This window comes from Fodinibius roseus, assembly GCF_900129315.1.
Lineage (GTDB): Bacteria > Bacteroidota > Rhodothermia > Balneolales > Balneolaceae > Fodinibius > Fodinibius roseus.
Genome location: NZ_FQUS01000006.1, coordinates 1 through 115,343, shown reverse-complemented (window position 1 = coordinate 115,343; position 115,343 = coordinate 1). Strand labels below are relative to the sequence as shown.

At 50.7% G+C, this 115,343-nt stretch carries 79 protein-coding genes, 3 tRNA genes and 2 pseudogenes (1 of these 84 running past the window's edge); 53 read left to right on the top strand and 31 right to left on the bottom strand.

Annotated elements, in window-relative coordinates:
* Nucleotides 1-230: the 3' portion of a pyrroloquinoline quinone-dependent dehydrogenase gene (locus BUB16_RS07175; RefSeq protein ID WP_211483118.1), read on the top strand. It extends 1,966 nt beyond the left edge of the window; only the last 230 of its 2,196 coding nucleotides appear in the window; its start codon lies beyond the left edge, outside the window; its stop codon occupies nucleotides 228-230.
* 164 nt (nucleotides 231-394) lie between these two features.
* On the opposite strand, the gene BUB16_RS07170 is transcribed toward BUB16_RS07175, so the two are convergent.
* Complete coding sequence (locus tag BUB16_RS07170; protein WP_073061478.1) at nucleotides 395-1,264, bottom strand: fructosamine kinase family protein; 870 nt, start codon at nucleotides 1,262-1,264, stop codon at nucleotides 395-397.
* Nucleotides 1,261-1,782, bottom strand: coding sequence for a low molecular weight protein-tyrosine-phosphatase (locus BUB16_RS07165; RefSeq protein WP_073061475.1), 522 nt, complete (start codon nucleotides 1,780-1,782; stop codon nucleotides 1,261-1,263). The genes BUB16_RS07170 and BUB16_RS07165 overlap by 4 nt, the downstream gene beginning before the upstream one ends.
* A gap of 440 nt (nucleotides 1,783-2,222) precedes the next feature.
* Between BUB16_RS07165 and ileS the strand changes: the two genes are divergently transcribed.
* Genes ileS through BUB16_RS07150 form a run of 3 tightly spaced genes read left to right on the top strand, consistent with a single transcriptional unit; the run spans nucleotide 2,223 to nucleotide 6,447 of the window.
* Entirely contained in the window at nucleotides 2,223-5,393 is a 3,171-nt protein-coding gene (ileS, locus tag BUB16_RS07160) for an isoleucine--tRNA ligase (RefSeq protein WP_073061472.1), read from the top strand.
* Between the two features lie 17 nt (nucleotides 5,394-5,410).
* A complete protein-coding gene (locus BUB16_RS07155; RefSeq protein WP_073061468.1) occupies nucleotides 5,411-5,812 on the top strand; it encodes a TraR/DksA family transcriptional regulator in 402 nt (133 codons plus the stop codon).
* Between the two features lie 29 nt (nucleotides 5,813-5,841).
* A complete protein-coding gene (locus BUB16_RS07150) occupies nucleotides 5,842-6,447 on the top strand; it encodes a signal peptidase II (RefSeq protein ID WP_073061464.1) in 606 nt (201 codons plus the stop codon).
* Between the two features lie 196 nt (nucleotides 6,448-6,643).
* Here BUB16_RS07150 and BUB16_RS07145 read toward each other — a convergent pair whose 3' ends face one another.
* The 6 genes from BUB16_RS07145 to BUB16_RS07120 form a co-directional block, all read right to left on the bottom strand.
* The gene (locus BUB16_RS07145; protein ID WP_073061461.1) at nucleotides 6,644-8,131 is read right to left on the bottom strand and encodes a RagB/SusD family nutrient uptake outer membrane protein; all 1,488 of its coding nucleotides are present in this window, start codon (nucleotides 8,129-8,131) and stop codon (nucleotides 6,644-6,646) included.
* 23 nt (nucleotides 8,132-8,154) lie between these two features.
* Nucleotides 8,155-11,355, bottom strand: coding sequence for a SusC/RagA family TonB-linked outer membrane protein (locus tag BUB16_RS07140; protein WP_073061458.1), 3,201 nt, complete (start codon nucleotides 11,353-11,355; stop codon nucleotides 8,155-8,157).
* A gap of 446 nt (nucleotides 11,356-11,801) precedes the next feature.
* On the bottom strand, nucleotides 11,802-13,067 hold the full coding sequence (locus tag BUB16_RS07135; RefSeq protein ID WP_073061455.1) for a bifunctional 3,4-dihydroxy-2-butanone-4-phosphate synthase/GTP cyclohydrolase II: 1,266 nt from the start codon (nucleotides 13,065-13,067) through the stop codon (nucleotides 11,802-11,804).
* Nucleotides 13,068-13,081: 14 nt separating this feature from the next.
* Nucleotides 13,082-13,390 (bottom strand): preprotein translocase subunit YajC, encoded by a 309-nt coding sequence (gene yajC, locus BUB16_RS07130; protein ID WP_073061435.1) that lies wholly within the window; start codon nucleotides 13,388-13,390, stop codon nucleotides 13,082-13,084.
* 467 nt (nucleotides 13,391-13,857) lie between these two features.
* Nucleotides 13,858-15,984, bottom strand: coding sequence for a 3-hydroxyacyl-CoA dehydrogenase NAD-binding domain-containing protein (locus BUB16_RS07125; protein ID WP_073061432.1), 2,127 nt, complete (start codon nucleotides 15,982-15,984; stop codon nucleotides 13,858-13,860).
* A gap of 82 nt (nucleotides 15,985-16,066) precedes the next feature.
* Nucleotides 16,067-17,377 (bottom strand): acetyl-CoA C-acyltransferase, encoded by a 1,311-nt coding sequence (locus BUB16_RS07120; RefSeq protein WP_073061430.1) that lies wholly within the window; start codon nucleotides 17,375-17,377, stop codon nucleotides 16,067-16,069.
* 255 nt (nucleotides 17,378-17,632) lie between these two features.
* Here BUB16_RS07120 and BUB16_RS07115 point away from each other — a divergent pair.
* Nucleotides 17,633-17,706: transfer RNA gene (locus tag BUB16_RS07115), tRNA-Val, on the top strand.
* A 110-nt stretch (nucleotides 17,707-17,816) separates the two neighbouring features.
* Here BUB16_RS07115 and BUB16_RS07110 read toward each other — a convergent pair.
* Entirely contained in the window at nucleotides 17,817-18,482 is a 666-nt protein-coding gene (locus tag BUB16_RS07110) for a C40 family peptidase (RefSeq protein ID WP_073061427.1), read from the bottom strand.
* Nucleotides 18,483-18,966: 484 nt separating this feature from the next.
* Between BUB16_RS07110 and BUB16_RS07105 the strand changes: the two genes are divergently transcribed.
* The 19 genes from BUB16_RS07105 to BUB16_RS07020 all read left to right on the top strand — a co-directional run bounded on the left by BUB16_RS07105 (nucleotide 18,967) and on the right by BUB16_RS07020 (nucleotide 50,471).
* The gene (locus tag BUB16_RS07105; RefSeq protein ID WP_073061424.1) at nucleotides 18,967-19,344 is read left to right on the top strand and encodes a helix-turn-helix transcriptional regulator; all 378 of its coding nucleotides are present in this window, start codon (nucleotides 18,967-18,969) and stop codon (nucleotides 19,342-19,344) included.
* A gap of 104 nt (nucleotides 19,345-19,448) precedes the next feature.
* Nucleotides 19,449-20,057 carry a Pvc16 family protein gene (locus tag BUB16_RS07100; RefSeq protein WP_073061420.1) on the top strand — a complete coding sequence of 203 codons (609 nt, stop codon included), beginning with the start codon at nucleotides 19,449-19,451 and terminating at the stop codon, nucleotides 20,055-20,057.
* A complete protein-coding gene (locus BUB16_RS07095) occupies nucleotides 20,054-21,187 on the top strand; it encodes a hypothetical protein (RefSeq protein WP_073061418.1) in 1,134 nt (377 codons plus the stop codon). The genes BUB16_RS07100 and BUB16_RS07095 overlap by 4 nt, the downstream gene beginning before the upstream one ends.
* 17 nt (nucleotides 21,188-21,204) lie before the next feature.
* Complete coding sequence (locus BUB16_RS07090) at nucleotides 21,205-22,989, top strand: phage tail sheath family protein (protein ID WP_073061415.1); 1,785 nt, start codon at nucleotides 21,205-21,207, stop codon at nucleotides 22,987-22,989.
* 12 nt (nucleotides 22,990-23,001) lie between these two features.
* Nucleotides 23,002-24,447: a phage tail sheath family protein gene (locus BUB16_RS07085; protein WP_073061413.1), complete on the top strand. Its 1,446-nt coding sequence runs from the start codon at nucleotides 23,002-23,004 to the stop codon at nucleotides 24,445-24,447.
* A 23-nt stretch (nucleotides 24,448-24,470) separates the two neighbouring features.
* Nucleotides 24,471-24,905, top strand: a complete 435-nt coding sequence (locus BUB16_RS07080) for a phage tail protein (RefSeq protein WP_073061410.1) — start codon at nucleotides 24,471-24,473, stop codon at nucleotides 24,903-24,905.
* Nucleotides 24,906-24,921: 16 nt separating this feature from the next.
* Nucleotides 24,922-25,368, top strand: coding sequence for a phage tail protein (locus BUB16_RS07075; RefSeq protein ID WP_073061407.1), 447 nt, complete (start codon nucleotides 24,922-24,924; stop codon nucleotides 25,366-25,368).
* A gap of 25 nt (nucleotides 25,369-25,393) precedes the next feature.
* Entirely contained in the window at nucleotides 25,394-25,552 is a 159-nt protein-coding gene (locus tag BUB16_RS21440; protein ID WP_170864311.1) for a DUF5908 family protein, read from the top strand.
* Complete coding sequence (locus tag BUB16_RS07070) at nucleotides 25,552-26,265, top strand: CIS tube protein (protein WP_073061404.1); 714 nt, start codon at nucleotides 25,552-25,554, stop codon at nucleotides 26,263-26,265. The genes BUB16_RS21440 and BUB16_RS07070 overlap by 1 nt, the downstream gene beginning before the upstream one ends.
* A complete protein-coding gene (gene vgrG / locus BUB16_RS07065; RefSeq protein WP_073061401.1) occupies nucleotides 26,265-28,013 on the top strand; it encodes a type VI secretion system tip protein VgrG in 1,749 nt (582 codons plus the stop codon). The genes BUB16_RS07070 and vgrG overlap by 1 nt, the downstream gene beginning before the upstream one ends.
* A 14-nt stretch (nucleotides 28,014-28,027) precedes the next feature.
* Nucleotides 28,028-28,309 carry a PAAR domain-containing protein gene (locus tag BUB16_RS07060; protein WP_073061398.1) on the top strand — a complete coding sequence of 94 codons (282 nt, stop codon included), beginning with the start codon at nucleotides 28,028-28,030 and terminating at the stop codon, nucleotides 28,307-28,309.
* A 6-nt stretch (nucleotides 28,310-28,315) separates the two neighbouring features.
* A complete protein-coding gene (locus tag BUB16_RS07055) occupies nucleotides 28,316-28,744 on the top strand; it encodes a GPW/gp25 family protein (protein WP_073061395.1) in 429 nt (142 codons plus the stop codon).
* Nucleotides 28,741-31,989, top strand: a complete 3,249-nt coding sequence (locus tag BUB16_RS07050; RefSeq protein ID WP_073061392.1) for a baseplate J/gp47 family protein — start codon at nucleotides 28,741-28,743, stop codon at nucleotides 31,987-31,989. The genes BUB16_RS07055 and BUB16_RS07050 overlap by 4 nt, the downstream gene beginning before the upstream one ends.
* 15 nt (nucleotides 31,990-32,004) lie before the next feature.
* On the top strand, nucleotides 32,005-36,738 hold the full coding sequence (locus BUB16_RS07045) for a hypothetical protein (protein ID WP_073061389.1): 4,734 nt from the start codon (nucleotides 32,005-32,007) through the stop codon (nucleotides 36,736-36,738).
* Nucleotides 36,739-36,749: 11 nt separating this feature from the next.
* Entirely contained in the window at nucleotides 36,750-40,487 is a 3,738-nt protein-coding gene (locus BUB16_RS21745) for a carboxypeptidase-like regulatory domain-containing protein (protein WP_073061386.1), read from the top strand.
* Between the two features lie 39 nt (nucleotides 40,488-40,526).
* The gene (locus BUB16_RS07035; RefSeq protein ID WP_073061383.1) at nucleotides 40,527-41,999 is read left to right on the top strand and encodes a contractile injection system tape measure protein; all 1,473 of its coding nucleotides are present in this window, start codon (nucleotides 40,527-40,529) and stop codon (nucleotides 41,997-41,999) included.
* Nucleotides 41,993-43,345: an ATP-binding protein gene (locus tag BUB16_RS07030; RefSeq protein ID WP_073061380.1), complete on the top strand. Its 1,353-nt coding sequence runs from the start codon at nucleotides 41,993-41,995 to the stop codon at nucleotides 43,343-43,345. The genes BUB16_RS07035 and BUB16_RS07030 overlap by 7 nt, the downstream gene beginning before the upstream one ends.
* Before the next feature lie 16 nt (nucleotides 43,346-43,361).
* A complete protein-coding gene (locus BUB16_RS07025) occupies nucleotides 43,362-45,323 on the top strand; it encodes an eCIS core domain-containing protein (RefSeq protein ID WP_073061377.1) in 1,962 nt (653 codons plus the stop codon).
* A gap of 255 nt (nucleotides 45,324-45,578) precedes the next feature.
* Nucleotides 45,579-50,471, top strand: coding sequence for an eCIS core domain-containing protein (locus tag BUB16_RS07020; RefSeq protein WP_073061374.1), 4,893 nt, complete (start codon nucleotides 45,579-45,581; stop codon nucleotides 50,469-50,471).
* Between the two features lie 47 nt (nucleotides 50,472-50,518).
* Here the strand turns inward: BUB16_RS07020 and BUB16_RS07015 are convergent, their stop codons facing one another.
* Together BUB16_RS07015 and BUB16_RS07010 are read right to left on the bottom strand one after the other, a co-directional pair.
* Nucleotides 50,519-51,127 (bottom strand): hypothetical protein, encoded by a 609-nt coding sequence (locus BUB16_RS07015; protein WP_073061372.1) that lies wholly within the window; start codon nucleotides 51,125-51,127, stop codon nucleotides 50,519-50,521.
* A 39-nt stretch (nucleotides 51,128-51,166) separates the two neighbouring features.
* Nucleotides 51,167-52,081 (bottom strand): hypothetical protein, encoded by a 915-nt coding sequence (locus tag BUB16_RS07010; RefSeq protein WP_073061368.1) that lies wholly within the window; start codon nucleotides 52,079-52,081, stop codon nucleotides 51,167-51,169.
* 428 nt (nucleotides 52,082-52,509) lie between these two features.
* On the opposite strand from BUB16_RS07010, the gene BUB16_RS07005 reads away from it, so the two are divergent.
* A complete protein-coding gene (locus tag BUB16_RS07005) occupies nucleotides 52,510-52,707 on the top strand; it encodes a hypothetical protein (protein ID WP_073061366.1) in 198 nt (65 codons plus the stop codon).
* 430 nt (nucleotides 52,708-53,137) lie between these two features.
* On the top strand, nucleotides 53,138-53,389 hold the full coding sequence (locus BUB16_RS07000) for a hypothetical protein (protein ID WP_073061365.1): 252 nt from the start codon (nucleotides 53,138-53,140) through the stop codon (nucleotides 53,387-53,389).
* Nucleotides 53,390-53,699: 310 nt separating this feature from the next.
* Here BUB16_RS07000 and BUB16_RS06995 read toward each other — a convergent pair.
* Nucleotides 53,700-53,771 (bottom strand) — tRNA-Thr (locus tag BUB16_RS06995).
* A gap of 324 nt (nucleotides 53,772-54,095) precedes the next feature.
* Here BUB16_RS06995 and BUB16_RS06990 point away from each other — a divergent pair.
* Entirely contained in the window at nucleotides 54,096-54,713 is a 618-nt protein-coding gene (locus BUB16_RS06990) for a rhomboid family intramembrane serine protease (RefSeq protein WP_073061363.1), read from the top strand.
* 201 nt (nucleotides 54,714-54,914) lie between these two features.
* Here the strand turns inward: BUB16_RS06990 and serC are convergent, their stop codons facing one another.
* The 3 genes from serC to BUB16_RS06975 form a co-directional block, all read right to left on the bottom strand.
* A complete protein-coding gene (gene serC / locus BUB16_RS06985; protein ID WP_073061361.1) occupies nucleotides 54,915-55,994 on the bottom strand; it encodes a 3-phosphoserine/phosphohydroxythreonine transaminase in 1,080 nt (359 codons plus the stop codon).
* Between the two features lie 24 nt (nucleotides 55,995-56,018).
* Nucleotides 56,019-57,227, bottom strand: a complete 1,209-nt coding sequence (locus BUB16_RS06980) for a DUF1015 domain-containing protein (protein WP_073061359.1) — start codon at nucleotides 57,225-57,227, stop codon at nucleotides 56,019-56,021.
* A gap of 234 nt (nucleotides 57,228-57,461) precedes the next feature.
* Nucleotides 57,462-58,076, bottom strand: a complete 615-nt coding sequence (locus BUB16_RS06975) for a 3-keto-disaccharide hydrolase (protein WP_073061358.1) — start codon at nucleotides 58,074-58,076, stop codon at nucleotides 57,462-57,464.
* 154 nt (nucleotides 58,077-58,230) lie between these two features.
* On the opposite strand from BUB16_RS06975, the gene BUB16_RS06970 reads away from it, so the two are divergent.
* A complete protein-coding gene (locus BUB16_RS06970; RefSeq protein ID WP_073061765.1) occupies nucleotides 58,231-58,548 on the top strand; it encodes a DUF1844 domain-containing protein in 318 nt (105 codons plus the stop codon).
* Between the two features lie 3 nt (nucleotides 58,549-58,551).
* Entirely contained in the window at nucleotides 58,552-58,983 is a 432-nt protein-coding gene (locus tag BUB16_RS06965; RefSeq protein ID WP_084088100.1) for an NUDIX hydrolase, read from the top strand.
* A 65-nt stretch (nucleotides 58,984-59,048) separates the two neighbouring features.
* Here the strand turns inward: BUB16_RS06965 and BUB16_RS06960 are convergent, their stop codons facing one another.
* The 5 genes from BUB16_RS06960 to proS all read right to left on the bottom strand — a co-directional run bounded on the left by BUB16_RS06960 (nucleotide 59,049) and on the right by proS (nucleotide 64,794).
* The gene (locus BUB16_RS06960) at nucleotides 59,049-59,705 is read right to left on the bottom strand and encodes an energy transducer TonB (protein ID WP_073061354.1); all 657 of its coding nucleotides are present in this window, start codon (nucleotides 59,703-59,705) and stop codon (nucleotides 59,049-59,051) included.
* Between the two features lie 457 nt (nucleotides 59,706-60,162).
* The gene (locus tag BUB16_RS06955; protein ID WP_073061352.1) at nucleotides 60,163-60,831 is read right to left on the bottom strand and encodes an energy transducer TonB; all 669 of its coding nucleotides are present in this window, start codon (nucleotides 60,829-60,831) and stop codon (nucleotides 60,163-60,165) included.
* A 307-nt stretch (nucleotides 60,832-61,138) separates the two neighbouring features.
* Entirely contained in the window at nucleotides 61,139-61,534 is a 396-nt protein-coding gene (locus BUB16_RS06950) for a VanZ family protein (RefSeq protein WP_073061349.1), read from the bottom strand.
* Nucleotides 61,531-63,042, bottom strand: a complete 1,512-nt coding sequence (locus BUB16_RS06945; protein WP_073061347.1) for a bifunctional ADP-dependent NAD(P)H-hydrate dehydratase/NAD(P)H-hydrate epimerase — start codon at nucleotides 63,040-63,042, stop codon at nucleotides 61,531-61,533. The genes BUB16_RS06950 and BUB16_RS06945 overlap by 4 nt, the downstream gene beginning before the upstream one ends.
* Nucleotides 63,043-63,327: 285 nt before the next feature.
* Nucleotides 63,328-64,794 (bottom strand): proline--tRNA ligase, encoded by a 1,467-nt coding sequence (gene proS, locus BUB16_RS06940; protein WP_073061343.1) that lies wholly within the window; start codon nucleotides 64,792-64,794, stop codon nucleotides 63,328-63,330.
* Nucleotides 64,795-65,102: 308 nt separating this feature from the next.
* Between proS and BUB16_RS06930 the strand changes: the two genes are divergently transcribed.
* The 6 genes from BUB16_RS06930 to BUB16_RS06905 all read left to right on the top strand — a co-directional run bounded on the left by BUB16_RS06930 (nucleotide 65,103) and on the right by BUB16_RS06905 (nucleotide 76,983).
* A tRNA-Met gene (locus tag BUB16_RS06930) sits at nucleotides 65,103-65,176 on the top strand.
* A gap of 370 nt (nucleotides 65,177-65,546) precedes the next feature.
* Nucleotides 65,547-66,551 (top strand): sugar phosphate isomerase/epimerase family protein, encoded by a 1,005-nt coding sequence (locus BUB16_RS06925; RefSeq protein ID WP_073061338.1) that lies wholly within the window; start codon nucleotides 65,547-65,549, stop codon nucleotides 66,549-66,551.
* A gap of 139 nt (nucleotides 66,552-66,690) precedes the next feature.
* Complete coding sequence (locus BUB16_RS06920; RefSeq protein WP_073061335.1) at nucleotides 66,691-67,812, top strand: FecR family protein; 1,122 nt, start codon at nucleotides 66,691-66,693, stop codon at nucleotides 67,810-67,812.
* Between the two features lie 425 nt (nucleotides 67,813-68,237).
* Nucleotides 68,238-71,714, top strand: coding sequence for a SusC/RagA family TonB-linked outer membrane protein (locus BUB16_RS06915; protein WP_084088099.1), 3,477 nt, complete (start codon nucleotides 68,238-68,240; stop codon nucleotides 71,712-71,714).
* 35 nt (nucleotides 71,715-71,749) lie between these two features.
* The gene (locus tag BUB16_RS06910; protein ID WP_084088098.1) at nucleotides 71,750-73,240 is read left to right on the top strand and encodes a RagB/SusD family nutrient uptake outer membrane protein; all 1,491 of its coding nucleotides are present in this window, start codon (nucleotides 71,750-71,752) and stop codon (nucleotides 73,238-73,240) included.
* A gap of 371 nt (nucleotides 73,241-73,611) precedes the next feature.
* Nucleotides 73,612-76,983, top strand: a complete 3,372-nt coding sequence (locus BUB16_RS06905; protein ID WP_084088097.1) for a VCBS repeat-containing protein — start codon at nucleotides 73,612-73,614, stop codon at nucleotides 76,981-76,983.
* Nucleotides 76,984-77,105: 122 nt separating this feature from the next.
* Here the strand turns inward: BUB16_RS06905 and BUB16_RS06900 are convergent, their stop codons facing one another.
* The 5 genes from BUB16_RS06900 to BUB16_RS06880 form a co-directional block, all read right to left on the bottom strand.
* The gene (locus tag BUB16_RS06900) at nucleotides 77,106-79,007 is read right to left on the bottom strand and encodes a M1 family metallopeptidase (protein WP_073061330.1); all 1,902 of its coding nucleotides are present in this window, start codon (nucleotides 79,005-79,007) and stop codon (nucleotides 77,106-77,108) included.
* 112 nt (nucleotides 79,008-79,119) lie between these two features.
* A complete protein-coding gene (recR, locus tag BUB16_RS06895; protein WP_073061327.1) occupies nucleotides 79,120-79,728 on the bottom strand; it encodes a recombination mediator RecR in 609 nt (202 codons plus the stop codon).
* A gap of 78 nt (nucleotides 79,729-79,806) precedes the next feature.
* On the bottom strand, nucleotides 79,807-80,151 hold the full coding sequence (locus tag BUB16_RS06890) for a YbaB/EbfC family nucleoid-associated protein (RefSeq protein WP_073061324.1): 345 nt from the start codon (nucleotides 80,149-80,151) through the stop codon (nucleotides 79,807-79,809).
* 236 nt (nucleotides 80,152-80,387) lie between these two features.
* A complete protein-coding gene (gene dnaX / locus BUB16_RS06885; protein WP_073061321.1) occupies nucleotides 80,388-82,433 on the bottom strand; it encodes a DNA polymerase III subunit gamma/tau in 2,046 nt (681 codons plus the stop codon).
* A gap of 281 nt (nucleotides 82,434-82,714) precedes the next feature.
* Complete coding sequence (locus BUB16_RS06880; RefSeq protein ID WP_073061319.1) at nucleotides 82,715-83,788, bottom strand: MBL fold metallo-hydrolase; 1,074 nt, start codon at nucleotides 83,786-83,788, stop codon at nucleotides 82,715-82,717.
* Nucleotides 83,789-84,259: 471 nt separating this feature from the next.
* Between BUB16_RS06880 and BUB16_RS06875 the strand changes: the two genes are divergently transcribed.
* Together BUB16_RS06875 and BUB16_RS06870 are read left to right on the top strand one after the other, a co-directional pair.
* Entirely contained in the window at nucleotides 84,260-86,998 is a 2,739-nt protein-coding gene (locus BUB16_RS06875; RefSeq protein WP_073061316.1) for a TonB-dependent receptor, read from the top strand.
* A gap of 88 nt (nucleotides 86,999-87,086) precedes the next feature.
* Nucleotides 87,087-88,424 carry an APC family permease gene (locus tag BUB16_RS06870; protein ID WP_073061313.1) on the top strand — a complete coding sequence of 446 codons (1,338 nt, stop codon included), beginning with the start codon at nucleotides 87,087-87,089 and terminating at the stop codon, nucleotides 88,422-88,424.
* A 53-nt stretch (nucleotides 88,425-88,477) separates the two neighbouring features.
* Here the strand turns inward: BUB16_RS06870 and BUB16_RS06865 are convergent, their stop codons facing one another.
* Nucleotides 88,478-90,205: a T9SS type A sorting domain-containing protein gene (locus tag BUB16_RS06865; RefSeq protein ID WP_073061310.1), complete on the bottom strand. Its 1,728-nt coding sequence runs from the start codon at nucleotides 90,203-90,205 to the stop codon at nucleotides 88,478-88,480.
* 294 nt (nucleotides 90,206-90,499) lie between these two features.
* Between BUB16_RS06865 and trhO the strand changes: the two genes are divergently transcribed.
* Nucleotides 90,500-91,465: an oxygen-dependent tRNA uridine(34) hydroxylase TrhO gene (trhO, locus tag BUB16_RS06855; protein ID WP_073061305.1), complete on the top strand. Its 966-nt coding sequence runs from the start codon at nucleotides 90,500-90,502 to the stop codon at nucleotides 91,463-91,465.
* A gap of 185 nt (nucleotides 91,466-91,650) precedes the next feature.
* Here trhO and BUB16_RS06850 read toward each other — a convergent pair whose 3' ends face one another.
* Nucleotides 91,651-92,457, bottom strand: coding sequence for an alpha/beta fold hydrolase (locus tag BUB16_RS06850; RefSeq protein WP_244545658.1), 807 nt, complete (start codon nucleotides 92,455-92,457; stop codon nucleotides 91,651-91,653).
* A gap of 123 nt (nucleotides 92,458-92,580) precedes the next feature.
* Here BUB16_RS06850 and BUB16_RS06845 point away from each other — a divergent pair, with 123 nt between their 5' ends.
* The 4 genes from BUB16_RS06845 to BUB16_RS06830 all read left to right on the top strand — a co-directional run bounded on the left by BUB16_RS06845 (nucleotide 92,581) and on the right by BUB16_RS06830 (nucleotide 95,654).
* Nucleotides 92,581-93,132 carry a ComEA family DNA-binding protein gene (locus BUB16_RS06845; RefSeq protein ID WP_073061299.1) on the top strand — a complete coding sequence of 184 codons (552 nt, stop codon included), beginning with the start codon at nucleotides 92,581-92,583 and terminating at the stop codon, nucleotides 93,130-93,132.
* Between the two features lie 16 nt (nucleotides 93,133-93,148).
* Entirely contained in the window at nucleotides 93,149-94,702 is a 1,554-nt protein-coding gene (gene porX / locus BUB16_RS06840; protein WP_073061295.1) for a T9SS response regulator signal transducer PorX, read from the top strand.
* A 216-nt stretch (nucleotides 94,703-94,918) separates the two neighbouring features.
* Nucleotides 94,919-95,353 carry a tRNA (adenosine(37)-N6)-threonylcarbamoyltransferase complex ATPase subunit type 1 TsaE gene (gene tsaE, locus BUB16_RS06835; RefSeq protein ID WP_073061292.1) on the top strand — a complete coding sequence of 145 codons (435 nt, stop codon included), beginning with the start codon at nucleotides 94,919-94,921 and terminating at the stop codon, nucleotides 95,351-95,353.
* 19 nt (nucleotides 95,354-95,372) lie between these two features.
* Nucleotides 95,373-95,654, top strand: coding sequence for a hypothetical protein (locus tag BUB16_RS06830; RefSeq protein ID WP_073061289.1), 282 nt, complete (start codon nucleotides 95,373-95,375; stop codon nucleotides 95,652-95,654).
* A gap of 52 nt (nucleotides 95,655-95,706) precedes the next feature.
* Here the strand turns inward: BUB16_RS06830 and BUB16_RS06825 are convergent, their stop codons facing one another.
* Entirely contained in the window at nucleotides 95,707-97,158 is a 1,452-nt protein-coding gene (locus BUB16_RS06825) for a sodium:solute symporter family protein (RefSeq protein WP_073061286.1), read from the bottom strand.
* 152 nt (nucleotides 97,159-97,310) lie between these two features.
* Nucleotides 97,311-99,395, bottom strand: a complete 2,085-nt coding sequence (locus BUB16_RS22030; RefSeq protein WP_073061283.1) for a response regulator — start codon at nucleotides 99,393-99,395, stop codon at nucleotides 97,311-97,313.
* Nucleotides 99,396-100,361: 966 nt separating this feature from the next.
* Between BUB16_RS22030 and BUB16_RS06810 the strand changes: the two genes are divergently transcribed.
* From BUB16_RS06810 to ppk1, 6 genes are all read left to right on the top strand, one after another.
* The gene (locus BUB16_RS06810; RefSeq protein ID WP_073061276.1) at nucleotides 100,362-100,697 is read left to right on the top strand and encodes an ArsR/SmtB family transcription factor; all 336 of its coding nucleotides are present in this window, start codon (nucleotides 100,362-100,364) and stop codon (nucleotides 100,695-100,697) included.
* Between the two features lies 1 nt (nucleotide 100,698).
* On the top strand, nucleotides 100,699-101,601 hold the full coding sequence (locus BUB16_RS06805; protein WP_073061273.1) for an arsenite methyltransferase: 903 nt from the start codon (nucleotides 100,699-100,701) through the stop codon (nucleotides 101,599-101,601).
* A gap of 143 nt (nucleotides 101,602-101,744) precedes the next feature.
* Nucleotides 101,745-102,353 carry an arsenate reductase/protein-tyrosine-phosphatase family protein gene (locus tag BUB16_RS06800; RefSeq protein ID WP_073061270.1) on the top strand — a complete coding sequence of 203 codons (609 nt, stop codon included), beginning with the start codon at nucleotides 101,745-101,747 and terminating at the stop codon, nucleotides 102,351-102,353.
* 111 nt (nucleotides 102,354-102,464) lie between these two features.
* Nucleotides 102,465-103,538 carry an ACR3 family arsenite efflux transporter gene (gene arsB / locus BUB16_RS06795; RefSeq protein WP_073061267.1) on the top strand — a complete coding sequence of 358 codons (1,074 nt, stop codon included), beginning with the start codon at nucleotides 102,465-102,467 and terminating at the stop codon, nucleotides 103,536-103,538.
* 386 nt (nucleotides 103,539-103,924) lie between these two features.
* Nucleotides 103,925-105,511 carry a Ppx/GppA phosphatase family protein gene (locus tag BUB16_RS06790; RefSeq protein WP_073061264.1) on the top strand — a complete coding sequence of 529 codons (1,587 nt, stop codon included), beginning with the start codon at nucleotides 103,925-103,927 and terminating at the stop codon, nucleotides 105,509-105,511.
* Nucleotides 105,512-105,637: 126 nt separating this feature from the next.
* A complete protein-coding gene (gene ppk1, locus BUB16_RS06785; RefSeq protein WP_084088117.1) occupies nucleotides 105,638-108,037 on the top strand; it encodes a polyphosphate kinase 1 in 2,400 nt (799 codons plus the stop codon).
* A gap of 85 nt (nucleotides 108,038-108,122) precedes the next feature.
* Here the strand turns inward: ppk1 and BUB16_RS06780 are convergent, their stop codons facing one another.
* Nucleotides 108,123-108,665, bottom strand: coding sequence for a dihydrofolate reductase family protein (locus tag BUB16_RS06780; RefSeq protein ID WP_073061261.1), 543 nt, complete (start codon nucleotides 108,663-108,665; stop codon nucleotides 108,123-108,125).
* Between the two features lie 137 nt (nucleotides 108,666-108,802).
* Nucleotides 108,803-108,952, bottom strand: a pseudogene (locus BUB16_RS06775) (integrase core domain-containing protein); the annotation flags it as partial.
* Between the two features lie 96 nt (nucleotides 108,953-109,048).
* Between BUB16_RS06775 and BUB16_RS06770 the strand changes: the two are divergent.
* The 5 genes and pseudogenes from BUB16_RS06770 to BUB16_RS06750 all read left to right on the top strand — a co-directional run bounded on the left by BUB16_RS06770 (nucleotide 109,049) and on the right by BUB16_RS06750 (nucleotide 114,847).
* A complete protein-coding gene (locus BUB16_RS06770) occupies nucleotides 109,049-109,321 on the top strand; it encodes a hypothetical protein (RefSeq protein ID WP_073061258.1) in 273 nt (90 codons plus the stop codon).
* Between the two features lie 32 nt (nucleotides 109,322-109,353).
* Nucleotides 109,354-110,280 carry a lanthionine synthetase LanC family protein gene (locus BUB16_RS06765; RefSeq protein WP_170864310.1) on the top strand — a complete coding sequence of 309 codons (927 nt, stop codon included), beginning with the start codon at nucleotides 109,354-109,356 and terminating at the stop codon, nucleotides 110,278-110,280.
* A 189-nt stretch (nucleotides 110,281-110,469) separates the two neighbouring features.
* Nucleotides 110,470-110,697 (top strand): annotated as a pseudogene (locus BUB16_RS06760) (DNA/RNA non-specific endonuclease); the annotation flags it as partial.
* Nucleotides 110,694-112,160, top strand: a complete 1,467-nt coding sequence (locus BUB16_RS06755; RefSeq protein WP_084088094.1) for a neutral/alkaline non-lysosomal ceramidase N-terminal domain-containing protein — start codon at nucleotides 110,694-110,696, stop codon at nucleotides 112,158-112,160. The pseudogene BUB16_RS06760 and the gene BUB16_RS06755, both read left to right, overlap by 4 nt.
* Nucleotides 112,161-112,174: 14 nt before the next feature.
* Nucleotides 112,175-114,847 (top strand): heparinase II/III domain-containing protein, encoded by a 2,673-nt coding sequence (locus BUB16_RS06750; RefSeq protein ID WP_073061250.1) that lies wholly within the window; start codon nucleotides 112,175-112,177, stop codon nucleotides 114,845-114,847.
* Nucleotides 114,848-115,343 lie beyond the last annotated feature (496 nt).

The window sequence follows — 115,343 nt, the reverse complement described above, 5'->3', positions numbered from 1 at the left end:
TTACCGGGAGCGGACTGATATTTATTGCTGCTACCCTGGACAAGAAAATAAGGGCGTTCAGCCAAAAAAAGGGCGAGCTGCTGTGGGAGGCAGAGCTGCCCTACGGCGGCTTTGCCACACCGAGTGTTTACGAGGTCGATGGGAAGCAGTATGTCGTCATTGCCTGCGGCGGCGGCAAGCTGGGGGTTGAATCGGGAGACGCCTACGTTGCTTTTTCCCTGCCGGAATAAGCCCGGATAGCCCGCAGGTGTACTTTGAAATTTCTCACGCTCCGGCCTTGCCAAAAGTATTTCCCCAACCTTCTACCTTCTACCTTCTACTTACTACTTATTCACTACTCAATATTCATGGTCGTATTCCCTATGATAATCCCTGCAAGCGACCTCGAAAGAGGTCACCCGAACCGTTTCACGATGGCTTCCACCCGGCGGGCGTAGCTGCCCCCGAACAAATTGGTATGCACCAGGAGAGGATAGAGGTTGTAGATATCCTTTCTTCCCGGGAAGCCGGGTTCCAGGGGACAGCTTTCCTTATAGGAGGCGTAAAAAGCGTTTGAAAATCCCCCGAAGAGATGCGTGAATGCCAGTTCAATCTCCCGATGTCCGTAGTATACCGCCGGGTCGTAAATGGTCGCCTGTCCCTTCCGGTCGTAAAAATAATTGCCGCCCCAGAGATCGCCATGGAGCAGGCCGGGCGGTTCATCGGGAAAAATATCGGGCAGCTGTTGATACAGGGAGGCGAAACGGCTAACCGTGGCTGAGCCGAGTTTTTCGGCATCGGCAGCCATCTGCAGCTGCGGCTTAATGCGTTCCTCAATGAAGAAATCAATCCAGCGGTCGTGACGGCGGTTGGACTGCGGCAACCGCCCGATATAGTTATCATGATCGAGTCCGAACTGCTCTTCCCGGTGCTGGTGCAGGGCAGCAAGGGCCCGGCCGAACTGTTCCGGAGAACCGGGTTGTGAGTTCCCTTCATCAACAAATTCCTGGATGAGGAAGCCGGTCCCCTCCGTTGTTGTGCCTGTACCGTATACCTCCGGAATGCGCAGGTCGGGGTCTGCGGAGGCCAGCAGGTTCAGCCCTTTTTCCTCTTTTACAAACATATCGGTCTCTGCAGTGGCATTCCACTTCAGGAAGCACTCCCTGCCGCCGGAGAGCCTGAGTCTCGCTGCCCGGTTGATGCTGCCTCCGGACACAGAGCGGATATCCTCGATTTCGGCGTTCATCCTTTGTTGAATCTGCTGTCGTATTGAGTCCGGAATCATGACTGAGACGGACGGATATGTGGTTTCAGTTCATTGAGCAGCTCCCTGCAGCTGCGCTTGACGATTTCGAAAACCTTTTCGAAGCCATCAATGCCGCCCGCATAAGGGTCAGGCACCTGTCCGTTTCCGGGACGGGGATCGAAATCCCGCATACGACCAATGTTATCCTCATGACGCTCCGAGGCCAGACGCAATATATTGGCGTAGTTATTGTCGTCCATGGCGAGGATCAAATCATAATGATCGAGGTCGGAAGAGCGCAGCCGGCGCGCTTTGGAGTGCAGGGTAACGCCGTGCTTGTTGGCTGTCCGCTGGCTGTTGCTGTTGGCCGACTCCCCTTCATGATAAGCGGAAGTTCCTGCAGAATCGATTTCAAAAAAATTCGCCAGTCCCTCTTCCTCCACAAGGTGTTGAAAAACACCCTCTGCAGTGGGACTCCGGCAGATGTTACCCAGGCAGACGAAACAAATTTTATAGGACTGTTCCTCGGTTATGGTCTTTTTTATGCTGAGATCCATATAGGTCCGGGTGATATCATATTAACATGTAATAGTCATCCGTACCGCTGTTAACGGTTTTCCGTGCGGGTGTTAAGGGGTATCCGCAGAGGATAACATATTGGCATTGCTATTGGGAATCGATGAATAGCACCCGTATCTGCACGGGCGTTACGTCTCGTTTTCCCATGCAAAGAATAACATAAAGAGAATTCATATTAAAGCTCTGAGGGGAATTTTTCGATTCTGACTTGCAACTTACTTGCCCAATGCTTTTTATGGTTCGCTGACTAAGAAAAATAACATTTCAAAATGTGAATTGATGGACTAAGACTTGTATCTTTGAGGCTCCTTTAAATAGATAAACAGGTTATAAAGAATGATTGGCTGCGGGAAAGTGAGTAAAAAGTGATATATTTACTGCTTTCTTAAAGCATAACTGAGTATGCATAACGGTTTTTATGAGTAAACAGTTTGACGAAGTAAAAAAACTTAATTTCTCGAAATTAGAGGTCGAGACCCTTAAGTGGTGGAAAGATCATAATATTTTTGAGAAAAGTCTTTCTACCCGCGAAGAGGGTATTCCCTTTACGTTTTATGAGGGGCCGCCCACAGCAAACGGGAGACCGGGTATTCATCACGTGATGGCCCGTACGGTCAAAGATATGTTCTGCCGCTATAAAACCCTGAAAGGATACCGGGTAGAGCGAAAGGGAGGCTGGGATACGCACGGGCTCCCGGTGGAAATTGAAGTCGAGAAAGAACTGGGTCTGGAAGGACGTGCACAGGTAGAGGAGTACGGGGTAGCCGAGTATAATAAAAAGTGCCGGAAGAGTGTCCTTAAGTACAAGGATCTATGGGACAAGCTAACCGATCGCATGGCCTATTGGGTGGACCTGGATGATCCCTACATTACGTTTGACAATGATTATATTGAATCGGTCTGGTGGGCCTTTAAGACGCTCTACGAGAAAGGGCTGGTCTACAAGGGGTACAAAATTCAGTGGTATTCGCCCGGCAGCGGAACGGTGCTTTCCTCGCATGAGGTAAGTTTGGGATATGAGGAGACGCAGGATCCCTCCATTTTTGTGAAGTTCAAGGTTGAGATGGCCGAAGATGTGTATTTCCTGGCCTGGACGACAACGCCGTGGACGATCATCTCGAATATGGCGCTGGCCGTGAATCCGGTGTTGGATTATGCCAAGATCAGGCTTTCAGAAGGCGGCCGCACCGAATATTATATCATGGCCAAAGATTGCATTGATGAGATTATCGATCACGACTATGAGATCGTGGAAGAATACAAGGGGGAAGAGCTGGTCGGGTGGACCTACGACCCGGTGTTTGATTATGCGCTGGAAAAATACGAGAAGTCCGAGGCCTGGCGCGTCATCCCCGCAGATTATGTGACAACCGAAGAGGGGACAGGCGTCGTGCATACGGCCCCTGCTTTTGGCGCTGATGACTATGAGACCGCCCAGAAGAATAACATCCCGATGTTTAATCCCATCGACGAGGATGGGAGGTTTACGGATGCGGTGCCCGAATTCGAAGGGGAGTGGTTTAAAGATGCCGACAAGGGCATCGCCCGGGCTATCAAGGATAAATACCTGATGTACAAACACGAGACGTATGTGCACAATTACCCGTTTGACTGGAGAAAAGGGACACCCTTGATGTCCTATCCGGTGGAATCGTGGTTTGTGGAGACCACGGACGTGAAGGATAAGATGGTCAGCTCAAACAAGAAGATTAACTGGAAACCCGAGAGTACGGGAACCGGGCGGTTCGGCACCTGGCTCGAGAATAATGTGGATTGGGCTGTCTCGCGCCAGCGTTACTGGGGATCGCCGATTCCGATCTGGGTGAGCGACAAGGATCCCGATCATATAGAAGTCATCGGCAGCCTCGAAGAGCTGAAAAAGAAGGCCGGCCTGTCCGATGATGAAGAGATTGATCTGCACCGCCCTTATATTGATGACATTACGTGGGAAGGTCCCAACGGGGGCACGATGCATCGCATCCCGGATCTACTGGATGTCTGGTTCGATTCCGGGTCCATGCCTTTCGCCCAGTGGCACTACCCGTTTGAGAATAAAGATAAATTCAAGAAAAACTTCCCGGCCGACTTTATTGCCGAGGGGGTGGATCAGACGCGCGGCTGGTTCTATACGCTGCACGCCCTGGGGACCATGCTTTTCGATCAGCCCGCCTATAAGAATGTGGTAGCCAATGGACTGGTGCTGGATGAAAACGGCAATAAGATGAGTAAATCAAAAGGCAACGCTGTTGAGCCCTTCGAGGTGATTCAGGAGTATGGGGCCGACACCGTGCGCTGGTATATGATGAGCAACTCATCGCCGTGGGAGAACCTCAAATTCAGTGAGGACGGCCTGCGGGAAACCCAGCGTAAGTTTTTTAATACGATTGTCAATACCTATTCCTTTTTCGCCATGTATGCGAATATCGATGAGTTTACCTATTCCGGGAAGACGATTCCGGCGGGGGATCGCCTGGAGATGGACCGCTGGGTTATTTCGCGTCTCAATACTACGGTAAAGCTGGTGGATGAGTTCCTGGATGATTATGAGCCGACAAAGGCGGCCCGGGCTATTGAACAGTTCGTGGAGGAGCTCAGCAACTGGTACGTGCGCCGAAATCGCCGCCGCTTCTGGAAAGAAGGCAAAAGCCTGGATAAAGCAGCGGCCTACCAGACGCTCTATGAGAGTTTGGTGGATTTGGCTAAGCTGATCAGTCCCATAGCACCTTTCCTGGGCGAATGGCTGTATCAGCGCTTGAACAGCGTAACCGAACAGGATGAGGAATCGGTTCATATATCCTTTTATCCTACGGTGGAAGAAACGGCGATCGACAAGCAGCTGGAACACCGGATGGAGCTGGCACAGCAGATCTCGTCGATGGTGCTGAGCCTGCGCAATAAGATCGAAATCAACGTCCGCCAGCCGCTGGAGCGGATCATTCTGCCTATCGAAGGTGAAGAAGAGCGTCAGGCGGTGGAGGCAGTCAAAGACATTATTTTGGATGAAGTCAATGTCAAAGCTATCCAGTTTGTGGATGACGACTCCGGCATTGTACATAAGACGGCCAAGCCCAACTATCCCAAACTGGGCAGCAAGCTGGGCTCCAAAATGAAGCCTGTGGCTGCCAAAGTGGACGAGCTGACGACAGAACAGATCAGCGAATTTGAGGAATCCGGATCTATTGAGCTGGACCTCGGGGAAGAAGGCATTGTTCAGCTGGGCGATGATGCTCTTGAGATTAACCGGACCGGACTCGAGGGCTGGTCGGTTGAAACGGAGAAGGGCCTGAGCGTGGCCCTGGATACAGAGTTGAGTTCTGAGTTGATTCAGGAGGGATTAGCACGAGAGTTTGTCAATCGGATACAGAATATGCGCAAAGAGGCTGATTTTGAGATTGTCGACCGTATTACCATTGGTTTTGAAGGTTCTGACCAGCTGGAAGAAGCCGTGGGATCGATGAAGGAGTATATCAAAAGCGAAACACTTGCTGAAGATATTGTACGGCATAAACTTGAGGTATCAGATTTTGTGAAAACATGGGAAATCGGTGATGAGAAATCAACCATTTCCATCAGAAGAAACCCTAATTAAGAAGATAAGTGGCTGTTATGGCATCTGAAAACAATGAAAATGAGGAACGAGTTACTCCCTATTCCGACGAGGAGTTAGAATATTTCAGGGAGATTATTGAAAGGAAACGCAGGGAAGCTCAGAATGAGCTCGAATCGCTTCAGAGTTCACTGCGCGACAGTATGGAAAATGCCAATGATGAGTCGGCTTATTCTTTCCATATGGCTGATGCAGGGACCGATGCGCAAGAGCGTGAAAAAACGTATATGCTGTTTAACCGGACCAAGAAGTTTCTCCGGTATCTGGACGGAGCCCTGGAACGCATTGACAACAAGACGTACGGTATCTGTAAAGTAACCGGCAAGAAGATTGCCAAAGGTCGTCTCGAGGCGGTACCCCACACGCAACTGAGTATTGAGGCAAAGTTAAAACGTCGATAAACTGACAACCAACTTTTAATATTTTTTGCTTGAATAGCCAAAAAATTACGACTCTAACCGTTCCGATTGTCGTTGTCGTCCTTTTAGATCAGTTGACGAAACACTGGATTCGCCTTTCCCCGGAATGGCAGAACTGGGAGGTTATACCCGGCTGGTTAGCGTTCCATTATACCCAGAACCCTGGGATGGCCCTGGGTATGCGCTGGGCATCGACGGAAATAATAAGCGTTATAGCTATTATAGCAACACTGGGTATTTTAGGATATGTCGTCTACAACAGGAACAGTGCCAATAAGGGCTACCTGTTTTGTATGGGCCTGATTCTGGGGGGGGCGATTGGAAATATTATCGACCGGCTTGTGATGGGGTATATCGGTCAATACGGCGGGGTATTGGAGGGACATGTGGTGGACTTCATTCACTTTAATCTCGAGGTCGGAGGCTATGCCGTTTTTCCCTATATATTTAATGTGGCAGATATTGCTATTAGCGTAGCTATTGTCACAATGCTGGTTTTTCATAATAGAATAATGCCTGTGGAAGAAGAGTCCTTGTCAGCCTCTGAAAAAGAAAAGCTAAAAGAGACGTCACCTGCTGCTGACATGGAGAAGTTTTCTCAATCAGGACCTGGATAAGGTGGGACCGGAAGATCTTTTTAACCGAAGAGTCGGGTGAACTGTTGATATTCTCCCGGTCCGGTTCTTGATGAGCGCTTTCCGGATCGTTCGAAACCTTCACAAAACCGTTCTTTTGCCCCATAGCTGCATTTTTGCAATTTCAACATTCTCACCTGTAGTCTATATATACACTGCGGTTTTGAAACCGTTCAGGCTAATACCCTGGATTTTGCTCCCAATCGGGATTCAAATCCAGATCAAGATTTGGAATGGGGAATAAGCGATGGTGTTCCTGTATATCTTTGCCATCGGCCCGCAACTCTTCCATCAGGCGACCTGTCCTCTTTAAGTCAAACCAGCGTTTGGATTCACCGGCAAATTCCCAGTTTCGCTCACGAGCGACGGCCTGACGGAACTGCTCCTGTGTCAACCCGGAAAGATCCGGCAGCACGCTGTCGGGTTTCTCAAAGCGGGCCCGCTGCCGGACCGAATTGACAGCTTTATACGCTTGTGGCGTGGGCCCCCCATTGGCTTCGTTGACGGCTTCGGCATAGATCAGCAGTACCTCGGCATACCGATAGAGCGGAAAGTTGACGCTCGAGCGCTTGGCATTTGTTTGTCCCGGATCGTAATATTTAAAAAAATGTGGCTTGAAAGTTACGGTAGTATCCCGCTTCTCAAAGGTCCACTCCGAAAAGAAATTCACTTCCTTTCGATAATCATCCGGATATTCCTCATAATAGTTCGTTTCGGGAAAGGAGATTCCGTAGCTGGATCCCCCCGCCGCAACCGGCCAGCCATTGGTATTCTGGGCACTGGGGGCCGTATAGGTCCAAAACCGTCCCTGCTTGCCGGCATTTTGTTCTCCGGCATGGAACTGAATGGAAAAAATATGCTCCCGGCCATTTTCAAACTCCGGTAAAAACAGGTGTCTGTAATCCTCAAACAAACTATAGGTACCTGAATTCATAACTTCCTGTGCTTTCTCAGCCGCATCCTGCCACCGCTCGCGCGTCAGGTACACCTTGGCCAGCAGCGTCTTTGCGGCGCCGACCGTTGCGCGCCCTTCATTAGCATTGTCGTATGAAACCGGCAATACTTGCTCGGCCTGCTCAAGATCCCGCGTGATCTGGGCATATACGCTGTCTACGGGAGCGCGAGGTTTATTAAGCTCTTCGAAACTTTTAGTTTCCCTGGTAATGATTGGTACTTTGCCAAACATCCGCACAAGGTTGAAGTAGGTCAACGCCCGCAAAAACCGGGCTTCTCCGACAATACTTGCCCGCAGCTCGCTGTCCATATCGATATCGGGCACATTATCCGTGACGGCGTTGGCGCGATTGATGATCTGAAAGGAGGCCCGCCACCAGGCCGAGGTAATGGGATTGAGTGCGGTAACCTCGTACTGGTTCAGCGCTGCCCGGGAAGCGTCTACGCCCGGGGGCTGGGCCTGATCGGAGGCGTTGGCTAAGATGAACATAACCCCGTCCATATTGTACAGGTCGGGAGTACCCAATCGCTCATACACGCTGTAGGCAGCAGCTACGGCATCTTCTTCATTCTGATAAAAATTTCCGGGGGCAAGAGTGTCTTCCGGCGTCACATCCAGAAAACTATCCGTACATCCCGCTGATGTGATCATCAGCACGGACATGATCATGAATGAAAGTTTTGTGCTGAAAGAGGTTTCGCTGCTATTCATAACTGAAATTCCTGGTTGAGTTATTAAAATCCGAGTTTAATGCCCATTAAGTACGTTCTGGACTTGGGGTAGGTGCCGTAATCCGTTCCCATATTGCCCAGATTACTGTAGGTGTTTACCTCGGGATCATACCCTTCATAATTCGTGATGGTAAACAGGTTGAGCGCGCTGCCATAAATGCGCAGTGACCGGGCGCCGAAGGTGCTCACCCAGTCGACGGGCAACGTATAGCCAACCGTTACATTCTTAAGCCGCAGGTACGATCCGTCTTCAATAAGCCGGGAGGAGATAGCCCGCATGGCATTTTGTGCGGCACCGTTTCTGGTGCGGTCTGCCCGGGGAATATCGGTGTTCTGGTTATCGGGGGTCCAGCGGTTCAGCACGTCGGTGGTCTGGTTCATAAAACCGCGGGCGGTTTCCAGGCGGAGGGTATTCATGTTCAGCACATCATTACCTATCGAACCCTGCAGGAAAACAGTGAAATCAAATCCTTTGAAGGCAAAGTTGTTCGTGAATCCGATCGTATAATCCGGGAAAGCATTTCCGAGGACGGTCCGGTCATTGCCGTCAATTTGCCCGTCCGGCTCTCCTTCGGGACCACTTATGTCTTTTAAATAGGGATCGCCCGGCTGGGCAGATTCGGGAGCGGCCGGTACATTGTCAATGGCCTCTTGATCGGCATACACACCCCCGTATACGTAGCCGTAGAACTCACCGATCGATCCCCCCTCCCGGATGATGCGAAAATTATTTCCGGTGGCATAGGAGATAGGGGTTCCGACGATCAGCGGCTGGCCGTCGGAGAGTCTCACAACGTTATTTCTGTTCAAAGCAAAATTGACTGACGTGTTCCAGGAAAAACTGTTGCCGGTAACATTTTGGGTGTTGAGTGATACCTCGATCCCTCTGTTTTCGGTACTGCCGATATTATCCAGGAATTGGGAATAGCCGGTGTAGCGGGGAACCCTCTGGATCAATAACAGGTCCGTTGTTTTTTTATAGTATGCATCGGCTGTCAGGTTTATCCTGCTGTTGACAAGGCCCATATCAAGGCCCACATTATACTGTGTTGTCTTCTCCCAGCTAAGGTCTTCATTGGCAAGCGATCCCGGATGGATGCTTACGGCTATGCGGTCACCAAACGTAACCTGGGAGTTTGCAAGCTGAGCTATTGCCGCATAGTTTCCAATCTCCTGGTTCCCTGTAATGCCGTAACTTAATCTGAGTTTTACATTGCTGAACAGGTTTTGCTCCTGCATAAACGGCTCGTTACTGATACGCCAGGCCAATGCAGCAGAGGGGAAAAAGCCGTATTTATTGCCGGCACCGAAGCGCGATGAGCCATCCACACGACCCGTCAGCGTAATAAGATAGCGGTCGTCATAGCCATAGTTGACGCGCCCCAGGTATGAGGCCAGGGTGGAGGTACTGGCTCCGGATGCCGGGTTATTGGGAGATTCGCCCGCATTCAGGTTATTGTATTCGAATGCATCGGTGACAAATCCCGAGGATGCTCCGCGCAACGATTCATTGGTACCTTTTTCGAGTGTAAAGCCGGTTAACAGCTTAAGGGCGTGCAAACCTGAAAATTCATTCTCATAGGTAAGGGTATTTTCATTGGTCCACCGGAAGTCCTGGCGTGTCGAGACCCTGGCAACGCTTTCGTTCTGCTGGCCCTGAAGCGTTGTTATCGGAGCATAAAAATTCTGTTTTCTATAGCCCAGGTTACCGCCCAGGCTTACCCGTGCTTCCAGCCCTTCGGCCAGCATGTATTCGGCATAAATAGTTCCCAGCCCCCTGAACCGGTTACTGGTTCTTGTTTTTTCGAGCGCGGACGCTACCGGGTTATCACGCTGAACGGAATTCCTGTTTTCTGTCTGAAACACATAGTTGCCGTTTTCATCTTTTACAGGTACGGTGGCTGGTATCTGTATCGCGCCATTTACAATACCGGAAAGTCCGCGTCCTCCCGATTCGATCAGGTCGTAGTTGGCCCGGCTTACAATTAAATTATTTCCGATGGTAAAACGGTTGCTCACCTGCTTGTTAAAATTAATACGAAAGCTTCCCCGCCGGTATCCCGAGCCAATCAGGGTGCCTTCCTCATTCAGAAAGTTGGCAGAAATCGCATACTGCGTGCCTTCACCGCCCCCCGTCAGCGATAATTGATAACTCTGCTGCGGAGCTGATCTGAAAACTTCCTCCTGCCAGTCGGTATCGGGATAACTGCCGCCGGGATCAAATATAAGCGGTTCATCGTTGCCGGGATTGTTATCTTCATTGTTATTGTTAACCACCGCTTCATTAGCCAGCGTTATAAATTCATTGCTATTCAACAGGTCCAGTTTCTTGCGAACGTTACTTATCCCGTATTTTGCTTCAAAATCAACCCGGGTATTTCCCCCTCCCTGTTCGGTGGTAATAAGCACAACGCCATTAGCACCCCGGGAGCCGTAAATAGCGGTAGCAGAAGCATCTTTTAATACCTCAATGGAAACAATATCCTGGGGATTAATAAGCGACAGCGGATTTTGATCGGGTGAGGAACCCCCGCCCACCGGCAGCCCGTCAATCACATAGAGCGGGTCATTGCCGGCGCGAAGTGAACTTACCCCCCGTATCCTAACTGTTGAACCGCCGCCCGGCGCGCCTGAATTTCGGGTAACCCGTACGCCGGCTACCCGTCCCTGCAGGAGCTGGTCGGGCGAAGTGACTGACTCGTTTTGGATATCGGCCGCCGAAATAGAAGAGACAGACCCGGTCAGGTCTTGCCTGCGCTGGTTGCCATATCCGACGACAACCACGTCTTCCATTTCGGTCACTTCTTTTTTGAGCGTAACATCTATTTTTTCCCGTCCCTGTACCGGCACTTCCCGGGTTTCGTAGCCTACAAAGGAGAATGAAAGTATTTGTTCTCTCTCTGCTGAAACTTCCAGGGAGTAATGCCCTTGTTTATCCGTGGTCGTCCCCCGTTTGGTACCTTTGAGAAGAACGGAAACGCCCGGGAGGGGTTTGCCAGCACTGTCGGAGCTAACGGTTCCTTCTACGGTGATCGTATCAGCGCTTTCAGCGGACTGCACCTGTTGCTGAAAGGCAGAGCTGAAGATAGAGGATGTGGAAAGACCCAGCGCGTAAGCAAGGGAGGGGAGTGCAAGGAGGACAACTAATAGAAGAATAGCTTTAAATAAATAGGAAAAAGTTCTCTTAACGGAAGTCCGGAACATGGGATACGGATCTCTTTAGGGCGATGATGTTATTTTCTTCTTTATAGTTGACCACCCACGCAGAATGTTCCGTATTTTGTGGTATTTATCCGTCTTTCAAAAAATGCTGCGACTGGAACGGGCAGGGGTTCGGTAGAATCTTAACATATACTTTGGGCGAAGATGTTAGCAGGGGTTCAGCGTAGCCCCCGGCTTTGGTCCCAGCGATTGGAATATTTCCGAACCGGGGAAATAGAGATGCTTCCGGCCACATTATCTCGTTCACAGCAAGCCCTCCGGGGCTGAATAGCAATGCTTTAACCGTCTAATGAAGAGGAGCGCCTCAGGTGCAGGGGGGCGGCATAGACTTTCAAGGGAAACGGTACCGGTAATTTAAAAGGTCTAAAACCCCTGGTTGTTCAAAGCTCTCTTACACATACGGATAGGATTCAGCCACGGAATTCGAACTATTCGTCGGTAACGATACTGTCAATAAAATCCGGGCTGTGGGGATCCAGCTCTTCAAGCTTCAAATCGTGTCCCATTTTGTCGCGCTTGGTTTTGAGGTAGCGCACGTTCTCGGGATAGGCGCCGACTTCTATGGGGACCCGCTCCACCATTTCGAGGCCAAAGCTTTTGAGCCCCACTCGTTTTACTGGATTATTCGTCATCAGTCGCAACTTGGAAATGTCGAGCGAACGCAGGATCTGAGCCCCCACACCGTAATCGCGGTGATCGGGTTCAAAGCCAAGGGCTTCGTTTGCTTCCACGGTATCCATGCCCTCTTCCTGCAGTTTGTATGCTTTCAGTTTGTTGACCAGTCCGATCCCTCTTCCTTCCTGGTTCATATAGAGGACCACGCCTCTGCCTTCTTTTTCAACTTTAAGTAAAGCCTGGTGCAGCTGTTCTCCGCAGTCGCAGCGCTTGGAGCCAAAAATATCGCCGGTCATGCATGAGGAGTGGACGCGGACCAGAATGGGATCTTCTTCCTGCCATTCGCCTTTGACCAGGGCCAGGTGGTGATCTCCGGTAAGACGTTCTTCGAAGGCATGCAGGGTAAAGTCGCCATAAATAGTCGGAAGGTTTACTTCCACGACCTTGCGGACCAGGGATTCCTTCTCCATACGATAGGCGATCAGATCCTTAATCGTTATAATTTTCATGTCAAACTCTTCGGAGAGTTCTATGAGATCGGGAATTCTCGCCATGGCCCCGTTATCTTTCATGATCTCACAGATGATCCCCGCGGGCTTGAGTCCCGCCATGCGAGCAAGGTCGATGGCCGCTTCGGTATGTCCGGCGCGGCGCAGCACGCCGCCGTTAACGCCGATAAGCGGGAAAATATGTCCCGGCCGGCGAAAATCACCGGGCCGGGCATTGTCTTTCATCAATTCGTTGATGGTATTGGCACGATCCGCTGCCGAAATTCCGGTCGTCGTCAACTCTTTATGATCTACAGAAACGGTAAATGCAGCTTCCTCGGGATCGGCCCCCTCCGAAACCATGTAATCAAGGTTAAGCGAATAGGCCTTTTCGCGTGTAATCGGCACGCAAATAAGTCCACGCCCGTATTTGGCCATCACATTGATGGCCTCGGCTGTTACTTTTTCGGCAGCCATCACAAAGTCGCCCTCATTCTCACGGTCTTCATCATCCGCAACAATCACAATACGACCCTGCTTAATGTCTTCGATAGCTGACTCTATGCTATCGAACGTCACTTCACCAGCCATAGCAGAAAATTTTGTTAATCATTTTGATTGGGATTGACGTCGGTAATGGAGCTCTTTTTAAACCGGGCCTTGACGCCGCTGTCGATCTCTGCCAACACGGTATCATCATCAACAGTTCTTACCTGCGCAATCATTCCGCCGGAAGTCACAATCTTGTCCCCTTTTTCAAGGTTTTCCACCATTTTTTTAATCTCTTTCTGGCGCTGACTTTGCGGACGAATAATGAAGAAATAGAAAATCAGGAAGATGGCTCCCAGAAAAATAAGGTTCATCCACCCGGCCTGGTCGGGCGATCCCATAATGAAAAAAGCTGTATCAAACATGCAATTATTAATTTATTTATAATCAGTTGGTTAAGCTTCTTAAGATACTATTTTTGTGGGGATGGAACAATTTTATGGCAGGCTGGGGGGAGTGGCGGGCAGCAGGTTTTTTAAAACCCTGTTTCTTTCTCATGGTAACGCATTGTGGTTGGTTCGAAAATAGCCTTTCAGAATGTTCAAAAACCTGAAACCGTTGTTTTTATTCGTAAAGATGCTGAATGAGTAACACTCATTGGAATGCTGCCGGGTCAGTTAAAGGCACAGAAACTTAATAAGTAATGTAAGCTTAAAGCAAAATGGAGCGTTCTGTATAACTGTCAGAGGCTTTTGCAAAACCGTTGTTTTGGCCAACCTCTACGTTTTCGCGTTTTCAACAACCTCACCTGTAGCCTATACACTGCGGTTTTTGAAATCGCTCAGGGATTGGTATTGAACAAAACTCCTGGTTTTCAAAGATCTCTATCAGGTTAATCCGGATGGAATTTTTTATCGGCTGATGCGTGGTTTCTCAGGATATCCGCCGGCTTAAAACGCGGACCCAGTCCCCGCCGGAACGTTTCGAGTCGCTCTACGATGGTAGCTGCTCCCTGGCGGTCAATATACCGGAAGGGACCGCCGAGAAAGGGGGGAAAGCCCAGGCCGAGCACCGCTCCCAGGTCGCCGTCCGTGGGATTGCGGAGAACATCCTCCTGCAGGCACCATGCGGCCTCGTTGACCATCATAAGCGTCATGCGCTGCTGGACCGTTTGGGCTTCTATCGAGGATCGATCCGGTCCGCCGAAAAATTGGTAAATCTTTTTATTGGGCTCTTTTTTCTTCGTTTTTGATCCTTCCTCTTCGTAGTGGTAGAACCCCTGCCTGTTCTTTTTGCCTTTGTAGCCCTCCTCAAACAGAGTGGTGGGTTTATCACTGGGGTGAAAATCCCGTTCGGCGAAGAGGTCGCTGAGTACCTCGGTGATATGGGCTGCCACATCGATCCCCACTTCGTCAAAAAGCGCCGCCGGTCCCACGGGAAATCCGAACTGTTTCATATGCTTGTCCAGCTCTTCGATGGAGATGCCTTCTTCCAGCAGCATCAGGGCTTCATTCATGTAGGGGGCCAGAATGCGCGTAGTGTAAAAGCCGGGACCGTCGTTGACCACAATTACATGCTTGCCCTGGCGGATGCCCACCTCCCGGGCCGTAGCCGCGACCCAGTCGGCGGTTTGTTCGGTCGTGATAATTTCGAGCAACGGCATTTTAGGCACGGGTGAAAAGTAGTGCATGCCAATAACCTGTTGTGGGCGCTGCGCCGCCCGGGCAATGTCTCGGATCGGCAGGGAGGAGGTATTGGATGCGAAAATGGCTTTTCCGGGCAGCCTGTCCTCTACTTCCCGGAGGATAGACTGTTTCAGCTCCAGGTCTTCAAAAACAGCTTCAATCACCAGGCCCACGTTGGCAAAGCCGTCGTAGCTGTCCGTAGCCGTGACCAGGCTGGAGATGCGGTCGCGCTCGAACGAAGAGATGATCTTTTTTTTCCGTTTCTTCTCCAGATCCCGCCAGATATGCTTCTTCCCCTCAACGGCCTGCTCCGCATTTTGATCCTTCAGGAGAATGCGATAGTCCCCCTTGTTGGCACTCACGTCGGCAATGCCCGAGCCCATAAGTCCCGCTCCCAGCACACCTATTTTTTGAATAGGTTCTGTTTTTTCGGACGCGGGATTCTTTTTGGCTCCCTGCATGGCGAAGAAGAGATTGACCATCGCCTGCGACTCCGGGGTAGCCGCCAGCCAACCGAAGTTTCTGGACTCCAGGTTGAGTCCCGCCCGCATACCGTTTTCGTAGCCCTCTTCCACGCAGTCGATGATGCGCGGTGGTGCCGGGTAGTTGCCTTTGGTTTTCGACCTTGTACGCTTGCGCGCCTGGGAATAGATGATCTTGCGCAGGGGACTCAGTCCCTCCGTCAGCTGATGGAACAGCGAGCGCTTGTCCTTACGCTCGAACCCATCACTGCCAAGCCGGTGCACGGCTTTTTTGGCCGCCTTCAGGATGGCATTTTTATGGGTCAGCTCGTCGACAAGACCCATCTTGTAGGCCTTGCGGGGATAGATGTTCTTGCCGGTTAACAGGTAAGTGAAAGCGTTTTGGATACCGATCAGCCGCGGGAGCCGCTGCGTTCCACCGCCGCCGGGCAGCAGTCCCAGTTGTACTTCCGGCTGGGCCATAACCGTTTGGTCGTGGTCGGACGCCACCCGGTAGTGGCAGGCCATGGCCACTTCGAGTCCGCCTCCCATACAGGAACCGTGGATTGCTGCCACAATCGGCTTCTCAAAGTGTTCGAGATCCAGCAGCAGATCGTTGCCGCGGCGACTCAAATCCTCAATCTCTTCCGGCGCCTTTTTGTTTTTGAGCATCGCTACGTCGGCGCCGGCGATAAAGTTATTTTCCTTGCCGCTGATCAGCACCAGGCCGGTAATCGTTTCCTGTCCCGCCTTCTCCAGCAGGTCCCGGAACTCGGTCATCAGCTGCTCGTCCAGTTTGTTGACTTTCTCACCCGGCTGATCGAGCGTGACAACCAGGATATCGTCTTGTTTTTCGGTAGATAAGTAACTCATGGGAATAATGTATGAAATTTCGAATATCAGACCGTAAACAGGTCCGTCAGCATTTGGCCGTTGCCGGTGGAGCGTCGGAATGTTACGCCGGATACCGCTCCAAAACCATAGCGTGACCCTGTCCCCCTGCCGCACAGGCTGCAACCAGGGCCAGGCTTCCATTCTCGTGGTGCAGACGGTTGGCCGCGGTCGTAACAAGCCGGGCGCCCGTCGCCCCGAACGGGTGTCCCAACGAGAGCGAGCCTCCCCAGCAGTTAAATTTGTCCATCGGAATTTCTCCAACTTTTTGATCGCGGTCGAGCTTTTCCCTGGCAAATTTTTCAGAATCCAGCGCCTTGAGTACCGTCAGTATTTGTCCCGCAAACGCTTCATGAAATTCAAAAACATCTATATCGGTAAGCGAGAGCCCCATGCGGTCCAGCAGTTGGGGAGTCGCATAGGCCGGGCCGAGCAGCAGCTCGTCTTCCGGATCCTGTGCCACATACGTATATTCCCGGAGATAAGCCTTGGGGGTGAGTCCCAATTCCCGGGCTTTTTTTGCTTCCATGATAAGCGAAGCCGAAGCGCCGTCCGTCAGAAACGAGGAATTGCCCGCCGTAATCGTGCCGTGCGGCTTTATAAAGGCGGGATTCAGCTTTGAGAGCTTTTCCATGGAGGTATCCTCGCGAAAGCCGTTATCCTGCTGAATGGCCTCAAAGTCGGGCGGTACAGCGGCGGGCAGCAGTTCCGGCTCCAGCCATCCCTCATTGGTGGCCCGGGCGGCGAGCTGGTGTGAGCGCAGCGCGTACTCATCCTGGGCCTTGCGGCTGATCCCGAAACGGGCCGCCATGCGGTCGCAGCTCTCGCCCATGGTTTCTCCCGTGGAGAATTCCTCAATGGAGGGGACTTCCGGTAGGAGGTCGGAGGGACGCAGCCCCTTGAAGAAGGAGAGCCAGTCGCTTATCGACTTGTATTTTTGGGCATCCAGCAGCTTTCTCCGGAATTTACGCCGGAAGCGGATGGGGATATCCGACATCGTTTCCGTACCCCCTGCCAGCACCACCCGGGCTTGTCCCGACCGGATGAGGTTTACGGCCGAAGAAACGGCCTGGTTCGATGAGATGCATGCCTGCGTAACCGTATGGGCCGGAATGGAGTCCGGGAGTCCGGCTCCCAGGGCGGATTCCCGGGCTACGTTGCTGGTGTTGACATCCTGTATCACACAGCCCATAATGATCCGGTCGATATCCCCACTGTCAATGCCCGAGCGGCCGATCAGTCCCTCTATCGCCATGCGTCCCAAATCGTAAGCCATCAATTTTTTATAGCCTGTGCCCGAGCGCTGGAACGGGATGCGGGCGCCGTCTACGATGACCGCTTCGTGTTGATCGCGCGTAGTGGATTGATTCGCCATGATTTCACCTTATGAATAAAAATATTTTGTAAGAACTAAGATGAATGATAAATATTCATTAGTCAAGGTAAAGGTAACAGGCTCAAGTTGAAAGAACGAGAAAAAGATGGCGGCGAATACGGGGATTCTTTTTGCAGGAAGATAAAATATCCGTATATTTGTGCTCTCTAAAATCGGGTGATCAGTCCTCGTCTGCCTCAGGCTCCCGAGTGTTGCCTGCAGAGGATAGGTTGATCATTTAGTTATCCGGTATTCGGGCGATTAACTCAGCGGTTTAGAGTGCTTCCCTTACAAGGAAGAAGTCGCAGGTTCGAATCCTGCATCGCCCACTCCAATCCATGTAAGTCATTGGCTTGCAGGGATTTATATTTTATAGGTATTGGTTCTTGTCAACATGAAGAACTGCCATTCACTAATGATATCGGGAGGAACCATTCCTCTAAGCGTTGAGAAGCTCCAGCAAGTATTCCCGGGTGGCCCGGTCGAATACGCCGGTAATCTCAAGATCAAAGTCTGTTGATTGCAATTTTTTGACGCCTCCTTCTGTTTTCGGGCCGAAGATGCCATCGGAGGTGCCTACGTCAAAGCCTCCCATTTTTAAGGCATCCTGCAGCTTAACCACGGCCTGTCCCCGGTCCCCCCGTTTCAATACCTTATCCTGTAGTACGACGTCATCCGTACTGGTAAGCCGGCGAAAGTCGAGCAGCCGTTCTCTGGGATAGGCAGAGATTGAAACGGAATCACCCTGGTTGCCGCCAAGGGTGTAGATTCGCTCGTGATCACTGGAAAATCCCAGGAATATTCCAACGTGTCCCTGATGGGAGGAGGGATTGCCCCTCCAGTATACGACGATATCACCGGGCTCCGGATTTTGAACGGAGAAACCGACATTTAACCAGGATCGTGCTGCCGCTGATTGCGACTGTTCAACCCCGGCTTTTAATGCTACCCAGTTCATAAAGATGCTGCACCACGGCGTTTCATCGTCATTAATCCAGGAAAGCCCGATATCTTCCGCATACTTAAGGATCCGTTCACTGTGAACGCTTCCGCTTATTTCCGTTACCCCGAGTTCGTTTGTCGCTACTTTTAACAGCTCATTCATATCGTTTGGTATTTATTGATGGTTTAGGATTACTGATACCAGTTCCCCTGTTCGATTTTTAAGCTTGTGTAACCAATTAGCTTTTTTTCGTTATGGGCAGAATCATTGATCCTGCCCATCTTTGCACCATAGACTGTTTTTTCTAATCATTTAGTGTATTAAGAGAAGCCACTAATATTTCTAAAGAAATCTATTTTGACTTAAATGCCTGGGAGGTAATGATTTCTTTTGACTTTTCTTATAATATTTTGTTATCCTATTTTATTAATCCTTATTATCTTTTTATAAAACTATTTATTACTATTATACCGTAAGATCCTTATAGGGGTTATCTTTTTTAAATCATTTGTTGGCAGAAGTTTTTTTAACCTTTCTTTATCCAAAAACAAAGGCTTCTGCTCGATCCTTGAGCTGTGTTTTGTCGGGCATTTAAATAATATCGTAATGGGATAAATAAAACAAAATAATAAATCAAGATTGCATCATGAGTACTGAGTCTATCCATATTTCGGAATCAATTGAAACCTTAAATGCAAATCTTCGTCAAATTGCGCAAGTAGGGGAGTGGGCCGATTTAATGGGGTATCAAAATCCCAAGAAATTCTCGCGCCGTTTTTTGAGGCACTATGCCGTACGTCCCTGTCGAATGCTTATTGCCGTTCGGCTAAAAAGCATTTATGAGCAGCTGCAGGCAGGCAATTACTCCAATTTCGAGATCGCACGCCGTCACAGCCTTCCGGATGAAAAAGCGTTGAATAAATTTGTCAACTACCACCTCGGTTGTTGTCCCAGCCAATTGGAGGCCATGAACGAAGCCCGCTTTAAAGAAAAGATGGAAAAATTTGGTAGCAAAATTCGGTAGTAAAGTTAGGTAGTGTTACTCTGGAAATATTTATTTAGTCTTCATTTGAGCGTTAGAAAGTAGCGTGGGGAACCGGAGATTTAGCAAAACAAAGAGTGCACTGCATGATTCATTCATCGCTTTCTTTTCTTACCCAGGAATTGAATGAGTATTTACAACTAAAAACGGATGCACCTGATGTGAACCGTGTGTTTCTGACCAGTGTGGCAACAGAAAGAGACGGGGTGGTGATTCCGGACAGTTCCCTGGGGTTGTCACTTATAAATATTGAGGAGGAACGCGTCTTCAAGGATCAAAAGACCACCAAAATTAATGAGGATGGTATTGCTCAACATCAGAATCCGGATCTCAAACTGAATTTATATATCCTTATTTCGGCTAATTTCCAGGACACGACCGGCCAGGAATCCGATGACTATGTGGAGGGGCTTAAGCAGTTATCCTACGTAATCTCGTTTTTCCAGGCGAAGAATGTATTCACCATTGACAATTCTCCGGCACTGGCGGATTTCGATCCGTCAATCCGGAAACTAATTGTCGAGCTTTATTCCTATTCGTTTGAACAGCTATACAATTTCTGGACGGTCGTGGGAACCAAATACTTGCCCTCGGTTTTGTACCGGGTCCGCCTCCTGCGCATCCAGGAAGAGGCGATTACGGATTCAAACCTGCCAATTGAGAAGATTGGAATCGATAGCCACGGTAAACAATGATTAACATAAACTACAATCGTCTTTTCAACCTGCGGCTGGCTCATACGTATTATAAGAATGAGCGGGGCGGGGGGCTGAAGCTGAAGCCTACCCGCGATACCCTGCGGATACTGCGTGGTGGAAAGATGTTATTCAAAACCATTCCCTTCGGCGTGACGATACTGTACCGGGCGGTAGAGGGTGAGGTGACCCCCCTGGTCACGCTGCCGGATGATCTCACCCTTACCTTCAGCCTTGAAGCAGAAAACAAGGCGGAGTTCCTCAATATTACGGATCTTGATGAAACGCCTGCGAGAACCTATTCGGCTTCCGATATTCTCTATTTTACAAACGATCCGGCTCCCGCTTCGGCTTCAACCGATCCTGAACACCCCGAAGAAATCTCCCACCAGTTGCTTGACGGTATCAAAAACAGCCTGTTTACGTACGAATTCAGCCTGGGGAGCGCCCCTGAAGAAGTGTTGATAAGGGTACGTAATGCCGCAGGCACTCCGGTCTCATTTGGTAAAAAGGTTGACGGAGACCCGCTGCCCACCACGCTTACCCTTTCAAAAAAGGATGATGGGAGCTACGACCGGCAGATTGATCTCAGGAACAAGCCGACCGGGCGGTATACTGTCACCATTCGCAATACCGCAGACGATACCACGCTTAGGGAAGAGAGGTTCTATGTACACGACAAGCTGGCATCGCGGGATATTTTGGGGATTGTGGATATCACCTACGATTCGGGCACCGAACTTTTGTATGATGATACCGAAGAATATGAGCTGCGATTTTCAAGGAAAGAAACGATCTGGAAGTATTTCATTGTGAACAAGAACAAAAAGGTCCGGTTTTCCACTGAAAACCTCTCGATCAATGATCTTGGTTCGCCCGATTACAGTTCAATTAATTTTACCAGAGAGGGGCCCGAGCCGCATCCCGCTGTACAGATTAACGGCCTGGAAACGGTCATCTTCAAATCCGATGACCCCATTCCGTTTTATGAAATCCCGAAGACGTCCATACAGCTGGAGAAAGATCCGGGAGATATTGTGTTAATCGATAATCTTCCCAATCCGTCCCACCGGGGCGTGGTCAAAAAGCAGGGAGGCATCCTGGAAAGCGAAATTTACGTATTCATTTAATATAAATCCTATACCCCATGGCAGACTATAAAACACCCGGCGTATATATTGAGGAAATATCAAAACTCCCCGCATCGGTAGCCCCGGTCGCAACGGCTATTCCGGCTTTTGTGGGATATACCAGCAAGATGGAACGCGATGGCGAAACGCTCGATCCGAATACCCCCGTACGGGTAACCTCACTCATGGAGTTTGAAACGATATTCGGGGGACCTTTTCCCGAAGATTTTGCGGTCACGGTCGGAGATCCGCCTTCCGGTGAAACGAATTCGACGATTGAGGTCGAAGCCGAATCCCCAGGGCTTTCACCCTACCGGCTTTATTACCAACTGCAGATGTATTTTGCCAACGGGGGCGGTCCCTGCTATATCATTCCGGTCGGTACGTATATAGAGACGGATCCCATCCCGAGTAATATCTCGGAATCCGACCTGACTTCAGGTCTCGCCGCCTGCGAAGAAGTCGATGAAATCACGCTGTTGACCGTCCCGGAAGCTATTTTGCTGGATGCCAACGGTAGAAAGAATATCAACGACGCCATGCTCGCTCAGTGCAATAAGCTGCAGGACCGGTTTGCTGTCATGGAGGCGTTTACCGATCCTGCGGAAACCCCTATCGACGACGGAAGCAACTTCAGGGGCGATGTCGGCACAAGCTACCTGAAATACGGAGCCGCGTATTACCCTTCGCTGGAGTCGACCCTTTCCTATTACTACGAAGATTCCGAGGTAACCGTGACCGACAACCGGGGCGGGGCCGGCAGTGGTTTTTTTCATGATGATTCGTTGGACAAGCTGATTGACGGCTCCAAGACCGGTGAAAAAGCTACGGGTTCCATAACTATTGATAACAATAGCGATATTGCGGGCGATACCTTCCTTATCAACGGCATAGATTTTAAGATGGAAGCCGATCCCTCCACGCCTGTGGGATTGGACGAAGTTGAGATCGGGGCTACAACGGTGGGCACAGCTGGAAATCTTGAAACAGAAATCAACGATCGAGACATAGGAGTAGTGGCAACCCGGGCGGGAGGCAGCGATCAGATCGATCTTGAAGCAGCCTCGGCGGGCAACAGTGGTAATACCATCACGCTGGAATATATCGACAGCGGGACCGGCAATGCGGCCACGCTCTCCGGGTCTGTGTTGACGGGGGGACAAAGTAATATCGACCGCACGCTTTACAGCCGCATAAAGGCCGAGCTCGATAAGCAGACCGTCACTCTTTATCCCTCTGGAGCGGTGGCGGGCGCCTACGCCCGGGTGGACCGGGACCGGGGGGTATGGAAAGCCCCGGCCAACATAAGCCTGAATTTGGTGGAGAAGCCATCAAAACTGCTGACGGACGATGAACAAGCCCCGCTGAATGTGGATGCGGATACCGGAAAATCGATTAATGTGATCCGGAATTTTTATCAGAAAGGAACCATCGTATGGGGCGCCCGGACGCTGGCCGGCAACGACAACGAGTGGCGATATGTGCCGGTGCGCAGGCTGTTCATCTTTATCGAGGAATCGATACAGAAAGCGACGGAACCGGTCATATTCGAACCCAACGACGCCAACACCTGGTCTAAGACCAAGTCGATGATCGAAAATTTCCTGACCGGCCTGTGGCGCGACGGAGCCCTGGCGGGGGCCACCCCGGAAGAGGCCTTTTTCGTAAAGGTGGGACTCGGAAAGACGATGAGTTCCGTGGATATTCTGGAAGGGCGCATGATCGTCGAGGTGGGTATTGCCGCCGTACGACCGGCCGAATTCATCATACTTAAATTTTCACACAAGCTCCAAGAAGCCTAAAACCTAACCGATATGAATTACAAGACCCCTGGTGTATTTATTGAAGAGATATCGACCCTGCCGGCTTCCGTAGCCGGTGTGGAAACCGCCGTTCCCGCTTTTATCGGCTATACCGAGAAGGCGGAAGAAGACGGCGATCCTGACGCCCTGCATTTTGTACCGACCAGAATCACTTCGCTTCTGGACTACCGGGAAAAATTTGGCGGTCCGGTGCCCGAAACATTCGACCTGACGATCGAGGATGAATACAACAGCGATGCGGAACTCGTATCGCGGGCGTTCAGCGCTTCCCCGGCATCGCCTTCGGATTTTATCCTCTACTACAGCCTCCAGTTTTATTTCAATAACGGGGGCGGTCCCTGCTATATCGTCTCGGTCGGGGATGCGACTTCGGGCGGTTCCGTCGGCAAAGGTTCGGCCGATCCGATGGACGGGCTGCTGGGCGGCATCAAAGCCCTGGAGAGGATGGACGAGCCCACGCTTATTGTGTTCCCCGACGCGGTGAACCTGGGGTCGACGACCGATTACGGGGAGGTGGTCAGGGCGGCACTTGGCCAGTGCAACAACCTGCAGGACCGGTTTACGATCAGTGATATGTACGACAACGGGACCTCCAGCGCGGTTGAAGACTTCAGAGATGCGGTTGGGATGTCGTTTCTGAAATATGGGGCAGCTTATCATCCCTACCTGGAAACCTCTCTTAATTACGCTTTTGATGCATCGAATTCAACGATAACGCACAATATCGATCTTCCGGGTTCAGTTTCGCTGCCCGGAGATGCTCTTGATCTCACATCGGGACCGAGCCTGGCATCCATTGAAAGCAGTAACCCGAATATTTACCGTTCGCTGGAAGCCGAAATCAAGAAGTCCTACGTCACCCTGCCCCCCTCGGGAGCGGTGGCAGGCATCTACGCGCGGGTGGATCGGAACCGCGGGGTGTGGAAGGCCCCGGCCAACGTAAGTGTAAACTCCGTTATCCAGCCGACTGTAAAAATTACCAATGAGCGGCAGAACTCCCTGAATGTGGATGCCACTTCCGGCAAGTCGATCAATGCCATCCGGTCTTTTACCGGCAAGGGAACGCTGGTATGGGGTGCCCGGACACTGGCCGGCAACGACAACGAATGGCGGTACGTGCCGGTACGCCGCCTGTTCATCTATGTGGAGGAGTCCGTTAAAAAAGCCACCGAGTTCGTTGTGTTTGAACCCAATGATGCCAACACCTGGGTCCGGGTGCGGGCCATGATCGAAAATTTTCTCACCGACCTGTGGCGCGACGGGGCCCTTGCGGGTGCTACAGCCGAACAGGCTTTTTACGTAAAGGTGGGGCTGGGAGAGACGATGACTTCCCAGGATATATTAGAAGGACGAATGATTGTAGAGATCGGTATGGCCGCTGTGCGACCGGCCGAATTCATCATCATCCGCTTTATGCACAAGCTTCAGGAATCCTAATCCATTAAAACACACAGATCACTATGGCTGTTAATTATCCAGTATCCGCTTTTCACTTCCAAGTAGAATGGGGGGGCTCCCGTATCGGCTTCACTGAAGTTTCGGGGCTCACCGTCGAACTTCAGTCTATCGATTACCGCGAGGGGAATGCCAAGGAGTATCAGGTGACGAAAATGCCCGGTATTCCGCAGTATAGCAATATAACCCTGAAACGCGGCATATTCCGGGGCGACAACGAATTTTTTCAGTGGCTCAACACAGTCCAGATGAATAATATAGACCGCCGCGATATCACCATCAGCCTGCTTAACGAAGAGCACGAGCCGGTCACCGTCTGGAAAGTGAAGGAAGCCTGGCCCTGCAAAGTGGAAGGTCCGTCGCTGAATTCAACCGGTAACGAGGTGGCAGTTGAGTCGATTGAACTCTGCCACGAAGGCTTAACCATTGAATTCACATAGCAGATAGGTAGAAATTATGGCAAGCTACTATCCGCCGGTAGGGTTTCATTTCCGAGTTAATATCGAGGGCCTTACCTCGGATACCAGGGATATAAGTTTTCAGGAAGTCTCCGGTATTAATGCCACGGTTGGGGAATTCACTTATAAAGAGGGTGGTGAAAACCGGTTTGAACACCGCCTGCCCGACCGGGTCACCTACGATAAACTCACCCTCAAACGAGGTATGCTGGTTGGCTCGGAGCTGATCGGCTGGTTCAGAGATGCCGTGGAGTCATTCAAATTCGACCCGAGGAATGTACTGGTTACGCTTCTCAACAGCGAACACGAACCGCTTGAGTCCTGGAGTTTTGTGAAGGCTTACCCGGTCAAATGGTCGATAGGGAATTTCAATGCCGAACAAAATGAAGTGGTGGTGGAAACCATTGAACTATCGTTCCAGTATTTCAAACGGATGGAAGTCTGAAATATGAACCGTCAACCCGTTTTTTATGGCTATAGAAATTAAAGAACTGGTCATTAGGGCGACCATTGATACCGAGAAGAGATCAACGAAGCGCCCTGACCGCAGTAGAAAAAAACACATCAATAAACTGCATCGAAGGATGGACCAGCTGCAGCAAATGATCAAACAAAAAAATGAGCGATAATGGGATTGACCGACGGGAAACTTGCCAAAATGATGATCCTTTCTTTTGCCACTGATAAGAAGGGCAAGAAGAAGGGACCTCCACGCCCGTTCCCGGTGATGTATAATCCGGAGCGATTTTCCGAGAGCATCAGCACACGCTATCAGCCCCAGTATGAGCCGGGGGACAGCGGCGAGGAACAGGCTTACGAGCATATTGAGGGTAAGGAAGTGTCGTTCGAATTTCTGTTTGACGCCACGGGCGCCTCGGTCAACTCCATACAGGGGGAGGCGGCCAGTAAACTGGGAGGGGTGGATGCCCAGATTGAGCTGTTTCTAAAACTTACGCATGAGCGGGATGAACAAGAACATCAACCGCCGAAACTGACGCTGGTGTGGGGGACCTTCATTTTTGACTGCCGGCTGGTTAGTGCGGATATCGAGTATATGATGTTCAACCCGTCGGGACGTCCCCTCAGGGCCAAAGTCGACGCAACATTCAAGGGCGATCGTCCCCGTGTCCTGCAGGCAGCCATGGACAAGCTTTTTTCCGCCGATCTCACCCATGTACGCGTGGTGAAGGCCGGGGAAACCCTGCCACTGATCTCCGAAAAGGTCTATGGCGATCCGAAATACTATCTGCAGATCGCCGAGATAAACGGCATTACGAATTTCAGAAATATTAATCCGGGCATGGAGCTTATTCTCCCGCCCATCGATAAACAGAGCGCCTGATGCTAAACCGATTGCTTAATAACAAAGTAGTCGATAATCCGCGATATACCATTTTTTCGGATGGAACGGAATTGTCGCACGATTTTATGATTGATTCGCTGTCCATCAGCAAATCGGTAAATAAGATCCCGCATGCGCGGCTGGTGTTGAAGGACGGAGACATTCCCCGCGAGGATTTTCCCGCCAGTAATCGCGATGAGTTTGTCCCCGGCGCGGAAATAGAGATCCAGATGGGCTACCGCGATGAGCAGGAACCCGTTTTTTCCGGCATCGTTATCAAGCATGGTATCAAGAGTCAGTACGAGGAATCCTCACAACTTATTGTAGAGCTGAAGGATCCGGCCGTAAAGATGACGGTGGGACGCAAGAACAAGTATTTCAAGGATTCGACCGACAGCGACATCATTGAGGAGATTATCCAGCCGTATAGTCTCCAGGCTGAGGTGGAAAGCACTTCGGTCAATCATGCGGAGATGGTTCAATATTACTGTACCGACTGGGATTTTATGGTGACCCGCGCCGAGGCGAACGGCAAGCTGGTTTTTGTGGATGATGGCTCGATCTCCGTCAAAGCCCCTTCGCTGTCCTCCGAACCGGTGGCAGAGCTGGTTTACGGGCAAAATATCAAGGAATTTGACGCCGAAATGGATGCCCGCGACCAGTTTGGCAGTGTCACCGGCAAGTCGTGGGATTTTGCCCAGCAGTCTGTTATCGAATCGGAAGCGGTGTCTCCCGGACTCCCGGAGCAGGGGAATGTAGCAGCCGACGACCTGGCCTCCGTCATAGGCCTCGACCAGCTGCCGTACCAGCACAGCGGCCGTCTGGATTCCGAGGAAATGCAGCACTGGGCAAATGCGCGATTTTTGCGAAGCAGGCTGGCCAAGATCAAAGGCCGCATCCGGGTACTGGGACTTACGGAAATCAATCCGGGCGACGTAGTGCAGCTCGGGGGACTGGGCGACCGGTTCAACGGGGTGGCTTTTGTTTCGTCCGTGGCTCATTACTACGGGCTGGAATCTTCCTGGTATACCGATATTCAAATCGGCCTCTCTTCAGACTGGCTTATCGAATTGTATGATAATGTGATGGAAAAGCCCTCCTCCGGCCTGTTGCCGGGTATCCACGGGCTCCAGGTCGGGGTTGTCACCGCCATCCATGAGGACCCGGACGGGGAAGATCGCGTGCAGGTTCGGGTGCCGGTGATCGACTCGGAGGACAGCGGCATATGGGCTCGCGTGGCCAGCCTCGACGCCGGCGAAAACCGGGGCACTTTTTTCCGTCCCGAAGTGGATGACGAAGTGATTGTCGGGTTCATCAATGACGATCCGCGCGATCCGGTTATCCTGGGAATGATGAACAGCAGTGCCAAGCCTGCGCCGATCACCGCCACGGAAGAAAATAATGAGAAAGGCATTATTACCCGCGAGGAATTAAAGGTACTGTTCGACGATGACAAAAAGAGCGTCACCATCGAGACGCCCAACGGCAATACGGTGGTGATCAGTGATGACGAGGGCAGTATAAGCCTGAAGGATGAAAACGGGAATGAGGTGGTGATGGATTCGTCGGCCATCACCCTGAAAAGCGCCGGGGACCTTTCCATCGAGGCTACCGGTGACATCAACCTGGAGGGCAACAACATTAACCAAAAAGCGAATATGAGCTTCAAGGCCGAGGGCGCCTCGGGAGCGGAACTCTCCTCCAGCGCATCGGCCGTGATCAAGGGATCTATCGTTCAAATTAATTAAAGCCAAATCGACTTATGCCACCAGCAGCCAAACTCGGAGATGTTAGTACACATGGAGGAACAATCGTGGGACCGGGCGAGCCGACCGTTCTGATCGGCGGCATGCCCGCCACCGTAGTGGGGGACATGCACGTGTGCCCGATCCCGCCGTCACCGTCCGGGCCGCATCCGCCGTCTCCCTTTTCAATGGGAAGCGCCACGGTGTTCATCGGCGGCAAACCGGCCGTGCGGGTCGGGGATGTCTGCGGATGCGGGGCCAGTCCGGCAGCAGGTGAACCAACCGTAATGATAGGATAAAAGAATATGACCGAAGCGAACAACCAAAAGGAGCAGGGGAAGGCCTTCCTGGGGCGGGGCTGGAAATTCCCCGTACAGTTCAAGGACGGGGCGGCTCAGCTCAGCCAGTACGAGCGCGATATCAAGGAGAGTCTCATCATCCTGCTGTCTACCACACAGGGAGAGCGTGTCATGCGTCCCGATTACGGTACGACGGTTCAGGACCTGATGTTTGAGCCGCTGGATGTCTCCACGGCTACCCTCGTGGGCGATGAAGTCAAGAAAGCAATACTGGTCCACGAGCCGCGGGTAAATGTGAACAAGGTGGATGCGGTACAGGAATCGCTGAATGGATTTATCGAACTGACCATCGACTACACCATTATTGCGACCAATACCCGGGCGAATTTGGTCTTCCCCTTTTATTTGAATGAAGGAACGGACATCGAACAATGAGTGAAAACTGTTTGTCTCAAAATCCTTTGGTGCGGGACGGCACCAGCCGCCGACAGCGACTGCTGAAGACGCTGCTGCCCTCCTACGCTCCGGTGGATGAGCGAAGTATGAAAGATCTGGTCAACTTCGCCCGCAAATTTACGGGCGAAATCAACTACTTTGAGTCCGACAGTACTGCGCCCGACGGACAGTGGGACGAGTTTTTCCGGTTTACCGACGAGGAGTGGCAGGGTTTTTCGCTGGAGAAGTTCCTCGAAAAGCTGAAAGAGACACAGGAGGCCGCACCGCACTTCGCCCTGTTTTTCGGTTTTCTTTACATATTCAAAACGGCGCAGGACGACTTGAATACGCTGACCCGCCGGCATCTCGAATTCTACTACCGGGAGGTCCTCCAGCTGGAACAAAAGGCGGCCGTACCCGACCAGGTTTCTGTTATTTTTAAGTTGGCCAAACATGTGGACCAGTACCTGGTGAAGGAAGGGACCGCCCTGAAGGCAGGAAAAGATGCGCTGGGGGTGGAACGGATTTACAGGGTGGAAAGGGATCTGGTGGTCAGCAAAGCCAAAATAACATCACTTAAAGCCGTTTTTGCCGATATCAACGACCGGTTCAGCAAAGACTACGAAACCGATCCGGAGACGGACCACCGTATTTTCGAGTCGCCGGTCGCCAACTCGGCAGACGGCCTGGGCGCCGACATTGAGAACGAAGAAAAAAGCTGGCGTACGTTCGGAGAACCTCATTTCCCAAAGCTGGGTACTTCTGCTCCCCATCCCACCGAGCCGGACCGCAGGGAGGCGGAAGTGGGCTTCGCCCTCGCCTCTCCCATCCTGTTCCTGGCGGAAGGGGAACGGAACGTGACCCTGAAGATTACACTGGAGGAGGAACCGGACGGAACCGTGGAGCCGGAAGATTTCAAGATCCTCCTCAGCGGGGAAAAAGAATGGATTCCCGCTGACATTATCGATGCTGCCAGGGAGTCCGATGCCTCCGCTGATTACCTGAACCTTACCTGCCGTCTTGTCCCCTCCGATCCCGCAGTGGTTTCCTACAGCCCGGAAGAGCTGGGGGAGCCCTTTGCCACCGACTGGCCGGTCATTAAGGTCCTGCTCGATCCCAGGCATGATCGCCATCCGTTTTCCTATTCCCTGTTCCGGGAGTCTCAGGCAACCAATATTCGGATTACCGTAGATGTAAAAGGCGTGAAAAATCTGGTGCTCCAGAACGACCAGGCGGTGCTCGATGCGGGAAAACCTTTTTTGCCGTTCGGCAACCGTCCCTATGTGGGCAGCAACTTCTACATCGGGAGCCGGGAAGTGTTCCGGAAGAAACTTAGCTCACTGGATATTGATTTCAGATGGAACGACCTGCCCCAGCATGAAGATGGGTTTAAGGATCACTACAACAATTATAATGATCAGTCGGAATATGTTAACAGAAGCAATAACGAGTTCAAAATAGACATCGATATCCTGGACAACAAACAGTGGCACCAGCTGAGGGGCAATACCAACTTGTTAACGGACGGGGAAGGGAATCCTCTCGGTAATACCGAAAAATTGCCCGGTCCGGACACTGAGCGTAGCAGGCTGACCGTGTCTGACACCTCTGGTATCGAAGATATCGAGAGAGACAGCGAGCTCGGGGCGCTTACCGGTTATCAGGTGGACACTCAGAAGGGGTTTCTCCGTATGACCCTGAAGAACCAGGATTTCGGGCATAATTCTTTCCAAAATTCATATGCTCAAAAAGCGATAGATCTGGCTGACGGTGGCAGTGGTGATTTGCCCAGGCAGCCCTATACGCCTGTCATCCAGAATCTCTCGCTCAGCTATGTTTCCGAATTAGACTATCCGTTTACCGGGAAAGCCGGTGAAACGGAACAGTTTTTTCACATCGGGCCTTTCGGCGCTTGGCCGGTCGACAGTTTGCCGGAAATCCCTTCCCTGATGCCCCGATACGACTACGAAGGCAACCTCTATATCGGTATCAGCAACCTGCAGCCACCGCAAAGCCTGTCCGTGCTTTTTCAGGTTGCCGAAGGCAGTGCCAATCCCGTAAAAGTCAGTCCCGATATTGCGTGGAGCTATCTGTCCGATAACGAGTGGAAACCATTTAACGAAAAAAGCATCCTGTTTGACACGACGAACGACCTGTTGACTTCGGGCATCATCCGTTTTGCCGTTCCCAAAGACGCGACTGATGGCAACAGCCGGCTGCCTGTGGGAACACACTGGATCAAAGCTTCGGTAGCGACCAATTCTGATGCCGTCTGCCGGCTGATCGATGTACAAGCACAGGCCGTGCTCGCCCGTTTCGAGGACCGGGACAACGATCCCGATCACCTGGGGGATCCGCTGGAAGCCGAAAGCATTGACAAGCTTCTGCGAAGCGACTCGGCCATCGACAGCGTAATACAGCCCTATGCTTCTTTCGGGGGCAAGATGAAGGAACAGCAGTCCGCTTTTTATACGCGCACCAGCGAACGGCTACGCCACAAGCAACGGGCTATTACTATCTGGGATTACGAACATATCATTTTACAGCAGTTCCCGTCGGTATACAAAGTAAAGTGCGTCAACCACACGCGGTTCGAAGGCAATTTGACCGACTACTCGGAAGTGGCGCCGGGTCATGTCACCTGCATTGTGGTCTCGAATGTGCAAAATAAGAACGCCGTGGATCCCCTGCGTCCCATGACCAGCCTGAATATCCTCGACGAAATTGACCGGTACCTGCAGACTATTATCTCCGGAAGTGTGGAGCTGCATGTAAAGAATCCGATTTACGAGGAAATTCAGGTCGATTTCAGCGTTAAGTTCCGTTCACCCGACACCGGCTTTTACGAACAGAAACTACAGGAAGATCTTAAGGAGTACCTTGCGCCGTGGTCGTCGGATTGCGGGGCCGACATCTCTTTTGCGGGACGTATTCACAAATCGATGATCCTGAATTTTGTGGAGGAACGCCCGTACGTAGATTACGTCAGCTGCTTCAGGATGTACCATATCGTTCCCACCGATCCGGATAATAACCCCAACAAGGATAGGGAAGAAGTAAGGTCGACCACGGCCGTCTCCATCCTCGGATCGGCGGAAAACCATCTGATTAACCCCATCGAATTCTCATCGGAGGACTGCGACTGCGAAGAGAATGTCATTAAAAGCACTCAAGAGCGGGCATCGTCCGACGATTGTCCCTGTCAGGAAGAAATAACGTCATTGTCAGAAGATTCAACCGGCTAAGTTTTAATAAAGCACATGGAAAACAGTTCGCTGACCATATCGAAGAAACCACCCGAATTCAAAAGTATGCAGTACGACACGCTGCGTGAGCTGGCTATCCAGCGTATTCAGGAGCTGGCCGGTAAGCGGTGGACCGATTACAACAGCCACGACCCCGGGGTGACCATGCTGGAGGTGTTCAGTTATGCCATCACCGATCTGGGCTATCGCACCGATTTCGATATCAAGGATCTGCTGGCCCGGGAGGGGACCGGCGATCCCGATCCCCGCAATTTCTACACAGCAGCCAGGATTCTACCCTGTCGTCCCCTGACCCTGCAGGACTACCGCAGGCTGTTGATCGATGTAGAAGTGGTGGACGAAGAAGATGAGGGCTGCCGCTATGCCGGCGTCAAGAATGCCTGGCTCAGAAAGTCGGATGAGGCCGAGGAGGAGATATTTGTCCACTCCAGGGAGAGCCGTCTGTCGCTCGACCCGGTCCCCGGCAAAGAGGAGCAGGAAAGCTACTACGTACAGACATTATACGATGTGCTGCTGGAATTCGATGAGTGTGAAAAGTTCGGCGACCTCAACGAGAATACCATCGAGGAGGAGTTTGTGCTCTATGAGCACCCGCTGGATGACACGCTCGAGGGAGTGACGTTCAATATTACCGTTCAGTTTCCGGCGTGGGACCATTCCGGGGTTGACTGGGAAGATCCTGTGAGCGTGCGAAGTAAACTTCAGTCCATACAGGTCAATATTGCCGACCTCCCTGGTAACTACACGCTGACGCCGGAGATTACGAACCTGAACGAAGTCATTCTGAAGGGACACAAAACATCCGGGGGCACTGCCAGCGCCATTGCCGGCATGACGGAAATCATCGACAAGCTGAACGATTTCCTGTACCATCCGGACACCGGTCTGCTGGCGCTCTACATCGAGAAGGTGAACAAGATTTTCGAAATCGTGGAGGCCGCCCGCGCCCGGCTTCAGGCCAATCGGAATCTCTGTGAGGATTTTTTTCGGTTTCGGGCTGTGAGGGTGGAAGAGATCATCGTTTGCGCCGATATCGAAATCGCTCCCTCTGCCGACGTTGAGCAGGTTGAGGCCTACATCTTCCATCTGATATCCCGGTTTTTATCGCCCACAGTGCATTTTTACACGCTGGAGGAGATGCGCAGCAAATGCCGGAAGGCCACCCCGTTTGATATCATCGAGACAGATCCGGCCAAACAAACACTTACTATTGAGGCGGTTGATGACGAGGTGCCGGTAAAGGATGAGACGATCACGGTTTTCGGGCTGGGCGCCAGTCCGCAGGAGTTCACGGTGCGCTGCGTGGATCCTAATCCCGATGAGGTGAACCGATATGAGATCGAAGTGGCGGAACAGCTGTTGGGGAATGATGTTCAGGAGGACGCATACCTGATCAGGGGACGGTTTGACGAGGAGGATTGCCTCACTATCGATCGGATCTTTGAAGGACCTCTCCTCAAGCACGGCTTTATTGACCGTGAAGAGCTGGCCTCGGCCGATCGCAAAAAGGTGATTCGCGTGTCTGATCTCATCCGGATCATCATGGATGTAGAGGGAGTCGTCGCTGTCAAGGAAATTCAGATTGCCAATCGTCCGCAGAACAACGAATTCGATATTGAGTCCAAAAGCGTTCGTTGGTGCCTGGAGCTGGCCTTCGATCACAACTATGTGCCCCGGCTGAACACCGATGATTCCAAAATGACCTATTACAAAGATGATCTGCCCTTCCATGCGAATGACGCGGAGGTGGAAACACGCATTCAGGAACTCAGGGCCGACGAACGCGAACAGAAAATCCGTTATCCCAAACAGGATCTGTCCGTCCCGATCGGCCAGTTTCGGGATCCCGGCAACTACACCAGTATCCAGGAAGACTTTCCGCTTGCCTACGGCGTCGGATCGGAAGGGATTCCCGGTCTGGCGGAACGCTCACCCGATGAAAAGGAACAGCGCAAGATCCAGGTCTCTCAGCTGAAGGGATACCTGCTCCTGTTCGACCAGTTTCTGGCCAACTATCTGGCGCAGGTAGCCAACGTGAAGTACCTGTTTACGATGGAGGACCAGATCGGGAATACCCATATCGACAAAACATATTATACCCAGTCGCTTACCGATGTTATACCGGACGGGGAGCTGCTGTACCGCGACCTGAGCGATCACAAGGAAACGCTGCAGCAAATTACCGAAGACACCCAGCTCTTCGAACGCCGGCGCAACAAATTTCTGGACCACTTGTTGGGACGTTTTGCGGAGACGTTTGCCGACTATGCGATGCTCTCCACGAACATTTCGGGCCCCAGGGCACCGCGGGAACTGATCGACGACAAGCTGAATTTTCTGGGACAGTATCCCGAACTGAGCAGCGGACGCGGTATGGCCATCGACTACCACGAGGAATGCAGGATCTGGCACGTTGACAATGTGGCCGGGCTCGACAAGCGGGGCGAGCTGCTGCTGGGGATGGCCCCCAAAGAGCCGGAAGAGCTCCGGTTCCGTGATCCGCTCATCATCGCCAATCCTTCCGCTTCGGTCTACCGGGTCATCATAGAGGACGGTTCCTCCACCGCCGTGATGCATGCGGATCAAGACTTTGAGTCCGACGGCGCAGCCCGGGCGCACATGGAGCGGGTCATTACAGCGGGAGTATTCAAACAGCATTATGAGATCCGGGAAACCGACGGCGGGGGCTTTCATTTTGTGCTCCGCTGCGGGGGCAAGCTGCTGGGCGTCAGCGAAAAGAGGGATTATACCAGCGAGGCCCCCGGCGGGGATGCTGACACAGCCATCGACCAGCTTGTGGCTTTGTTCAGGGCAGAACTGTATGAAAATTCCGAAGCGAACCGCAAAAACCTGGCGTGTCCGCTTGAAAATTATATCGATTACGAAATTACGGCGGATATGTCACCCCTGCCCGACGATCCGCCGGCCTATACGGTCAGCTATACGCTGTACAAAAAAGCATTTGAATTTACGGCGGAACACGAACTGCTGACCGGTTCGGTAACCCGTGAAACAGAGACAGACGATCCCGAAGAAGAAGTTTTGCAGAAAGCGGAAGCGGCCCTGCACGATATTCTGTGGGATCTGGTTAACCACGGCGCGCACCGACGGACGTACCGTTTTGATCCCGAAAGCGCCCCCTATTCCCCCTACTCTTTCCTTCTCCGCAATGCCCGCGGCGAAGATATTGCCCGGAGTGTCGAGACCGACTTCAACCAGGCGCTGGCCGGCGATATTAACGCCCTGTCCCCCGCCATTCTTCATGTTCATGGCTCCACGGCCAATGACGGAGCATACGACATCGTCAACGCTACGGCCGACGGACCCGAGATAACCATAGAGGTCGATCCGTCCCCGCCGTCCCCGGTTTTTGACGGCCATCTTGTGATGGGAGGCTCCTATGATATTTCCTTCATCGAAAAAGGAACCAGAAATATCATTTTGACCGATCTGGATCCTGAAATATATGAAGGAGATACGGTGAAGCTGGCCGGTACGGAGGACAATAACGGGGTTTTTACCGTTCAGACTATTCGGCGCTCGGGAGACAAAATATACCTCAAAGTAGGAGAGATAATCACACAGGATGAAACGGAAGGCCACCTGCAAAAGGCTTACGACATTACCGGTATCGAGACAGACGCCTTTGTGATCAAGGGCGGCAGGGATGAGCAGGCCGTTACGGATATGATCGAATTTATTAAGGATAGGTTTTTCTCCCATGAGGGCTTCCATGTGCTGGAGCATCTTTTGCTGCGCCCCCGCACCGACCGGCGGCTGTTCGTGGATATCGAAGAACCGGTGTTGGATGAGAGCGCTTTGCCTGCAGGTAACCTGCGTTTCCGGAAGGAACTTTCCGTAACGGAAGCCAACGCTGAGGACAATACCTTTACCGTAGCCGGCGATATCCGGTCGGAACTGTCCGTTGAGGATGCGATCCGCATCAGCGGCGGCAGCTTCAACGACGGCGAGTATATTGTCAGGGACGTCCGCCTGCAGGAGGGAAACTCGGTGATAGAGGTGGAAAGCGAAGAGGTGGAAGATGCGATCTTATACGACCTGCCGACCGATTCCTTTACCGCCGGCGTGCTTTCTTACAGGAAACAAACGACGGTCGACACTATCTCGGCATCGGAACATCAGCTTACCGTTTCCGATCCCGACGCGGCACAGCTTGGGGAAGACAGCGAGATCGAAATCACGGACTCCCAGGATCAGCGGAATGATGGGGTATATCTGGTCTCGGAAGCTGAGGAAGCAGGGGGACAGGTGATGATCACTCTCTATAAAGTTGAGAAACGGGTGAAAGACCGGCTGCTGCCTATCCACCTGGACCAGGACTGTGAAACCTGCAAGATCAGCGATCCCTACTCCCATGTGGTCAGCGTGGTCGTCCCGTATTGGCCGGGTCGCTTTATCAATATGGATTTCAGGAAGTTTGCGGAAAAGCGGCTCCGTATGGAAGCTCCTGCTCATGTGATGCTTAACATCTGCTGGATAAGCTGCGAGCATATGAGTGAATTTGAGAAGAAATACAAACAATGGCTGGTGGCCGTCAATGCACAGGACGCCGGTCCGGCGGACCTATCCGAGGCCCTGGATGGACTGATCGATATTTTGACCCGAATGCGCAACGTATATCCCACGGGGACCCTTCACGACTGCGAAGAAGACGACACGCTGGAAGGGGCCGTCATCTTGAATAATTCTGTATTAGGAACCTTTTAAATCATCACACTATGAGTACGTTAATCAACAACTACCCGGTATTCGAAGACAATCAGGTTCTTACCAGCACCCAGCTCAACCAGCTGCAGAACTATCTCAATCAGCAAAACCGCCTGACGCGCGTCGCCCTGATCGGCGTCGGCGTTGTCTGCGGTATGAATGTCGTCTGTTCCCCCGGCCGCGATGAGCTGACCATCACCAAAGGGGTGGGCGTCACGTCCGAGGGACATCTTGTCACCATCGGCGACTGTGTGACCACGCAATACCGCTCCTATGAGAAGCCGAACAGCGTTAGCTATCCCCCGTTCGAGGACCCGGTGACCCAACTGCAGGATGTGGAGCTCTTCGAGCTGCTGACCGAAGAGGCTGAAGTCGATCCCGAAGATACGGTGACCGATTTGAGCGAAGAATTCCTGGAGGATAAAATCGTCCTGCTGTTCCTGGAGTGTTACGACAAGGATCTGAAATCCTGTCTGGGCAAAAGTTGTGACGAGCTGGGGATTGACCGCATTATCTCCCTGCGCAAGCTCGTGATTTCGAAAGAGGAGCTTGAGAAGGTAAAAGAGCGGACCGAGGGGGGATTGCTGGAGGCGGCCTACCCGGAAAAGTATGATCTGCCTGTCCTGCAGATGAAGCGGGCGTTGATCCGACCCGAAACCCCGGCCTCGCGCTATTATATCGGGATGGCCGGGGAATACCTGGAAGCCATCGACGAGGTCTGGGATCCCCTGTACGAAGCGCTGCATCAAACGTATGGGGTGTATGAGCCTGTGCTTGAGGAGCTTTACCCGGAAAACCCGTTCGACCATGATATCCTCAAAGAGATTAAAGAGAAGTGTGAGGCGTATCTGGGGTCCTATTCTGATTTTTCGGAGCCCATATTCGGGATACAGTATTTCTATGATTTTGTGAAGGACCTGATGCTGGCCTATGAAGAATTTCGTCTCACCGCTTTTGAACTCAGCGGGGCCTGCTGTCCCGACCGGTCGCGCTTTCCCAAACACCTGATGCTGGGAGAAGCGTGTGCGGGAGAAGGGGACTTGTGCGATGATGTTGAATACAGGAACGAATTTGTCGCCTCGCCTGTATTCAGCGAGCAGCGCAACCTTGCTGAGAAGGTCCGGATGCTGCACAAGCGACTGGTGATGCTGTGGGAAAGTTTTGACCTGAAACGGCTGGAGGAGCCGCGGGAACGGCAGATCAAAATTACTCCCAGCTGCGAGAAAAAAAGCTTTATTTCCGAGCGGGCCATTCCCTTTTATTACGATTCCGACCGGGAAAGCAGCTTCGAAGGACTGGGTACGCTGGAGAATAACTGGGACTTCAACCTGCAGCGGCAGTGCCGGAACGAAGAACAGCCCGTTCAGCTTTCGTATGACAACCACCAACCGGACTCCGAGTGGGATGATCCCGTATCGACCCCGCTGAAATATGATCTCGATCCCTATAACTTCCTGCGGATTGAAGGCCATATCAGCAAGCATGTTGAAGAGGTGGAAGAGGAGCTCCGGGAAATTAAAAACGAGAACAACCTCTCCTTTGATATTAAGAAGGTGTACTTTGGCGATCTGATGGGGGAGAAGCCGCTGCCGGACTGCCTCTTGGAAGATCTGCAACCCCAATATTCAATATGGCGCAACAAAGTTTTGCTGTTTCTCAAGAATCTGGTACGGAGCAGTAAAACGGCCGAGCGGGCTATACTGAATCGCAGTATGCTAACAGCAGAGCCTTCAGCTTCCCACGAAAGCCGGAATTTTGCCTCCGGCCCGATGGGGAATATCAACCTGAACATGTCTGATCTCTCCAACCTGTTTACGGGAGCCGAGCCCTCCCGGATCAATGAGTCGGCCAATCGGTTTTATTCGGTAATGAGAAACCTCGAACGTGCCGGTAACCCGGCATATCAGCCGCGGACGGCCGCTTATACGAGCTATACCGATACCTCCATCCGGGATCTTTTCTCCTCGTTAAACGACTGCCTGCATCAGCTGATTGACGCGATGCCCCGTGACCTCCGCGACTTTGACATGGAGATCTGGCTTACCCATTACAAGTGCGTTCTCCGGGTGGTCGTTAAGATGATGAAATGGATTGCAGGATACGCCACAACACCCCAGATGCGCGCGGCTATTTTACTGTATCTTTATATCATAGGAATCTTACACCGGCTGTTGTCTTTTCTGGCCATCTATCCCTATATCACCATCCGCATCCTGAACGATACGCTGCAGGAGCGGCAAGAAGCCCTTGCGGAATCGTTGCAGCTTTCCCGTTTCCGGGACAATCACCCGGGACCCGACCACAAAGCCGGGGTGGCGCCGGGAGATACGTTCCTGTTGGCCTACCAGCTGCCTCACCGGGTGGAGGATTTTACCGATGAGGATGGCAACGCCGTTGAGTGGCCGGTGGAGATGGGGGAGATCCTGAAATTTCCCTTTGGGTCGGATGACCAAAACCTGGATTTTGAGCAGTATCTCGAAATGACCGCGGAGATGGAGGGACTCGTTGTTGCCGACTTTACGCTCCCGTTTACCTGCTGCGACGACTGCGAGGATGTGCCTTCGGCCGCCGTTACGCTCGATCCGTTTGTCCCCCCGGTCACCGCTGTCGCCCGGCCCGATAGCCTAACGGACCTCACCGGCTACAACAACGTAGAGATACAGCTTATCAATGACCTGTATGATCCGTCGGTCTATGAAGCCGGCATAACGGGTGTTCCGAACTTCGGGAATACCTCATTCAGGGAGGATCCGTACGAGCCGGACCATACCAAAACCAAACAGATGCTGGTCTATGAGATAGATCCCCAGAAAGTGGCAGCGGAAATTCAGCGTACTGACGACTTTTTCATCATTGACGAGTTCGATTATGAAGTCAGAGACACGAACAGGAGGGAAGTGGTCGGCAGCGATACGATCACGATTTTCATCCCGGTGGAACGCACTGCCAAGCCACAGACAGGTACGGTGACCGGAACCGTGGAAGGAGTCGATGCGCAGGGTAACCGGGAGCCGCTTCCGGGCGTTAACGTGACCGTAGAAAATGAAGCTATCGGAGCTGCAACAGATGTTAACGGTGCATTTACCATATCCAAGGTACCATTGGGTGATCAGACACTGGTCGCTTCGTTTGTGGGATACCTGACTGCTACCAGGGATATAACAGTGGGTACGGGAGCCAATACCGTCAGTTTTGTTTTGAGTCAGGCCGACGATATTCATATTAATTATGAGCGGATACTGAGAGCCCGGGAAATAGAAGAAGACACGGAAGACGCCCGGAAGATAAAGAAATATTATGCTGCAAGCATGACCAACGCCAAGGAAAGGGCGGTTGAGATGGAAAAGCGGGAGGCAAAAGAGGAGGTAACTGCCATAACAAAGGCGGCCTCTGCCGTTGAAATGTTCTCCGACGAGGAAGAAATCAGCGTGGTTAAACTGAATAACGAATACAATACGCGGAGAAATGAGCTGGTTCATGCCGTTCAAAACACCGGGGGAGCTGAGAAAGAGCTCCACAAGGATGCGTTGAAAAACCTTACCGAAGCTTATTTGAATCGTCTGGCCTATACTCAGCCGAAGGAGCTGAGCAGTACGAGCAAGGACGTGCTGAAAGAATCATCCACCATCTTCAATGCCGAGTCCGACCTCGATATGAAAAAGACCATTGATGAGTGGAAACAAAAGTCGAAGGGCTATATCAGTGAGGATTTTGAACATAATCTCAACGACAACCTGAAACTCAAATAGATCGAATCCGGCCATAATCATATCGTCAGAAGTTGTGTGATGGACCTGCACCTTGCGGAACGCAGCAAAGCAGATCCCATCCGGGACCGGGTTTCTACCATCTGCCGTGAGCAGATTATACCGGCCCTGTCCGAAATCTGTGATAAACTTACGGAAAATCAGGAGCAGCTGTTTTTGAATAGGCTGGAGCTCGACCTTGGTGTCATACCGGAGGATGAGCTGGAGCAGGTACTGGTCAGCAAGCTGGTGGATACGTTCGAGGAACAGATTAAAGAACTGATTTTGAATTCTGATATCGACAGCGGGATGGCCTCTCTCACCGGCAAAAAAGAACAGGGGGAAGATAGCACAAGCCGCAGCCGGGTCGACGTGCTGATGCACTACTTCCGAAGGGGGACGATCCCCTGGTGGTGCCCGTATCCGGGGACCGATATAAGAGGATGGATTGAGGAGCAGTTTTCCGAAGACGCTCGATCGTTCCTGTCGGCGATAGAGCGGGAGCTGGGATCACCGGCCGTACGCGGACGTGTGATTCGTCATTTCAGCGACGCTCAGTTCCGGCGTCTTTTTGAAGCACGCCAACTGACGGAAGTTTTCCGGTTTTATGAATCCGTCAGGCAAGCCGTTCGGTCTGAACCCGGGCAGACGTCCCGCTCGTGGAAAACGATCCGGAACGTGTTCCTGGATGCATTGCTGGAGCGGGTCGGAGGGACCGGTTCCAGCCCATCCACGCCCTCTTCTTCTGGCTCACAACCGTTATCCGATGCACAAAAAAAGCGGGTGGTGGCCGGCGCCGTTTATCTGCTGGTGGAGGAGCAGGGTCTGTCCAGAAAGATTATTGACGCGATTATTTCCGATGGTCCGCCCGGAATTTCCCTTTTTTCGGATGATGAATGGGAACGAGCCTTCGATGAGTTTGACTCCTCATCCGGATCCCGTCCGGCGGATACAACGAAAGATCCTCCCCCCAAAGCTGATATCCCGTCAGGTCCGACCGGTGCAAAGGAGGAAGATCAATTTATCGAAATCCAAAATGCGGGACTTGTGCTGGTCTGGCCCTATCTTAATAAGCTGTTCGAACACCTGGACTTTGTTGAGGAGGGAGCGTTCGTAAGCGACCCGGCCACCCACCGCGCGGTACACCTGCTGCACTTTATCGCTGCGGGTCACGAAGAGGGCGAAGAGCATAAATGGCCCCTGAACAAGTTGCTTTGCGGCCTGGAGCCGGAAGGCCTTGTCCCGGAGGATATCGAATTGTCGGACCGCGAAAAAGAGGAAGCGGTGGCTATGGTGAAATCGACCATCGACCACTGGAAGGCACTGAAAAACACCTCGGTCGGCGGATTCAGAGAGACCTTCCTGCAGCGACAGGGCATCCTCAGGTCCGATCCCCACGGATGGAAAGTGGAAATCGAGCGCATCACCTATGATATCCTGCTGGATAAACTCCCGTGGCCGATATCCGTCATCAACCTTCCATGGAACGAGGAGGTCATACACGTACAATGGTAGCTGAAAAAATTGAACATAACGCACGCGACCTGAAGGCCGAACTCGACTGGTTCAGAGAGATCCTGAAAACCCGGTCGAAGCTGAATGCCGGTGAAGAAACCCGACACGAAGATGTCTACGACATCCCCCCGCCGAATCTCAACGGCCCTCATTCCACCTATGCCCGGTTTGTTAAGAAACATGAGCTGGATTTCGAAGCCCGTTTTTTGCTTATACTGGCCATGGTTCCTCACATCAAACCGGAACTGCTCGATGTATTTCTGACCAAAAACCAGAATACCCAGCAGATTTTCACGGAATTCGGCGGTAAAAAGGGTAAGAATCATCAGGGGTTTTTACCGACCGGAGAAACGGCCATGTTCATTCTTGCCGGCAGTGATCTGAGGCGGCGTTTTTCCATTCAAGGGGCCTTTGATGCAAACCACTTGTTCCGGCGCGAAAATATTTTGTGGCTGGAGAATATGGAGAACGGTGAGCCGCGGATGAGCGGGGCCCTGCAGATATCAAAAGAGGTCTTGGATTTACTCACCATAGGGGAACTCCGAAAACCGGATTTCAGCGCCGAGTTCCCGGCCAAGCTGCTTACCACTAAAATGGCGTGGGACGATCTGGTGCTGTCGTCCAGGACGCTGGAGCAGCTGGATGAACTCGAGACCTGGATACGGAACCATCATACCCTGAGAAAGGACTGGGGGATGGAGAAAAAGCTGAAACCGGGTTACAAGGCGCTTTTCTACGGTCCGCCGGGAACCGGTAAGACCCTGACGGCCACCCTGCTGGGTAAAAAAACGGGGCGCGATGTCTACCGCATCGATCTCTCCCAAACGGTGTCGAAATATATCGGGGAAACGGAAAAAAACCTGGCCAACATCTTCGATCGCGCCGAACATAAAGAGTGGATCCTGTTTTTTGATGAGGCTGACGCCCTGTTCGGCAACCGTACCAGCACCAAAGATGCCCACGACCGCTATGCCAACCAACAGGTTTCCTATCTGCTACAGCGTATCGAGGATTACGACGGACTGGTGATCCTGGCCTCAAACCTGAAAAACAATATTGACAACGCATTCCTGAGGCGGCTGCAGGCGATGATCCATTTTCCGGTTCCCAGCTACAGTGAACGGCTGGAACTTTGGAAGCAGGGCTTCAGCAATGCGGCCCGCCTGGGAAACGAGATCGATCTGAAAGCGATTGCCAAGGAGTACAAAATCGCGGGTGGAACCATTATAAATGTCATCCAGCACAGCTCCCTGAAGGCACTGGGCAGGGACAGTAATAAAATACGCCTGAGAGATATTACAGGCGGAATAAAACGGGAATTGCACAAAAGCCGGAGAACCATTTAATAACCCTTAGGTGACCATGTTTAAGCATATACCCTATTCCGGACGACAACGAGATACTGAAGCATCGCGGTCGGATCGCTTTGTGGGGTTTGATTCCGGGCGGGAGGCCATCCGGATGCAGCCCGAAATCCAGGCCAGGCTGAAGATCGGCCGTCCCGGGGACAAGTACGAGCAGGAAGCCGACCGCGTGGCTGACACTGTAATGCGAATGCCGGACCCACAGCTTCGACGCCCATTTGTTGAAGACGAGGAAGAGAAGACACAAATGCAGCCTACCGGAGAAGAGCAGCAGCTGCAAATGCAACCTTTCCATGAAGAGGAGGAGCTGCAGATGAAGTGTGAGCAGTGTGAAGAGGAAGAGAAAATGCAAATGAAGTCCTCAACTAATGGGGGGACCCCCTACGCCCCATCCGATATCACTCGACAACTCGATGCTACCAGGGGCTCGGGGGAGTCATTACCTCAGGATCTGAAGCACGAGATGTCGCAAAAAATGGGGGCTGATTTTTCAAGCATAAATATTCATACGGGTACCGGGGCTGCAAGATTGAACCGGAAACTGGGCGCCCGTGCATTTACTTACGGACAGGATATATATTTTGATAGCGGAGCATTCAACCCGGAATCATCAGCCGGCAAACGTTTGTTAGCTCACGAATTGACCCATACCGTTCAGCAAGGCTCATCACCAAAGATAATCCAAAAGGATGACAATGAGGAACAGGATCAGGTACGGGAGGCAACGGAATCGGAGCGACGCGAATACGTCCGGGAGGCTATCAGATATTTTGAAAATGCCGGTGAATTCTTTCAACGGGCCTCAATCCGCAATGACAAGATGTTAGTCAGCATACTGCGCGGTTGGCATGAGGCCGTTTTGCATAATGAAAATATCATCAATACGTATCTCAATGAAGACGCCACACTGCTTCAGGAACTCAGGCAAGCCTACACCACCGGCCTCAGGAATTTAATGACAAGGGCTTCTGCGCAGTTGAACGAGCCGACAGTCCGGCTTTATCTCCAAAATATGCATCTCATCCCTGAATGGGCATGGCCCGGCACGGCTGACTTTAATCTGGCTACAGGCCAGGAAAAAAGAGACTTCATACAGGCCACTACAAATGCTTTTAATGATGCGACGACCTTTTCCGGTTTTACAACCTTTACGGATGCCACACTCAGAGATGTCCTTACCCGTTTGAGGGATCTCCTCCATTCCCAGTTGGAGATCATTAAGGGAGACCTCGGGAATGATCAGTCACTTAGAGATAATTTGCATAACGCTTATCAGGCGGCTTTGGACAGGGTACTGTCGGCCGCTGCCCCGCAAATGGGTCAGAGTGTAACGCAATTATATATTCAGTATATGGATTTGATTCCCGAAGGGATGGAAAATTATGAGCCGGGTATTTCGACGCCTGTTCCGTCAGGCGTCACCCCTGATGCAAGTGGTAATGTGGTATTCACTATCAATGGCATTGAAATTACGATACTACCGGATAGTGCTCAGGCTGGTTCCGGTGCTGAGACCTCCTTCAGTTTTTCGCACGGAAACATTAATGGGACCACCCGGAACGGTGTCATAACCAGTTTTACAGGGCCTGATCCATCAACAGTGACGATTCAAACAAAGTACAATCCAACTATGTCTCCCGGTAGTCCATCCGGTTATGGGCGGGGAACCACTGCGACGGATGAGGCGCGCGGTAACACCAGTTTGGGGTTCCACGAAAGCAGGCACGGCTTGGATTTTATCAGATACATCAGGGATCATCAGCCTCCGACCTTTGACGGTGCTGTTGGCGACTCTGTAGCAGATTTTCAGGCAAAAATCAACGATTGGCAGCAGGCCTGGCAGGATTATTCGGATGATATGGATGAGACATCATTACAGAATACAGATTGTGTCGGGACGACTATTGACCAGTACAACGCTGCTCAGAATCCACCGGTCGTAACCCATCATTGTCCATAGATATACGTGAAACAGCGAGCTTAAGAACCCCGTCATTAACCCGGAGGACCCTACCGATATCATCCAGGGTGGGATACTGACCCAAGGCCGCATGATATCTAACGGTCCATAGGAGTCCGACAGACTCCATAGGCTAAGGAGTAAGCCGCAGTTATGAACTGATTACAACTGGCACCTGATATGCAGGCAGAGAATGGAAGCACAAAAATAAAGCTCTTTCGTACGGGCATGAACGAGAATGGAGATCTCTAACTTATGTTTCAGAACGAGACAAAAAACGACTCAGATAACCTTTCAGGTCTGGAAATAGGTAACCCCGACGACCAGTTCGAGAAAGAAGCCGATGCCGTGGCTGACAAGGTAATGATGATGCCGGATCCTCATCCACCCTCCGGGGATGACGAAGAAGATAGAGAGCTTCAAATGCACCCTTCCTCCTCTCAAAAGATGCGGATGAAGTCTGCCCATGGCGAACAGCCTGTACTTCAGATGCAAGCCAAAAACAGAATGGAATTGACCATGCGTCCTTCCGCTGAAGAAGAGGAGAGCGGAACTGCTGCACCTGTACAAGCGAAACCGGAGAACAACTCAACGGATCGCAGTAAACCTGAAAACAGGACGGGCCGGCTTGGCAACAGCACCAGAGGGGGACAGCCGCTCCCCAAAGCGGTTAATTCGGAGTTGAGTTCCAAAATGGGGGCTGATTTCAGCAGTGTGCGCGTACATTCCGATAGCAATGCGATACGAATGAATCAACAGCTGGGAGCCCGCGCCTTTACCCACGGAAGTGACATCTACTTTAACAAAGGAGAGTTCGATCCCTCCTCAACATCAGGCAAACATCTTCTTGCCCATGAGCTGACCCACGTCATGCAACAAAGAGAGGGGACTACCCCGGCAATACAGCGGTATGATGATGAATGGTCGGTGCCGGGTTCAGAAGTGACGGTTTCTCTCTCGGGTATATCCTTTCATCCCCATGCGCATGAACTGAGCGTTTCGAGGACCTACCGGCAGCAGGGGATCGCCATTATTTTGAAAAAACTGTTGGAAGACGAATATGAGGAAGGTCTGGAGAACAGAATACCGGCAAACGGTGAGTACTATGGTCTTTGGGGCGACCCTGACAGAACCCCTGATGAGGAAGGACGATCCATAGGATCACTAACACTCGATTATGAGGTTGCCTTGAATGTCATCTCCTGGCTGGAAGAGCATGATTATACGATCACCGGCATTACAGAGCGGGAACGGGAACTGCTGCAACTTGGCAGGGTCTCGGGCGACTTGTATGAATCGCTGCGGGACGATTTGCCCCCCTGGGTTTCCGAGTTTATCTTTCAACGGCTCATGGCCAAGCACGGCTCGCTGCTGGAGGAATACCGGCAGCAGCAGGGAGAAAGAGAAAGCGATCCTTATTCGGTGACCACCTGTGCGGGGGAAGGATGTCTTGAAACAAGAATATTGAGGGCGCTCAGGCAGTCGATCAATGTGATGGAAGCCATTCGACATGACTTTACCCTTACACTGTCTGAGGAGAGCCAACGATTTTACGAGCTGGCATGGGAAGTCCCGGAACAGGGAATTCCCACCCGGGTTGAGGATGAAACATTGGCCAGCAGGTTTTTGCTTTTCTGTTATACGCAGCCGGCCTATTCCGAACGGGCCGTGTCAAGCCACGAAGCCAGGGTGGAGATTATCCGCCGGTTTATGAGCATCTCCATGTCACAGACGGAAGAGGGGCGCAGTGAAACGGTCCGCGATGAGCCCACTACATATAATACTCCCCCCTTCCCCGCTTATATTAAAAGTTTTCCCGAATTAAAGCCGCTATCGGGTGTCCGGCACACCCTGCCTCTGGCGTTTGCCGTGACCGGGGCTGAATACGATTTCAGCATGAATCTGGTTTATCCGGACATCTATGATGCTCTGGGGGCATATTTCTCCTATGGGTATCACTGGGAATTCAGCCGCGTTCCCCTTCAGGCATTATTGGAAGGGGAAACCCCCTCCGAGGAGGAAACCGAAAGCGGACAACCCACCCTGGGGGGCGCCATCGTATCCCGTCTGAACCGGGCAATCGAATATCGGCAGGAGGATTACGAAACCATCGAGGAAGACCTGGGCATATTCGCACCCATGGCGTACAACCTGGTAGAACTTAACTCGACACTTCGGGCGCTGGGGGCTGTAACGCTGCCATTCTTCTATGAATTGAATCGTCCTATTCATGAAAAACGGTTTGTCTTTGAAGAGCCGGGCGTCTATTTCGTTACATGTGTGACCTATAGACGTAGCGAGCGTACAGGTGAAGAAGCGGTTGTGCGCGTACCCAGTGAAGCCATCTATGCTTTTCCGATCTATGTAAATTCACCGGACGTATTGTCCGGACGATATCTGTTCAGCAGCCAGGTTGAAGCTCAAAACAGGAGGGAGCGAGTCGGGGAAATACAGGAGCGGCTGGAGAGCGAAGACCTCGAAGAAGAGGAGCGAACGAGCCTGGAACGGGAACTTCGACAACTACAAATACTGACCGGTTCCGATGTAGGCAGGGAGATAAAACTGCGACGAGATGCCATTGTGGAAGCGGTACTGTCGCACGAAAAAAACAGAATTCAGCGATTACCATCTGATGAACAACAGGAAGCGCTGCAAGATCGGTTGACTGCTATTGAATCGGCCCTGGATGAAGAGGACGCATTCGGAGATGATATTATTGCATTAGCTCAAACCATTATGGAGGAGCGAAGTGAAGCAAGCAGAGATGACCGCGACTTCTATGCGCCGCTGGAAAGAGGATTAAAACAGATCAATCAAATATTATCAGTAAGGAGTTCCAGGGGATTGACCTCCGCTCAAAGAGTCAGGGCCCATTTTATCGGGGATGAAGGAGCCACTATTGAGTTGACCATAGAATATGTGCACGACGAAGAAAATGATGAATACCATATTTCAGATCTTACCACTCCAGATAGCGGGGACACTACCGTAGATGAAGAGGAGACAGATGATCAGGATACTCCCCCGGTTGTATTGGGAATCGTGGACCTTCTGGAAAGTACCGCCGGATACGGGGAACGAGGCTACGTGGCTGTGGAATGGGACAGTACCCGTTACGTCCGGGAGGTGAATGCGAGTACAGCCCGGATTATCACCGAAGGTATTGATAATGCCGTAACGATCGTTGAATTAGCGGCCATTGCTGCAGCGCCATTTACGGGAGGCTCAAGTCTGGCTATTTTGGCGCCGATCGGAATTATTGGCGCCACACCCGCAGCTTACCGACTGATCAGCCGGTACGAAGATTCGACCCTGCGGTTGGACTGGAATTCAGCCTCCGACATGCTGGCGCTTCTCGGTGCCGCCGGAGAAGCGGGTAGTGCATTGAGACTTGTCAGAATTCCCAACCGTACCTCTCGTATTGTTCTCGGGTTGGGCCACAAGGGACTGGAAGGTATTATCATCGGAGGAAGCCTTTGGCAGGAAATTGAACAGATCCAGTCGTCGAACCTTTCGTTGGGAGAAAAACGCACCCGGCTAATGCTTGCCCTGGGCAGGGCGTTACGGGATTTTGGCATGCTGATTGGAGAATCAATGATTGAGAAAGCATACGATCACGATGGAGCTCCCGATCAGACCATCCCCGCGTCGGAAGCTGGCCGGCTTCCCGGTGATGAGGGGAGCGGAGATCAACCTTCGGCCGAATCTGAAACAGGCTCGGAACTGGACACGCCGGATCCCGGGGGAGAACAGCCCGTCGATACCACCGAGGCAACACCCTCTGAAGCAGAAACGGAAGGAGCCGAACAACCTGCGGTTTCCGAACCCTCATCGCCCGAAACCGGGGAAGGCACTCCTTCAACGGAAGGTGACCGCCGGGCCGAGGCCACAGAAGGGACTGTTGCTCATGAAGAAGGAACAGAGGCGGAGGCCGAACAGACGGAACAAACCCAATATGAAGCGACGGTAGAAGAACTGGCCCGCCGGCCGGACAGCGACGATCTCGATAGCCTGCCACCCGAGACCCGGGCGTTGGTAGATCGGCTGACTCGGATGATCGGAGCTTTCCAGCGAATGAAAGACCGGGCGGAGGGGCATAATGTTCCGATGGCGGAATCACTCGCTCACTATATTGATGAAGCCGCAGGAAAGCGAGAGGAATTGATGAATAATCCCGACAGCGAAGATGCCCGTGTAAATGCGGATGATCTCCTGGATGGAATGCAAGAGATAAGGAATGTCCTGCGCGGCCGGCTGGATGCCCCGGAAGAGACGACAGAGGGAGAAACGGATCGCGAAGCGGACCCGGCCGAAGAGACACAACAGGAAACGGAAGGAGAGGTCCCGGAGTCCCGACCGGATCAGGGATCCCTTCAGACACCGGCTGACCTGATGGAAGGAGATCAGTTCTCCGGATTTGGAGACGACTCCCGGCGTCTGAATGAACTGTACCGGATTTACAAGGAGGGAGATGAAAGCCGGGCAGAGGTCTCACCGATCGAATGGGCCTATCGTACACGGGGAGAAGCTCGCAAAATATTGGACAGTTACCTGCCGGAAGGATGGGCGCGCCGCAGGAGCAGAAGCCCGGGACGGGCCGCAAGGGGCGAAGTCGTCGTAACCATTACGCAAAGTATGCTCGATGAGATCCCGTATCCTTCCGACGAGGTATCACTACCAATGCCCGTAAGGCCGGGGGATTCGCTGATACTCAGGGCATCTACGGACCGACCGTCCACGACTGCTTTACGGCGGCTTTTTATGGATAATTTGGACAACCTCTCTGCTGAAGTCCGGCAGAGTTTTGACGAAGCCGTGCAGGATACTATGCGCCGATTCAACATGAGAGAGTTGAGGGACCGGGGATTAATTTTTTATGATATCGAGGGCAACCGGCAAATCTGGCCGGTTGACGAAGCGGGTAATGCCCTTGAGGTACATCACATTATTGAATTGAGATGGGGAGGTACCAATGCACCTGCAAATCTGATAGCTATCAAGTACCGCGAACACGAATTGCTTTCCCGGTGGTGGAACGACCTGCAGTCGTATGTGTTGCAGGATAGTGAACTCGGAGAAACTTTTGAGAATCCCGATGCCCAGGGTGAACGTGCACCCGAAGCAGACGAAATGATGTATACGGAGTAATTAAAAGGCATAGGAGGAAACGACCTGAATTACAAAATGAAAAAACATCAAAAAATTTCCCGTATGGGATGTACATACACCAGGTAGAGATAGAAGAAGGCGAGCGATATGACCAGAATAATCACGCCCAGCACCGGTGAGGTCACTTTGATTCCTCTTGCGGAGGCTTCAAATTCGGTAACACTGTCTTCGGTGGCTGTTTCGCCGTCTGCTTGTTGGTTGCGTATCGATTTATAAAACTGGATACCCGAAAAACTTATTCCGGATAAAACAAGCAGCAGTACGGACCAAAAGATCAGCTTAGAAGAGAAAAGCTGCCAGGCGAATACTTCTTTGCGATGTTCAAACCCCGATACCCTGTATTCGTAATAAGCATACATGGCGTCTTGGTATACGGCCATCGTAGAGTCATCAAACAGTTTCTGCTGGGCAGGCGTCGGAGGGCTTATAATGGAATCGGGAAAGGAGGGGCCGGGAGCTGCTTGCCTTTCCTGCTCCATCTCCCGGAGAATCTGCTCGACGGTTTTATCCTGCTGTTGTGTAGTGGAATCAGCTGACGAATCGGGAACCTGGGCCGGTGTGGTCAGGGAGATGGACAGCAGGCAGATAAGCATGGCCGATTTCAGGACGATTGACGCAGCACATTTCATAATCATTTTGTACGAGTATGTTGCAGTAAATGTCAGGGATATCTGTTATTGAAAGTTATTCATATAGAGCTTTTCCAGGAATGTATATCTCAGATCTATTTTTTCATATAGGGTAGAAACACTATCCTGTTCGAATGTTTTGTAATTCCGGAAAGAATGTTCATCCTTCAGGAGTGTTTCAATCTTGTTCAGCTGTTGCTGTGCCACGTATTCAAGCCAGTCATTCAGACTCTGTAGCCAGTCACTGTCCACTTCAGAATAGTTGGTGGCCACAGATCCGGGAGGAGCAGCGGGCTGAGACGCCTCCTGTACCTCATATTTCATGAGCATGGTGAAGGTGGTATCACCTGTTTCCGGATCAACAAAATACGTTTCGTCCGATAGTGTATGCCCCCGAATGGTTCCGTCGGAGTAATGGGTTTCAATAGTACCGTCTTCTTTAACCAACTGTTTGACAATCGTTCTTTCAGTAGTTGAGGTATCCCCAGCAGCGTTGGCATCAAATTTTTTCAGGACTTTTATCGATTTTTGTTTGAGAATAGTTGGATATGCCAGGGTCTGATTCGGGGGAGAGAACCTGAATTCCACAGGAAAGTAGAATTCAAAGAGTAGCTGATTTTGATTTGCACTGAATACCTGGATTCTGAGTTGATCCACGGTCACTTCCCCCGATCGAATGGTAAAATTAATTGTCTCTGTTCCCTCTCCTTTGAAAACGGGAGAACCGCTGGCTGCATAGTTGGGCGTAAGACTACCCGATGTGATGGGACGAATAAAAACACGTGCACCACCTGGCTCATCTACATTATATTCGAAGGTTATGGAGACTTGCTGATCGAAATTCAGGTGAGAGGGCGAATCCGGTGAGATCGTAGTTATCGATATGGATTGGGCCAGTACAGGCCCATTTGGTATGGATAATATGGCTAATATAATGAACGTAGAAATAAGCCTGCTCATGATTAATCTCTCCCTAAATCAGTTATGGGTGAGGTTCTGTTCGGGACCAGTTGATGAATCAGGGCCAAATGATACAATTATTTAAATCCTGATTCCTGTTTTTCATAAATAGATCACTGGAGCAGATAAAACCGATAGTTATCTATTAATTATTAAAAAAAATACAAGAAAAACACTACCGAACTTTACTACCGAATTTTTCCACTCTTTTCGCGGAAGAGTATCTATGGTATGCGGACTTATATATTCTGTTTAGTCACTATATTTCCGGTATGACGATAAAATATGGAATGAAAGCGTGACGATGTAAAAACCCATTATTCTTGCAATATCCCCGTTAAACTATTTTATTAGAGAATAAAGGAGGGGGGTATAGTAAGTATGTCCTTCTTTCCTTACTCATATAAATGAAATAAAGTTAGTTTGTTATGGCTGAGAAAGTTAAAAAGTTCGAAGAAATGATAGAGAATCCGACGGCTCATCAGCTAAAATCATATTACGATGCTAAAGAAAAAGCTTGCATCGATGCAATGAAATCGACCCGATCTAAAAATCCCCATAATAAAGGTTCAAATTTAGCTGAGTTCTGGGATTATGTTTACGAACAGTTCTATGAGATTCAATAGTATAAAATAAGCCGGATGAATAAATGAAAAGTCTGTTAGTTTAAAATACTTTCAGACTATTTATTATTTTATAAAAAGTAAATAAAGTATATGTCTATAAATATATTCTATTGAAGTATTATATATTTATATTTAAAGTAATAAAATTAAAAATACCTTTTATAAAATTTATTTTTAAGATTATTAACACCAGATATCAAATCTATTTTTTCAGATCTGAAAAAAATTGTGTAATTTTCAAATAAGTTAATTTCTTTGGGCAAATAAGAAGAACCGTTTTCTAATGAGGGAGGTAAGTTATATCTCGTTTAAACTCCTGAAAATAATAAATCTTGACATTACAGTGTACTATGTATGTGTTGGAACATGCAAGCACAATTATATGTTGAAAAAATAGGGCGAGATATATTTAATCTTAAAGTATAGACATATGGATATTAAATTTGTAAATCGCAAAAAGATCAATAAAGCCAAAAAAAGATCGTCAAAATACAAACCCCTTTTGGAAGCCTTGGATAAACTGGAGGTTGGCGGTGATGCTATTGAAGTACCGTATGAGGATGATAAGAACGTGAATTCTATGCGGACCGCTGTCTATCAATACAACAAGGATAAAGGTGTTAAGATTAAGAGTGGAAAAGATGAGGATAGAAAGAAAATCTATTTTTATCGGGAAGAATAGCCGCTTTTATGACAATCTCTCACCATTTCTGTTACTGTCGCATACACAAGACTTATTATCAGCGCGCCTTGCGATCTTCGGACGGTTGAGTAACTGGTAAAATAAAATATCTGATTTTATTGGGCGATTGCTTTTTTGCAACACTCAATGGCACCATTTGGTTTATTTAATCCACCTGGTGATAGAACTCTGATATACCTTTCATAGAACTTGCTTTGGAATATACCCCTGATGGAACTCAAAATTTAGAATAATTTAGAATCACAATTTCAAACAACGGGCTTTAAAGCAAATGAGGGCCTTTTAAGTGAGCTGGTGACTGGATTCGAACCAGCGACCTATTCTTTACGAGAGAATCGCTCTACCCCTGAGCTACACCAGCTGATTTCAGTCCAAAAGGTTGCTACCGGGATGCAAGACCCAAGAAACAGTTTTGGCACTTGTTTTACCTTTTCTTCCACTTGGCCCGGATTATTCATCAAGAAATTTGAATATGGACAAGGCGAAGTTGAACCACACTTCAGAGAAGCTCAATAATATTACCTGCTTAAAGGTTATTGAGCATTCATGGGTGAATAATTAGAATCAAAGATCGATAATATAAGGATTGTTACCATTTGATGACAAGTAAAATGAGTTTTAAAATAAAATACTGGCGTTCGAGGGAGCTCTTGACTATTTTCAGGGATCTAAAATACTATTTACTATGCAAAGTTTTATTACAAACTACCCGGTGTCGTTTTATTTGATTGCAGCTAATGCACTCATTTCGCTGGCAGCACTGTATACAACTCCCGGTTTGTTACAGGCCGGGTACCTAAAACCTTATCGAACCGTTCGCGAAAATACCTGGTACGAGCTTCTGAGTTCGGGGTTCCTGCACGCCAATATAGGACATCTTTTTGTGAATATGTTCACGCTTTATTTTTTTGGCCCCGTGATGGAGCAGTTATTGGGCCCGTACTATTTTTTGGGACTTTACCTGACGGGACTGATTGTGGCAGGTATCCCCTCCGTAATAAAATTCCGGAATGACCCCAATTATGCGACACTGGGAGCATCCGGGGCGGTGGGTTCGGTACTTTTTGCCTTTATCCTTTTGTTTCCGCTGGAAAATATATATTTAATGCTCATTCCCATCCCCATACCGGCTTTTGTCTTTGCGATTGCTTACCTGCTGTACAGCATGTATGCGAGCAAACAGGCGCGTGGCAAAATTAACCATGAAGCGCATCTCGCAGGGGCCATCTGGGGGATGGTTTATTTAGTGGTTTTCGTACCCGATACGATCGACCATTTGTTAACCGTATTCGGTTTTATATAAGAGGGCTTTTGCAAAACCGTTCTTTTGCCCAATGCAGGCTTTATCGGTTGGTTGAAATCCTCGCCTATAGGCTATATGCTTTAATTTAACCTCCCTCTGCCCCTGACCTTGAAAAAAACCTCTGCAACCCTTCCCGCCCTCTTACTCCATATTGCAGAGCAAGTCCAAACTCAAATGGTACGAATTCACCGCCGGACACTGTCATCCGTTTTGAGCGCGAAAGTCGTCCATGAAATTGACCAGTGTTTCTACACTTTCCCGGGGGCAGGCATTGTACATGCTCGCACGAATACCGCCTACACTGCGGTGACCTTTAAGGGTATAAAGGTCATGTTCTTCCGCCTCCTCGAGGAATTGCTGCTCCAGTTCTTCCGAGGGAAGACGGAACGTCGCATTCATAATCGACCGGGAATCTTTCTCAACGGCGCCGCGATAAAAGTCGTCTTTATCAATCTCGTCGTAGAGAAGTCCCGCCTTTTCTTCATTGTACTGCTTAAAGTGGGCAAGTCCGCCTTTGTCCTGGATCCATCCCAGTACCAAATTAACCATATACACATTAAAAGCGGGCGGTGTGTTAAATATTTTTTCGGTATGGGTTTGATACTGAAGAATAGTCGGTACATTCTCAGTGTTGGCCCTGTTCAAAAAGTCCTTGCGGATAATAACAATCGTTACGCCGGCCGGCCCGACATTTTTCTGGGCGCCCGCGTAAATAATGCCATACCTGGACGCGTCAATCGGTCTGGATAAAAAATCCGAAGAAGCATCACAGACCAGGGGCACGCCATCGGTTTCCGGTTCTGAAGGAAACTGCGTGCCCGCAACCGTATTGTTGGAAGTGAAATGTACGTAGACAGGATCGTCGCTCAGGTCGAGCTCATGGTTCTCGGGAACCCGATCGTATCCGCTGTCGCTGCTGCTGTACGGCCGATGTACATTGCCAAACAGTTTGGCTTCTTTGATCGCTTTGTTCGACCAGCGTCCGGTATCAATGTAATCTGCGGTTTGGTCCTCCCGCAAAAAATTATACGGTGCCATCATGAACTGAGAGCTGGCACCCCCCTGCAGGAACATGATTTTGAAGTCATCTCCCAGGCCGAGAAGTTCTGTCAGCCGTGATTTGGCCTGCTGGTCAATAGCCTCATATTCGGGGCTCCGGTGACTCATTTCCGCAATTGAGCGCCCTTTGTTTTTATACTCCAGCAACCCTTCCGTTGCTTTTTTTAGAACTTCCACCGGTAAGATGGCGGGACCTGCGCTAAAGTTGTGAACACGATTCATAGTAAATAGAATGTATTTATTGGATTAAAAAGTGTGAACAAGTAGTCCTGATCGTAGTTTGGGTTCAAACCATGTCGACTTCGGTGGCATAAGTAAGCCTTCATCAGACACCTCGATCAGTTCCTCAATACTGGTTGGATACATGCTGATAGCCATGCCGGCCTCTCCTTCATCGACAAGCCGCTCCAGTTCACCGGTCCCTCGAATGCCGCCGACGAACGATATGTTTTTATCGCGGCGGGGATCCGTAATATCGAGCATGGGATCAAGCAGAAATTCCTGGAGCCGGTGTACATCCAGTTTTTCAACGCTGTTGGGATTTTCGGTCACCGGCAAGGTGGTGCCATACCACGCTCCATCAATATAAATGGAAAGGTCCCCTTTTTGCGAAGGCTTCGGATCGGCATCCTTCCTTAGTTCAAAACGCTCCCCGAGTTGAGAGAGAAAATCGTCGGGAATATCGTGGACGATGCGGTTATAGGACAAGATACGCATATCGGACATGGGAAAGACCACCGCCGGAAAGAAATTGTACTCCTCCGTTCCGGTATGGTTGTCATTTTTTCCCCGTTCCTCCGCTGCTGCGCGTGATGCACTTTTGCAGCGGTGGTGTCCGTCGGCTATATATAATTTTGGAATATCTTCAAACACCTCTTCAAAGGGAGTCGTTTTTTGCACTTTCCAGAGCTGGTGCGTTACTCCGTCGGAAGCGACAAAGTCGTACAGCGGATCTTCCTGAACGGCTCCTTCGATAAGCTGTTGGATCTTGTCGTCATCCTTAAAGGTGATCATGACCGGTTCGGCATGGGCCTGTTGTGTGGTAATGTGGCGGGTTCGGTCATCTTCTTTCTTGGGACGCGTGAGCTCGTGTTTCAGGATGACTTCGTCGTTGTAATCCTGCACCGGCACGCAGCTGAAGATACCGGTTTGGGGGCTCCCTTTCCAGATAAGCCGGTAAATATAAATGCACGGCTCTTCTTCCTGCTGCAGAATATTGTCTGAGAGGAGCTGCGATAGATTTTCGGCGCCTTTTTCATAGACTGCGCCATCATAAGGATCGATATCCTCAGGCAGATCGATTTCAGGTCGAATTACATGCAGAAAACTGTTCGGCTTGCCTTTCGCCAGTGTTCGCGCTTCGTTAACGTTAATAACATCGTAGGGTACGCAGGCGATCTCCTCGACATTCTCCGGGGCGGGTCGCCATGCTTTAAAAGGATGTAAATGGGCCATTAGAATTAAAAATATATCCGTTAAACAATAGTGTAATGACAGCTATCAAAGGTAGTTGTTTGACGGGAATAATTAAAATTTCAAACGAGAATAATAGCCTGCTCTCCAGGGGCGATACGGACCCTTTATGTAGCCTCGATAAAAAGCGTCGTGCAACATTCAACTGTCCCGCGCATAGCTTTATTTAGCGTGACATTAGGGGATAAAAAACTGTTTTGCAAAAGCCCTGTAATATTAATCAAGAACCTTTATCCTGATATTTTTCCAGCGGACTTTCACTTCGTTTTCAGGAGTAGCAGAATGAATCTGAAGGGCAATGGAACCGGTCGCCTCCCCAATTTTTTCATCCTTCAGGTGTACCATCTGCCGACCGTTCAGCCAGCTTGTCACTTCATCTCCCTCCACACGAATCGTCATGTGATTCCAGTCGTCGGGTTTCAAAGCTGCTTTTTCTTCTTCCGGGCTGGGCTGAATGAGCCATCCCCTGCCATACGATTCATAAATGCCTCCCGTGTGAGATCCCGGGGGCGCTACCTCTACCTGCCAGCCGCTGATCTTCGTCCCCTCCAGGCTTGACCGGATAAATACCCCGCTGTTGCCGTTGGATTCCTGTTTGAAATCCAGTTCTAATACAAAATTTTTATAGTTTTCTTCCGTAGAGAGGTAGCCGTATTCTCTGTCAGGGCCACTTTCACAGACCAGCTCTCCATCCTCAACATACCATTTTTCGGTCCCGTGAACGTTCCATCCGGAGAGATCTTCTCCATTAAACAGGGATTTAAATTCCTGAGCGCTTGCCGGGCTGCTGAGAAAGAAGAAGGTAGTGCATAGAAGTAAAAAATATTTCATGACTCTGATTTATTAATTTATCTTTAATGGTTAGGTTACCGGCATCGAAGTACGACGATATCGAATGATCGGAATAATTACAAATTTGATTAACTTCGATAGAAGATAACCAATTATTTTCAATGAAATACGGTATTATATGGATCAAATAGATATGAATAAAGATAATTTGTCAGAAGAGCAACAGGAACAGTTGCTGTTCATGATGCTTGTTCAACAGCATCAGCAGATTGCCATGATGGGAATGGGTAAAGTGGAAAACCCCAATACAGGAAAAGTTGAACGGGAGCTGAAATCGGCAAAGTTTGCTATAGACACCCTTGTAATGCTTCAGAATTACACAGCGGGGAACCTCCCGAAGAAGCTGGATGATTATTTGACCGAAACGCTGAACAATCTGCGTATGAATTATGCCGATGAAGCAGACAAAGACAGGGGTGAGGCAGCGGAACAGAAAGATGAGCAGGAATAACCGGTGACAGGACTGACAGCTGCAGGGGGGGTATTGTTTCGACAGGCATCCGGCACAGGAGGCACGGAAGTGCTGTTGATATTTCGGCGGGGCGTCTGGGATCTGCCCAAAGGAAAAAAAGAACAAAAGGAGACTATCGAGGAGTGTGCTGTGCGAGAAGTGGCGGAGGAAATCGGCCTTAACCGCCTTCCGAATATAGTTGAACCCCTGCTAAAAACCTATCATGAGTATGAGCAGGAAGGCGTTCATTTCGGGAAAACAACCCACTGGTTTGCCATGCAGCTCTCCTCGGAGGTAGCATCTTTTACTCCTGAAGAAAAGGAAGGTATTGAAAGGGTGGAGTGGTACTCCTTAAGAAGGGCAAAAGAGATGGTAGGATACGATAACTTGCGGGATGTGCTTGGAGAATTAGAGAATCTCATTTCTAAACCATAGAAAAGGGACCTGCTCTTCCCAGAAGGCCCCTTTTTGCTTCCAATCTGAATGAAGTGTGTTGCGGATCAGTTTTGAAGTTGGAAAATAATGGGCAGGCTGTACTGCACGCGGACCGGATTTCCTCGCTGCTGTCCCGGCTTGAACTTGGCCTGCTTGACCACACGCAGGGCCTCTTCATCAGCTCCGCCGCCGATGCCGCGGATAACCTTCGGGTCTTCCACATTTCCCTGTTCGGTCACAATAAACTGGATGATTACCCGGCCTTCAATACCGGCACGACGTGCTCGTTCAGGATAGTTAATTTTTTGCTGCAGCTCACCGAGCCCGCCGATAAGCTCCGGCATCTGCTCGACAGCTACAAAAAAGTCCTCTTCCTCCTCTTCCTTTTCTTCCGGAGGGGGAGGCATGTCCATGGGTTCATTCAAGTTCATATCGGCATCCAGGTTGATGTCCTGGTCCTCAATGATTTCATCGTTGGGCACTTCCACCGGCACCTGCGGTTTGGGCGGGGGTGGGGGCTGCTCCTGCTGCTGGGTTTGGATCACTTCCTCCATTTCTACGACTTCCTGCTCTTCGGTCAAGTCAGTGTCTTGTTGTTCCGACCTGAGGTCTACTTTCATTGCTACAATAAAGAGTAGTAGTACCGCTACCAATCCCAATTGCAGGAAGACGGTATAGTATTTTCTCAAGTCTGATGTAGGTTTTTTTCGTTCGTAACGCATGATATCCTCCGCGTTTTGTAAGTAAATTTTTTTTTGTTTAGCTAATGAAACAAATAATTTCGCAAAACCTCTAATTTAGTAACGAAAAAATAAGCCAATTGTTTCCGTTTGATTTTTTGGATGTTTTGCAGGCGGATATGCTTCCTGAAATTAAGAAGAAGTTCGGTAACAGCCTTTCGGGCTGTATCAGGGGCCATCAGAAGTTTTTGCGAAGTCTTATTTCTGCCGGAAACGGAAGATTCGGACTATTAAAATCGCAGGCGGAATCGTAGTTGGTGGGAGGAATGAAAACATGCGGCATATCGAACTACAGTAAGGATGCTGCATTATTGCGGAGCGAGAGTGCCTGACGGAAGTAAACCCCAAAACAGGTCCCTCCCCCTCCCCGATAAAAAAGGACCTGCCTTTGGAGCAGGTCCTTTTAACTTTTAATCAGATAATGGGTTGTGTCACTGTGTTAACTTTGAAGCCGGAAGATAATGGGCAGGCTGTACTGCACGCGGACGGGATTGCCTCGCTGACGACCCGGCTCAAACTTGGCCTGCTTGACCACACGCAGGGCTTCTTGATCGCAGCCTCCTCCAATGCCACGGATAACCTTCGGGTCTTCCACATTTCCCTGTTCGGTCACAATAAACTGGATGATTACACGACCTTCAATACCGGCACGACGTGCCCGTTCCGGGTAGTTAATTTTTTGCTGCAGCTCGCCAAGACCGCCAATCAGTTCCGGCATTTGTTCTACGGCTACAAAGAAGTCTTCCTCATCCTCTTCTTCTTCCTGTTCAGGAGGGGGCGGCATCTCCAGCGGCTGGTCCATATTGAGATCAGCATCCAGGTTGATGTCCTGGTCCTCAATGATTTCATCGTTGGGCACTTCCACCGGCACCTGTGGTCTGGGCGGGGGTGGGGGCTGCTCCTGCTGCTGGGTTTGGATCACTTCCTCCATTTCCACAACTTCCTGCTCCTGAACAAGGTTCACATCCTGCTTTTCAGTCCTTAAGTCCACTTTCATTGCTACAATGAAAAGCAGTAACGCGACGATCATCCCAATTTCCCAGAAAAGCGTATAGTACTTGCGAAGATCGGCTTCAGGTTTCTTTCTTCTGTTTTTTGGATCAGACATAATTCATGTGGTATTAAGCATTAAACATACTGACTATAGTTAGATTTGTTATGATTATAATTTAAATATTTAGTTGCTTAATGCAAATAAAATTGAACATTTTTTTTGCATTTGACTTTCTGGAGGGTGAGCAAAACCGCTGAAATTTTATAATCAACGCCTTTTGAGAGTGGCAGTTGCTGCTTAATCCTTTTTTATACGTAATGGTTAAAAAATTGTTCAATTTTGTAGTTGAAATAAGATCGTCTGGACCATTTGAACCCGAACGGGCCTGCCCCGCTGTCGCCCGGGTCCAAAAGATGGAAACTTATTTTTTAGGAAGAATTATTTTAAGCACCCAGATAGCCAGAAGGCACCCGATGGTATCAAATACAACGTCAACAATATCGGCGTGGCGGTTAAGGGAGGGCAGACTGTGCTGAAGGAGTTCAATCAGGATGCCAAAAGAGGTGCCGATAAGGAAAATGACCCAGAAGTTTGTATTACCGGCTATCGAAATATTGTGATAAAGGCCGAGCAATAAGGTCCAGGTCCCAAAAAGAAGCAGATGACCGATTTTATCATAGCTCCAGATCTCATGATGGGAAAATGTTTCTGCGGGCATCAGGGTCAGGGCCAGCATGATGAGCGTTAACACGATAATACCCAGCGTCAACAGGTAGCTGTTTCCGGAGAGAAAAGAATAGATAGCATTTGATTTCATATAAAATCTCTTGGTTCGGGTAGTCCTTGCGCGGTTTCCAAATAGCGATCCAATTTCTGCTTGCCCTGTAATAATCCTCCCGCGCAGCTGTCGTCCGGCGCGCGGCCGAATGCCAGGTAGGCCCCGACCTTGCCGGCCAGGACATCTCCATTGCCGGCGCGGGCAAAATACCGGGTATTATAGTTGGTTATATAGCACGTTCCGGATGACGTTCCGATAATTCCGGGCATTCCCTTGGAAAGGATCGTTATGTGGTGATCCGATGAAAACGTCCGTACAAAGTTTAACCGCTGGTAGTCGTTTGTTATCGGGTGGTCAGTGAAACGGGAGAGTTCGCCCGGGTGAGGCGTTAAAATCCACTGGGTATCGTCAGGCTTATCCCACTGCCCGGACCGGGCAAGTGCCCAGAGGGCATCGGCGTCAATAACAGTATTCCGGAGGTTTCGGGAAAGAAAGCGGCTTACAAATGATGCCGTCTCTTCCTGTCGCCCCAGTCCGGGTCCCAATAAAACGACCCCCTCTTTTTCCCGTAAGATCTCCAGGGTATGCGAGAGGTGCTGCGGCTTAAAGTGATCATCCGAGGTATCCCCTACCGGCTTTTTAATGATAGAAGGCAGGTTGTGCTCATAGACGGAAAGGAGTCCACGGGGACAAACGATGATTACGGCTCCGAGTCCCTCTGCCCAGGCGCTTTGCGCGGCGAGTATAGCTGCCCCGGTGAGTCCCTCGGAACCGGCAATAATATAAAGCACCCCGGAGGCGTACTTGTGACGCCCGGGCTGAGCAGGGGGACGTTCGACCCAGGATTCGTCCAGCAGAAAGGTATTGCAGGAGCTTTTAAAATGATTGGGAAAAGGGAGCTCGCAGTAGGTGATTTTGCCGGTTCTGGCAGGCCCCTCTTCCAAATAATGGCCCTGCTTTCGTCCCCCGAAAGCAAAGGTTTGTTCGGCCCTGATACAGGCGCCCATGGATTCCCCGGTATCGGCATGGAGTCCGGTAGGGATATCCATGGATAAAACAGGCGCGGGTTGCTTGTTGGCCCACTGCACCCCTTTCAGATAGTCGCCGCGCAGCTCACTGTCGAGACCGGTGCCCAGCATCCCGTCTATGATGAAATCCCAGCTCCCGGATTGATCGAAGGCGCCCCAGCTTTCAAAAATCGTGAGCTGGTTTCGGCTGTCAAACTCACGGAGGAGCTCAAGGTTCTTTTCGGCATCCGGGGATAGGTCACCGGTACCGCTTAAAAAGACAAGGGTGGCGGCAATGTTGTGCTGCATCAGATAGCGTCCGACGACCAGGGCATCGCCGGCATTATTTCCTTTGCCGCATAAATAGAGGCCGTGGGAGGAACCGGGACGGTCGGAAAGTATTGCTTTTGCCGCGGAAGACCCGGCAATTTCCATGAGGGTGAACCCGTCAATGCCCATCTCTTCTATCGTTTTCCGGTCTACTTCCCGGCTTTGCCGGGCGGTAAGTACATAATGTGACAGCGGAGCTTGAAGCATCATGTTACCATCATTTATTAAGCAGTGAACGCCCGGTAATTGTTATTAATTGTAACAGAAAACCGGGGAATACGTTACGTTTCCGTTGTTATCTGCGGATATTCGATCCAACACAAATTGGTTAATATATACCAATTTTTTAAGCAAGTTTTACAAAACCGTTCCTTTGACCTATCGCCGCATTTTCGCGGATTCAATTCCTCAAATATGTTTTATATGCTGTGGTTTTGAATTCACCTCAGGGAGTGATGATGATCAAAATTCATGGTTTTTCAAAACCCTCTTTAATTAATAAGCGCGGGCAAAAAGCACTTTTTGCTTTGAAGGCTTGCCCGTAACCATGCATTTGCCTTCCTCCCCGTCGTCGAGGGGAATACAACGGATGGTTGCCTTGGTTTCGTCTTTAATTTTTTCTTCGGTCTCCGCTGTGCCATCCCAGTGTGCATAGACGAAACCGCCCTCCTCTTCAATAATTTCCCTGAACTCCTCATAGGAGTCTGCAGAGTGCGTGTTCGAGGCAATCCGATCCCGGGCGGTGTTGAAAAGCTCATCCTGGATGGAATCCAGCAGGTCAGCGACTTTTTCAGCAAGTCCCTCGCGGTCGACGATATCCTTGTCGCCGGTATCGCGACGGGCCAGTTCGGCGTTATTGTTCTTGAGATCGCGGGGACCGATGGTCAGGCGCAACGGGATGCCGGCGGCTTCGTGTTCGTTGAATTTCCAGCCGGGACTCATGTTCTCGCGATCGTCGAGCTTCACGCGCACGTCCAGTTCCTTCAGTTCGCTGATGATTTCATCGCAATAGGCAAGAACGTTCTTCTTTTCTTCCTCGCTTTTCCATATGGGCACAATGACCACTTGGTCGGGAGCCAGTTTGGGAGGCAGGATCAGTCCCTGGTCATCGGAATGCGTCATGATAAGTCCCCCTATAAGCCGCGTTGAAACCCCCCAGCTGGTCGCCCAGACATATTCATGCTGTCCCTCGGAGCTCTGGAATTTTACGTCAAAGGCCCTGGCAAAATTCTGTCCCAGAAAGTGAGAGGTTCCGGCCTGCAGCGCCTTGTTATCCTGGAGCAGCGTTTCGATGCAATAGGTATCCACCGCCCCGGCAAACCGCTCTGATTCCGTTTTGACCCCGGTTGTTACCGGCATGGCCATATATTCCTCGGCAAAAGTGCGATAGACCTCCAGCATTCTCCTGGTTTCCTCGACCGCTTCCTCTTTGGTCGCATGGGCCGTGTGTCCCTCCTGCCACAAAAATTCCATGGTTCTGAGGAAAAGTCGCGTGCGCATCTCCCAGCGAACGACGTTGGCCCACTGGTTGATGAGGATCGGCAGGTCGCGGTACGACTGGATCCAGTTTCGGTAAGAATCCCAGATAATGGTTTCGGAAGTGGGGCGGACGATGAGTTCTTCCTCCAGCTTCGACTCCGGATCCACCTCCACGCCGCCATCCGCGCTTTTCAGCCGGCTGTGTGTCACGACTGCGCACTCCTTGGCAAACCCTTCCACATGTTGTGCTTCTTTCGACAGAAAAGATTTGGGAATAAAAAGAGGGAAATAGGCGTTCTCATGGCCGGTATCCTTAAACATCTGGTCCAGCGCCGCCTTCATGTTTTCCCAGAGCGCAAAGCCGTTGGGACGGATCACCATGCAGCCGCGCACCGGGGAGTGGTCGGCCAGCTTGGCTTCACGGATGACGTCTTGATACCACTGCGAAAAATCTTCGGATTTGGAAGTGATTTTTTTAGCCATGAGGGAATGTGTGAGTCAGCGTTCTATGGTTGTAGTAAGAAGCTATACTACGGTTGTAATTTCAATTGATACGATCGCTAAAAATAAGACGAAATTGAGGAGCCTCAAAAAAAGAAGTGGCATTATGGGCAAAAAGATTCCGGAAAGACTTAATATTTATTTCGAAATGCCTTATATTTGGCAACTCTTGAATTGCATGGCGCGGCTGCTTGTGACAGGTCGGGAGTGAGTGCGCCCGGTTTGGGTTCGCCGGCGGCGGACCTCAGATCGATATTTTGAGTCGAGCAGTATTTAAGCGTTGTAAAAATGGCGTGGTAGCTCAGTTGGTGAGAGCGTCGGATTCATAACCCGGAGGTCGACGGTTCGATTCCGTCCCACGCTACTGGATGAGATCCCTAAGTGGTTTATAAACAACCACTTAGGGATTTTTTGTTTGGAAAGGGGGACACAACGGTAAATCAATGCCAGGTTGATGCCCCCTTACAGGGGGTACATATTATTTATTTATATCTCTGCTATAACTTTTTTGCTACCCCCGGGTTCAGTAAAATCATCCCTCCTGTTGACATATCTTGTTTTTTTTGGCCTGTCCTTTAAAAAGTGTTACATATCATGGTTGGCAAGAAGAAACAGCACTGCGTACTAAATTCTTTTAAAGACCATTCTTTTTTGACATTTTCTTGCAAAAGAACGAGACTATCAAGTTCGGTTTCACCCTATTGAAATGAAATATTAACAAAAGCTTAGCAACTATGGCACGTCCTGTAACACTATTCACCGGCCAGTGGGCCGATATGTCACTTGAAACGTTAGCGGAAAAGGCCTCCTCATGGGGCTACGATGGACTGGAGCTGGCCTGCTGGGGCGATCACTTTAATGTTCAAAAAGCGCTCAGGGAGGATGACTACTGTAAAAAAAGAAAAGAGATTTTAGCTGAGTATGATCTAAAAGTATGGTCGATCAGCAATCATTTGGTGGGACAGGCGGTGTGCGATCTGATCGATGAACGGCACAGGGAAATTTTGCCCGAACATGTGTGGGGCGACGGCGATGCGGAAGGCGTGCGCCGGCGTGCGGCGGATGAAATAAAAGATACGGCGCGTGCGGCTGCAAAATTGGGCGTGGAAGTCGTCAATGGATTTACCGGCAGTTCTATCTGGTCCAAAATGTATTCTTTTCCCCCCAATCTCCCCGGGACGATCGACGAGGGATATCAGGATTTTGCTGACCGGTGGAATCCGGTGCTGGATGTGTTCGATGAGGTCGGGGTGCGGTTTGGCCTGGAAGTGCACCCGACGGAGATCGCTTTCGACATCTCCTCGGCCCGGCGGGCGGTCGATGCCCTGGACGGGCGGGAAGCTTTTGGGTTTAATTATGATCCAAGCCATTTTGGCTACCAGGGAGTGGATTACGTGCAGTTTATCCTGGAGTTTGCCGATCGTATTTATCATGCCCATATGAAGGATGTATGGTGGACCGATCAGCCCAAGCGAGCCGGCGTGTTCGGGGGACATTTGGAATTCGGCCATGAGGACCGGTGCTGGGATTTTGTTTCGATCGGCCGCGGTAATATTGATTTCGACCGGGTCATTCGGGCGTTGAATCGTATCGGATACCAGGGGCCGCTATCCATTGAGTGGGAGGACAGCGGTATGGATCGCGAGTTCGGGGCGGAAGAATCCTGCCAGTATGTGAAGGATATTGATTTCTCTCCGCCTTCCGCAGCCTTCGATTCCGCTTTTTCAGATAATGAATAACATTTTCATTATACAACTTTCAGGGCCGTACCAGCGAGAGAGGTACGGCTTCCTTTATTTTGTGGTGGTAGTATAACATTCATTCGTTACATACCTGAGGAGGTATAAGAAAGATTGACTGCATGCTAAAATTAGAACAATGAACAAGCCGGTAAATGAAAAAGATCTGGTCCAGCTTATTACAGGAGCGTGCTCTCCCCGGCAGCGGGCCCGCATTGAGCGCTGGCTGGACCAGAAGCCGGAACATAGAGAGCGACTGAGTAAATTACGTGAAACCTGGACTATTTCCGGAGAGCTGGAGCTGCACCAGAAGGAGGACGAAACCTGGGACAAAATATCACAGCGCATTTCCAATCCCCGTCATCTTACCATTCATCGTTTAGCGGAGGACGAGGATGCTGCCGTAGACAAAAATAAAGGCAAGCTCCATTCTAAAAGTATGCATCCGGAATACAGCCCGTCTACCCGTTCGGGACGTTGGGTAAGCGGTGTAGCTGTAGCCTGCCTTCTGATCGTCGGAACGTTCTACCTGCTTTATGATTACGGACTTTTGGGGGAACAGCAGCATCAACCCGGAGAACGAGCTATGCAAAAGGTGACAGCCGACCGGGGTGAACGAATGAATCTGACGTTAAGTGATGGCACAAGTGTGGTCCTGAATTCCTCCAGCACGATCCGGTACCCCTCCCGGTTTGACGGATCGAAAAGGGAGGTTGAATTAGAAGGGGAAGCTTTTTTTAGTGTTGTCCCCCATGAAGACAAGCCCTTTTTAGTTTATACCAACCGTGCGGACGTTCGGGTTTTGGGAACCAGGTTCAATGTGAATGCGTATGCTGATTTCGACGGAGTAGAAGTTGTGGTGGAAAATGGAACGGTCGCAGTAGCGTCTGATTCACTAACCAAACAGGTGGATCCTGCATTGAAGAATGGTGAGGAGGTTATCCTGAAAAAAGGGGAGTATACTATCGTCAGGGAAGGGGCGGGGCCTACTTCGCCGGTGAATGTTTCATTGGATCTTTATACAGGCTGGATAAACGGAGATCTTATTTTTGAAGCCACACCGCTGGATAGGGTAATAAAAAGGTTGGGACGCTACTATAACCGGAATTTCGAAGTAGCAGACTCGAGTCTCCTCGACCGTGAACTTACCGTATCCTTTAAAAAGGAATCGCTATCCAGGGTGCTGGAGGTCCTCTCGGTAGCACTGGACGTAACCCATGAGCAGAAAGGTTCCCTTATCTATCTGGAATCGAACAAATAAATAGCTGGCCTTCCCTTCCCGTTGTTCCCGTTTTACCCTTAAAATACCTTGTCATTACGAGAAGAGCATCGCGACATTCCAGTCTATCAGCTCCCGGTCTGGTTTGATTGGAAATAACTTTTCTTGCATTTAGGAAAAAATTTGAGAATTTTATTGCATTATATTTTGCATTTAGTGCAATAATCATGAAAAAATATATATTTATTGTCATGGGAAGGGGACTAACAAGCGTTTTATATATGTAAAGCTCTACGATATAAATGCAAAATAGCGACCTGACAGGTTCTCTGGCTGCATGATTTTTGGGATAGGTGGCATTACAATGTAAAATTTTCAGCTTGGGGTCAAAATTTTTGTACTGTTGAGAAGCTGATTTTTAACAAGTGTCAATAATTTATCTGAATAAATTTATAAAAGGAGGAATTATGAAAAAAAAGGGACAATACAGAAACATAACGCTGTTGCTTGTTTGTATAGGTTTGTTTCTACAGGCAGGGGCGGTAGCTCAGGAGAATAGACGGCATCTGCTGGCTGAGACGAATATTAGTGATTCCGGGCATGAAATTGTTCTGCCGGCTTTTATGTCTGAACAAGTAAGTATCAGCGTTCGGGATGCGGATTTAAAAGAGGTACTGGACAGTCTGGAAAAGCAGGCATCTGTTTCATTTTCATACCTGGAACACGTCATTAGCGAGCAGAAAATACATTCAGTAAGCCTGGAGGATGTTTCTCTTGGCGAGGTGTTATCCACGCTGTTTAAACATTCGTCTCTCGACTACATTCCTTTAACGGGGGGGTATATAATTTTGAAAGAAAAAGTAGCGGAAGATGCACGGCTACAAACGGTGCTGACGGGCACGGTCACCGACAGTGAAACCGGGGAAGTGCTTCCCGGCGCCAATGTCTCTGTTGACGGCACGACCATGGGGGCTTCTTCCGACGAAGAAGGCCGGTACACGATCACCGGCCTGGAACCGGGTGATTATACGGTCAGGGCCACGTTTATCGGCTACCAGGCAAGTACACGCGAGATAACAATTGCAGAGGGTCAGGAAACACTGGCCATAGACTTCGCACTACAGCCCGCGGCCATGGCTATGGATGAGATGGTGGTTGTGGGTTATGGTACCCAGACGCGCGGAAGCATTACCGGATCGGTAAGCAGTATACAGGCCGACGATATTAATGTATCGGGACAGAGTTCCATTGAGCAATCGCTGCAGGGGCGGGTCTCAGGAGTACAAGTGGTGCAGACGGGGGGCGGTAAACCCGGCGGAGGCATCAGTGTCAACGTGCGGGGCATCGGTACCATCAACTCCGAATCCCCTCTCTATGTCATTGACGGGGTGCCCATCCAGGAAGATCCGGGCAGCCAGCTCGGCACCGGCGTACTGAACAGCCTGAACCCCAGTGATATCGAATCGATAGATATTCTGAAAGACGCCTCCGCGGCCGCTATTTACGGGTCCCGTGCCTCCGGCGGTGTAGTACTCATCACAACTAAAAGAGGGAGCAGCGGGCCCGTGCAGGTGAATTTTGAGGCGTCCTATGGAAGCCAGGCACAAACAGAATCATATGATGTGCTGAACGCCGACCAATATGCGGATTATATCAGAGACCTGCGGTCCGGCCCCAACAGCGGGGATCTGCCCGCTAACTTTGAAAACGGGGAACGTCCCCCGCATAATACGGACTGGCAGGAGGAGCTGTTCCGGGCGGCCCCGCTGCAAAACTATAATCTGGATATTTCCGGCGGGGGAGAAAATTCCACCTACAGTGTGGGATTAGGGTACTTCGATGAGGAAGGGACCATGGTCGGAAGCGAGTTCCAGCGCTATACGGTCCGCGGGAATTACCAGTTTTCCATGAATGACAATATTGATTTCGGCGGATCCGTACTGCTGAGTAAAAGCGATATCGGCCAGAATGACGAAAGCGGGGGACGCCGGTCGCTGGAGCATGCGATGAAACAGGCTCCGACGGTGCCCGTCTACGATGATTCCTTTTTGGGAGGATTCGGCTGGCCCGTTACCGCTGACGGACAGGATGCCTCCAATCCCATTGCTACCGCACATCTGGTGGACGACACCATCGAACGCTATTCAGTCGTGAGTTCGGTCTATGGAGAAGTCACCTTCCTGAACAATTTTACCTATAAACTGCAGGCCGGGCTGGATTTCAGGTATTCCGATCAGATCGTATATAATGATGTCTATGAAAATACCCGGAGATTAACCGTACGCTCGTCGCTGGACAGAACCCGCAATCAAAATATTAACCCGCTGGTTGAACAGACACTGACCTATGAAAACACCATTGGAGAGCACGATTTCAGCGTGCTGGCAGGGTTTTCAGCCCAGTCTTTTACTTTTGATTTTGTAAATGGCAGCGGGGTGGATCTTCCCCCGAATGTACAGTCGCTGGGGGCCGCTTCCGCCCAGTTAAGCGTTGACAGCGAAACCCAGGAAAATACCCTGCGCTCGTTGTTCGGACGGGTAACCTATTCGTACGACAATAAGTACCTGCTGACGGCCAATATCCGCCGCGATGAGTCTTCCAAACTGTTCAACAGCACGGATCCGGTAGGTATTTTTCCGTCCGTGTCGGTAGGCTGGAGGGTAAGCGAAGAACCTTTTATGGCGGACTCGGATGTTATCAGCAACCTGAAAATCCGGGCCGGTTATGGAGAGCTGGGCAACCAGTCGGTGCTTTCCAACTATCCCACGATAGTAAATTTGAGCACCAACTACTACTATGTGTTCGGAGGAGAAAATACGCAGGGCATCGGCCAGCAGGACATGGCCAATCGTGACATCAGCTGGGAAACCTCCGTTCAGACCGATATAGGATTGGAACTCGGTTTGTATGATGATTTGCTGACGCTGGATATGGACTATTATAACCGCCGTACCGAAGACCTGCTCTGGCCTGCCCAGGTGCCGGCTTCGGTCGGGCTGAATGCTCCTTTTATTAACGCGGGGACGGTTGAAAACAGCGGGATCGAATTTTCGCTGGCCTATCAGCAGACGTTCGGAGATCTGAACCTCAACCTTTCAGGGAACTTCACGACCATCAATAACGAGGTTACCAGCCTGGGACCCAATGATGACCTGGAAATAATTCCGGAAGACGCGGATGTCTCCGACGACCTTCAGGATGTATCAATTACCCGGGTCGGGGAGCCCGTGGGACAGTTTTACGGCTATGTAACGGACGGACTGTTTCAGGACTGGGATGAAGTATACAATCACGCCACCCAGAACCAGGATCCGGATGGAGGCCGCAGCGAGGTAACAGCCAGCGAGTATACCGCTCCCGGCGATATCCGGTTTAAGGATCTGAATGGAGACGGGGTGCTCAATGAAGAGGATAAAACGATCATCGGAAATCCCATTCCCGATTTTACGTATGGATTTACGGCCGACCTGTCCTATAAAAACGTTGACTTCAATCTGTTTTTGCAGGGGAACTACGGCAATGACATCTACAATGGCGCGACGAAATGGCTGCAGGACTTGCGCCAGAACTTTAACCAGGGAACGGCAGCCCTGGATCGGTGGACGCCCGATAACAGATCGACGGATATCCCAAGAGCAAATCCCAATGATCCGAATTCGAATATCTCCTGGAGTTCCGACCGGTATGTAGAAGATGGTTCTTACCTGCGGATAAAAGCACTGACCATAGGCTATACCTTTAACCAGCCCTTCGTAAACCGGATCGGTGCAAGCCGTTTCCGGCTCTATGCCAAAGCGCGCAATCTCCTGACGTTCACCGGGTACAGCGGATTAGAGCCCGAAATCGGATCCTTGTCTACCGGTACCGCCCGCGATGCCGGCATAGACCGGTTTGTATACCCGCAGCCCCGGGCATTTCTGCTGGGCGTACAACTGGGATTTTAGGAAAGGAAAATTTATACTCAAAGATACCCATTATTATGAAGCGACTAATACCGATCATACTTTCGTTAAGCATGACAGCTGTACTGTATGTCAGCTGTACCGATAGTTTTTTAGAGACGACCAACCAGAATAATGTCAACTCGGAGTCATTTTACCAGACCGCCGACGACGCGGTGGCCTCGGTTAATTCCGCTTATGCGATGCTGCAGGCGCATGGATTATGGGGACGAAGTATCTTCTTTTTGCTGGACTTTGCCGGCGAGGAGGTGGGGACTACGGCCAACACGCAGGGACCGCCCCTGCAGCTGCTGAATCATACCTATACTTCGTCCGGCAACACGCATATCACGACCCCCTGGAGCAATTTGTATGATATGATTTCCAAGGCCAATTCCACGATCCTGAATGTCTCTGAAATGGAAGAGATGGATGCCGGTCTGAGAGACCGGGTGGTCGCAGAGGCGCATTTTCTGCGGGGACTCGGTTATTTTTATATCAATGCGATTTATGGCGGCGGGCCGCTGCGCACTGCTGACAATCTCGACGAGATTCATCTGCCCCGCTCCTCTGCAGAAGAAATATGGACCCAGGTAGAAAACGACCTGGAAGCCGCATACCAGGTGCTCCCCCGGAAAGGGGAATACAGTGATGCAGATGTGGGTAGGGCAACCTCGGGAGCAGCCCGGGCGCTGCTGGGTAAAGCGCATTTATACCAGGAAGAGTGGAGTGAGGCCGAAACGCAGTTCCAGGCCGTGATTGACTCGGAGGTATACCACCTGATCAGCGCGGAGGAATTCGGCGGCGATCCGGTGGCCGCTATGCGGTCGAATCACGCTCCGGAAGTGGATAACAACGATGAAGCGGTGTTTGAGGTTCAGTTTGCCGCCGGCACCGGCTTCGGCTGGGAAACGGATGGCACGGGATTAAATGAAACCTCCATACGTCCCCAGGAATACGGGGTCAACGGCTTTGCCTTTTACAATGCGGTTCCGGCAACTGATTTGATTGAAGCGTATGAAGACGACGACCCGCGGCTGGAGGCTTTTTACTTCGGCCCGAACAGTACCTACCAGGGCGAGCCCTATCCCTTTGAAGAGGATGGGTGGGCCTGGAAAAAATACCAGAAAACCGATGAGGCCGAACAGAGCGAATCGGATGCCAATATGGATGTCATCCGCTATGCCGATGTGCTGCTGATGATGGCGGAGGCCAGGATACAACAGGGAGCCGTGGCCGACGGGGTCGATTACATCAACCAGGTGCGCCGGCGGGCCGATCCCTCCGGTGCTATTCTGCCGGACCGGGTAACGACAGACCCATCGGAGGCCATGGATTTTCTGATTCATGAGCGCCGCGTTGAATTGTCCGGCGAGCAGACCCGGTTTTTTGACCTCGTGCGATGGGGATTGGCCGCCGAAGAACTGGGGACTTTCCAAAATGGAAAGCACGAAGTATTTCCCGTTCCCCAGGAAGAAATTAACGCGAATACCGAGATCAGTCAGGATGATCAAAATCCGGGGTATTAATATTAATAACGTTGCACCGGGAATACCCGGCTGACTATCTCCATGCTAATACATATTAATAAATTACGCGTTGCGTGATCTAATTGCTATAGGGGATGGCTGGTATTATATTATTAAATTATAGGAGAGAGTGCATGTCAGGTTAACCAGCCTGCATGCGCTTTCTTTATTTTCGGGATAATCCGGTATTATTCAGAGGCAACCGAAGGCTGCCCCATACGAGCTGGCTGATGCCACTTTTTAGTGTGAAAACATTATCTGGATTTATAATTATCTGTTTTTAAACTTAGAATCTTTGAAAAATCAGTGATTTTGTTCAAGCTGCAAAGGCAAAGGGAGAGAGGTGAGAACATGAAGCGAACATTTATTAGATGAAACTGGCGATACGAAATAACCATAAGCTTTTAGTTCTGGGAACTTTTCTGTGCATGGGTCTTCTTTCGGGCTGTGGAACATCCGGGGATGGGGATGAGCAGGAAGCGCCCCTCTTTGAAAAATTTCCCCCGGGCCGCACCGGGGTCACTTTCTCCAACAAGATTACCTCCGGCCGCTCTTTCAACGTGAATGATTTTCCGTATCTCTATAACGGCGGGGGCGTAGCCGCAGGGGATATCAACAACGACGGGCTGCCGGACCTGTACCTGTCCGGGAATATGGTCAGCAGCCGCCTGTATCTCAACAAGGGTAATTTTGAATTTGAAGATATTACCGAATCTTCGGGGACCACCACGTCCGGCTGGGCCGGGGGCGTAAGCATGGTCGATATCAACCATGACGGCTACCTGGATATCTACGTCTCTGTTTCGGGTCCCGCTGACAGGGCACCCGGAGAAAGAGAAAACCTCCTGTTTATTAATAACGGCGATGAGACGTTCACCGAGAAAGCCGGCGAATACGGGCTGGCGGACCCGGGATTTACCACGCATGCGGCCTTCGTTGATTACGACCTGGACGGCGACTTGGATGTCTACCTGATTAATAATTTTCCCGGGACGTTTTCGAGGGACAACCGCTCCGGTTTGCGCCCTGAGATCAATGACGGCACCTCTGAAAGTACCGATGCGCTGTACCGTAATAATGGCAATGGCACTTTTGCGGACGTTTCCCGCCAGGCCGGTATTCTCAGGGAAGGCTACAGCCTGGGACTGGCGGTGACGGATATCAACCGCGACGGATACCCGGATATCTATGTATCCAACGACGTGCAGCCTGATGATCTGCTGTATATCAATAACGGGGACGGTACGTTTACCGACCGGGCCGCAGATTATTTCAAGCATACCAGCTACGCGGGCATGGGGGCGGATATCGGGGACGTAAACAACGACGGTTGGCCTGATATCCTGCAGGTGGATATGCTTCCCCCCCTGCTCAAAGATCAAAAGCGGGTCACGGGCGCGGTCAGTTACGATTATATGCAGCGGCAGCAACAGCAGGGATATCAGCGGCAATATACCCAGAATACGCTGCAGCTGAGCAATGGAACAGACCGGAATAATAACGTTGTTTTTAGTGAAATAGGACAGCTGTCCGGCGTTGCTGCAACCGGCTGGAGCTGGGCGAGCCTGTTCGGAGATTACGATAATGACGGGTGGGACGATATTATGATTACCAACGGCTATCCCAAAGCCGCAAATGATTATGATTATCTCATTGCGCTCAATCAGTCCACCATGTTCGGCAGCGACAGTACCCGGGAGCAAAAAGTATACGAAATGCTGGATGAACTGGAGGGATATGAGTCCCCCAACTACTTTTTTAAAAATAACCGCGATCTTACCTTTACGGATGTTTCGGTTAAATGGGGGTTCAGGGAGCCCTCGTTCTCCTATGGAGCCGCCCATGCAGATCTGGACAACGACGGCGATCTGGATCTTGTCGTAAATAATATGAATGCCGGGGCCGGAATCTACGCGAACCGGGCAGACACGCTTAACCCGTTTCATTACCTGGGCATCGAGCTGCGTGGGGATTCGCTGAATACCTTCGGGATCGGAGCCCGGGTGTCGGTGACGGCCGGGGGAGAAACCCAGTCCGCCGCTTTTTGGCCCTACCGGGGATATCAGTCCACCACCGAAGCTACCCGGATGCAGTTCGGCCTCGGGGAAGCCGACCGGGTCGACTCGCTGGAAGTACGGTGGCCGGACGGACGTTACCAGCTGCTTACCGATCTCGAAGCCGACCGGGATATTACCCTTCGCCATGAGAACAGCCGGGACGCTTCCCGGCCGGGAACACCGCCTGGACAGGCGCAATTTTTTGCAGAAGTGGATGACCTCGGTATCGACTACCGGCACAGGGAAAACCAGTATGTTGATTTTAACAACGAACCCCTGCTGCCCCGCATGCTCTCGAGGCTGGGCCCGGGCGCGGCGACGGGAGATGTTCATAATAACGGGCGGCGTGACCTGTTTCTGGGCGGCGCGGCGGGAGAGGCCGGGCGGCTGTTTATCCAGCAGCCGGACGGCACCTTCAGGCAGTCCGACCATGAGCAGCCCTGGCAGGAAGACGCTTCGCGGGAAGACACCGGCGCCCTTTTTTTTGATGCCAATGGGGATGGGGCGATGGACCTGTATGTGGTCAGCGGGGGGAACAGCTACTCGCCCGCGTCCGACCGGCTGCAGGACCGGCTCTATTTAAACAGCGGGGACGGCCGGTTTGTGAAAACGGATAATATGCTCCCGGATATGTATACCAGCGGGTCGGCGGTGAAGGCGGCTGACTACGACGGCGACGGCGACCGGGATCTGTTTGTGGCCGGCAGGCATGTGCCCGGGCGATACCCTTCCCCGGCAAAGAGCTATATCCTGCGGAATGAGGGAAGCGGCTTCACGGATGTTACCGCTGAGGCTGCCCCGGGGCTGGTGGAGCCCGGTCTTGTAACCGATGCGGAATGGGTAGATTTTAATGGGGATGGCACCCTTGATCTGGTTGTAACCGGTATCTGGATGCCGGTGAGTTTTTTTGAAAACAACGGCGGCGAATTTCAGAATGTGACGGCCGGCCTGGGACTGGATGAGCAGTCCGGCTGGTGGCAGAGCATCCGAAAAGCGGATCTCGACGGGGACGGTGACATGGACTTTGTGGTTGGAAATTTGGGCTGCAATATCGAGTATAGTGCCCCGGGCCGGGGTTCGATTCACCTGCTGGACCATGATTTTGACGACAACGGTCGCCGGGAGGCCATAACAGCAGTTGGGAAGGACGGCCGGTATGAACCCCTGCACGGGATGCACAGTATGGAACGACAATTCCGGGGTATGACCCGCCGCATCCCCTCTTTTGAAGCATATGGCGAATCCAGCCTTGCCGATATGTTCGGGGAACAAAAAGTAGGGGAAGCCGGGCACAGGCAGGCCAATTATTTTGCCACGTCGGTGCTGATGAACCGGGGGGACGGTCAATTTGCCATGAAGTCGCTGCCGAATGAAGCACAGCTTTCTCCCGTCCATGATATCCTGGTTTCGGATATCAACGGGGATGACCATCCGGATATCATCACAGCCGGTAACCTCTACCATCCTAATCCCGAAATAACCAGAAGTGACGCCGGGAATGGTCTGATTCTCCTTGGAGATGGCGAGGGGCATTTCAATCCGGTTTCTCCCTTCAAGAGCGGTTTTGTGGCCCCGTATAATGCCCGGTCGTTAGCGATGATGCATACCCGCAGGGGCAGGTATATCCTGGTCGTCAATAATGACGGTGAGCTCCAGGTGTTTAAAAGTACCATCCGGCAGCCCTGAAGCCGCCGTGTGGCTATATAGTAAAGGAGATGGGGCGGCTAAGAGCATCGGGAGGGATTCAGAGGCCGGCGTGTTATCTTCGCAAGCCCGTCAAGTAAAGATACAAGACCACCAGAAAAGGCTCAGGGAGCTTCTTCCGTTGCTTCCTTCATGCGCTCCTCCATTAATATAAGGTTATTGTCACGGTTAATATCAGCCAGCCTCTTCGAGGGATCTATTTCAATGCGTTTGATGTCGGACGCAGGACCGGAGATTGCTACCGTATAGGTGGGGTTTACCCAGGGCCAGTCGGACTGTATCGTTCGGGGGATATCCGGAAGTTCCTCCTCCTTCTCGCCCCGCATAATACGCAGGGGGATATAGAAAAGCTCCCGGGTCCCGTCATTATATTCCACCATCAGGTCGATCGGCATCGGGGTCAGTCCCACCCGCTCCAGGGTAACGAAGGTGGAGGTCCCGTTTCCGAGCACCGATTCGATACCGTAATCAATGGTTTTGGTTGATTCGATGAAGTATTGGTAATACCAGTCCAGCACCATATCCGATTCCTTTTCCATGACACGGAGAAAATCACGTCCGTCGGGATGCTTGAACTTCCAGCTGTCAAAATACCGCTTCATCCCGCGGGTGAAGGTTTCGGTACCCACAATATAGCGCAGCTGGTTCAGGAAGACCGCACCCGTGGAATAGGAGGCGGTCCCGTAGGCCGTGTTGGTTTCAAAATGGTCGGCGTGCGTATCAAGAGCTTCAAAACGACCGCTTTTGTGCATCCTGAAATAGGATTGGTAGGAACTTTCATGGGGATTTTCGCTCCGTCCGTTGTTAAAGAGATGATCCATCGTCAGGGAGGAGGTATAGGTGGTGAACCCTTCGTCCATCCAGGGGTAGCGGCTTTCGTTGGTAGCCAGTACCCCGTGGTACCAGCTGTGGACCAGCTCGTGGACCGTCACGCCGACGAGGCTGCCCAGCGAACGGTTTCCGGTAATCAGTGTCGCCATCGGGTACTCCATGCCGCCGTCCCCGCCCTGAATGACCGTAAACTTGTCGTAAGGGTACTTGCCAAAATGTTTGCTCATGAACTGAAAAGCCTCCGACGTGTATTCCGGCAGCTGCTCCCAGTTTTTACGCAGCTCGGCCTGGGAATAGCGATTCGCATTGACCGCCACCGTATCCGCCTGGTACAGAAAGTGCAGGTTAGGTCCACCGGGCACCTGCGCCGTCCTGTGGGTAAAATCCGGGTCCGCCCCCCACATAAAGTCATGTACGTTGTCGGCCTGCCAGTGCCAGGTCAGTTTGCGGGTATTGGGACGCTCATACGTTTCCGCATAGCCGTGGCCGATTTCATCCGCATTCTGCAGGTGTCCCGTCGCCCCCATCACATAGGAGCTGTCGATCGTAATTTTCACATCAAAACTGCCGAAGACGCCGTAGAACTCGCGTCCGATATACGGATTCGGATGCCAGCCATCCTCGTCGTACTCCGATACTTTAGGGTACCACTGGCTCATCGAAAACTCCACCCCCTCTTTGTTCTTCCACCCGGATCGCCGTATCTGGCGGGGCACCTGGCTGTCGAACTCCATCGCGAACGTGACGGTTTCGCCAGGGAGAATAGGCTCGTTGAGTTTAACGTCGAGGATGGTGCCGTCGACGCTGTAGTCGACCGGCTCTCCCCCTTGCTCCAGGCTGTTGATATGATGATAGCCGATCTCATCGTCCGGCAGCTGCGAAATGCGGTCGCCTACCCGGCTGTCGGGATCTTCGATGGTTCGCGAGCGGACATCCATCATGCTGCCCGGCTGGAAGGCATTGAAATAGAGATGGTAAAAAACCCGCTCAAGCGTGTCGGGGGAGTGGTTCGTATAGTCCACCCTTTGGTAGCCCGTAAACTGATGGTTGGGGGCATCTACCTCAATGTCTATCTCGTAGTCCACTTCCTGCTGCCAGTAATCTCGTCCCTGGCCGGAGGTGTCGAGGGTACAAAAAGATAAAATAATTATAGAAAGCAGTAGCCTTGTCTTCATAAGCAACAGATATTAGAGTAATATGCGATTAGCAGTTAAAATCAAGCAGCTAATCCGGGTAATTTTCAAATAACAGGATGAAATAAGGGGTTTCTCAATTCCCAATTCCTAATTAAAAAGTATTCCGGCTGGCGAAAGCGCGGCTCAGGGTAGCCTCGTCGATAAATTCGAGCTCTGTACCCATCGGGATGCCGTAGGCGATGCGGGTGACTTTAACCCCGTCAAAGGGTTTGAGCAATTTATTGATATAGTAGGCCGTAGCCTCACCTTCGGAGTCGGGATTCAACGCCAGGATGATCTCTTCTATCGATTCCTCTTCGTCGTTGACGCGCTGCATCAGCTGTTTGATCCGCACGTCATCGGGACCGATATTATCGAGAGGAGAGATGACGCCGCCCAGCACGTGGTAGCGTCCCCGGAATTCGTTGGTCTTTTCGATGAGGAAGACATCCTGCGATTCTTCAACGACGCAAATTTGCCCGGTCTCCCGCTTCGGGTTGCTGCAGATAGAGCAGGGATCTCCGTCGCTGATGACCCCGCAGGTTTCGCACCGGGTGATCGATTTTTTGAGAGCAACCAGCGCGTCGGCAAGTTTTACCACCGACTCATCATTTTGTTTGAGCAGGTAGAGAGCGATACGCCGCGCCGACTTGCGTCCCGTCCCAGGAAGCCTGGCCAGCTGTTCGATCGCCTGCTCAAGTATTTCAGAAGTTCCTTTCATGCTTTTGCTTAGATGTTGAAAGTTACAGGTTAAAAGTTGTTCAAACTTTATACTTTATACGTGCAACTTTCGACCATTTTAAAGTCCCAGTTTGCTGAGGTCCATGCCGGGAATGCCGCCGCCGGGCATCATATCTTTATAGGTATCCTGCATGCGCTGCTGCGCCGCTTCTTCCGCTTTATCCAGCGCTTTGTTGACGCCGGCGACCACCAGGTCTTCCAGCATCTCCGCATCGTCGGGATCGATCACTTCTTTATCCAGCTCGATGCCGAGAATTTTGCGTTCACCGTTGGCGCGCACTTTGACCATGCCCCCGCCGGCTTCGGCTTCCACTTCCAGCTTGGCGAGTTCCTGTTTTGCTTCTTCCACTTTTGATTGCAATTCGGAAAACTTGCCGAACATATCAGCCATATTATTATTCATAATGATACTCCATTTGTATTAAGGTTCATGTGTACAGAACGGGTAACCGTTCCGTTCATTCTGTGTGATTATCGATTTATTAATTTTAAAATCTCTGAAAAAACTGTTGTTTTACACAGTTTATACTTTTTTGCGATTTTAAAATTCTCATCATGTATTGCCTGTATATACACTGCGGTTTTTATATCGCTCAGGGGTTGATATTGAATAAAACCGCTGGTTTTCAAAGCCCTCTTTTATTGGTTCAGGTTGTAATCGAGCTCCGCTCCGAAGAGATCTACCAACGTTTTTATGGTCGGGTCGCGTTCCTGGAGCTTCTTAAATCGTTCATAGGGACTTTCAGATTGCTGAGCGTTGTCGTTGTTCCTTTGTACCCGGCAGTCAATATGGAGGAAAGCATCGATCTGTTGTTCTAAAATTTTACCCAGCTGACGGCTGTTTTCGTCGACGATTTTTTTGGCAAAGTCGTCGTTGCAGCGCAGCAGGAGGGTCCCCTTTTCCAAGCTGACGGGCTCTACGCGCTGCATCTGAAAGTAAAGCATCTGGGGAACTTCCTTCCGGAGATGCTCAATAAAATCCTCCCACTGCTTACCGACCTCATCGAGGGTCACATCGCCGGGCGCGCGCCTGGGAGCGGGCGGAGCAGCTGCCTCGGTATCGGGTGTTGCAGATGATTCACCAGAAGGCGTTTGCTCGCCCAGTGAGGTATCATCAAAGATGCGGTCGAAGCTATCTGCGGGGGACGAACGGTCCGGGCGGGAGCTGGAGGATTCCTTTTGTATATGTGCCGGCTCCGCCGAAGAATCGGGCGTGGGCGGTGAAGAAGAAGCTGGGTCCGGGGCCGGAGAGTGATCTGGTTCCGTCCCCGAAGACTGTTTGCCGGCGCTTTTTTGGGCCGGACCGGTTTTGGGCGCCGGTCCGGATGTATGTTCGGGTTCCGCCTCCGCATCAATATCGGCCTCCGGTTCAGGATCAACATCAACCTCCGCATCCGAATCTGTATCCTCTTGCTCTCGCCTGTTCCCCTTCTCTTCCTTTTGCCCGCCTTCTTCAGCCGCAGGCGATTGGTTATCTGCGGTCTCTGCCGTCCCGTTTTGGGCCCCGTCCCGGCCGCTGGTCCCCTGTCCCGGGGATACTGACATCAGGTCTGACCGCGGCTGGTTACGGAGCTTTTTTTTTAATTGCCGGAGTTCGGAGATGAGCGTATTCAGATTCTGGCTGCGCTCCATATGGATCAGCTTCAGCAGGGTGATTTCAAACTGTATTTTCGGCTGTTGAGCCTCCTTGATTTTATACTGGGCCTCGCTGACCAGGTGGAGCATACGCATCAGGTCATCTTCAGAAAAAGCCTTTGCGGCTACGTTATACCGCTTTTTGGTCTCTGCAGAGGCTTCCACCAGGTGCATCTTTTCCGATTTTCGGGCGACATAGAGATTCCGGATATGCTCGGTAAGTCCCACCAGGTATTCCTGGATATCATAGCCCTCATGCAGCAGGTCGTCAATGAGTTCAAGCCCCCGCCCCGCATCCTGCTGCTCTACCGTCTTCATGAAATCGAACATCCGCTCCGTACTCACCACATTCAGCGCCCGGAGGAGTTCTTCGTGCTGAATGTCATTGCCGCAAAACGCAATGGCCTGGTCCAGCAGTCCCAATGCGTCACGCAACGCCCCGTCTGCTTTCTTTGCGATCACATGAAGCGATTCTTCATCAATGCTGATATGTTCATCACGGCAGACTTTTTTAAGGCGGGCTACGATGTCTTCAATTCCTATGCGTTTGAAGTCGAACCGCTGTACGCGAGAGAGGATCGTCGGCAATACCTTGTGGGGCTCCGTGGTCGCAAAAATAAAAATGATATGATCGGGGGGTTCTTCCAGCGTTTTCAGCAGGGCATTGAAGGCCTGCTTGCTGAGCATGTGCACCTCATCGATGATGTACACCTTGTAGCGCCCGTTCTGGGGCGGAATGCGTACGCGCTCCCGCAGGTCGCGAATATCATCCACACTGTTGTTCGAGGCGGCATCGATCTCAACCACATTCAGCGTCTTGTTCAGTGACTCGCCGTCGACTTCCCGGTCAATCTGGTTGACAGTGCGGGCCAGCACGCGTGCCATGGATGTTTTGCCCACCCCGCGCGGACCGCAGAACATATATGCATGGGCCAGCCGGTTCTGGCTGATGGCATTTTTCAGCGTGCTGCTGACATGCTCCTGCGATACGATATCATCGAATGAGACGGGCCGGTATGTGCGGGTTAGGGCTCGGTAATTATCAGACATTGGAGGCGCTTGTTGAGCTGGAAGTTACTTACGTAAACAACGCATAAATTTACAAAAAATGATGGCCAATTGCGTGTGTAAATTTTATGATTTGGTTTCCCCGCATGCGGGTTTGCCTTTCTCATCCCAAATATGCCATACCGACGAGACAGACCGCCCGGACTACACCACACCTCCCGGATCGACCGCCAGAGGAATCCACTCTGCACTTGATATTGTCATAGCATTCTGGAAAGGCAGGGGGATATTCGTCGACGGGGCGTCTTCATCCTTTCTATTCCTCAGGAGTTCGCCTCTTTTGAAGCGGGGATGATATGGCGATCCCCCTCGATGGGAATACGAAACTCCTGCTGAAGCAACGGATCTCCCCGTAGTTCCTGTTTGAGGGCACGGGTTGCTTCAAACATTCCGTCATCGGCCATCGGGAACGTACCGAAATGCATGGCGAAGCTCTGTTCGGACTGCACATCGCGGTGGGCCACGACCGCTTCTTCGGGGGACAGGTGGATGGATTCCATAAACCAGCGGGGTTTATAGGCGCCGATGGGGATGAAAGAGGTGTGCATGGGACCGTATTCCCGTCCGATTTCCCGGAAAAAATCACCATATCCCGTGTCCCCTGCAAAGTAGATATTCCCCAGCCGCGTGTGCAGTACGTACCCGCACCACAGGGTTTTGTTGCGATCGAACAGGCCGCGGCCCGAAAAATGGCGGGCCGGTACGGCGGTCAGTGCAAGCCTCTCATGGAGACGCCTCTCGTGCCACCAGTCCAGCTGCACCGTATTATCAATATGGTGCTCATGCAGAAACTGTTCGACGCCGAGCGGAACCACAAAGGTGGGATTGTGCACCCGGTGAAGGTCCCTCACGGTTTGCAGGTCCAAATGGTCGTAGTGATTATGGCTGATGAGTACCGTGTCGATGGAGGGAAGGTCATCGAATTTGAGTCCCGGGGGACGCATGCGCCGGGGGCCGATCCACTGGTAGGGACTGGCGCGATGGCTCCAGATCGGGTCGGTAAGAATATTCAGTCCGTCAAACTGAAGCAGGAACGTGGCGTGATTAATGAAGGTCACATGCAGCTCCTTGCGGTGCACCGCCGGGTCCGGTTTCGGGGCAGCGGTCAGGTCTTCTTCGGTTAGTTTGTGCCACAAACCTTTGTCATTTCCCGAAAACCACCACTTTAACACGTCCCCGTAATGATGCGCATCAAGGGTATTGGGATTGACAAACTTTTTCCCGTTAAAATGGTCGGATGCCCCTTCTTTATATCTTGGAGCCGAAATTAATTTGTCCACGACAATGAGGGCGATTCCGAGGGACAGTAGTGTGGTTACCAGGGGCCAGAAGTACATGTGACGGTTTCTCGTTTCTTTATAACAGGGTTGAAAACATCGATCGGAACAGTATCGTTTATTTTGAGGAAGCGATATCTTTCAGATTAAGAGGAGCCAATATAAAAAAAGTTACCAATAAGATATAAACAATCGAATGTAACCAGAACAAACAGCTGAGAATGACGTATCGATTTGCTTATATTTCAGGGGTTACGATATGCTTCAAAAGCCTAAATTGTATATCGTTAATACGTTGCTTTTACGATTTAATGTTAAAGTATTTTTTTAATTATTTTAAGAAGCCTTTTAAAAACCGGGAGTTTTGTTCAATATCAATACCTGAACGCATTCAAAACTACAGCATATAAGAGAAGACATATGTGAGGACTTTGAAGGTGCGAAAATGCAGATATTGGCTAAAAGAACGGTTTTGTAAAGCCTTCTTTAATTTTAATGTAATAGCTCAATTTAATTACGCACAGGACAATTATGCTCATCAAAAACCACATTTTTGGATCTCTTTTCATTGCCGTTCTCTTTTTCTTATATCTCCCGCTGGAAAGCCGGGCCCAGCAGACGGCGACTGTAGAAGGTACGGTGGTGGACCGGGCGACGGGAGAAGGATTGCCGGGCGTGAACATCCGGCTGCTGGATACTTCCCGTGGCACCGTAACCGGCCGGGACGGCCGCTATTCGCTGGAGATACCGGCAGGGGAAGCGGAGCTTCGGTATTCGTATATAGGATACGAGAGCAGGATCGAAACGCTGACGGATCTTTCGCCGGGTGAGGTCAGAACACTGGATGTATCCCTCACTTCCTCCTATATCTCAGGGAATGAAGTGGTGGTAACCGGAACCCGCAGCGGGGGGCGGAGCAATCTGGAGTCCGCGGTGCCTATTGACGTGATATCCGTTGATGACCTTGATACCCGGGCTCCACAGGTGGATGTCAATCAGCTGCTGACCTATGTGGCCCCGTCATTTCAGTCGAACAGACAGTCTGCAGCGGATGAATCGGAACACAACGCGCCCGCCTCGCTCCGGGGCATGGGGCCCGACCAGCTGCTGGTGCTTGTCAACGGAAAGCGTCGCCATACCAGCTCGGTCATTAACCTCCTGGGCGGCAAACGGGGTACCGTAGGAACCGATATGTCCGTGATACCCACCGCTTCCATCGACCGGATCGAGATCCTGCGCGACGGCGCTGCGGCCCAATACGGCTCAGATGCAATTGCCGGCGTCATAAATATCATCCTGAAAGAAGATACCGGCACCCTGAGCACCAGTGCAACGGCTGGTGTTTACCGGGAAGGCGATGGCGAAACGGCCAAGGTAAACGCAAATTACGGCTTTGCATTGGGAGAAGAGGGGTATGTCAATATTACCGGCTCCTTTACCAACCGGGAGCCCACGAACCGGACGGGCGATCACGACCTGCATGTATATACCCCCGGTTTTGCCTACCCGTTTGACCAGAATCCGGAAGAAGCCCGCGCGGCCGATAACGCCGAAATCCAGGCAAGGGGAAAAACGCGGGATGACTTCAAGTTCCATATCGGGGATGCGGGCATGCAGATCGCCTCCACATTTGTCAATGGGGCGGTTCCTGTGGATGACCGGGGCACGGAAGTGTATTTTTTCGGGAGCTTGAGCAACAAGCAGGGGACCGGCTTCCCTTTCCGGCGCCTGCCCGTGGACGGGGGGAATGTCCCGGAGATTTATCCCCATGGATTTCAGCCACTGACCAAATCCTCTATTACCGACAAGTCCATTACGACCGGTATCCGCGGGGAATACCGGGGGTGGGAGATCGATTTCAGCAACAGTTTCGGAAGCAATGCCTTTGATTTTCGGGTGACCAACAGCGTGAATGCCACCCTGGGCGCTTCCTCCCCGACGGCTTTTGATGTGGGTGGATTCTCATTCAGCCAGAATGTAACCGGACTCACCTTTGCCAAACGATTTGACCGGGCGTTGTCCGGCATCAACGTGGCTTTTGGTTCGGAATTCCGGATCGACAATTACGGCATTACGGCCGGCGATGAGCCATCGTATCGCAATTACGGTATTGCGGACAGTGTGTCCAACGGGATAGAAGTGGGAAAGGTGGACACATTGGGACGAACAGCCGGCTCGCAGGGCTATCCCGGTTTTCGTCCCGCTGACGAAGTAAGTGCCGCGCGGACCAACATTGCGGCGTTTGGGGAAGTGGAAGTGAACCTGACAGACGACTTCCTGGTTGCGGGCGCCACTCGCTTTGAGCGGTACAGCGACTTTGGCAATACTATCAACGGAAAAGTGTCGGCCCGCTACCTGCTGGGAAGGTTCCTGACCATCCGCGGAGCCGTTAACACGGGCTTTCGCGCTCCCTCGCTCCATCAGGTATATTATAACAAAGTATCCAGCGATTTCAACGATAACAACCGCCTGGTACAGATCGGCACGTTCAACAATAACAGTCGTCCCGCCGATCTGCTGGGCATACCCGACTTGACAGAAGAGACCTCAATCAACTACAGTCTGGGGTTCACGCTCCGGCCCTTTCAGAATGTGAGTCTGACCACCGACTTCTACCAGATTGATGTGGAAGATCGCATTATACTGACCAGTGAATTCAACGTCAGTGAACTGCCGGGGAATATTGCCGGGGAGCTTCGCGAATACGGGGTGTCGGCCGCCAATTTCTTCACTAACGCTATAGATACGAGAACGCGTGGAGTGGATCTGGTAGCCACCTACAACCAGCCCTTTGCCAACGGCAGTCAGCTGAATTTTTCTCTGGGAGCCAACTTCAATGAGGTCAAGGTACAGGGAGCCGTGGAAACCTCTCCCCAGCTCGAAGAGCAGGCTGATTTATACCTGCAGCCGTGGGACCGGCTGCGGCTGGAGGAGGGAGATCCCCAGTCGAAGGTTTCCGCTACCCTGCAGTATGATATCGGACGGCTGTCGGCCATGGTGCGGGGCGTCCGGTTCGGGGAAGTCAGCCTGAATACCGGCGGCGCTTTCGGGGAGCCGCAGACCTACAGTGCAAAATTCGTAACCGATCTGAGTCTCACCTACGGCCTTTCGGAGGCCGTGGATCTTACGGTCGGGAGTAATAATGTCTTTGATGTGTATCCCGATGAGCACCTGTATGCCAACAGCTATTTCAATGTATTCAAGTATCCGCCCTCACAGCACGGATTCAACGGGGCCTATTACTTTACAAAATTGACGCTGAACTACTGATCGGGGACCCCTGGCAGCATTAATGATAACCACTTCACTCCAACCATTTTCGGTATGATGAAGCGCTGATTTTATATCTACATCATATATGGCAGAAACGTCTTCGGGTACAAAAAAAACAGTAGGCTTGGTTACGGCCATATCCATTGCTGTCGCCAATATGATCGGTACCGGCGTTTTTACCAGTCTCGGCTATCAGGTCGTGGATATTCAGTCTGCCTTTGCCCTCGTTATGCTCTGGGTCGTGGGGGGCGTTATTGCCCTGTGCGGCGCGCTATCCTACGGGGAGCTGGGCGCCGCGCTCCCGCGGTCGGGCGGGGAATACCACCTGCTGTCAGAAATTTATCATCCTGCTCTCGGGTTCCTGTCCGGCTGGGTCTCGCTTACCGCGGGATTTGCAGCGCCGACGGCTATTGCGGCCATCGCCCTTGGCGAGTACACGCATGCCGTCTTCCCGGCCGTCCCGGTCACGCACTTGGGCGCCCTGGCGGTGGTCCTGATAACGCTGGTCCACGCCACCAGCATTCGCTGGGGAAATCTCCTGCAGAATGTATCCACCGCCATAAAAGTGGGGGTGGTTCTCCTGTTCATCGTGCTGGGCTTTATGGCCTCCGAACAGCAATCCATTTCTATGATTCCCACCCTGTCCGACTGGGAAATCCTGGTGAGCCCCTTTTTTGCGGTCGCGCTGGTGTACGTCTCCTATGCCTATACCGGATGGAATGCAGCCGTCTATATTGTCGGCGAGATCAGGAACCCCCAGCGCAACCTCCCGCTGGCGCTTTTCATTGCGACGGTGATGGTTACCGTACTCTACGCCCTGCTCAATTACGTCTTCCTGCTGCTGGTCCCCATCCCGGAGCTGGTTGGGAAGGTGGAAGTAGGGTTTCTGGCGGCCGAACAAATGCTGGGTCCCGCCGCCGCCGATATCCTGTCGATCCTTATTGCCGTACTTATGGTATCGACGATCAGCGCCATGGTTTTCATAGGGGGACGTATCGGGCGGGTGATCGGGGAAGATTACCGGGTGTTTAGAACGTTGTCCCGGCAAAGTGACAAGCAGATCCCTGTCAATGCGCTCATCTTTCAGGGAGTCGTTACCCTGTTTTTTCTCTATACTTCTTCTTTTGAGCAGGTGATGATCTACGCTACCTTTCTGCTTATTGGCATGAGCAGCTTAACGGTCGCCGGCGTCTATGTGCTGCGCTGGCAGCGTCCCCATATGGATCGTCCCTATAAAACATGGGGCTACCCGGTTACCCCGGCGCTGTTTCTGCTGGCCAATACCTTTATCATGGTCTACGTCGTCGTTGAGCGTCCCCTGGAATCGCTGGTGGGACTGGCGATTATGGTGGTCGGAATCCTGCTGTATATGGCAAACAAAAAGCGCAGTTCCTTCGGCGATGAAATTACGTATGAGGGGTAACAGGCTCCTTTTTAGGTTGTTTGACAGGTCGTTTACGGCAGCTTCCGGCCCGGTCACTTAATGAGCGTCATCTTCCGTGCCACCGTTTGCCGGCCGGTGGTCAGCTGGTAGATATATATCCCCGAAGCCAGGTTGGTGCCGTCAAGCGTTTTGACATAGAGTCCCTCTTCGAGCTTCTGGTCATAGAGAGTGCGCACCCGCCGGCCGATCGTATCATAGATTTTCAGGGTGACCTGGGCGGGCTCTTCCAGCGTAAAACGGATGGTTGTCTCCCGCCGAAAAGGGTTCGGGTAGTTTTGGTAGAGGGTAAGCTGGTTGAATTCCGAGTTTCCCACCTTCACCACAGCGGACTGAGATGAGGAATCGGTATCGGCATTCGAGAGCACAATGCCCGCAGAGGAGATATCCTCCCATGACCAGCTGGTCGAGGACGCGACCGCTTTTCCGTCGGCTGAAGAGAATGTTTTAAAATCAGTTGAGCCATCGGTAAAATAGGCAAGAATCCCAATGCCCGTACCGGGACCGGAGGAGGTGATATCCACCGCCACATGGCCGGAAGCTTCGGAGGGCGGGGTAATGCTGTAATATGCGGCGGAAAAGTTATTCAGCGAGTTTGGTGGGACAGGCTGGGGCGTCGACAGATCTTCCGCATAAAAATTATTTCCGCTGTTGAGGTCCGGATGCGGGTAATTCAGGCGCTCCTCAAATCCAAAATCATCAGCCGAATTATTGGGTCCCGCCGCGTAATGCCAGAGCTGGGACTCAATATAGTCGCGCCGGAACGCCTCGTCGCTTCCCAGCTGCCGGCTGAGGGCATCCACCATCGTGATATCCGGATTGCTTCTGATAATCTGCCATACCGAGGGCCAGAACCGGGAACCGTATTTCTCCTCAAAATAGAGCGCCCAGCTGACGTGATAATAGGATCCGGGATAAAACGAAGCCTCCGGATCGCTGAAAATCGATTCCGGGTCCCTCAAATAGCTATAGTAATCGTTGACCTCGTCGTACACCACCTCCTCCATCAGCGTAGCATCCATCTCCGACCACTGGTCGGTCTCGCCGTTCCAGCCGGTAGCCGCATACTGGATGGCATGCTTGAGCTCATGGGCCATGGTCGCCCGGATTGCCCCGCGCTGGTTGCCCTGGGGATCGTCATTTTCGGGAAAGTCCTCGTAGCTGTTGTGCATGACGATGTAGGTGGTACCATTGCTGACCTCGGTGTAGCCGTAAAAATCGATATCCTTAAAATGGACTTGGTAGGGATCGTTTATGTCGGGCACGGGATCGGAATAACCGAGCGTGAGCACCTCGTGCCGGTACGACGAGTCGGCCGCCTGGGCCACCCACTCCACATAATCCGGCGTACCGTTACTGTTGGCATCGCGGTCGGGCACGGCATGGTCCCCGGACGTGGTATAGTTCACTTCAAAACGTCCCGATGCCGAGCGATAGCTCCCGGTGGCATGCCGGCCGGGGTCGGCCGTCATCGATTCGACCCGGGCGACGGTGCCGGCGGAGAGCTGCGAGCGGTGGTTGTGAAAATCCATGCGGGCCGGCGTGCCGCACTTGATGGGTTTGGCGGGGTCCGCCCGCCGGTAGTCCCGCGGCAGCCGCTGCGGGTTTTCACCCGCCTGCAGCTGGTACAGGATCTTTTGGTCCAGGGACAGTCGTCCTTTTTCGTAATCCCGTTTGATCTCGGCGTGCTGTGCCTCTGCCCACAACGGAAACCATAGAAAAAGCAGAAGTGAGATGAATAGCGTTCGAAAGCCTGCGCGCATTAAAAAACAGTATTGAAGTTCATTTCTTCCAAAATTACCCTTATTTTTGGGATCTGCAAATAGCAAGTGAACGAATATATAATAACCACCCGTCCGGATACTACGCCGGCAACGCTGATAGCGGGCAGCACGCTGTGAGTGGCGCTGGCGCTTCCCGACGGACATCCGGAACGTTGAGACCGGATTCCGGGATCCGGGTCCGGGCTAAACAGCTGCAACGTTAAATATAGAATACCTGAAGGCCAAAGGTCTGGTTGGTGTACCTCAGGGCCCAAAGATAACAAAGCAAGAGACATGTACGAAGTTATTCTCTACTATAAATTCACGCCGATCGAAGATCCTGACGCATTTTGCGAGGAGCACAAGCAGTTTTGCCGGGAGATCGATATTAAGGGACGCATATATATCAGTGATGAAGGGATCAACGGCACCGTGGGCGGCACGCCCGAAAAGGTTGCCGCCTATAAAAAACAGCTGTCCGCCCTCCCCGGTTTTGAAGGCATTGATTTTAAAACAAGCAGCAGCGATTACGTGCCCTTTGCCAGGCTGAAATGCAAGACGCGCGACGAGCTGGTGGCCCTCCATATGAATGGAGTGAACCCCGGAGACGGCGGCCGATACCTCGAACCCCATGAGTGGCGGGAGCTGATGGAATCCGATGACGATTATGTGCTGATCGACGTGCGAAACGACTATGAGTCAAAGATCGGTCATTTCGAAGGAGCCATCACGCCGGAAGTGAACAACTTTTATGATTTCCCGGACTGGCTGGAGCAGGCGGAGGAGCAGATTGACAAAGACAAAAAAGTGCTGATGTACTGTACCGGCGGCATCCGGTGCGAGAAATTTTCGGTGCTGATGAAAGAAAAGGGCTGGCATGATGTCAACCAGCTGCACGGGGGCATCCAGCGCTATGCCGAAGAAGAGGGCGGCAAGCACTACAAGGGCAAATGCTTCGTGTTTGACGACCGGCTGGTGGTGCCGGTGAATGAAGACGACATGGAACCCATTGCCCGCTGCGAGATTACCGGGAAGCCGGCTGACACCTATATCAACTGCGCGAATATGGAGTGCAACAAGCTGTTTGTGTGCTCCGAGGAGGGAGCCCGGCAGATGGAAGGCTGCTGCAGCGAAGCATGCCGCCGGAGCGAGTTCAAGCGGCCGTTCGACCCCGAAAATGCCTTTCGGCCTTTTCGCAAGTGGTATAATTACTTCGATGAGGAGTTCAAGGAGCGGGAGATGGAGAAAAATTCGGGCTAAGGAGAGGGACTTGCTGTCCCGCTTCCCATCTGAGCATGGGCCGGCCTATCTGTTTTCCGGGACCGAAAAAAAGGTATAGTTTTAAGCCTTCAGGATTTTCAGACATCCCGTCTTTTCTATTCTCTATTCTTTAAACGGGTCCTATAGACCTTCGTTGTTTGTACCGGGCAAGAGTATTTTATTTCCTACTCCTCGAAAAAAGCCCTGGCGATGGACGCAAAATGCGAGGGGCGGTCCAGGAAGGCATAGTGTCCCGCGTGATCAACCACGACCAGGGCCGCCTGTTCGATACCCTCCTCCATGCGCCTGGCCTGGTACAGGGGAGTGGCACGGTCGTTTTTGCCCCAGAGGAGCAGTACCTCGTGCGGAATCTCCGGCAGACAGGGTTCGAGATATTCGGTGACCGTCTTGACAAAAGTCTCCCGCATCACGCCGCTGAGCTGCCGGTAGTCGCCGGATCCCAGCCCCTTCCAGAGGGAGGTGCTGCGGAGTTTGGCCAGTCCCTTCTCGCGAAGCGCGGGCGGGAGCAGCAAAAAAGGAGCCTTGAGCAATTTGGCCGCGTATTTTTTCAGGTAATAGCTTGCACTTCGTTTGGGTTTCATGCCCGCCCCGCCCGTGATCAGCACTTTACCGATCAGCGTCCGCCCCGCCGGGCGCGCGCATAGCTTAAGCGCAATGCGTCCCCCGAACGAATGCACCAGCAGGTCGGTTTCTCCCAATTCCCGGTCCGATATGAACTGCCGGACCAGGTCGGCGTAATCATCCACAGACCAGGGCCGGTCCGGCACCGAAGAATGGCCGAAGCCCGGAAGATCCAGCACGTAGCACCGCCGGAGATCACTCAGCTGCTCAGCCAGCGGCCACATCACCTCCCCGCTGCTGCCCCACCCGTGGAGCATGATCAATGGCTTGCCTTCGCCCGCGACCCTGTACGAAACAGAAAGTCCTTTCTTATAGCGGTATGTTTGATTGTGTTGCATTTTCGAGGTCAAAACATCCGATTATTTTGGATGGCAAACAAGAAAAAAATGTAAGGATGGTCCGGCCGGAGGATCGTACTAATGCAGAGGTAATAAACGACAGCTAAACAGATAACATCAAGAGAGGAGATAATCATGATGATGAAAAGGAAACTTTTTTTCTGGCTCGAAAAGCTGAAAATAACCCCGGCCGAGCGGAAGACCGTAGCGGGACTGCTGGTCGTTTTGTCAGCGCTGGCGATCGGCAACCTGGTTCTTGCACCGCCCAAGCCGTTTGACGGAGACCGCTATGAGGCGCTGGAAAAACAGTTCCGCGAACGCACGGCCCGGCTGGCTGCGGAACGAGAAAAGCGGATGAAACGGTACTTTCCCCCGGCCGGGTCGAAGGTCGGGCTGGCGGCCGCCGCCGATACCGCGGACCGGGATACGACGTCGGAGGTCGCGGCCGATTCCACCGGACAAACGGTCAAAAAGCCACGCGAAGAGCTTGTTAACGTCAATCAGGCGGGCTCTGAACGGCTTCAGATCCTGCCGGGTATTGGTCCCGCTTACGCCAAACGCATCATACAATACCGCCGAAAAAACGGTAATTTCGTCAGCGCGGACGAGCTGAAAAAAATAAAGGGAATCGGTGAAAAGCGACTGGAAAAATTGAAACCATTTATCAAACTTAAGGCTTCACCATAACGAACCTGTATTCCGGATGGCAACGCGCATACTCTGGGCGGATGATGAGATCGATCAGCTGAAGCCTCATATTATTTTTTTAGAAAACAAAGGCTTTGAGGTCACCCCGGTCACCAACGGAGGCGATGCGGTCACGCTTATACAGGACCAGGCGTTTGACATTATCTACCTGGATGAGCAGATGCCCGGCATGAACGGGCTGGACACCCTGAACAAAATCAAGCGCCTGCAGCCGGCCCTCCCGGTCGTCATGATTACCAAGAGCGAGGAAGAATCGATTATGGAGGATGCTATCGGGGGGAAGATCTCCGATTACCTGATCAAGCCGGTCAACCCCAACCAGATATTGCTGACGACCAAGCGCATACTGGAGCGCCACCGTATCCGAAACGAAAAGTTTGCCCAGACCTACCTGCGCAACTTTAATAAAATTGCCGACCGTATCGGGCAGACGAACGGCTGGGATGAGTGGATCAGGATCTACCGGCAGCTTACCCGCTGGGATATCGACCTGGAGTCCGGTGAGGAGTCCCTTCGGCAGGTACTGGGGGACCAGTACCAGGAGGCGAACCGGATGTTCGGCCGGTTCATCGCCGGCAACTACAAGTCGTGGCTCCGGCAGTCTACCCCGCAGCGGCCGGCGTTGTCGACCGATATTGTGGGGGAGTATGTGCTGCCCCATGTGCGAAATGACCAGCGCACGCTTTTTTTCGTGATCGATTGCATGCGCTACGACCAGTGGCTGGTGTTCCAGGATATGCTGAGCGACGATTACAGCATCGACACCGATTTTTATTACTCGATCCTGCCCACCGCGACGCCGTACTCACGCAATGCCATTTTTTCAGGACTCTTTCCGCTGGAGATCGAGGATATCTACCCGAATTTGTGGAGCCAGGGAGAGGATGAAAGCTCGCTCAACCAGTTCGAGGAGGAACTGCTGAAGAAGCAGCTGAAACGAAAAGGCATCCGGGAAACGGTAAAGTACGAAAAGGTGCTGAATACCCGGGACGGCCAGAAGGTGATGGACAACATTCACAACTACCTGCAGGTGCCGCTCAGCACGTTCGTTTACAATTTTGTGGATACACTGGTGCACTCGCGGTCGGACTCCGATGTGCTGAAGGAGATCGCCCCGGATGTGCCGGCCTTCCGGGGACTCACGAAAACCTGGTTCCAGCACTCATCCCTGTACGAGATTTTCAGGGTGTTGGCCGAAGAGGAGGTGGTGGTGATTGTGACCAGCGACCACGGGGCGGTCCGTGCGCTCCGCGATACCAAGGTATACGGCGACCGCGAAACGTCAACCAGTCTCCGGTATAAATACGGCCGCAACCTGTCGGCCAACGAAGACACCACCCTTATGCTTGATAACCCGGCGGACTATAAGCTGCCCAGTCCGCGGCATGCGAACAATTATATCATCGCCAAGGAGGACTACTATTTTGTTTATCCCACCAACTATCACCGCTATCAGAATCGCTACCGGGATACCTTTCTGCACGGCGGGGCCAGCATGGAGGAGATGATCCTGCCCATCGCTACGATGCGTCCCAAGTCGATGCTGTAATTGGACCGGCCGGAGACCGTTTGTCCGGCCATCCATATACACTTCACCCCGGAAGCCATAAAATGTACTCAACGTTTTTTAACCCTCAGGATGTTAACCACACATCCTGCAGAGATAGGATCAGGATGTATACCCGACTTCGCGGGGACAGCCCCCCCTTTATCCGCTCGATAGCTTTATGTATATTCGTACTCATATTTTGAACGCTATGAGCCCATGGATAAGGAATTTGTTACACATTCCCCGGAAGAAACCATTGCAGCCGGACGCCGGTTCGCCGCCCGGCTGGAGGCGGGGGATGTGGTTTGCCTGGCAGGGGGACTCGGAGCCGGCAAGACCCACCTGGTCAAGGGCATTGCAGCGGGACTGGCGATCGATCCGGACCGCGTGCAGTCCCCGACCTATACCCTTATCCACGAGTACGAGGGGGAAGGAGGACTGGTGCTCTATCATTTTGACTGCTACCGGATGAGCTCCCCGCAGGAGGCCCGGGAGATCGGGGCGGAAGAATATTTTTACGGGGAGGGTATCTGTGTCATTGAGTGGCCCGAACGCATCGCCGCGCTGATCCCCCCTGAAGCGCTTTGGATATCGATCACCGCGCCGGATAAGAAAACACGAAAATTTGTCACTGGAAAAAAGAGTTTGTAATCCCGTATATTCAGGAGTTATGGCAACGAAGAAAAGACTTTCATATCGACTCGACCGGCTGCCGGTTATCTATCCCTTTAACCGCCGCGCGGATAACAATATCCAGCTGGGCGACCTGGTGTATTACGGACCCAGTCCCGAATATTACGGCATCGGCGAGGTCGTCCGCTGCGTGGAAGGGCACTGTATTGTCGATTTCAGGGGCACGGGTATGCTGAATATCGAAAAAGACGCGTTGGCGATGAAATACCTCATTCCCATCCACAAGCTGAACCTTGGACATATCCTGAAGAGTACGTGATCGGGATTGGTGTGAGTCCCGCCAGAGGTGGCATATTCCCCTACCTACTGTATCATTCGGTGATCTCCCTGCTGAACTCCGTCTCTTCCAGTACACCCACTCCCTTCTCTCCCTTTCCCACGCGTCCCGCCAGCCACAGCAGAATACTGACCGCCAGTCCCGGGTAAAAAGGCTCCATGCCCAGGAAGGTATAGTCGTACTCCGTGGTGCTGGTAAGGGTACCGAGGACGAGCCAGCCCAGAGACACCCCGATGCTGATGATCATCGTGGGCAGTACCCAGCCCGCCCGGAGGGAGAAATAGCGCAGATAAACCCCCAAAACAGGGATCAGAAGTCCCGGAAGCATCACCGATCCGATGACGTACCACAGGTCGATGACGCTGGGATACACGATGATAAGCAGGATCCCGAGGACCGCCGCGATGACCGTGCTGATGCGCGTCAGCGTATTGTTTTTGACCGAAGGAAAGTGCTTCGCCAGGAGATCGCGTCCCAGGGTCTGTCCCGACAAAAACAGGTAGCTGTCCAACGTAGACATGATCGTTGCCAGCAGGGCCACGAAAAACAGCCCCTTGAAGCCGAGCGGTAGAATCTCATTGGCCAGATAGGGATACACCATCACCGGTTCCGCCAGGTCGGGCCCCAGTATCGCCCACCCGTAGATGCCGCTGAACATTGTCAGGAAATCAAAGATCGACCATAGAAGAATGGAGACAAAGATCCCTTTTCGGGCCGTAGCGGGACTTTTGGCTGCGGCGGCACGCTGGTGGAAGCTGGGATCGACGAACGTCCAAAGCGCAATAAAGAACCAGACCAGGATATACTGCAGATCCTGTCCCCCGGTAATATCGCGGTAGCTGGCCGGCATATGCTCCCAGAGGGAATGTAGTCCCCCAAAATTCATTCCGGCGAAGATCAGCAGGCCGATAAAGCCGCCGAACATGAGCACAATCTGAAGCATGTCGGTATGTACCACGGCACTGAACCCGCCGAAAATGACATACGCCACCGAAAAAAAAGCTACCGCGCCGGCATACCACAGGAAATCTCCCGTTCCCCCGGTTAAATACTGAAAAATGAGTCCCAGCATCAGGATATACGGGGCCGGACTGACGAGGATAAAGATGGGGAAGGCGGAAAACTGTCCCGCTCGCTCCCCGTAGAAATTGCCCACCGCCTCCGGCAGCGAGAGTGCCTTGTTCATACGAATCTTGCCCGCCAGCAGCCATGCAAACAGGGCCGAGAAGACGTAGAAAGGAAAGCCGAAGAGCAGCCACTGCGAGATGCCAAACTGGTAGCTGTATTCACCCACGCCCAGGATGCCGCCGTACCAGGTGGAAACCAGGGTGGCGACAAAGGCGGGCAGACTCATTTTGCGCCCCGACAACAGAAATGTTTCCTCATCCGTCTCCTCCCAGTCCCGCTGCCAGGTCAGGTAGATCAGAAAAATAAAATAGAGCGAAATGATCGCCCAGTCGATGAGTTTAAATTCGAGATCGGTCAACGGTGGTGACGAATAAGATTACGCCCGGCTCACTCAAAAGCTGTGAGGTCTTACGCGCGATTAGATTCTGGTGAATATTCAGGTTAAAGTTAGGATAAAATTGCATAGTAATGCGATCTGAATTCCGCGTTTTTTTCCTCCACCTATAAGCCTCAGGCATTTTCGCGGATGGTCGTAATCAGCGTTTCAAAGGCATCCGTCTTTGTCAGGTAGTCGGAAGCCCCGGCGCTTTTCATGTTTTGGATCACTTCCTGGCTGTTGTGGAGGGATAAGCCGATGATTCGTGTATCGCGCCCGGAGGCAATAATTTGTTGTGTGGCCTCAATACCATCCATTACGGGCATATTTACATCCATCAGTATGACATCGGGAGACTTCTCATCGGCCAATTTCACTGCTTCCCGGCCATTGGACGCTTCTGCGACAATGACGATATCCTCCTGTTTTTCTATCATAAGGCGAAATCCCCTGCGTACCATCTCATGATCATCCACGAGCATGACCCTGATTTCCTGTCCCGCAACGGACCGTTCCTTTTTTTTGTCGGGAGGTGGATCGGCTTCTCTTTCAGTCCCAGCCAGAGTCTCCTGTGCCGGCTGATCTTTCAGAGGGGCATACAGGATCGCTTTGGTCCCTTTTCCCGGTTTTGAAGTGATCTCAAAGGCACCTCCCTGCCAATTCATCCGCTCCTGTATATTAAACAGGCCAAATCGTCCTTCTTCCGTAGACTTCAGCAGATGCTCATGGATGTCAAACCCTTTGCCCTTATCCCTGATCGTAACACTCACATGCTGATCCATGCGCTGGATATGCATTCGGGCTTCCCGGGTGTCCGCATGCTTGATCACGTTGAGCAACAGCTCTCGTACCGATTGATGGAGCGTTGAACGGACCTGCTTATCGACCGGTTTGGGTTTCCCGTCATCGTTAACCTCAATGTCAAGCCCCTGTTTCTCCATTTTATTCGCGGTCCATTGCAGTACTTCGGTGACATTTTCCTTGTGGAGAACGGGTGGCGGTTTCAGTTCCACCATCAGGTTCTGGTTATAGGCCAGGGCATCATTCACTATTTCTCTTAATACCCGCAGCTCCTCCGGGTGACCCTCCGAAAAGTGGTTACGCCGTAATCTGTCGACCTGCATTTTAGCGATGCTAAGCATTTGCCCCAGATTATCATGAAGCTCGGCGGCCAGCCGCTGCCGTTCCTGCTCTTCCGCTTCGTTCAGCCTGGAGGCAAGGGACTGCAGCTTTGTCTGATACGACCGCAATTCCCCGGTTCTTTTTTCCACCCGTTTTTCCAGGGTGTCGTTTATGGCCTGCAGCTTTTCTCTGGCATGGTGACGTTCGGTCAGATCCACGCCCTGGGCAAATATTCCGTTTACCGAACCGTCGGAATCACGAAGGGGTTGACATACCAGGTCGAGATACCGCGTTTCCAGTCCCCCGCCGGACTCCGGCTGACGATTAAGCTTGATGGGGATATCGGTCATGACTGACGGCTTGCCCGTCTCATATACGTGGTCCAGCATTTTTAAGAACCCTTGACCTTCTACCTCCGGCAGCACTTCCCCGACCGGCCGGCCTATGATCTCCCGGTTTTCTCCCACCAGCTTCCTGTATAACTCATTGGCCCGTTCGAACACATGATCAGGTCCCCGCAGGATGCACATAAAGGAGGGAGCGTGCTGAAAAATGTCAGATAGCCGCTCACGCTCCGTTTGTACCTCCCGCAGCAACCGCTCGTGTTCTTTATCGCGATACTTCTGCTCCCCGTTCGTAGCCTTTTTGATTCCGGTTGCCAGGATAAAAACGCCGCCCACAGTCCCCTCGCCATCCGGAACAGGGTTAAACGATACCTCAGCATGGCGCTGGTTGAAAGCGGAAAAGGAAAGTGAGTCATTGTCCGAGGACACACCCTCCCCGGTAGAACGCGCCTTCCGGATACAGGAAGCAAAGTCCGGCCACTTGTCTTCCATTCTCTGCCGGGCCGGTTGTCCCAATGCGTACTCATCTCCTATATGATTGCTCCAGGCGTCATTACAAAAAAATACGTAGTTCTTACCCCAACAGATCCCGGCGGGGTCGTCCAACGCCAGGCAAATATTGAAAACCGAGCGCAGAGGGGCGGGCCACTCCTCTATGGCACCAAGGACGGTATTTGACCATTCCTGGTTGCGGAGTTTTTTGCTGATATCGCTGGACGTATAATCAATTTTGATCGTAGCAGCATTGCTCATACAGGAATCAGGTTTCTGAGGCAATAATTGACGTGTGATAATGAACACCTATCCAGGCAAACCGAAGTAATAAAAGCGGCTCATCTGCCTGTGGACACAGTTAGTTGCTCAGCTCTAATACTAACACTTCGCAAAACAAAACAGAATATGTTGAGTTTCAGGCAGTTTAAATAAAAATCTGTGTGTGTATCAGGATAGCTAATTCTGCTATCAGGCTTCTTGCTACCCTCCAGTACCCTAACATTCCTCGTAATCAGTTTGGTCGTCTTATATATTTAATAAAGTTGACATCCTTGTCGGCTATAAGCAATTCTTGTGTGCTTTTGGACTCATACACAGGTAAACCCAAGCCCGCGATTCATATCGATCCGCGCTTAATAGTGCCTTTAGAACGTAGTATTGCTTGCATAAGTATAACGTATGTAGCCGATAAATCAATAAGCTTAATCTTATTATTCAAAAGCGTCTTTTTCAAGGTCCGATCCACCGGTTTTCGAGCAAGTCATCCGGTCCGGTTCCCTATGCAGTTTTGTGTATGTACTGTCGGATGTTCCCTGTTACCTTGAGGATAAACTGAACCCAAAATGGACGTTTATCCGATGGATTGTCCTGCACAACACGCGGGCACAGCGGGCTGAAGCACCTTATTCTTGGTTCGGAAGCGGACAAAGTGGTACGTATTCGGCAAATCCAATGGTCGCGGTTGCGCCGGATTTTGTTTAGAATATGTAACCTGGGAACAGGATCAGCCGGGGCGAATATTGCTGTCCGGCTTTCCGTGGATGTCATAACACGAAGTTTTATTGTTTTTTAATTCAATATTCAGGTTTTATTTCCTTCATGTGTTACAACATTTGGGAAAGCCGCAAAATAAATTTGCCCGGTCCATTTTTTCATCAATAAATGATTGAATCATAATAAAATTCGAGTTATATTATCGTAAAATTGCGATAAACGATAAATACTATGGCTATTACGAAAGCAAAACTGTTTGATACCTCCCGCAAACGTAGTGCGGAGCTGATGAAAGCCCTTGGTCATCCGGCGCGAATTGCCATTATCGAGTTGCTGGCTGAGCGTAATACGTGTATCTGTGGAGATATAACGGAAGAATTGCCGCTGGCACAGTCGACGGTTTCACAACATTTAAAGGCACTGAAAAATGCCGGAATCATTAAGGGAGAAGTAGACGGGGTGCGTACCTGCTACTGCCTGAATTCCGATGGAATTGTTGAATTGAATGACCTGTTGACACCGCTGGTTAAAAATTTGAAAACCGCAACGCAAGAACAATGCTGCTGATATGAATACGGACCATAAAACCGCCGAAGATCTTAAGGAAACAGTCAGAAAGAAATACAGCCTAATAGGCGAGCAATCCACCTCTACCCCCGATAAAGAAAGTTCCTGCTGTGGCTCGGGAGAAGAAGTATATAGCGTTATGAGCGATGACTACAGCAAAGTCGAGGGATATAACAAGGAAGCCGACCTGGGACTCGGATGCGGCCTGCCCACCCAGTTTGCTAAAATCAGCGAGGGAGACACCGTCATCGATCTTGGATCCGGAGCCGGCAACGACTGTTTTGTGGCTCGACATGAAACAGGGGAAACCGGCAAGGTGATCGGTGTGGATTTTGCCGAGTCCATGATCGAAAAAGCCCGTAGCAATGCCGACAAGATGGGGTTTAATAACGTGGAGTTCCGGTATGGGGACATTGAAGAAATGCCCGTCCCGGATAACGCGGCCGATGTTATCGTCAGCAATTGCGTACTGAATCTGGTGCCGGATAAATCCAAAGTCTTCTCAGAAATTTTTCGAACGTTAAAACCGGGGGGACACTTTAGTATTTCGGATATTGTGCTGGAGGGAGATCTGCCTGATGCCATGCGCGAAGATGCCGAAATGTATGCCGGTTGTGTTTCAGGAGCCATCCGGAAGGAGGAATACCTCGGGTATATTAAAGCCCTTGGATTTGAAAATGTGACCATCCAGAAGGAAAAGCCTATTGTTATTCCCGATGAGATACTGGCCAACTATTTATCCGAAACAGAAATCGAAGAATTTAAGCATGGAGATCCCGGTATTTACAGTATTACGGTTTTCGGCCAAAAACCGGGTGGCGAGCCTGACTCCAAAAAATGGCAGCAAAAAACGGAGATGACAGGTGATGGTTCTGCATGCGGACCGGATTCCGGTTGCTGCTGATTTCACTGCTTATTTCCTTGCAGACCTCCTGAAATTGTATATCTCATGGCCGCAGCCCAGCTGCGGAACGAAGGGTAAATGCCGGATGCAACGATGAGCATTAGGGCCAGCCAAAATGTCGAACTGGATTAACAATTAATTATATGTATCCAAATTTAAAATCGTACATCCGGAATAGTAAGGTTAACGCACCGGGCATATCACAAGCACGGAAAGGTAAGCTGGCGCAGCTCGCTGGTTATATCCGAGCGAAAAAAGGATCCGGAGATCCGGCCAGGCTAACTTTTATTTGCACGCATAACAGCCGGCGAAGTCACCTCTGCCAGATTTGGTCAGCGGTAATGGCCGAATACCTGGGGCTGGATCATATTCAAACGTACTCCGGCGGCACTGAAGCCACGGCTTTTAATCCCCGTGCGGTGGCAGCCGTAGAGCGGGCCGGATTCAAGGTGGAAGACCCGGGCGGGGAGAATCCGCGCTACAACGTATTTTTTGACGAGAATAAGGAGCCGCTGGTCTGCTTCTCTAAAAGATTCGATGATTCCCATAATCCCCGGAGAAACTTTGCAGCTGTTATGACGTGCACCGATGCCGATGAAAACTGTCCGGTCGTTCCCGGAGCCGAAAAACGATTTTCCATTCCGTACGTCGATCCCAAAGAATCGGACGGTACGCCAGGGGAGATGGAAACCTACGACAAGCGCTGCCGGCAAATTGCGATGGAAATGTTTTATCTGATGTCGCAAGTGTGAGATTGCATTTCCGATACGCATTTCATGACATGCTGAATTTGATTGAGTAGCTAAAATTGAATGTAATAACTGATTTTCAGAATACTTTTTACCAGAAAACAATAAATACGAATGAGTACACCTGCACCAACCAAAAAAATGAGTTTCCTCGATCGATACCTGACGCTTTGGATTTTTGTTGCCATGGCTATTGGAGTGGCGATCGGGTATTTCATACCGTCTACCTCGGGATTCATCAATTCCTTCAGCAGCGGATCCACCAATATTCCCATTGCCATCGGACTGATTTTGATGATGTATCCGCCGCTGGCCAAAGTGGACTACAAGCTGCTTCCGAAGGTTTTTAAGGATGTGAAAGTGCTCAGTATTTCGCTGGTACTAAACTGGATTGTGGGTCCGGTGCTGATGTTTGCGCTGGCCGTTATCTTTTTGCAGGATTACCCGGAGTATATGGTGGGACTGATTCTCATTGGGCTGGCCCGCTGCATCGCTATGGTGTTGGTCTGGAACGACCTGGCCGAGGGCAGCAGTGAATACGGGGCCGGGCTGGTTGCGCTGAACAGTATCTTTCAAGTCTTTGCTTATAGTTTCTATGCGTGGATTTTCATCACCAAACTACCACCGCTGCTCGGTTTCGAGGGGGCCATCGTTGATATCTCCATTTATACGGTAGCCGAAAGTGTGGCCATTTACCTGGGAATTCCCTTCCTGGCCGGCATGATCAGCCGGTTTGGACTGGTCCGCCTTAAAAGCAGGAAGTGGTACGAAGAGACCTTTTTGCCGGCTATTTCACCGGTAACGCTTATTGCGCTGCTGTTTACCATTGTGGTGATGTTCAGCCTCAAGGGAGAACTTATTGTTCAGATTCCGATGGATGTGGCCCGCATCGCCGTACCGCTGTTAATCTATTTTGTACTCATGTTTTTCATTGGGTTTGCGGTGAGCAGAATGATGGGCGCCGAGTACGACAAGAATGCCTCCATTTCGTTTACGGCCGCCGGCAATAATTTTGAGCTGGCTATCGCCGTTGCCATTGCGGTATTTGGGCTCAACAGCGGTCAGGCCTTTGCCGGGGTGGTGGGACCTCTTATTGAAGTTCCGGCATTGATAGCACTTGTGAACGTAGCGTTTTGGCTCAGGGATAAATACTACAAAACCGCGTCAGCGCCCGCCTACCGGGATTAGATGACGTTCCGATCATTTTATTTTTGTGATCTTGAAGCGTGTACTTTTTTTATTTCTGATAGTGCGGATCTTTTCTATGCTTGACAGAAAATAAAATTTAGACCCTGCATTATATTATTTCGTTTATCAAGAAATCATACAGCGGACAGAAGGCTTTGTAAATCGGTTTTTTCTAACCTCTTAATAATTGCGCTTTTCAAATTCTAACATATACTCAATATGCTGCAGTTTTAAAACCCTCTGGTCTTGACCAAAAATCCTTGTTTCACACAACCTTCTGGTAATATTACCTTATTGTAATGTTTAACGTATATTTTTTCATAATTATAAAACAAGTAGCATATTGACCGCTAATGTTTTGACAGTAAAATTAAAGATTTGTCCGCATGGCACATTTTTCAAACAATAGCGAGCCTTCAAAACGCATAGCAGCTATTGATTTAGGCACCAATTCTTTCCACGCGATTATTATGGATATCTATCCCGATGGCAGCTATCGCAGGATGGATAAGCTAAAAGAGATGGTATTGCTGGCTGAAGGAGGTATGAGGAATATGCTTTCTAAAGAAGCCATGAATCGGGGAATTAAAGCGCTGGAGAAAATAAAGTTTTTATGTGATAATCTTGAAGTAGAAGAGATTCTGGCATATGCCACCAGTGCAATCAGAGAAGCTGAGAACGGAGGAGCATTTATACAGCGATCTATTGATGAGGTGGGTATAAAACCACTTGCTATATCGGGAAGCAGAGAGGCAAATCTCATCGGGCAGGCAATTCAACACGCGGTGACCCTGGATGAGCAGCCGGTATTAATGGTAGACATCGGCGGGGGAAGTGTTGAGTTTATAATTGGAAACAAAGAGGAACTTTTTTTTAATGCCAGCTATAAAATCGGAGCCGCCCGTATGGCTACTTCGGTACAGCAACATGATCCGGCAACAAAAAAGGATATCAGAAAGCTGGAAAAAATTTTTAAAGATGAGCTGAAAGAAGTGAGAAAGCTACTTAACCAGCACTCTGTTGACACTATTGTGGGCTCTTCGGGCACGATGGAAAATATTGCCGAAATGATTGCGGAACGGAAATCACTGAGTACCTCGCTATCTCTGAATGAGTTAGTATTTTCCGCTCAGGATTTTAATGAGTTCTATGACGACTTTATAACATTTGATCACGCTAAGCGCTCCAAACTTGACGGGCTTGACAAGAAAAGAATCGATATTATCATTCCCGGCGTGGTATTATTGCGATATTTGATGAAGTCCTTTGGCATTGAAAAAGTCCGTATTTCAGAGGATGCTTTGCGTGAAGGCATGATCCTGGACCATATTCACCAGGAGAAGCATAATATAGACATAGAACTCAAATCTTATTTTCCCAACCCACGTCGCAGAAGCGTTTTTGAGCTCCTTATAAAATGTGACTGGCATGAAGACCATTCGCGACATGTAACCTCTATAGCTTTAAAAATATTTGATGTTCTACGTAACGAATTAGATTTCAATGATAATGATCGGGAACTGCTGGAATACGCCTCGCTCATGCATGATATTGGGTACTATATTTCACACCGAAAACACCACAAACACGCTTTGTATTTGATCCGTTATGCCGATCTCAGAGGATTTAAGGAAGAGGAAATTGAAGTTATGGCTAACGTTGCTCGTTATCATCGACGGTCAACGCCTAAAAAACGCCATAAACGATATCGCAAGCTTGACAAACCACTCAGAAAAAAAGTTAAAAAACTATCCGGAATTTTGCGCATTGCGGATGGCATGGATCGGAGTCATTATCAGAACGTAAAGCATGTGGATATTGAAATAGGGGAAGAAGAAATTAACATTGCGTTGACCACAGAGTCGGATCCCCAGCTGGAAATTTGGGGCGCAATGCGAAAAAGCACATTATTTGAAGAGGTTACGGGTCGCACCCTCATTATTACGGCCAAAAGCCGGGAGGCGGTCAGCTAAAAGAATAAATTTGCAGAGGCAACATTGACAGTGTCCTCCCTGTATTAACTTATCATTAATTTTTCTGAAGCGGCCTTATATCTGTCTTATTCTGCCTATATTTACGTTTAATTAATGATTACTGCCATGTCTGAGTTTACCGCCAAAGAAGTCGCTGTATATTTATATAATGAAATCAAACGGTTGCATACGTTAACACACTCAGCGGCTGCAAAAAAAATTGAAGAAACATTTAACGGTTCTTTCCTGGTTCAATCGGAGAATGGCAATAAAGCACTTCCTGAAGAAGTTTTGAGTCATTTAAAGGGTCTTTCCTCACAGGATATTACCTGGAATCCCGGCAGGCAGGCATGGATATTTAAGGGGTCGGCACCCGACACAAAAGAGATCGAACGCCCGCCTCAAAACTTTGAAATTCCGACATCCGTTAAAGCACAGGAGGTCCCCGAAAATGCTTCTGTTGACGATTCCTCCCTTTATTTGAATCGCGAGCTGGGCTGGCTGGACTTTAACTGGCGCGTATTGGCGCAGGCTATGGATGATCGGCACCCGCTTTTGGAACGCGTCCGGTTTTTAGCGATTACGGCAAGCAATTTGGACGAGTTCATACAGAAGCGGGCAGGGGGCTTGAAACGACAAAAAGCGGCGGGAATTTTTGATTTGAGTCCCGACGGCCGAACCGCTGAATCCCAGTTAGGGCTGGTACAGCGCGAAGCGGGTAAGATGCAGCAGAGCATGTTGAGGGTATGGAATAACGAATTGCGTCCGCTACTGGAGGAGAATGCGGGTGTCAGGATCAGTTTTTACAAGGATCTCACCAAGAAACAGCGGGAAACGCTCGACCATTACTTTATAGAGCATATTTATCCCACCTTGACGCCCCTGGCCGTGGACCCGGGTCATCCTTTTCCATTCATTTCCAATTTGAGCCTGTCTCTTGCGGTAAAATTAAAGCATCCGAATCGTGAGGCCTTCAATTTTGCCAGGGTTAAGGTTCCCTCCAATCAGCCGCGGTGGATTGAGTTGGAAAGTGACTCCTACGCTTATTTATTTGTCCCCGTAGAGGAAATTATAAGACAGAATATTGAGCGGTTATTCCGAGGTATGAAGGTAGATAGTACCTGCGCGTTTCGAATTACCCGGAATGCGGATCTTCGCCGCAATGAAGAGGAGGCGGAAGATTTGCTTTCCATGATGTCGGATGAGTTGCGCGAGCGACGATTTGCTGAAGTAGTACGTTTAGAAGTCGAAGACGACGTCGATCCCAATGTATTGGAGCTCCTTAAAAACGAGCTGCAGCTTAGTGACAATACAAACGATATCATATACCAGGAGGGGATGCTTGACCTCAGTGCCTGCTTTACATTAGCTGAGTTGAAGATTCCCTATCTAAAATATAAGCCCTGGAAGCCGGTAATACCGAGGCCGCTTTATCACGAGGAAGAAACCGGAGAAGAACAGACCGTTTTTGACGTCATAAGTAAAGGAGACCTGCTGGTTCACCACCCGTACGAATCATTTTCAGGCAGTGTGCGCCGGTTGATTGAAGAAGCGGCTGACGATCCCAAAGTTATTGCAATCAAGCAAACGCTTTATCGCACGTCGGACGATTCTCCCATTGTAAAGGCGCTTATTCGAGCGGCGGAGAAAGAGAAGCAGGTAGCGGTACTGGTTGAGGTGAAGGCGCGATTCGATGAGGCCAGCAACATCGAGTGGGGTAAAAAACTCGAAAATGCGGGGGTGCATGTGGCTTATGGCCTTGTGGGGCTAAAGACGCACGCAAAAGTGGCCCTTATAGTCCGGGAAGAAGGGGATAAACATGTCACCTACTGTCATATCGGAACGGGAAATTATCATATTCATACGGCTGAAATTTATACCGACCTGGGACTGTTGACCAAGGATCCTGTTTTAGGCCATGATATTTCCAACTTATTTCATTATTTGACCGGTTATGCTCCCGATCAGCATTACGAAAAACTTCTGGTAGCCCCGATGTATCTTCGGGAATCTTTTTATGAGCTTATTGACCGGGAGATCGAACATGCCAAAGCGGGCAAAGAAGCTCGTATTATTGCAAAAATGAATGCATTGGATGACATTTCCATCATCCAGCGATTGTATAAGGCATCCCAGGCCGGAGTAAGAATTGATTTGATTGTTCGGGGGCATTGCCGACTGCGGCCGCAGCTTGAGGGATACAGTGAAAATATACATGTGTTGAGTATTATCGGTCGTTTTCTCGAACACGACCGCATCTATTATTTTGAAAATGAAGGGTCTCCTCAGGTTTTTATTGGAAGTGGAGACTGGAGGTACCGGAATATGGACGAGCGAGTGGAGGCCATAGTGCCCATCACGCTGCCCAAGTTAAAAAGCCGTATTGTCGATATTCTTTCGAATGCGTTGCAGGATAACCGGTTAGCGTGGGATATGCATGCCGATGGAAGTTACAGACAAAGGCAGCCCGGAAATGAGGAAGTACATAATTTTCATAATGTGATGATGGACGATACACAGAAGTGAAGTTGCTACATTTTCAAGCTTACCTCCTGCTTTTTTAATGGCTTTTTCCATGATTTCGATACCGTACTTTGTTTATCCATCTGTACTATACAGACTTAACCCGGTATCGCTTTTGGACCGTACCGCTGGCTGCTGTAAACACTTCAATCAGCTCCAAGGGCTGTTCATTTCCTTTATTACCGAACAGTGGTATTCCACTTCCAAGTAGAATTGGGATTACGGTAATCGTCAGTTCGTCGATCAACTTCGCTTCAAGAAATCGTTGAATCGTTATTCCACCGTCTATATACAGATGTTTCTTCCCTTCCTCAGCAAGCTTTGCTGCTATTTCATGAGGTGTTGCGGATTCAAATCTCACTTTTCCCGTTAAATGTTCCGGCGGTGTCAGATCTTGTGTCGTCAATACAATAACTTCGGTGCCCTCATAATACCATTCATCGAATGTCAATACCTTCTCGTATGAATGACGGCCCATAACAATGGCATCTACAGTCGAAATGAATTCAGCGTAGACCAAGCCAACATTTGCCGCATCCTCATACTCGGATCTAAGAAGCCACTTAATGTCTCCATCAGGTTTTGCAATAAAACCGTCAGTACTGGTGGCAATGTAAACTGAGCATTTCATTTGTGTTTGTAGTATTTAGTCGAATAACGATATTGCACTACAGCTGCAGGCGCAACAGCGTTGATTCGTTTGGAAAATGAAAGATTAACTAAAAAATGGGAGGCGGGCAAGAGGCGGCGGGATATATTTTAGGGACAAAACCAATGCAGGTTTAAACATTCGTCACGGAGGCCTCTATTGAAGGACTCAATATGCGGATTGCCGGTAGATTTTTCCGGTCGGGAGAAGTCCAGGGTCACTCCGTAGTTGTAAGCCCACTGGTCCAAAGCTTTGGAGCTAAAGTGGGTAGGCATGTTGCTTGCTACAATAAATTTAGCTCGATAGTCATCCATAAAAAAGTACATTAAAATCAATGAAAGCTTTTTTAAAAGGCTTCTTATATAGTGCTTTTATTTAATAAATACGGAAAATTAGTCCAGGATAAACGAGAAGTACCCTTTGCCATACCCGACGACATCGCCAATCCATTTGATGGGATTATAAAATCGAATGGTTCTTCGAAACTATTAAAAGCTGGGCGTTCCGGAAGTAGAAAGATTACATCAAAAAAATTGCTTGGCCCTGGTTATTTACTGATAGATGTAGGTCGAAATAATCCAAAAGGAATTATCTATAAAGCCATAGATTTACGAGAGCAGGACTCGGTAGGTATTTAGTTCATCGCGATCTTACCCCTTCTAATTTGATCGTGAATAAGAGCAAGGTTTGGATAACAGATTTTGAACTCACCTATCGGTTAGATAATTCCAAACCTTGGTTTAAATTGGGGACACCGGGCTTTATGTCACCCCAACAGGAGAATGATGAACCACCAGTGGTTGAGGATGATAAATATTCTTTAGGTTGTGTGATGTTACTGATCGTAACGGGTATTGAACCGAGACGTTTTTTGTATGCTGAAAAAGGTAATGGTTTCGTTTCTTTCAGGCAATTGCGTGATGATGGTTCGTGGAGCATGCCAGAAGGTATAGAAAATACTGCAGGAAAGACTTTTACAGGTTTTGCACACGGGGTAAGTGGAATTGTTTATTTTTTGATTGGACATTTCGGTAGAACCCGAGATAGCCAAACTAAAGCAGCTTATGAACGTGGTTTGAGCTGGCTTTTTAACCAAATGAGTAAGCATAAAAGTAAATCATTTGTGTCATGGCCCTACAGTGCTGATTCTCCTTCTGAAGAGTGGAAATGGTGGTGTCACGGCTCCCCGGGTATTGCTTTAACGTTTCTCAGGTTATATGAAGTGACACGTAATGATTTGTATGCTGAAATTGCAGCTAAAGCGCTGTACGTTCACCCACCGGATATCAGATATATTAATTTAAGCCAATGTCACGGTCTCAGCGGAATAGGCGAAATTTATTTAGAGGCGTATCGAGTATTGGGAGATAAAGAATGGGAAATAAGGGCAGATAATATCGCTTCAGTACTATTTAATTTTAGAAAAAATATTGATAAGGGAGTCGTGTGGGCAGTGCAAGATACCAACGTAATTACGGCAGATTTAATGATTGGTTGTTCAGGGATAATTCATTTTTTCCTGAGGTTGGTTTTAGGTGGTCAGGAAATAGGGTTCCCAATGTTGCCTGAACCACTTGATAGCTCCAATTCCCGGTAACTGTAATAAATTGGTATAAATTTGAAATTATTCGCCAGTACTTTGATAACGCATTGTTTCTTACGCTTTGTATAACTAAAATTAAGATACATATATAGGAATATGCTGTCTTCTCCGTAAGCGTGGAGCTATTATATTGCTATAATTAAATTGATAATTCAGAGGATATAAGCTCATAAGCAGGCTGAGTGGGTAGCATATGAGTTGACCGCGTCCGAGGCAGACGGAACTGTTGATCGCACCGATGATTATAGGGAAGATCCAAGCATACCCACCGGGTCGGCCTCGCTCTCGGATTACCGGTACTCGGCATATGATCGAGGCCACCTCATTCCCGCCGGGGACGGGCGATGGTCGCAAGCGGCCATGAGCGCCACTCACACTGTGCTATATAATTATTATAATATTCTAATATGAACAAATGTAATTTTACAAGGCAAGAATTCATTACGTCACTTTCTGCACTCTCTTTGGGAGCTATCCTTCCAAAAAATTTTTCTTTCCAAGAGTTTAAAATCGTAAATAAGGAGGATAGTGAACGTATCAAAAACTATAATCTGAAGACAGGAGAAAAGAATGATTGGCAGGTAGGTATTGGTAAAAGAGTTATTACCCCCAAAAAGAAAGTGTGGCTGGCCGGGTATAGCGGAGCCCGGATTCCGTATGGTAAAATTCATGATATTTATGTGAAGGTCATGGCGCTTAAAAGTCCGGATGGAAAGCGGGTAGTCATGGCAACGACCGATAACCAGGGGATGTCGAAAACAGTTTATAAGAGCATATATCGAAAAATTTATCAATATTTCAGGCTGGAACGTTCGGAGTTTATGCTAACCTTTTCACATAATCATTCCGGCCCTCGTCTCACGGATGACCTCAGAGATTATTACCCTGCCGACGAGGATCAACAGGAACTGGTGAGGGAGTATTCTGACTGGATGGGTGATCAGGTTGTTGAGGCCGTGGGCGAAGCCTTGGAGAATTGGCAGGATGCTCAGCTTTTCAAAGGAGAAGGTCATTGTTCATTTGCTGTAAACAGGCGGGAAAATAAAGAGTCTGAGGTGGCACAGTTAAAAGCTGAAGGCAAACCTCTTAAAGGAGCTGTCGACCATTATGTGCCTGTGCTGGCCGTTAAAGGGACGCGTGGAAATCTCATCAGTGTTTTATTCGGTTATGCCTGTCATCCCACGACTCTTTCCTTCAACACATGGAGTGGTGATTATCCCGGGTATGCGCAAATTAATATCGAGACAAATCATCCGGGAACGGCTGCTATGTTTTTCAATGCCTGTGGAGGAGATCAAAATCCACTGCCGCGACGAAAGGTAGCATTATGTGAACGCTACGGCAAAATGCTGTCTGATGCTGTAGAAGAAGTCCTTGCACAACCGATGGAACCGGTGACCTCAACTGATCTTGTGACAGCATTTGAGTATGTTAATTTGGATTATGAAGAGATTGTAACCAGAGACAAATTACTCCCAATAGCAAACGGTTCTAGCAAGCTGCATGCGCGATGGGCTCACAGAATGTTAGAAGAGATTGACGAGGGTGTAGCCTTTCCGACCTCGTACGCTTATCCGGTACAAGCTTTTCAGTTTGGTAAAGAGTTATTGCTCATTGGAATGGGCGGTGAAGCAGTGGTAGATTACTCCCTTCGCTTTAAAAAAGAATTCAGTAAGCAAACGACCTGGGTCTGTGGTTATGCGAATGAAATGGCAGCCTATATACCTTCCCGGCGTGTCTGGGAAGAGGGAGGTTATGAAGGAGGGCCTCATCTTGATGAGTATGGTCACCCCGCCTGGCGGTGGGCAGGGAATGTAGAAGAACGTATAGTGGATGGAGTACATCAACTGGTTAGACAAGTTCAAAGAAATTAGGTGAGAAAATATTTATGAACCAAACAACTTTTGACAGGCGGGAGTTTATTACACGAGTGGCAAAGAGCACTGCAGGACTTGCCGTGGGCGGGCCGTGGCTTTTTGCTAAAGGGGACAGATCCACAGATGAGGTATATACAGAACCTCTGTTTGACTGGTCCCCGTGGGAGCGTTATCGAGACAGCATGCCGCATCCGGGTTTGACCATTAAAGAAAGAGACTTGCAGTATGCCCGCGAAAATATTCAGCGCTACGACTGGGCGCGCAACTATGCGAGCAATATCGAAAGGACGGTCCGGTTTTACTTAAAGCATATCGATACCGATTTTTTGGATAATCTCATAGAAGAGACCACCCCCGGATATACTCTCTGGACTCCCTGCCCTTCCTGCCGGGATCAGGGGTATCCCGTGCATCCGCACGGTCTTTGGAATTGGGATATTATGGATCCGGAGGTGCTCACCTGCCGGCAGTGCGGGACGGTGTTCCCGAATGCGCACTATCCTGAAGATGTGGCACTTCACGCGAGCTGGGGCACGGCCCAAACCATTACCTACTACGGCGGGGAACCGTTTGAAATGTTTGGATTTAAGGCCGGCCGCCCCAGTTTTACCGCCAACATTCGAGCCCGCAAGGTCCAGTGGGCGGCCAGTTATAGCCGGATGCTGGCCGAGGCATATGCTCTTACGGGTACTCCCGAATTTGCTTTGGCCTGCAGAAAGATACTGTTGCGGTTTGCCGCCTGCTTCCCCAATTGGCTGGTTCACGTGGGCTATGGCGAATATGCCGACATGGATCCCAAAATAGCGTCCCTGCATATCAACGATCTGCCCGAGCCGGAACTAACCCCACCGCCCAACGAGCCAGACTACAGCCTGTGGACCGGTTATTGGAGCGCCGGACGTGCTATTGGCAGAGGCTATGATTCGGAATTTGTGCGTAAAGTTGTGGAGGCCTATGACCTGAGCTGCACGGCCAAAGACAAAGGGGGCAAGGCGATTTATTCGGAGGCCGACCGCATAGTCATTGAGCGCGACTTGCTGCTGGAAAGTACCATCTTGCTGGTGTGTGATAAAGAAATTAATAACAAGTCCATCAGCAACCGCACGGCAGTGGGTATGGTTGGGATGTGCGTAGGTCACCCGGGCATGGTTCGTTTTGGCCTGGAGGGGTTTGATCGCGCGATCAATGAGTGGTTTCTCAGCGATGGTACGAGCAGTGAATCCTCCTTTTATGGCTTGATGACCCTGGGAGGGATATGGGATATGGCCCAGGCCGCACGCGGCTATAGTGATCCCCCCGGCTTTGAAGAAGAGTCCGGCCGACGCATCGACTCGCTTGATCTGTATAGCGACAACCAGTATGAGCAGGTATGGGAGGCTTTTTTCCAGGGCTTGCAGGGCGATCTGCGGTATCCTCCTTATGCGGATGCCTTTCCGGCATCAGGCGGCCTCGATGCCTCCTATGTGGAACTGATGGTCGCCCATTACCCCAAACGGAAAAAGTATCTGGCTTTGCTCAAGCAACTCTGCGGGCAGCGGCTTGGCCTGCCCAGCGGCCCGGTCCCCGCCTCCTATTACGAGCAGGATCAAGAGCGATTAGAGTTGCTGACCATGACGTTCCCTTACGATCTTGCTCAACCCAATACTCCTTCTTCGATCTCGCTGTATTATCGCTCTCCGGATCTGGCAGATAAAAAGTCCGGGCAGTTGCGTTTCAAAGATTGGAATCCACCGGCCCTGCGCATAGGCCATATACGCACCGGAACCGACGGACGAGAAAGCTTGCTCCTATTAAATGCCAGCCATTGGGGTAACCATCATCACAAAGACAGTCTAAACCTGTACTACTGGAAAAACGGGCATGAATTGTTGTCCGATTTGGGCTACCTGTGGGATCACCCTCAGGAATTCAAGACCAGCCGCGTTCTCGCTCATAACACAGTCGTTATTGATGGGCAGGACCAAAGAGGCGATGGCCGTGGAGGGACTATGCATTTCTTTAAAACGTCCAACCATGTGAAAGTAATGGAAGCTTCATCGGAGGCATATGCCCAGGCCACGATGTACCGCAGAACCTGCGCTCTTATTGATCATGGAAAGGGGCGAAATTATATGGTGGATGTTTTCCGGGTCCAGGGGGGAGACCGGCAGGATTACGTAATCCACCTGAACAACCTGGAGGTTGATGTGAGTGGCTTAACACTGCAACCGGTGGCATCAGAACAACTATATGATTTTGACGGAATACGAAAGGGACAGAGCCAGGAGCCATGGAATCTGAAGTGGAACGCAGGTACCAACATGCGGGGGCAGGCCTGGATGATAGGCCAACCCGGAGAAGAATGTTATCTGGCGGAGGGATGGGGACAGCGGGATTGGCAAAACTCCGATGAGGGAACGCGTATTCCTTACGTCGTTCGCCGGTGCGAGGGAGGGGGGCTGAAGACCTTTGTTTCGGTATTTGAAGGATTTGATCCCGATGAACCGTTTGTTCGTGATGTCAGGTTCAACGAATCCACTGGCGTTCTCACTGTGGATACGGCCATTGGTTGTGACTACGTGATGTCTGCATTGGATGAAAGTATTTTGAAGATACCCGCAGCAGGTAAAAATAATACCATTAAGGCCCATTTTGGTGCTGCATCTGTGCAAGAGGGCAAACTTGCCTGGAAATTCACAGGATAAATATGATATCATTTTAATTGTCAGTGGATGAACCCTACTTCGGTCCTCACCGGATCCCAGGCAAACGTGGACGGGGTGCTTCGGGAGTGTAAACTAAACTCTGTCCGGGCTGTTTACTTTTCGTGGTTACGGATTACATCTAGTGGCAGCCGATCACCATATCGAATAGCCAGCTGCTGGTGGACAGGCCTCGGAGTGCTGCATTCGGGATCGGTCTGGACAGATCCAGTTGGTCATCCTGTCCTTCGATGGGCCAGGGGTTTATCTCGATAAGATTGGAAAGCAACTGATGAAATCTTCGGGCAATGGCCGACTAACTCACACTTTTACCGCAGAATTTTTATATATTATAAATTACTACAAATCTTTCGTATTAATTGTTACAAAAGAATACCACACTCATCAATTTATTTTGTTTTCAGACCAAGATATAGATGAGGAAGGGTACCAATCAAGGTTGCGATAGAAAGAAGGATAGCTTACACATGTTCTTTGC

Excerpts from the sequence above, each read along its gene's own strand:
- BUB16_RS07170 (WP_073061478.1), bottom strand. The coding sequence starts at position 1,264 with ATGATTCCGGACTCAATACGACAGCAGATTCAACAAAGGATGAACGCC.
- BUB16_RS07165 (WP_073061475.1), bottom strand. The coding sequence starts at position 1,782 with ATGGATCTCAGCATAAAAAAGACCATAACCGAGGAACAGTCCTATAAA.
- ileS (WP_073061472.1), top strand. The coding sequence starts at position 2,223 with ATGAGTAAACAGTTTGACGAAGTAAAAAAACTTAATTTCTCGAAATTA.
- BUB16_RS07155 (WP_073061468.1), top strand. The coding sequence starts at position 5,411 with ATGGCATCTGAAAACAATGAAAATGAGGAACGAGTTACTCCCTATTCC.
- BUB16_RS07145 (WP_073061461.1), bottom strand. The coding sequence starts at position 8,131 with ATGAATAGCAGCGAAACCTCTTTCAGCACAAAACTTTCATTCATGATC.
- BUB16_RS07140 (WP_073061458.1), bottom strand. The coding sequence starts at position 11,355 with ATGTTCCGGACTTCCGTTAAGAGAACTTTTTCCTATTTATTTAAAGCT.
- BUB16_RS07135 (WP_073061455.1), bottom strand. The coding sequence starts at position 13,067 with ATGGCTGGTGAAGTGACGTTCGATAGCATAGAGTCAGCTATCGAAGAC.
- yajC (WP_073061435.1), bottom strand. The coding sequence starts at position 13,390 with ATGTTTGATACAGCTTTTTTCATTATGGGATCGCCCGACCAGGCCGGG.
- BUB16_RS07125 (WP_073061432.1), bottom strand. The coding sequence starts at position 15,984 with ATGAGTTACTTATCTACCGAAAAACAAGACGATATCCTGGTTGTCACG.
- BUB16_RS07120 (WP_073061430.1), bottom strand. The coding sequence starts at position 17,377 with ATGGCGAATCAATCCACTACGCGCGATCAACACGAAGCGGTCATCGTA.
- BUB16_RS07110 (WP_073061427.1), bottom strand. The coding sequence starts at position 18,482 with ATGAATGAGCTGTTAAAAGTAGCGACAAACGAACTCGGGGTAACGGAA.
- BUB16_RS07105 (WP_073061424.1), top strand. The coding sequence starts at position 18,967 with ATGAGTACTGAGTCTATCCATATTTCGGAATCAATTGAAACCTTAAAT.
- BUB16_RS07100 (WP_073061420.1), top strand. The coding sequence starts at position 19,449 with ATGATTCATTCATCGCTTTCTTTTCTTACCCAGGAATTGAATGAGTAT.
- BUB16_RS07095 (WP_073061418.1), top strand. The coding sequence starts at position 20,054 with ATGATTAACATAAACTACAATCGTCTTTTCAACCTGCGGCTGGCTCAT.
- BUB16_RS07090 (WP_073061415.1), top strand. The coding sequence starts at position 21,205 with ATGGCAGACTATAAAACACCCGGCGTATATATTGAGGAAATATCAAAA.
- BUB16_RS07085 (WP_073061413.1), top strand. The coding sequence starts at position 23,002 with ATGAATTACAAGACCCCTGGTGTATTTATTGAAGAGATATCGACCCTG.
- BUB16_RS07080 (WP_073061410.1), top strand. The coding sequence starts at position 24,471 with ATGGCTGTTAATTATCCAGTATCCGCTTTTCACTTCCAAGTAGAATGG.
- BUB16_RS07075 (WP_073061407.1), top strand. The coding sequence starts at position 24,922 with ATGGCAAGCTACTATCCGCCGGTAGGGTTTCATTTCCGAGTTAATATC.
- BUB16_RS21440 (WP_170864311.1), top strand. The coding sequence starts at position 25,394 with ATGGCTATAGAAATTAAAGAACTGGTCATTAGGGCGACCATTGATACC.
- BUB16_RS07070 (WP_073061404.1), top strand. The coding sequence starts at position 25,552 with ATGGGATTGACCGACGGGAAACTTGCCAAAATGATGATCCTTTCTTTT.
- vgrG (WP_073061401.1), top strand. The coding sequence starts at position 26,265 with ATGCTAAACCGATTGCTTAATAACAAAGTAGTCGATAATCCGCGATAT.
- BUB16_RS07060 (WP_073061398.1), top strand. The coding sequence starts at position 28,028 with ATGCCACCAGCAGCCAAACTCGGAGATGTTAGTACACATGGAGGAACA.
- BUB16_RS07055 (WP_073061395.1), top strand. The coding sequence starts at position 28,316 with ATGACCGAAGCGAACAACCAAAAGGAGCAGGGGAAGGCCTTCCTGGGG.
- BUB16_RS07050 (WP_073061392.1), top strand. The coding sequence starts at position 28,741 with ATGAGTGAAAACTGTTTGTCTCAAAATCCTTTGGTGCGGGACGGCACC.
- BUB16_RS07045 (WP_073061389.1), top strand. The coding sequence starts at position 32,005 with ATGGAAAACAGTTCGCTGACCATATCGAAGAAACCACCCGAATTCAAA.
- BUB16_RS21745 (WP_073061386.1), top strand. The coding sequence starts at position 36,750 with ATGAGTACGTTAATCAACAACTACCCGGTATTCGAAGACAATCAGGTT.
- BUB16_RS07035 (WP_073061383.1), top strand. The coding sequence starts at position 40,527 with ATGGACCTGCACCTTGCGGAACGCAGCAAAGCAGATCCCATCCGGGAC.
- BUB16_RS07030 (WP_073061380.1), top strand. The coding sequence starts at position 41,993 with ATGGTAGCTGAAAAAATTGAACATAACGCACGCGACCTGAAGGCCGAA.
- BUB16_RS07025 (WP_073061377.1), top strand. The coding sequence starts at position 43,362 with ATGTTTAAGCATATACCCTATTCCGGACGACAACGAGATACTGAAGCA.
- BUB16_RS07020 (WP_073061374.1), top strand. The coding sequence starts at position 45,579 with ATGTTTCAGAACGAGACAAAAAACGACTCAGATAACCTTTCAGGTCTG.
- BUB16_RS07015 (WP_073061372.1), bottom strand. The coding sequence starts at position 51,127 with ATGATTATGAAATGTGCTGCGTCAATCGTCCTGAAATCGGCCATGCTT.
- BUB16_RS07010 (WP_073061368.1), bottom strand. The coding sequence starts at position 52,081 with ATGAGCAGGCTTATTTCTACGTTCATTATATTAGCCATATTATCCATA.
- BUB16_RS07005 (WP_073061366.1), top strand. The coding sequence starts at position 52,510 with ATGGCTGAGAAAGTTAAAAAGTTCGAAGAAATGATAGAGAATCCGACG.
- BUB16_RS07000 (WP_073061365.1), top strand. The coding sequence starts at position 53,138 with ATGGATATTAAATTTGTAAATCGCAAAAAGATCAATAAAGCCAAAAAA.
- BUB16_RS06990 (WP_073061363.1), top strand. The coding sequence starts at position 54,096 with ATGCAAAGTTTTATTACAAACTACCCGGTGTCGTTTTATTTGATTGCA.
- serC (WP_073061361.1), bottom strand. The coding sequence starts at position 55,994 with ATGAATCGTGTTCACAACTTTAGCGCAGGTCCCGCCATCTTACCGGTG.
- BUB16_RS06980 (WP_073061359.1), bottom strand. The coding sequence starts at position 57,227 with ATGGCCCATTTACATCCTTTTAAAGCATGGCGACCCGCCCCGGAGAAT.
- BUB16_RS06975 (WP_073061358.1), bottom strand. The coding sequence starts at position 58,076 with ATGAAATATTTTTTACTTCTATGCACTACCTTCTTCTTTCTCAGCAGC.
- BUB16_RS06970 (WP_073061765.1), top strand. The coding sequence starts at position 58,231 with ATGAATAAAGATAATTTGTCAGAAGAGCAACAGGAACAGTTGCTGTTC.
- BUB16_RS06960 (WP_073061354.1), bottom strand. The coding sequence starts at position 59,705 with ATGCGTTACGAACGAAAAAAACCTACATCAGACTTGAGAAAATACTAT.
- BUB16_RS06955 (WP_073061352.1), bottom strand. The coding sequence starts at position 60,831 with ATGTCTGATCCAAAAAACAGAAGAAAGAAACCTGAAGCCGATCTTCGC.
- BUB16_RS06950 (WP_073061349.1), bottom strand. The coding sequence starts at position 61,534 with ATGAAATCAAATGCTATCTATTCTTTTCTCTCCGGAAACAGCTACCTG.
- BUB16_RS06945 (WP_073061347.1), bottom strand. The coding sequence starts at position 63,042 with ATGATGCTTCAAGCTCCGCTGTCACATTATGTACTTACCGCCCGGCAA.
- proS (WP_073061343.1), bottom strand. The coding sequence starts at position 64,794 with ATGGCTAAAAAAATCACTTCCAAATCCGAAGATTTTTCGCAGTGGTAT.
- BUB16_RS06925 (WP_073061338.1), top strand. The coding sequence starts at position 65,547 with ATGGCACGTCCTGTAACACTATTCACCGGCCAGTGGGCCGATATGTCA.
- BUB16_RS06920 (WP_073061335.1), top strand. The coding sequence starts at position 66,691 with ATGAACAAGCCGGTAAATGAAAAAGATCTGGTCCAGCTTATTACAGGA.
- BUB16_RS06915 (WP_084088099.1), top strand. The coding sequence starts at position 68,238 with ATGAAAAAAAAGGGACAATACAGAAACATAACGCTGTTGCTTGTTTGT.
- BUB16_RS06910 (WP_084088098.1), top strand. The coding sequence starts at position 71,750 with ATGAAGCGACTAATACCGATCATACTTTCGTTAAGCATGACAGCTGTA.
- BUB16_RS06905 (WP_084088097.1), top strand. The coding sequence starts at position 73,612 with ATGAAACTGGCGATACGAAATAACCATAAGCTTTTAGTTCTGGGAACT.
- BUB16_RS06900 (WP_073061330.1), bottom strand. The coding sequence starts at position 79,007 with ATGAAGACAAGGCTACTGCTTTCTATAATTATTTTATCTTTTTGTACC.
- recR (WP_073061327.1), bottom strand. The coding sequence starts at position 79,728 with ATGAAAGGAACTTCTGAAATACTTGAGCAGGCGATCGAACAGCTGGCC.
- BUB16_RS06890 (WP_073061324.1), bottom strand. The coding sequence starts at position 80,151 with ATGAATAATAATATGGCTGATATGTTCGGCAAGTTTTCCGAATTGCAA.
- dnaX (WP_073061321.1), bottom strand. The coding sequence starts at position 82,433 with ATGTCTGATAATTACCGAGCCCTAACCCGCACATACCGGCCCGTCTCA.
- BUB16_RS06880 (WP_073061319.1), bottom strand. The coding sequence starts at position 83,788 with ATGTACTTCTGGCCCCTGGTAACCACACTACTGTCCCTCGGAATCGCC.
- BUB16_RS06875 (WP_073061316.1), top strand. The coding sequence starts at position 84,260 with ATGCTCATCAAAAACCACATTTTTGGATCTCTTTTCATTGCCGTTCTC.
- BUB16_RS06870 (WP_073061313.1), top strand. The coding sequence starts at position 87,087 with ATGGCAGAAACGTCTTCGGGTACAAAAAAAACAGTAGGCTTGGTTACG.
- BUB16_RS06865 (WP_073061310.1), bottom strand. The coding sequence starts at position 90,205 with ATGCGCGCAGGCTTTCGAACGCTATTCATCTCACTTCTGCTTTTTCTA.
- trhO (WP_073061305.1), top strand. The coding sequence starts at position 90,500 with ATGTACGAAGTTATTCTCTACTATAAATTCACGCCGATCGAAGATCCT.
- BUB16_RS06845 (WP_073061299.1), top strand. The coding sequence starts at position 92,581 with ATGATGATGAAAAGGAAACTTTTTTTCTGGCTCGAAAAGCTGAAAATA.
- porX (WP_073061295.1), top strand. The coding sequence starts at position 93,149 with ATGGCAACGCGCATACTCTGGGCGGATGATGAGATCGATCAGCTGAAG.
- tsaE (WP_073061292.1), top strand. The coding sequence starts at position 94,919 with ATGGATAAGGAATTTGTTACACATTCCCCGGAAGAAACCATTGCAGCC.
- BUB16_RS06830 (WP_073061289.1), top strand. The coding sequence starts at position 95,373 with ATGGCAACGAAGAAAAGACTTTCATATCGACTCGACCGGCTGCCGGTT.
- BUB16_RS22030 (WP_073061283.1), bottom strand. The coding sequence starts at position 99,395 with ATGAGCAATGCTGCTACGATCAAAATTGATTATACGTCCAGCGATATC.
- BUB16_RS06810 (WP_073061276.1), top strand. The coding sequence starts at position 100,362 with ATGGCTATTACGAAAGCAAAACTGTTTGATACCTCCCGCAAACGTAGT.
- BUB16_RS06805 (WP_073061273.1), top strand. The coding sequence starts at position 100,699 with ATGAATACGGACCATAAAACCGCCGAAGATCTTAAGGAAACAGTCAGA.
- BUB16_RS06800 (WP_073061270.1), top strand. The coding sequence starts at position 101,745 with ATGTATCCAAATTTAAAATCGTACATCCGGAATAGTAAGGTTAACGCA.
- arsB (WP_073061267.1), top strand. The coding sequence starts at position 102,465 with ATGAGTACACCTGCACCAACCAAAAAAATGAGTTTCCTCGATCGATAC.
- BUB16_RS06790 (WP_073061264.1), top strand. The coding sequence starts at position 103,925 with ATGGCACATTTTTCAAACAATAGCGAGCCTTCAAAACGCATAGCAGCT.
- ppk1 (WP_084088117.1), top strand. The coding sequence starts at position 105,638 with ATGTCTGAGTTTACCGCCAAAGAAGTCGCTGTATATTTATATAATGAA.
- BUB16_RS06780 (WP_073061261.1), bottom strand. The coding sequence starts at position 108,665 with ATGAAATGCTCAGTTTACATTGCCACCAGTACTGACGGTTTTATTGCA.
- BUB16_RS06755 (WP_084088094.1), top strand. The coding sequence starts at position 110,694 with ATGAACAAATGTAATTTTACAAGGCAAGAATTCATTACGTCACTTTCT.
- BUB16_RS06750 (WP_073061250.1), top strand. The coding sequence starts at position 112,175 with ATGAACCAAACAACTTTTGACAGGCGGGAGTTTATTACACGAGTGGCA.